The 109,475-nt window shown below is 68.8% G+C and carries 112 protein-coding genes and 1 tRNA gene (2 of these 113 cut by a window edge); 69 read left to right on the top strand and 44 right to left on the bottom strand.

Annotated elements, in window-relative coordinates:
• Window positions 1–220, bottom strand: partial view of an SRPBCC family protein gene (locus A37E_RS0108620; protein WP_024276644.1) — the 5' portion only. The gene continues 317 nt to the left of window position 1, outside the view; only the first 220 of its 537 coding nucleotides appear in the window; its start codon is at window positions 218–220; the stop codon falls past the left edge of the window.
• Between the two features lie 54 nt (window positions 221–274).
• Complete coding sequence (locus A37E_RS0108615; RefSeq protein WP_029556227.1) at window positions 275–826, bottom strand: DUF3280 domain-containing protein; 552 nt, start codon at window positions 824–826, stop codon at window positions 275–277.
• 172 nt (window positions 827–998) lie between these two features.
• On the opposite strand from A37E_RS0108615, the gene A37E_RS0108610 reads away from it, so the two are divergent.
• The 5 genes from A37E_RS0108610 to A37E_RS0108590 all read left to right on the top strand — a co-directional run bounded on the left by A37E_RS0108610 (window position 999) and on the right by A37E_RS0108590 (window position 5,631).
• Window positions 999–2,276, top strand: coding sequence for an ABC transporter substrate-binding protein (locus tag A37E_RS0108610; protein ID WP_051678885.1), 1,278 nt, complete (start codon window positions 999–1,001; stop codon window positions 2,274–2,276).
• Between the two features lie 64 nt (window positions 2,277–2,340).
• Window positions 2,341–3,327, top strand: a complete 987-nt coding sequence (locus A37E_RS0108605; protein WP_024276647.1) for a YVTN family beta-propeller repeat protein — start codon at window positions 2,341–2,343, stop codon at window positions 3,325–3,327.
• Entirely contained in the window at window positions 3,324–4,127 is an 804-nt protein-coding gene (locus A37E_RS0108600; RefSeq protein ID WP_029556225.1) for an ABC transporter ATP-binding protein, read from the top strand. Before A37E_RS0108605 ends, A37E_RS0108600 begins: the two co-directional genes overlap by 4 nt.
• Window positions 4,124–4,990: an ABC transporter permease gene (locus A37E_RS0108595; RefSeq protein ID WP_029556224.1), complete on the top strand. Its 867-nt coding sequence runs from the start codon at window positions 4,124–4,126 to the stop codon at window positions 4,988–4,990. Before A37E_RS0108600 ends, A37E_RS0108595 begins: the two co-directional genes overlap by 4 nt.
• Window positions 4,987–5,631: a hypothetical protein gene (locus tag A37E_RS0108590; protein ID WP_029556223.1), complete on the top strand. Its 645-nt coding sequence runs from the start codon at window positions 4,987–4,989 to the stop codon at window positions 5,629–5,631. The genes A37E_RS0108595 and A37E_RS0108590 overlap by 4 nt, the downstream gene beginning before the upstream one ends.
• Before the next feature lie 161 nt (window positions 5,632–5,792).
• Here A37E_RS0108590 and hpt read toward each other — a convergent pair whose 3' ends face one another.
• Window positions 5,793–6,329 carry a hypoxanthine phosphoribosyltransferase gene (gene hpt / locus A37E_RS0108585; protein WP_024276651.1) on the bottom strand — a complete coding sequence of 179 codons (537 nt, stop codon included), beginning with the start codon at window positions 6,327–6,329 and terminating at the stop codon, window positions 5,793–5,795.
• 213 nt (window positions 6,330–6,542) lie between these two features.
• Here hpt and ftsE point away from each other — a divergent pair, with 213 nt between their 5' ends.
• The 5 genes from ftsE (at window position 6,543) to A37E_RS0108560 (ending at window position 10,334) form a co-directional block, all read left to right on the top strand.
• Entirely contained in the window at window positions 6,543–7,202 is a 660-nt protein-coding gene (ftsE, locus tag A37E_RS0108580) for a cell division ATP-binding protein FtsE (RefSeq protein ID WP_024276652.1), read from the top strand.
• Window positions 7,189–8,166 (top strand): ABC transporter permease, encoded by a 978-nt coding sequence (locus tag A37E_RS0108575; protein WP_051678884.1) that lies wholly within the window; start codon window positions 7,189–7,191, stop codon window positions 8,164–8,166. The genes ftsE and A37E_RS0108575 overlap by 14 nt, the downstream gene beginning before the upstream one ends.
• Before the next feature lie 109 nt (window positions 8,167–8,275).
• Window positions 8,276–9,019, top strand: coding sequence for a YdcF family protein (locus A37E_RS0108570; RefSeq protein ID WP_081837517.1), 744 nt, complete (start codon window positions 8,276–8,278; stop codon window positions 9,017–9,019).
• 43 nt (window positions 9,020–9,062) lie between these two features.
• Window positions 9,063–9,869: a lysophospholipid acyltransferase family protein gene (locus A37E_RS0108565; protein ID WP_029556220.1), complete on the top strand. Its 807-nt coding sequence runs from the start codon at window positions 9,063–9,065 to the stop codon at window positions 9,867–9,869.
• 33 nt (window positions 9,870–9,902) lie between these two features.
• Window positions 9,903–10,334, top strand: a complete 432-nt coding sequence (locus A37E_RS0108560) for a hypothetical protein (RefSeq protein WP_156026268.1) — start codon at window positions 9,903–9,905, stop codon at window positions 10,332–10,334.
• 11 nt (window positions 10,335–10,345) lie between these two features.
• On the opposite strand, the gene A37E_RS25225 is transcribed toward A37E_RS0108560, so the two are convergent.
• Window positions 10,346–11,014, bottom strand: coding sequence for a gamma-glutamylcyclotransferase (locus A37E_RS25225; protein WP_081837516.1), 669 nt, complete (start codon window positions 11,012–11,014; stop codon window positions 10,346–10,348).
• 108 nt (window positions 11,015–11,122) lie between these two features.
• Here A37E_RS25225 and A37E_RS25885 point away from each other — a divergent pair, with 108 nt between their 5' ends.
• Window positions 11,123–12,232, top strand: a complete 1,110-nt coding sequence (locus tag A37E_RS25885; RefSeq protein WP_197022946.1) for a DUF2125 domain-containing protein — start codon at window positions 11,123–11,125, stop codon at window positions 12,230–12,232.
• Between the two features lie 38 nt (window positions 12,233–12,270).
• On the opposite strand, the gene A37E_RS0108545 is transcribed toward A37E_RS25885, so the two are convergent.
• A complete protein-coding gene (locus A37E_RS0108545; protein WP_029556216.1) occupies window positions 12,271–13,404 on the bottom strand; it encodes an alpha-D-ribose 1-methylphosphonate 5-triphosphate diphosphatase in 1,134 nt (377 codons plus the stop codon).
• 120 nt (window positions 13,405–13,524) lie between these two features.
• Window positions 13,525–15,171 (bottom strand): hypothetical protein, encoded by a 1,647-nt coding sequence (locus tag A37E_RS0108540; RefSeq protein WP_029556215.1) that lies wholly within the window; start codon window positions 15,169–15,171, stop codon window positions 13,525–13,527.
• A gap of 277 nt (window positions 15,172–15,448) precedes the next feature.
• On the opposite strand from A37E_RS0108540, the gene argB reads away from it, so the two are divergent.
• Window positions 15,449–16,354 carry an acetylglutamate kinase gene (gene argB, locus A37E_RS0108535; protein ID WP_029556214.1) on the top strand — a complete coding sequence of 302 codons (906 nt, stop codon included), beginning with the start codon at window positions 15,449–15,451 and terminating at the stop codon, window positions 16,352–16,354.
• Between the two features lie 19 nt (window positions 16,355–16,373).
• On the opposite strand, the gene A37E_RS0108530 is transcribed toward argB, so the two are convergent.
• The 5 genes from A37E_RS0108530 to rpsT form a co-directional block, all read right to left on the bottom strand.
• Window positions 16,374–16,913: a GNAT family N-acetyltransferase gene (locus A37E_RS0108530; protein ID WP_024276662.1), complete on the bottom strand. Its 540-nt coding sequence runs from the start codon at window positions 16,911–16,913 to the stop codon at window positions 16,374–16,376.
• Between the two features lie 60 nt (window positions 16,914–16,973).
• Window positions 16,974–18,122 carry a DNA replication/repair protein RecF gene (gene recF, locus A37E_RS0108525; RefSeq protein ID WP_029556213.1) on the bottom strand — a complete coding sequence of 383 codons (1,149 nt, stop codon included), beginning with the start codon at window positions 18,120–18,122 and terminating at the stop codon, window positions 16,974–16,976.
• A 77-nt stretch (window positions 18,123–18,199) separates the two neighbouring features.
• Window positions 18,200–19,318: a DNA polymerase III subunit beta gene (gene dnaN, locus A37E_RS0108520; protein WP_029556212.1), complete on the bottom strand. Its 1,119-nt coding sequence runs from the start codon at window positions 19,316–19,318 to the stop codon at window positions 18,200–18,202.
• 331 nt (window positions 19,319–19,649) lie between these two features.
• Complete coding sequence (gene dnaA / locus A37E_RS0108515; RefSeq protein ID WP_051679397.1) at window positions 19,650–21,101, bottom strand: chromosomal replication initiator protein DnaA; 1,452 nt, start codon at window positions 21,099–21,101, stop codon at window positions 19,650–19,652.
• A gap of 1,110 nt (window positions 21,102–22,211) precedes the next feature.
• The gene (gene rpsT, locus A37E_RS0108510) at window positions 22,212–22,478 is read right to left on the bottom strand and encodes a 30S ribosomal protein S20 (protein WP_024276666.1); all 267 of its coding nucleotides are present in this window, start codon (window positions 22,476–22,478) and stop codon (window positions 22,212–22,214) included.
• A 305-nt stretch (window positions 22,479–22,783) separates the two neighbouring features.
• Here rpsT and A37E_RS0108505 point away from each other — a divergent pair, with 305 nt between their 5' ends.
• The 7 genes from A37E_RS0108505 to A37E_RS0108475 all read left to right on the top strand — a co-directional run bounded on the left by A37E_RS0108505 (window position 22,784) and on the right by A37E_RS0108475 (window position 29,419).
• Entirely contained in the window at window positions 22,784–23,770 is a 987-nt protein-coding gene (locus A37E_RS0108505) for a complex I NDUFA9 subunit family protein (protein ID WP_029556210.1), read from the top strand.
• A gap of 105 nt (window positions 23,771–23,875) precedes the next feature.
• Complete coding sequence (locus tag A37E_RS0108500) at window positions 23,876–24,580, top strand: phosphoribosylanthranilate isomerase (RefSeq protein ID WP_051678882.1); 705 nt, start codon at window positions 23,876–23,878, stop codon at window positions 24,578–24,580.
• Window positions 24,577–25,794, top strand: a complete 1,218-nt coding sequence (gene trpB / locus A37E_RS0108495; RefSeq protein WP_029556208.1) for a tryptophan synthase subunit beta — start codon at window positions 24,577–24,579, stop codon at window positions 25,792–25,794. Before A37E_RS0108500 ends, trpB begins: the two co-directional genes overlap by 4 nt.
• Window positions 25,795–25,820: 26 nt before the next feature.
• Entirely contained in the window at window positions 25,821–26,138 is a 318-nt protein-coding gene (locus tag A37E_RS0108490) for a hypothetical protein (protein ID WP_210165117.1), read from the top strand.
• Window positions 26,139–26,167: 29 nt separating this feature from the next.
• A complete protein-coding gene (trpA, locus tag A37E_RS0108485) occupies window positions 26,168–26,995 on the top strand; it encodes a tryptophan synthase subunit alpha (RefSeq protein WP_029556206.1) in 828 nt (275 codons plus the stop codon).
• 153 nt (window positions 26,996–27,148) lie between these two features.
• A complete protein-coding gene (accD, locus tag A37E_RS0108480) occupies window positions 27,149–28,042 on the top strand; it encodes an acetyl-CoA carboxylase, carboxyltransferase subunit beta (RefSeq protein WP_024276672.1) in 894 nt (297 codons plus the stop codon).
• A gap of 51 nt (window positions 28,043–28,093) precedes the next feature.
• Window positions 28,094–29,419, top strand: coding sequence for a folylpolyglutamate synthase/dihydrofolate synthase family protein (locus A37E_RS0108475; protein ID WP_029556205.1), 1,326 nt, complete (start codon window positions 28,094–28,096; stop codon window positions 29,417–29,419).
• Window positions 29,420–29,434: 15 nt separating this feature from the next.
• Here A37E_RS0108475 and edd read toward each other — a convergent pair whose 3' ends face one another.
• Together edd and A37E_RS0108465 are read right to left on the bottom strand one after the other, a co-directional pair.
• The gene (edd, locus tag A37E_RS0108470; protein WP_029556204.1) at window positions 29,435–31,270 is read right to left on the bottom strand and encodes a phosphogluconate dehydratase; all 1,836 of its coding nucleotides are present in this window, start codon (window positions 31,268–31,270) and stop codon (window positions 29,435–29,437) included.
• Between the two features lie 64 nt (window positions 31,271–31,334).
• On the bottom strand, window positions 31,335–31,769 hold the full coding sequence (locus tag A37E_RS0108465) for a pyridoxamine 5'-phosphate oxidase family protein (RefSeq protein ID WP_029556203.1): 435 nt from the start codon (window positions 31,767–31,769) through the stop codon (window positions 31,335–31,337).
• Between the two features lie 187 nt (window positions 31,770–31,956).
• On the opposite strand from A37E_RS0108465, the gene A37E_RS0108460 reads away from it, so the two are divergent.
• On the top strand, window positions 31,957–32,481 hold the full coding sequence (locus A37E_RS0108460; RefSeq protein WP_029556202.1) for a heme-binding protein: 525 nt from the start codon (window positions 31,957–31,959) through the stop codon (window positions 32,479–32,481).
• An 83-nt stretch (window positions 32,482–32,564) separates the two neighbouring features.
• On the opposite strand, the gene A37E_RS0108455 is transcribed toward A37E_RS0108460, so the two are convergent.
• The 3 genes from A37E_RS0108455 to otsB form a co-directional block, all read right to left on the bottom strand.
• Window positions 32,565–32,651: transfer RNA gene (locus A37E_RS0108455), tRNA-Leu, on the bottom strand.
• Between the two features lie 78 nt (window positions 32,652–32,729).
• A complete protein-coding gene (gene otsA, locus A37E_RS0108450) occupies window positions 32,730–34,205 on the bottom strand; it encodes an alpha,alpha-trehalose-phosphate synthase (UDP-forming) (RefSeq protein WP_029556201.1) in 1,476 nt (491 codons plus the stop codon).
• 5 nt (window positions 34,206–34,210) lie between these two features.
• Window positions 34,211–34,942 (bottom strand): trehalose-phosphatase, encoded by a 732-nt coding sequence (otsB, locus tag A37E_RS27165; protein WP_038194093.1) that lies wholly within the window; start codon window positions 34,940–34,942, stop codon window positions 34,211–34,213.
• A 230-nt stretch (window positions 34,943–35,172) separates the two neighbouring features.
• Between otsB and A37E_RS27160 the strand changes: the two genes are divergently transcribed.
• Complete coding sequence (locus A37E_RS27160) at window positions 35,173–35,565, top strand: hypothetical protein (RefSeq protein WP_029556199.1); 393 nt, start codon at window positions 35,173–35,175, stop codon at window positions 35,563–35,565.
• A gap of 117 nt (window positions 35,566–35,682) precedes the next feature.
• Window positions 35,683–35,952, top strand: a complete 270-nt coding sequence (locus A37E_RS0108435; protein ID WP_024276680.1) for a YMGG-like glycine zipper-containing protein — start codon at window positions 35,683–35,685, stop codon at window positions 35,950–35,952.
• Window positions 35,953–36,149: 197 nt separating this feature from the next.
• Here A37E_RS0108435 and A37E_RS26390 read toward each other — a convergent pair whose 3' ends face one another.
• Window positions 36,150–36,326, bottom strand: coding sequence for a DUF1328 domain-containing protein (locus tag A37E_RS26390; RefSeq protein WP_024276681.1), 177 nt, complete (start codon window positions 36,324–36,326; stop codon window positions 36,150–36,152).
• Between the two features lie 247 nt (window positions 36,327–36,573).
• On the opposite strand from A37E_RS26390, the gene A37E_RS0108425 reads away from it, so the two are divergent.
• From A37E_RS0108425 to A37E_RS0108400, 6 genes are all read left to right on the top strand, one after another.
• Window positions 36,574–36,927 carry a hypothetical protein gene (locus A37E_RS0108425; protein ID WP_024276682.1) on the top strand — a complete coding sequence of 118 codons (354 nt, stop codon included), beginning with the start codon at window positions 36,574–36,576 and terminating at the stop codon, window positions 36,925–36,927.
• Window positions 36,928–37,081: 154 nt separating this feature from the next.
• Window positions 37,082–37,303, top strand: coding sequence for a hypothetical protein (locus tag A37E_RS26845; protein ID WP_156026267.1), 222 nt, complete (start codon window positions 37,082–37,084; stop codon window positions 37,301–37,303).
• A gap of 256 nt (window positions 37,304–37,559) precedes the next feature.
• Complete coding sequence (locus A37E_RS25880) at window positions 37,560–38,804, top strand: extensin family protein (protein WP_051678881.1); 1,245 nt, start codon at window positions 37,560–37,562, stop codon at window positions 38,802–38,804.
• A gap of 4 nt (window positions 38,805–38,808) precedes the next feature.
• A complete protein-coding gene (locus A37E_RS0108410) occupies window positions 38,809–39,561 on the top strand; it encodes a DUF429 domain-containing protein (RefSeq protein ID WP_029556197.1) in 753 nt (250 codons plus the stop codon).
• An 84-nt stretch (window positions 39,562–39,645) separates the two neighbouring features.
• Complete coding sequence (locus tag A37E_RS0108405; protein WP_029556196.1) at window positions 39,646–41,172, top strand: acetyl-CoA hydrolase/transferase family protein; 1,527 nt, start codon at window positions 39,646–39,648, stop codon at window positions 41,170–41,172.
• 129 nt (window positions 41,173–41,301) lie between these two features.
• A complete protein-coding gene (locus A37E_RS0108400; RefSeq protein ID WP_029556195.1) occupies window positions 41,302–42,801 on the top strand; it encodes a phosphomannomutase/phosphoglucomutase in 1,500 nt (499 codons plus the stop codon).
• A gap of 36 nt (window positions 42,802–42,837) precedes the next feature.
• Here the strand turns inward: A37E_RS0108400 and A37E_RS0108395 are convergent, their stop codons facing one another.
• The 4 genes from A37E_RS0108395 to A37E_RS0108380 are packed head-to-tail and all read right to left on the bottom strand — an operon-like array spanning window position 42,838 to window position 46,050.
• Entirely contained in the window at window positions 42,838–43,140 is a 303-nt protein-coding gene (locus tag A37E_RS0108395) for a HigA family addiction module antitoxin (protein ID WP_038194089.1), read from the bottom strand.
• An 18-nt stretch (window positions 43,141–43,158) separates the two neighbouring features.
• Window positions 43,159–44,103 carry a sugar kinase gene (locus tag A37E_RS0108390; protein ID WP_029556193.1) on the bottom strand — a complete coding sequence of 315 codons (945 nt, stop codon included), beginning with the start codon at window positions 44,101–44,103 and terminating at the stop codon, window positions 43,159–43,161.
• Window positions 44,104–44,160: 57 nt separating this feature from the next.
• Window positions 44,161–44,859 carry a lysozyme inhibitor LprI family protein gene (locus tag A37E_RS25875; RefSeq protein WP_051678880.1) on the bottom strand — a complete coding sequence of 233 codons (699 nt, stop codon included), beginning with the start codon at window positions 44,857–44,859 and terminating at the stop codon, window positions 44,161–44,163.
• A 3-nt stretch (window positions 44,860–44,862) separates the two neighbouring features.
• Window positions 44,863–46,050, bottom strand: coding sequence for a pyridoxal phosphate-dependent aminotransferase (locus A37E_RS0108380; RefSeq protein ID WP_029556191.1), 1,188 nt, complete (start codon window positions 46,048–46,050; stop codon window positions 44,863–44,865).
• 172 nt (window positions 46,051–46,222) lie between these two features.
• On the opposite strand from A37E_RS0108380, the gene A37E_RS0108375 reads away from it, so the two are divergent.
• Together A37E_RS0108375 and A37E_RS0108370 are read left to right on the top strand one after the other, a co-directional pair.
• Entirely contained in the window at window positions 46,223–47,335 is a 1,113-nt protein-coding gene (locus tag A37E_RS0108375; RefSeq protein ID WP_029556190.1) for an FAD-binding oxidoreductase, read from the top strand.
• A gap of 37 nt (window positions 47,336–47,372) precedes the next feature.
• Window positions 47,373–48,140, top strand: coding sequence for an aldolase/citrate lyase family protein (locus A37E_RS0108370; RefSeq protein WP_029556189.1), 768 nt, complete (start codon window positions 47,373–47,375; stop codon window positions 48,138–48,140).
• Between the two features lie 6 nt (window positions 48,141–48,146).
• On the opposite strand, the gene A37E_RS0108365 is transcribed toward A37E_RS0108370, so the two are convergent.
• From A37E_RS0108365 to A37E_RS27610, 3 genes are all read right to left on the bottom strand, one after another.
• Window positions 48,147–49,793, bottom strand: coding sequence for an AMP-binding protein (locus A37E_RS0108365; protein ID WP_029556188.1), 1,647 nt, complete (start codon window positions 49,791–49,793; stop codon window positions 48,147–48,149).
• Between the two features lie 136 nt (window positions 49,794–49,929).
• A complete protein-coding gene (locus A37E_RS0108360) occupies window positions 49,930–50,223 on the bottom strand; it encodes a hypothetical protein (protein WP_245272188.1) in 294 nt (97 codons plus the stop codon).
• A 53-nt stretch (window positions 50,224–50,276) separates the two neighbouring features.
• Window positions 50,277–50,969, bottom strand: coding sequence for a cold-shock protein (locus A37E_RS27610; protein WP_029556186.1), 693 nt, complete (start codon window positions 50,967–50,969; stop codon window positions 50,277–50,279).
• Window positions 50,970–51,448: 479 nt separating this feature from the next.
• Between A37E_RS27610 and A37E_RS0108350 the strand changes: the two genes are divergently transcribed.
• Window positions 51,449–52,126, top strand: coding sequence for a nitroreductase family protein (locus tag A37E_RS0108350; RefSeq protein WP_081837512.1), 678 nt, complete (start codon window positions 51,449–51,451; stop codon window positions 52,124–52,126).
• 6 nt (window positions 52,127–52,132) lie between these two features.
• Here A37E_RS0108350 and A37E_RS0108345 read toward each other — a convergent pair whose 3' ends face one another.
• Window positions 52,133–52,369, bottom strand: coding sequence for a hypothetical protein (locus tag A37E_RS0108345; protein WP_029556184.1), 237 nt, complete (start codon window positions 52,367–52,369; stop codon window positions 52,133–52,135).
• Window positions 52,370–52,553: 184 nt separating this feature from the next.
• Between A37E_RS0108345 and A37E_RS0108340 the strand changes: the two genes are divergently transcribed.
• Both A37E_RS0108340 and A37E_RS0108335 read left to right on the top strand, forming a co-directional pair.
• On the top strand, window positions 52,554–54,161 hold the full coding sequence (locus A37E_RS0108340) for a gamma-glutamyltransferase (RefSeq protein ID WP_029556183.1): 1,608 nt from the start codon (window positions 52,554–52,556) through the stop codon (window positions 54,159–54,161).
• Window positions 54,162–54,232: 71 nt separating this feature from the next.
• Window positions 54,233–55,105, top strand: coding sequence for a glutaminyl-peptide cyclotransferase (locus A37E_RS0108335; RefSeq protein ID WP_051678879.1), 873 nt, complete (start codon window positions 54,233–54,235; stop codon window positions 55,103–55,105).
• A gap of 512 nt (window positions 55,106–55,617) precedes the next feature.
• On the opposite strand, the gene A37E_RS0108330 is transcribed toward A37E_RS0108335, so the two are convergent.
• Window positions 55,618–56,205: a CarD family transcriptional regulator gene (locus tag A37E_RS0108330; protein WP_024276699.1), complete on the bottom strand. Its 588-nt coding sequence runs from the start codon at window positions 56,203–56,205 to the stop codon at window positions 55,618–55,620.
• Between the two features lie 566 nt (window positions 56,206–56,771).
• Here A37E_RS0108330 and ahcY point away from each other — a divergent pair.
• The 10 genes from ahcY to A37E_RS0108280 all read left to right on the top strand — a co-directional run bounded on the left by ahcY (window position 56,772) and on the right by A37E_RS0108280 (window position 67,472).
• Window positions 56,772–58,169: an adenosylhomocysteinase gene (ahcY, locus tag A37E_RS0108325; protein WP_029556181.1), complete on the top strand. Its 1,398-nt coding sequence runs from the start codon at window positions 56,772–56,774 to the stop codon at window positions 58,167–58,169.
• Window positions 58,170–58,652: 483 nt separating this feature from the next.
• Window positions 58,653–60,539, top strand: coding sequence for a KUP/HAK/KT family potassium transporter (locus A37E_RS0108320; protein WP_029556180.1), 1,887 nt, complete (start codon window positions 58,653–58,655; stop codon window positions 60,537–60,539).
• A 184-nt stretch (window positions 60,540–60,723) separates the two neighbouring features.
• Complete coding sequence (locus A37E_RS0108315; RefSeq protein WP_029556179.1) at window positions 60,724–61,767, top strand: lysylphosphatidylglycerol synthase domain-containing protein; 1,044 nt, start codon at window positions 60,724–60,726, stop codon at window positions 61,765–61,767.
• 143 nt (window positions 61,768–61,910) lie between these two features.
• Window positions 61,911–62,315, top strand: coding sequence for a DUF1398 family protein (locus tag A37E_RS0108310; protein ID WP_029556178.1), 405 nt, complete (start codon window positions 61,911–61,913; stop codon window positions 62,313–62,315).
• 102 nt (window positions 62,316–62,417) lie between these two features.
• On the top strand, window positions 62,418–62,894 hold the full coding sequence (locus A37E_RS0108305; protein ID WP_029556177.1) for a TerB family tellurite resistance protein: 477 nt from the start codon (window positions 62,418–62,420) through the stop codon (window positions 62,892–62,894).
• An 11-nt stretch (window positions 62,895–62,905) separates the two neighbouring features.
• Window positions 62,906–63,655, top strand: coding sequence for a glutamine amidotransferase (locus A37E_RS0108300; protein WP_029556176.1), 750 nt, complete (start codon window positions 62,906–62,908; stop codon window positions 63,653–63,655).
• A gap of 165 nt (window positions 63,656–63,820) precedes the next feature.
• Window positions 63,821–64,744 (top strand): sugar phosphate isomerase/epimerase family protein, encoded by a 924-nt coding sequence (locus A37E_RS0108295; protein ID WP_029556175.1) that lies wholly within the window; start codon window positions 63,821–63,823, stop codon window positions 64,742–64,744.
• 139 nt (window positions 64,745–64,883) lie between these two features.
• The gene (locus A37E_RS0108290; protein WP_245279293.1) at window positions 64,884–66,593 is read left to right on the top strand and encodes an FMN-binding glutamate synthase family protein; all 1,710 of its coding nucleotides are present in this window, start codon (window positions 64,884–64,886) and stop codon (window positions 66,591–66,593) included.
• A 143-nt stretch (window positions 66,594–66,736) separates the two neighbouring features.
• A complete protein-coding gene (locus tag A37E_RS0108285; protein ID WP_029556173.1) occupies window positions 66,737–67,162 on the top strand; it encodes an Hsp20 family protein in 426 nt (141 codons plus the stop codon).
• A 43-nt stretch (window positions 67,163–67,205) separates the two neighbouring features.
• Window positions 67,206–67,472: a DUF1150 domain-containing protein gene (locus A37E_RS0108280; protein ID WP_024276708.1), complete on the top strand. Its 267-nt coding sequence runs from the start codon at window positions 67,206–67,208 to the stop codon at window positions 67,470–67,472.
• 84 nt (window positions 67,473–67,556) lie between these two features.
• Here the strand turns inward: A37E_RS0108280 and ptsN are convergent, their stop codons facing one another.
• The 4 genes from ptsN to A37E_RS0108260 form a co-directional block, all read right to left on the bottom strand.
• The gene (ptsN, locus tag A37E_RS0108275) at window positions 67,557–68,021 is read right to left on the bottom strand and encodes a PTS IIA-like nitrogen regulatory protein PtsN (RefSeq protein WP_029556172.1); all 465 of its coding nucleotides are present in this window, start codon (window positions 68,019–68,021) and stop codon (window positions 67,557–67,559) included.
• A 395-nt stretch (window positions 68,022–68,416) separates the two neighbouring features.
• Window positions 68,417–69,001, bottom strand: coding sequence for a ribosome-associated translation inhibitor RaiA (gene raiA / locus A37E_RS0108270; RefSeq protein ID WP_029556171.1), 585 nt, complete (start codon window positions 68,999–69,001; stop codon window positions 68,417–68,419).
• Window positions 69,002–69,178: 177 nt separating this feature from the next.
• Window positions 69,179–69,730, bottom strand: a complete 552-nt coding sequence (locus A37E_RS0108265) for a cytochrome b (protein ID WP_029556170.1) — start codon at window positions 69,728–69,730, stop codon at window positions 69,179–69,181.
• Window positions 69,687–70,499, bottom strand: a complete 813-nt coding sequence (locus tag A37E_RS0108260; protein ID WP_051678878.1) for a RibD family protein — start codon at window positions 70,497–70,499, stop codon at window positions 69,687–69,689. Before A37E_RS0108260 ends, A37E_RS0108265 begins: the two co-directional genes overlap by 44 nt.
• A 129-nt stretch (window positions 70,500–70,628) precedes the next feature.
• Here A37E_RS0108260 and ribA point away from each other — a divergent pair, with 129 nt between their 5' ends.
• Complete coding sequence (gene ribA / locus A37E_RS0108255) at window positions 70,629–71,741, top strand: GTP cyclohydrolase II RibA (protein WP_029556168.1); 1,113 nt, start codon at window positions 70,629–70,631, stop codon at window positions 71,739–71,741.
• Window positions 71,742–71,825: 84 nt separating this feature from the next.
• On the top strand, window positions 71,826–72,581 hold the full coding sequence (locus A37E_RS0108250) for an SDR family oxidoreductase (RefSeq protein WP_029556167.1): 756 nt from the start codon (window positions 71,826–71,828) through the stop codon (window positions 72,579–72,581).
• A gap of 88 nt (window positions 72,582–72,669) precedes the next feature.
• Here A37E_RS0108250 and A37E_RS0108245 read toward each other — a convergent pair whose 3' ends face one another.
• Window positions 72,670–73,455 carry a Bax inhibitor-1/YccA family protein gene (locus A37E_RS0108245; RefSeq protein WP_029556166.1) on the bottom strand — a complete coding sequence of 262 codons (786 nt, stop codon included), beginning with the start codon at window positions 73,453–73,455 and terminating at the stop codon, window positions 72,670–72,672.
• Between the two features lie 318 nt (window positions 73,456–73,773).
• On the opposite strand from A37E_RS0108245, the gene A37E_RS0108240 reads away from it, so the two are divergent.
• On the top strand, window positions 73,774–74,556 hold the full coding sequence (locus tag A37E_RS0108240) for a hypothetical protein (protein WP_029556165.1): 783 nt from the start codon (window positions 73,774–73,776) through the stop codon (window positions 74,554–74,556).
• Here the strand turns inward: A37E_RS0108240 and A37E_RS25200 are convergent.
• On the bottom strand, window positions 74,544–75,470 hold the full coding sequence (locus tag A37E_RS25200) for a DMT family transporter (protein ID WP_051678876.1): 927 nt from the start codon (window positions 75,468–75,470) through the stop codon (window positions 74,544–74,546). The two genes, A37E_RS0108240 and A37E_RS25200, sit on opposite strands and share 13 nt — an antisense overlap.
• Before the next feature lie 96 nt (window positions 75,471–75,566).
• Here A37E_RS25200 and A37E_RS0108230 point away from each other — a divergent pair, with 96 nt between their 5' ends.
• Entirely contained in the window at window positions 75,567–76,424 is an 858-nt protein-coding gene (locus tag A37E_RS0108230; protein WP_029556164.1) for a LysR family transcriptional regulator, read from the top strand.
• Between the two features lie 9 nt (window positions 76,425–76,433).
• On the opposite strand, the gene A37E_RS0108225 is transcribed toward A37E_RS0108230, so the two are convergent.
• From A37E_RS0108225 to A37E_RS0108210, 4 genes are all read right to left on the bottom strand, one after another.
• Complete coding sequence (locus A37E_RS0108225) at window positions 76,434–77,375, bottom strand: ROK family protein (protein WP_024276719.1); 942 nt, start codon at window positions 77,373–77,375, stop codon at window positions 76,434–76,436.
• 121 nt (window positions 77,376–77,496) lie between these two features.
• On the bottom strand, window positions 77,497–78,987 hold the full coding sequence (locus A37E_RS0108220) for a tripartite tricarboxylate transporter permease (RefSeq protein ID WP_029556162.1): 1,491 nt from the start codon (window positions 78,985–78,987) through the stop codon (window positions 77,497–77,499).
• Complete coding sequence (locus tag A37E_RS0108215) at window positions 78,984–79,451, bottom strand: tripartite tricarboxylate transporter TctB family protein (protein WP_029556161.1); 468 nt, start codon at window positions 79,449–79,451, stop codon at window positions 78,984–78,986. The genes A37E_RS0108220 and A37E_RS0108215 overlap by 4 nt, the downstream gene beginning before the upstream one ends.
• Window positions 79,452–79,514: 63 nt before the next feature.
• Window positions 79,515–80,489: a tripartite tricarboxylate transporter substrate binding protein gene (locus A37E_RS0108210; protein WP_029556160.1), complete on the bottom strand. Its 975-nt coding sequence runs from the start codon at window positions 80,487–80,489 to the stop codon at window positions 79,515–79,517.
• 315 nt (window positions 80,490–80,804) lie between these two features.
• On the opposite strand from A37E_RS0108210, the gene A37E_RS0108205 reads away from it, so the two are divergent.
• The 3 genes from A37E_RS0108205 to A37E_RS0108195 are packed head-to-tail and all read left to right on the top strand — an operon-like array spanning window position 80,805 to window position 83,407.
• Window positions 80,805–81,518, top strand: a complete 714-nt coding sequence (locus A37E_RS0108205) for a Tim44/TimA family putative adaptor protein (protein ID WP_197023055.1) — start codon at window positions 80,805–80,807, stop codon at window positions 81,516–81,518.
• 3 nt (window positions 81,519–81,521) lie between these two features.
• Complete coding sequence (locus tag A37E_RS0108200; RefSeq protein WP_081837511.1) at window positions 81,522–82,817, top strand: MltA domain-containing protein; 1,296 nt, start codon at window positions 81,522–81,524, stop codon at window positions 82,815–82,817.
• Entirely contained in the window at window positions 82,814–83,407 is a 594-nt protein-coding gene (locus A37E_RS0108195; RefSeq protein ID WP_029556157.1) for a Smr/MutS family protein, read from the top strand. Before A37E_RS0108200 ends, A37E_RS0108195 begins: the two co-directional genes overlap by 4 nt.
• Window positions 83,408–83,418: 11 nt before the next feature.
• Here the strand turns inward: A37E_RS0108195 and pdeM are convergent, their stop codons facing one another.
• From pdeM to A37E_RS0108180, 3 genes are all read right to left on the bottom strand, one after another.
• Window positions 83,419–84,120 (bottom strand): ligase-associated DNA damage response endonuclease PdeM, encoded by a 702-nt coding sequence (gene pdeM, locus A37E_RS0108190; protein WP_029556156.1) that lies wholly within the window; start codon window positions 84,118–84,120, stop codon window positions 83,419–83,421.
• 67 nt (window positions 84,121–84,187) lie between these two features.
• On the bottom strand, window positions 84,188–84,649 hold the full coding sequence (locus A37E_RS0108185; protein WP_029556155.1) for an NUDIX domain-containing protein: 462 nt from the start codon (window positions 84,647–84,649) through the stop codon (window positions 84,188–84,190).
• Complete coding sequence (locus tag A37E_RS0108180; RefSeq protein ID WP_029556154.1) at window positions 84,646–86,826, bottom strand: primosomal protein N'; 2,181 nt, start codon at window positions 86,824–86,826, stop codon at window positions 84,646–84,648. The genes A37E_RS0108185 and A37E_RS0108180 overlap by 4 nt, the downstream gene beginning before the upstream one ends.
• Window positions 86,827–86,977: 151 nt before the next feature.
• Between A37E_RS0108180 and A37E_RS0108175 the strand changes: the two genes are divergently transcribed.
• The 11 genes from A37E_RS0108175 to A37E_RS0108125 all read left to right on the top strand — a co-directional run bounded on the left by A37E_RS0108175 (window position 86,978) and on the right by A37E_RS0108125 (window position 95,231).
• Window positions 86,978–87,430 (top strand): RICIN domain-containing protein, encoded by a 453-nt coding sequence (locus A37E_RS0108175; RefSeq protein WP_081837509.1) that lies wholly within the window; start codon window positions 86,978–86,980, stop codon window positions 87,428–87,430.
• Window positions 87,431–87,553: 123 nt separating this feature from the next.
• On the top strand, window positions 87,554–88,591 hold the full coding sequence (obgE, locus tag A37E_RS0108170) for a GTPase ObgE (protein WP_024276730.1): 1,038 nt from the start codon (window positions 87,554–87,556) through the stop codon (window positions 88,589–88,591).
• Window positions 88,592–88,635: 44 nt separating this feature from the next.
• Window positions 88,636–88,746 (top strand): type II toxin-antitoxin system VapC family toxin, encoded by a 111-nt coding sequence (locus tag A37E_RS27155; protein ID WP_197022945.1) that lies wholly within the window; start codon window positions 88,636–88,638, stop codon window positions 88,744–88,746.
• A gap of 24 nt (window positions 88,747–88,770) precedes the next feature.
• A complete protein-coding gene (proB, locus tag A37E_RS0108160) occupies window positions 88,771–89,943 on the top strand; it encodes a glutamate 5-kinase (RefSeq protein ID WP_029556152.1) in 1,173 nt (390 codons plus the stop codon).
• A 144-nt stretch (window positions 89,944–90,087) separates the two neighbouring features.
• The gene (locus tag A37E_RS0108155; RefSeq protein ID WP_029556151.1) at window positions 90,088–91,035 is read left to right on the top strand and encodes a hypothetical protein; all 948 of its coding nucleotides are present in this window, start codon (window positions 90,088–90,090) and stop codon (window positions 91,033–91,035) included.
• Window positions 91,036–91,217: 182 nt separating this feature from the next.
• Window positions 91,218–92,459, top strand: a complete 1,242-nt coding sequence (locus A37E_RS0108150) for a glutamate-5-semialdehyde dehydrogenase (protein ID WP_051679392.1) — start codon at window positions 91,218–91,220, stop codon at window positions 92,457–92,459.
• Window positions 92,459–93,136, top strand: a complete 678-nt coding sequence (locus A37E_RS0108145; protein WP_051678875.1) for a nicotinate-nucleotide adenylyltransferase — start codon at window positions 92,459–92,461, stop codon at window positions 93,134–93,136. Before A37E_RS0108150 ends, A37E_RS0108145 begins: the two co-directional genes overlap by 1 nt.
• A gap of 109 nt (window positions 93,137–93,245) precedes the next feature.
• Window positions 93,246–93,626, top strand: a complete 381-nt coding sequence (rsfS, locus tag A37E_RS0108140) for a ribosome silencing factor (protein WP_245272190.1) — start codon at window positions 93,246–93,248, stop codon at window positions 93,624–93,626.
• 34 nt (window positions 93,627–93,660) lie between these two features.
• A complete protein-coding gene (gene rlmH / locus A37E_RS0108135; RefSeq protein ID WP_029556148.1) occupies window positions 93,661–94,143 on the top strand; it encodes a 23S rRNA (pseudouridine(1915)-N(3))-methyltransferase RlmH in 483 nt (160 codons plus the stop codon).
• 144 nt (window positions 94,144–94,287) lie between these two features.
• The gene (gene ykgO, locus A37E_RS0108130) at window positions 94,288–94,413 is read left to right on the top strand and encodes a type B 50S ribosomal protein L36 (protein WP_024276737.1); all 126 of its coding nucleotides are present in this window, start codon (window positions 94,288–94,290) and stop codon (window positions 94,411–94,413) included.
• A 128-nt stretch (window positions 94,414–94,541) separates the two neighbouring features.
• Complete coding sequence (locus tag A37E_RS0108125; RefSeq protein ID WP_245279292.1) at window positions 94,542–95,231, top strand: tetratricopeptide repeat protein; 690 nt, start codon at window positions 94,542–94,544, stop codon at window positions 95,229–95,231.
• Between the two features lie 6 nt (window positions 95,232–95,237).
• Here the strand turns inward: A37E_RS0108125 and A37E_RS0108120 are convergent, their stop codons facing one another.
• Both A37E_RS0108120 and A37E_RS0108115 read right to left on the bottom strand, forming a co-directional pair.
• Complete coding sequence (locus tag A37E_RS0108120; RefSeq protein ID WP_029556146.1) at window positions 95,238–95,765, bottom strand: DUF1036 domain-containing protein; 528 nt, start codon at window positions 95,763–95,765, stop codon at window positions 95,238–95,240.
• Between the two features lie 71 nt (window positions 95,766–95,836).
• Complete coding sequence (locus A37E_RS0108115) at window positions 95,837–96,769, bottom strand: DMT family transporter (protein WP_245279291.1); 933 nt, start codon at window positions 96,767–96,769, stop codon at window positions 95,837–95,839.
• Between the two features lie 201 nt (window positions 96,770–96,970).
• Between A37E_RS0108115 and A37E_RS0108110 the strand changes: the two genes are divergently transcribed.
• Window positions 96,971–97,234, top strand: coding sequence for a DUF2312 domain-containing protein (locus A37E_RS0108110; RefSeq protein ID WP_029556144.1), 264 nt, complete (start codon window positions 96,971–96,973; stop codon window positions 97,232–97,234).
• A 33-nt stretch (window positions 97,235–97,267) separates the two neighbouring features.
• On the opposite strand, the gene A37E_RS0108105 is transcribed toward A37E_RS0108110, so the two are convergent.
• The 3 genes from A37E_RS0108105 to A37E_RS0108095 all read right to left on the bottom strand — a co-directional run bounded on the left by A37E_RS0108105 (window position 97,268) and on the right by A37E_RS0108095 (window position 102,002).
• Window positions 97,268–98,803: a DUF882 domain-containing protein gene (locus A37E_RS0108105; protein ID WP_051678873.1), complete on the bottom strand. Its 1,536-nt coding sequence runs from the start codon at window positions 98,801–98,803 to the stop codon at window positions 97,268–97,270.
• Window positions 98,804–99,158: 355 nt separating this feature from the next.
• Window positions 99,159–101,180 (bottom strand): L,D-transpeptidase family protein, encoded by a 2,022-nt coding sequence (locus tag A37E_RS0108100; protein WP_081837506.1) that lies wholly within the window; start codon window positions 101,178–101,180, stop codon window positions 99,159–99,161.
• Window positions 101,181–101,276: 96 nt separating this feature from the next.
• Window positions 101,277–102,002, bottom strand: a complete 726-nt coding sequence (locus A37E_RS0108095; RefSeq protein WP_029556141.1) for a response regulator — start codon at window positions 102,000–102,002, stop codon at window positions 101,277–101,279.
• 277 nt (window positions 102,003–102,279) lie between these two features.
• Here A37E_RS0108095 and A37E_RS0108090 point away from each other — a divergent pair, with 277 nt between their 5' ends.
• From A37E_RS0108090 to A37E_RS0108060, 7 genes are all read left to right on the top strand, one after another.
• Window positions 102,280–104,142 (top strand): M3 family oligoendopeptidase, encoded by a 1,863-nt coding sequence (locus A37E_RS0108090; RefSeq protein ID WP_029556140.1) that lies wholly within the window; start codon window positions 102,280–102,282, stop codon window positions 104,140–104,142.
• Window positions 104,143–104,234: 92 nt separating this feature from the next.
• On the top strand, window positions 104,235–105,653 hold the full coding sequence (locus A37E_RS0108085) for a peptidoglycan DD-metalloendopeptidase family protein (protein ID WP_081837504.1): 1,419 nt from the start codon (window positions 104,235–104,237) through the stop codon (window positions 105,651–105,653).
• Window positions 105,650–106,999 (top strand): S41 family peptidase, encoded by a 1,350-nt coding sequence (locus tag A37E_RS0108080; protein ID WP_029556138.1) that lies wholly within the window; start codon window positions 105,650–105,652, stop codon window positions 106,997–106,999. Before A37E_RS0108085 ends, A37E_RS0108080 begins: the two co-directional genes overlap by 4 nt.
• Window positions 107,000–107,299: 300 nt before the next feature.
• Window positions 107,300–108,046 carry a transporter substrate-binding domain-containing protein gene (locus A37E_RS0108075; RefSeq protein ID WP_051679389.1) on the top strand — a complete coding sequence of 249 codons (747 nt, stop codon included), beginning with the start codon at window positions 107,300–107,302 and terminating at the stop codon, window positions 108,044–108,046.
• Window positions 108,047–108,120: 74 nt separating this feature from the next.
• Complete coding sequence (locus A37E_RS0108070) at window positions 108,121–108,795, top strand: amino acid ABC transporter permease (protein ID WP_029556136.1); 675 nt, start codon at window positions 108,121–108,123, stop codon at window positions 108,793–108,795.
• Window positions 108,792–109,451 carry an amino acid ABC transporter permease gene (locus tag A37E_RS0108065; protein ID WP_029556135.1) on the top strand — a complete coding sequence of 220 codons (660 nt, stop codon included), beginning with the start codon at window positions 108,792–108,794 and terminating at the stop codon, window positions 109,449–109,451. The genes A37E_RS0108070 and A37E_RS0108065 overlap by 4 nt, the downstream gene beginning before the upstream one ends.
• Window positions 109,429–109,475 carry the 5' end (the start) of an amino acid ABC transporter ATP-binding protein gene (locus A37E_RS0108060; protein WP_024276750.1) on the top strand. 679 nt of this gene lie beyond the right edge of the window, so 47 of the gene's 726 nt are visible here — the first part of the coding sequence; the start codon lies at window positions 109,429–109,431; its stop codon lies beyond the right edge, outside the window. The genes A37E_RS0108065 and A37E_RS0108060 overlap by 23 nt, the downstream gene beginning before the upstream one ends.

Here is a 109,475-nt window from a genome sequence, read left to right as displayed (position 1 = left end):
GCGTGGCATCCACGGCGTTGCCGCCCTTGCCTTCCTGCTTGTCGACGGCGGGATGCCAGCTCATGTCCTGGAAATTGGAGATCACGGCCCAGACCTTGTCGGCCGGCGCGTTGATCTCGACGCTCTCCGTCACCTTCTTGCGGGTGGGGCCGTGCGCGTCAGCGGCGAGTGGGATCATCGCGACCGCAAGCGCCGCCGCGGCGGCAATCATCTGCCTCATGGAAACGTTCCTCCAACACTGTTTGGTCGATGGTGAACGGGCCGGACGGCCGCGTCATTGGGAAAGCTCGGGCAGGCCCGGGGCGAAAATGCGGTTCTTCATCAAATAGCGCACGCCGCGCATCCAGGAATCGTCGGTGTTGCCACGGATATCGACCTGCCCCGCGCGCACGACCTTCGCGCTGCCTTCGACGCCCTTCAGGTCGACTTCGCGCACCTGCAGCTCGATGGACAGGATGAGATTGGACACCTTGCGCACCACGCCCACCGCCTCGAACCGCGCTCCGGCATCGGCGGCGATCTCGTTCTCGCAGGCATTGCACTTGAAGAAGGGGGAGGCCTCCTCGATGCGCGCGGCGAAGGGCTTGAGATCGACGGGTGTCACCTGCCCGGTTTCCACGAGCAGGCGCACGAGTTCGGCATTGATGAGCTTGAGCCGCGCATCCTGTTCCGCACGGATGCTGTTGCGCCGGTCTGCCGTATCGTCAAATAACTCGAAGCCGAAGATGGCCATAGGGACGGGCGCGGCAAAGCTGCGGCCTGTCACGCTGAAAAATGTTGCGCCTGCGAAAAGAAGGGCAAAGACGAAACGAGCGCCGGACATCATCGGGAACCTTTGGCAGTCGGGAGCGTGTCACAGCCGGCCAGCCGCTGGCAAGGAGAGATCATCTTATTGTTTTCTTATGTCTATTCGGTTGCCGTTTTTGGCTGATGATGGCTACATCTTCCCCTCCCGACGACCCGGATCGACTGAGCCCCGATTGCCCATGAGCCTTCCCATGAGCCTTTCTTGGCGCCTCGACGGGCCGGGTCCTGGCTGGCCCCGACTGCTTCTCGCCGCGGCCTGCGCCCTGCTGCTGGGCGTCGCGGGCGGTGTCGGGACGTCGCTGGCGCAGCAACCTGCAGGTGGTGCGCCCCAGTCTGCCGAAGCCGTCCAAACGCCCGCTCCCGTGGAGCTGCGGCTCGGCCTTCTCACCCGCGAGGTTCCCCCGCCGCCGCTCTACGATCTTCTCGCCGTGCCGGCAGACGATGCGGTGGCCGGTGCCGAGCTCGCCATCAAGGACAACAACACGACCGGCCAGTTCACCGGCCAGAGCTTTGCGCTGGAGCCGGTCACGCTTGCCGAGGACGAGGATGCGGGCGAGGCGGCGCGCAAACTGGCGGACGGTGGCATCAAGCTTCTGGTCGTCAATTTGCCGGCGGCGGACCTCCTCAAGGTGGACGACGCGGTGAAGGGCAAGGGAGTCACCCTGTTCAACATCGGCGCCACCGACGATGCGCTGCGCGCCGAGCAGTGTCGGGCCGACGTCTTCCACGTCGCGCCCAGCCGGGCGATGCTGGCGGACGCGCTGATGCAGTTCCTCGCCATGAAGCGCTGGACCAAGCTGTTCCTCATCGTCGGGCCGAACCCGGCGGATCAGCTCTATGCCGACGCGCTGCGCAAATCGGCGAAGAAGTTCGGGCTCAAGATCGTCGCCGACAAGCCGTGGACCTTCGGCCCGCTGGGGCGCGACCGCTCGGACAGCATCACCCGCTCCGACGCGCTGGTGTTCAGCCGGGGCGTGGATGCGGACGTGCTGGTGGTGGCGGACGAGGCCAACGATTTCGGCAATTACATCCCCTTCCGCACCTTCGAGCCCCGCCTCGTGGTGGGGACGCAGGGCCTCACCGCGGGCACCTGGCATCCGGCGCAGGATGCGTGGGGCTCGGCCCAATTGCAGAACCGCTTCCTGCGCGCCACGGGCCGCCCCATGCGCGCGACCGACTATCAGGCGTGGCTCGCCGTGCGCATGGTCGGCGAGGCCGCGACCCGCGCCAAGACGGCGGACCCGGTGGCGCTGGCGAAGTTCATGCGCTCGCCCGACTTCAGCCTCGCCGCCTTCAAGGGCGTGCCGGTGAGCGTGCGGCCGTGGGACCAGCAGGTGCGCCAGCCCCTCCTCATCGCCCAGCCCCTCGGCATCGTCTCGGTGGCGCCGGAGGACGGCTTCCTGCACCAGCGCACCCCGCTCGATACCCTCGGCGTGGACGAGCGCGAATCCAAATGCCGGCTGAACTGAAATGCCGGGACAAAGCGCGCGACGCGAATCGCGCCACACACGCCCGAATTCTGGAGGAAACCCGATGACCCCGACCGCCCTGCGCCGGCTCGTTGCCCTTCTCGCCGGAGCCGCCGCGCTGACGGCTGCGGATGCGGCTTCGGCCTATACGGTCTACGTCTCCAACGAGCGCGGCAATTCCATCACCGTCATCGATTCGACCACGCTGGAAGCCAAGCAGACGGTGAAGATCGGCCGCCGGCCGCGTGGCATCACCATGAGCCCGGACGGCAAGGTGCTGTTCCTGTGCGCCAGCGACGACCATGCGGTGCTGGCCATCGATCCCGCCACGCTCAAGGTCATGCGCAAGCTGAAGTCCGGCCCCGACCCGGAACTGTTCGCGCTGCACCCCTCGGGCAATCCGCTCTACATCGCCAATGAGGACGACAACCAGGTCACGGTTCTCGACGTGGAGCAGAACAAGGTGGTGGCGCAGGTGCCGGTGGGCACCGAGCCGGAAGGCATGGCGGTGAGCCCGGACGGGGCGACGCTGGTGGCCACCTCCGAAACCACCAGCATGGCCCACTTCATCGACACCAAGACCAACAAGATCTTCGCCAACGTGCTGGTGGATGCGCGCCCGCGCTTCGCCGAATTCTCCAAGGACGGCAAGCGCCTGTGGGTCTCCGCCGAGGTCGGCGGCACGGTGTCCGTCATCGATCCCGAGACGCGCAAGATCATCCACAAGGTCACGTTCCAGATCCCCGGCGTGTCCAAGGAGGCGATCCAGCCCGTGGGCGTGCGCCTGACGAAGGACGGCAAGACCGCCTTCGTCGCGCTGGGCCCGGCGAACCGGGTGGCGGTGGTGAATGCCGAGACGTTCGAGGTGCAGAAGTATCTCCTCGTCGGCCAGCGCGTCTGGCAGCTCGCCTTCACCCCGGACGAGAAGCTGCTCTTCACCACCAACGGCAATTCCAACGACGTGTCGGTGATCGACGTGCAGGACCTCAAGGTGGTGAAGTCCATCAAGGTCGGCGGCGCGCCGTGGGGCGTGGTGGTCTCGCCGCAATGAGTGATGCTGCGCAAGGTCCGGCGCACGTTCCGGCGCTCGCGATCGAGGCGGTGAGCCACGCCTTCGGCGCGCGCCGCGCGCTGGATTGCGTCTCGCTCACCGTGCCGGCCGGCTGCTTTGTCGCGCTGCTGGGGCCGAACGGCGCGGGCAAGACCACGTTGTTCTCGCTGGCGACGCGGCTCTATGCGACGCGCGAGGGGCGGGTGCGCATCTTCGGTCACGACCTCTCCCGCGCGCCCTCCGCCGCTTTGGCGGAGCTGGGCGTGGTGTTCCAGAGCCGCACGCTCGATCTTGATCTGTCGGTGCGGCAGAACCTCGCCTACCACGGCGCCCTGCACGGCATGGCGGGACGCGAGGTGAAGGCCCGCATCGCCGAATTGCTGGCGCTGGTGGGCCTCGCCGACCGCATCGATGACAAGGTGCGCACCCTCTCGGGCGGCCAGTCGCGGCGGGTGGAGATCGCCCGCGCGCTCATCCACCGCCCCCGCCTGCTGCTGCTGGACGAGGCGACGGTGGGGCTCGATCTGCCGTCGCGCTCCGCCATCGTCGAGATCGTGCGGCGCCTCGTGGCGGAAGAGGGGCTCGCGGTGCTGTGGGCCACCCACATCTTCGACGAGGTGCGGGCCGACGATCTCATCTATGTGCTCGACAAGGGCCGCATCATCGCCCACGGCACCGCGCGCGAGGTGACCGGCGCGCATCTGAGGCCGGCGGAAGAGCGTGCGCCCGATGGCCCCACGGCGGCTTTGGAGGCCGCCTTCCGGGCCATGACGGCGGCGCGGGCGGAGGACGTGGCATGAGCGAGGCGGCCTTTGACAGGGCGCCTTCCGCGCCCGCGCGCCACCTTGGCCCCGCGGGCTATCTGGTGTGCATGTCCGGTATCGTCGGCCGTGAGCTGCTGCGCTTCGTGCAGCAGAAGGAGCGCTTCCTCTCGGCGCTGGTGCGGCCGCTGGTGTGGCTCTTCATCTTCGCCGCCGGCTTCCGCTCGACGCTCGGCGTCTCGATCATCCCGCCCTATGAGACCTACGTGCTCTACGAGGTCTACGTGACGCCGGGCCTCGCGGTGATGATCCAGCTGTTCAACGGCATGCAGTCCTCCCTCTCCATGGTCTACGACCGGGAGGTGGGCTCCATGCGGGTGCTGCTGACGAGCCCGTTTCCGCGCTGGTACCTGCTGTTCTCCAAGCTGGTGGCGGGGGTCAGCGTGTCGCTGGCGCAGGTCTATGTCTTCCTCGCCATCGCCCGGCTGTGGGAGGTGGACATCCCGCCCATGGGCTATCTCACCGCGCTGCCCGCCTTCATCCTCACCGGGCTGATGCTGGGGGCCATCGGGCTCGTCATCTCCTCGCTGATCCGGCAGCTGGAGAATTTCGCCAGCGTGATGAACTTCGTGATCTTCCCGATGTTCTTCGCCTCCTCGGCGCTCTACCCGCTGTGGCGCATCCGCGATGCCAGCGAGACGCTGTACATCGTCTGCCTGCTCAACCCCTTCACCCATGCCGTGGAACTGGTGCGCAACGCGCTCTACGGCGCGTTCGAGCCGCAGGCCTTCGCCGTCGTGCTCGGCACCACCATCGTCTTCTTCGCCCTCGCCGTCGTCGCCTACGATCCGGGCCGCGGCATCATGGGGCGGCGGGGCGGGCCAAAAGGAGAAGCCGCGTGATCCGTTCGCTTGCCGCCGCCTCGGCCCAGGTATCGCTCCTTTGGGTCGCCGCTGTCCTGAGCGCGGGGCCGCTGGCCGCCCAGCCGAAGAGCGATCCCGACTGGCCCTGCCCGCAGCGCAGGACGCCGGAGATCGATCTCGCGCAGGTGTGGAGCGGCCCGGACCCGGCCTCCGCCGGCAAATGGACCGACGACCAGGATGCCGCCTCCCTCGCAGTGAAGCTCGCCTCCCGCCGCACGCCGGCGAAGGAGTTCGGCCCGTTGCTCGATGGCTTCGTGAAGGAGGCCGGCGCCGAGGCGGACAAGGGCCTGCTCCGGGTGATGGCCGGGGTCTACGAGATCATCAACGACCAGCGCAGCAAGATCATCCACGGCATCGTGCGCTACGCCCACGGCCAGCAGCGCCTCGCCGACCGCATCCGCGAGGAGGCTGACGAGCTGAGCAAGGCGCAGACCTCCATCACCGCGCCCGAGACCGCCGAAAGCCGCAAACTCGACGAGCAGCTCAACTGGGACACCCGCATCTTCGACGAGCGCGCCAAGTCCCTCATCTATGTCTGCGAGACGCCGGTGTTGCTGGAGCAGCGAGCCTTCGACATCGGCCAGCAGATCCAGTCCCGGCTGAAGGCCAAGGGCGGCTGAGACTTGGGTGGCTAAGACTTGGGCGGCTGAATACTCCGTCCGTCATCGCCCGCCTTGTGCGGGCGATCCACCCTGCGACCGGGCAGGCTCGTCGTCTTCAAAATCGGGTCCAGCGTCGGGGTGGATCCCCCGGACGAGCCGGGGGATGACGGTGGGTGCGGCTACTCCAGCCCCTCCACATGCCCGATGAAGGGCAGTTGCCGGAAGGCGTGGGCGACGTCCATGCCGTAGCCCACCACGAACACGTCCGGGCAGGTGAAGCCGACGAAATCGGCCTCGATCTGCACCGCCCTCTTGCCCGGCTTCTCCAGAAGCACGCACACCAGCACCCGCCGCGCGCCGCGCGCCATGAGCAGGTCCTTGGCGAAGGCGAGGGTGCGGCCGGACTCCAGGATGTCGTCGATGAGGAGCACGTCGCGGTCGCGCACGTCGCTCTCCACATCCTTCAGGATCTCCACCTGGCCGGAGGAGATGGTCGCCTCGCGATAGGAGGAGAGGTGCATGAACTCCACCTCCGGCGCGAGGCCGGACGTGTGCATGGCGCGCAGGAGGTCGGCGGCGAAGATGAAGGAGCCCTTCAGCACCGCCACGGCGAGCAGCCGCTCGGGCGCATGCGCGGCGATCTCCACCGCCAGGGCGTGGTTGCGCGCGGCGATGCGGTTCTCGTCATAAAGGACGCTGACGTTCGGCAGGTTCATGGTCCCTCTTCGCCAGAGCGCGAGCGTGGCCGTCGGGGCCGCGGGCGCTCTTCCGAGATAGCCGCCGGACCCGGCGGGCGCAATGCGGGACAGCCCTTCCCCACCCCTCGGCACTCGCACGGGGCGGGCCTTCCGCGCCCCCGTGGCGACGCCTTCCGCTTCGTTTATGGTGGGGCGGGGCGCCGTGGCGCGATTCGAGCGAAGGGTTGGGGCGTGGTCCGGTTCGAGAACGTCGGCCTCAGGTACGGCATGGGCCCGGAGGTGCTGAAGGATGTGTCCTTCGGCATCGAGCCCAATTCGTTCCAGTTCCTGACAGGCCCGTCGGGGGCCGGCAAGACGACGCTCATGCGCCTCCTGTTCCTCCAGCTGAAGCCGACGCGCGGGCTCATCACTTTGTTCGGGCGGGATGTCTCGTCCCTCGATCCCGACGAGGTGGCGGTGCTGCGCCGGCGCATCGGTATCGTGTTCCAGGATTTCCGCCTGCTGGACCACCTCACCACCTATGAGAATGTCTCCCTGCCGCTGCGCGTGCTCGGCAAGGAAGAAGCGAGCTATCGCGGCGAGGTGACGGAGCTTCTGAGCTGGGTCGGCCTCGGCGACCGGATGCACGTGCTGCCGCCGGTGCTCTCGGGCGGCGAGAAGCAGCGCGCGGCCATCGCCCGCGCCCTCATCGGGCGGCCGGAATTCCTGCTGGCGGACGAGCCCACGGGCAATGTGGACCCCACCCTCGCCCGCCGCCTGCTCCGCCTGTTCATCGAACTCAACAAGTCCGGCACGTCGGTGCTGCTGGCCACCCATGACATCGCGCTCATGGACCAGTACGACGCCCGCCGCCTCGTGATCGCCGACGGCCGCCTCTATGTCTACGACTGACGCCGCCACCCAGCCCCAGAACCCGCCGCCCAAGAAGCCGCCGGCCGAGGGCGAGGCGCCGCGCGCCAAGGCGCGGGCGCTGGCTTCCATCGTGCCGTCCTCCACCATCGCCGGGCGGGCGCTGGTGGCGGTGGTGGCCATCATGACCTTCCTTGCCGGCCTCACCATCGGCACGGCGGTGGCGGTGCGGGCGACCGCCAGCCAGTGGCGCTCCGACGTGACGCAGGAAGTCACCATCCAGATCCGTGCCGGCGAGAAGCAGGCCACCGACGCCCAGGTGCAGGCCGCCGCCGACATCGCCCGCAAGACGCCCGGCATCGCCGATGTGCATGTCCTGACGCCGGAGGAGACCTCCCGGCTGCTGGAGCCGTGGCTCGGCTCGGGGCTGGATCTCGGCGACCTGCCAGTGCCGCGGGTAATCGTGGTGCGCCTCGACGGGGCGAGCCCGCCCGATCTCGCCAAGCTCAAGCGCACGCTGACCGACCGCATCCCCACCGCCACGCTGGACGATCATCGCGGTTGGTCGCGCCGCCTCGTGGCGGTGACGGACGGGGTGATGCTGGTCGCCGTGGTTCTGCTGGTGCTGGTGGGGCTCGCCACCGTGCTCTCGGTGGTGTTCGCCACCCGCGCGGCGGTGGCCACCAACCGTTCGGTGGTGGAGGTGCTGCACTTCGTCGGCGCGCGGGACGGCTTCATCGCCGCCCAGTTCCAGCGCCACTTCCTCAAGATCGGCGCCGAAGGCGGGCTGATCGGCGGGCTCTCGGCGGCGGCCGTGTTCGGGGCGCTGGCCGCGCTCCCGCGCCTCGGCCTCGGCGGCGATCCGGAATTGCCGACCGTGCTCGGCTGGCTCAATCCCGGCTATCTCGGCTTCTTCGGCATCGCGGTGTCGGTGGCGATCGTGGCGCTGGCGACGGCGCTCACCTCCCGTGTCACCGTTTACCGCACGTTGAGGACGATCACATGATTCGGGCGGCGGCGGTGGGGGTGGCGGTGGCCGGGGGTGCGTCACCTCGCCTCTGCCGCATTCCGGCGCCATCGTCGGCTCCATGACCATGTCGAGCACCGAGCGCAGGATGAGGGCGCAAATCGGTCCCGGGCAGTCCGATACCGGCACGGCCAGAAGCGGGGCGACCACGAACACGCGGCCATCGCCGGCACCGCGCCGCAGCCTGCTGCGCCGCCTCGCCGTCGCCGCTGTGACGCTTGGCACGCTCGGGGCCGTCGTCGCCGGTGTCGGCTTCGTTGCCTTCACCACCCAGATCGCCGGCCGCGAGCCCGCGGGCGTGAAGCCGGCCGATGCCATCGTCGTGCTCACCGGCGGGCCGTCGCGCATCATCGATGCCGTCTCCCTGCTCAATGAGGGGCTCGGCCAGCGACTGCTGATCACCGGCGTCAATCCCGCCACCTCGTCCGACGAGATGCGGCGCGCCTTGCCGGACGGCGAGAGGCTGATGGACTGCTGCATCGATCTCGGCCACAAGGCGCTGAACACGCGCGGCAATGCGCTGGAAGCCGCGGAGTGGACGCGGGAGCGGCGGTTCCGCTCGCTGGTGGTGGTGACCTCCTCCTGGCACATGCCCCGCGCCATGATGGAATTGTCGCGCGCCCTTCCCGATGTGGAGCTGGTGGCCTATCCCGTCGTCACCAGCCGCACCGAGCCGGAGAACTGGTGGACCGATACTGGAACGCTGAAGCTGCTGGTGAAGGAATATCTGAAGTACATCATGGCCACGGTGAAGATTCGTCCCGCCCAGGCGGTGGCGGGCTCCGGGGCCGCTGCCGCGCCGCCGGCCGGGGCGGCCGCCGCGTCGCACTGAACACGCGCTCCCGGCCGCCCGGCCGCGGGGCAGGGAGACCGCCTTGACCTTCCTGCGTTCGCTCGTCTTCCAGATCGCCTTCTATCTGGTGACGACCCTCTATCTGCTGGCCTTTCTTCCCGCGCTGCCGTTCCTGTCGCGCCAGGGGCTGTGGCGCACCGGTGTCCTGTGGTGGGTGGCCACCACCATGTTCCTGCTGAGGGTGATCGTCGGGACGCGCGCGGAGTTCCGCGGCACCGAGAACATCCCGGACGGCCCGCTGCTGATCGCCTCCAAGCATCAGTCGGCCTGGGAGACCCTCGCGCTGCTGCCGCTGTTCTCGGACCCGGCCTTCATCCTGAAGCGCGAACTCATGTCCATTCCGGTGTTCGGCTGGTTCGCGGCGCGGGCGCGGATGATCCCGGTGGATCGCAAGGGCGGCTCGGCGGCGCTCAAGGCCATGACGCGGCGGGCGCAGGCCGACATGGCCGAGGGCCGGCAGATCCTGATCTTCCCGGAAGGCACCCGCCGCCCGGCCGGCGCGCCGCCGGACTACAAGTTCGGCGTGGCGCACCTCTATTCCAGCCTCGGCGTGCCCTGCCTGCCCATCGCGCTCAATTCCGGCCTTTACTGGCCGCGCCGGAGCATCCTGAAGCGGCCCGGAACCATCCTCGTCGAGATCCTGCCGCCCATCCCGCCGGGGCTGCCGCGGCAGAAGATCATGGCCCGGCTCGAGGCCGACATCGAGGCCGCCAGCGACCGCCTGCTTGCCGAGGGACTGGCGGAACTTGGGCCCCGCGCACCGGCCGATCTCAGGGCGCGCGCGAGCGCCGAGTCGTCCCCGTTGTCCACCCCTGTGGAAAACTCTTGATCGATCGCGGGGGATCGTTCTAGTTTCGTTCTCATGAACGCAACTGATTCGCTCCTTGTCCCCCTTGTGGACGCCGGTGGCCTCAACGGCCTCAAGCACGCCGCCCTCGGTGCGCGCTACCGTTTCTGGCGCGACGAAGACGGCCTGCGCCACGTGTTCTCGGTCTATCGGCCCGACGCCGCCCCGGACTATCCGGACGCCCTCGCGGTGGTGTCGCGGCGCACGCCCGCGGGCTCCATCGCCATGTGGGCGGGGCCGGCGAGCCATGCCCGCACGGCTGCGCTCAGGATGCGCGGCGACGAAATCCACATCCATGTGTTCGGCGAGGAGAATGCGCCTGCCCTGCGCCGCCTGATGGATCGCAGCCTCATGGGCCGCAATCCGATGGAACGCGGCGAGGTCCCGGCGCTGCCCCGCCCGGCAGTCCAGGCGCTCTGCCTGCCCGCCCGCCGCCACGCGGCGTAAGGGGCGCGGTCTCAGGGCGACCCGTCGCCCTCCGCATCGTCCGGCAGCACGGGGGGCAGAGCGTGGCTCGCCGTCAGGTGCTGGGTGATGTAGGCGAGGCCTGGGTCGCGGATGCCGAGGCTCTCCAGCGCCCTCACCGTCGCCACCACATAATCCGTGTTCGGCCCCGACTTGCCGTGGGAGCGGCGCACCAGCGCCAGCTGGTCGTCGAGGGTCAGGCCCGGCGCATATTGGGGATGGGCGCGGTTGACCAGATAGGCCACCGCCGGCGCATCGCGCCCCGATCCGTCCAGCAGGCGCACGCGCCGCATGACCTCGCGATAGACCCCGGAAATCTGCTCGCGCTCGGTGAGATAGGCATGGGTCTGCGGCCACTGTGCCGCCGCCACCCGGTAGGCGATGCCCCGGCAGGAGCCGCCGAGATCCAGGCCGAGCACCAGCCCCGGCTTCTCCGGCGTGCCGCGATGGTGGAAGGAATAGACGCACAGGGTGCGGTGGGCGCCCACGAGCCGCGCCTCGCAGCGCTCGACGAAGGCGAAGCCCGGATTCCACATCAGCGAGCCGTAGGCGAACACCCAGACATCGCCGTGCTGACCTGAAGCCGCGGCGGAAGGCGTGACCGATTGCCCCGCCGCCTCCGGCGCGTTGCCGCCTCCGCTCGCCGACCGCTCGTCCGCCATGGGCCCGACACACCTTCCCGGCGTTGACAGAAACGCCGGACCGTCGCCTAACAGCCGGCAAGGACCATCGCAAGCCACGGGCGACCGTGGCCAGCCGCAAGGATGTCCATGACCGCCCCTGTCCCATCCGCCCCTGTTTCGCCCGCTCCCGTATCGCCACCCCCCGAAGCGTCCGGGCGCCGGCCGAAGCCTTGGCTCGTCATCGTTCCCGTGGCCCTGGTGGTGGTCGCCGCCATCGTCTGGAGCGGCCTGTGGTTCTATGCCGCCGGGCGCGCCGAGCGCGAGATCGACGCCTGGATCGGCCGCGAGGCGAAGCTTGGCCGCATCTGGACCTGCACCGACCGCCACCTCGCCGGCTTCCCCTTCCGCTTCGAGCTGCGCTGCCTGATGCCGAAGCTGGAGACCGTGGGCGGCGACGCCATGCGCTTCACCGCGGCTTCGGTCGAGGCGGTGGCGCAGGTTTGGGCACCCAACCACCTCGTCGCGGACTTCGTCGGGCCGGCGCGGGTCGATGACCTCACCACCGGGCAGTCTTATGTGGCGGCGTGGTCGCTGCTGCAGATGAGCGGCGTCGGAGATCTCTCCGGCCGGCCGGAGCGCTTCTCGCTGCAGGCGCACGATCTGAAGCTCGAGCAGCCCGCCGCCACGGGCGCGCAGCCGGTTTCCATCCTCTCCGCCCATCTGTTCGAGTTCCACGCCCGTCGCTCGCCGGGGCAGGACGGCAAGCCCGACGGCGTCGACTATGCGTCCGGCTTCACCGGCGGCCAAAGCGCGCTCCTCAATACCCTTGGCGCGGAGGGGCCGGTGGAGATGGCGCTTCAGGGCACCGTGACGGCTTCGGCCGACCTGCGGCCCATGTCGGTGGCGCAGCGCATGCGCGCCTGGGCCAATGCGGGCGGCATCGCCAAGCTCGACCGCTTCCACATCACCTCGCCCAAGATCGCCGTGACGGCGACCGGGGCGGTGGCGCTCGACAGCCAGGGCCGGCTCAACGGCAAGCTCGACCTCGGCTTCGCCGGCATCAACGATCTGGTGCAGGGCCTCGACAAGGCCGGCGCCATCCCGCGGGAGATCGCGCCCATCGTCGGCGCCCTCGCCATGGTGGGCAAGCCGGGCCAGGTGGAGGGCCGCAAGGGCGCGATCTTCGCGCTTTCGTTCGATGCCGGAACGCTCAAGCTCGCCGGTTTCCCGGTGGGCATCGTGCCGCCGCTGTTCTGAGGCGTTGTCCTACGGCGTTGTTAAAAAAGGCCGGCGCGTCAGAACACGCGCTCGCCTTCCGCCAGCACCTGCCGCACCACCGGCGTGCCTTCCACAATGCGGAAGCGCACCACGTCGGCCCGGAGCCCGGCTTCGAGCCGGCCGCGATCGGCGAGGCCGGCCATATGGGCGGGGTTGCGGGTGACGAGGGCGATGGCCTGCGGCAGCGCCATGCCGTCCACGGTGTGGAGGCGCGTCGCCGCCTGCAGCAGGCTCGCCGGCACGTAGTCGGACGCGAGGGCGTCCACGAGTCCCTCCTGCGCCAGCGCACCCATGGCGACACCGCCGGAGTGAGAGCCGCCGCGCACCACGTTCGGCGCCCCGCCGATGGTGGCGAGATCGGCCGCGCGGGCCGCCAGTGCCGCCTCGCGGGTGGTGGGGAACTCGCTGATGGTGCAGCCGGCGGCCTGCGCCTCGGCCACATGCGCCTCGGTGGTGTCGTCGTGGCTCGCCCGCACGAGGCCGGTTGAGGCCAGCATCTCCACCAGCGGCGGCATGTTGCGCGCCACGTTGGCCCGGCCGCGGGCGGTGCGCTCGCCGATCTCGCGCTCGGCCTCGACGGCATCCTTGCCGATGCCCAGCAGGAAATTGCGCAGCGTTTCCACATTGCGCCACTGCCGGGCACCCGGCGTGTGGTCCATCAGCGAGGCGAAGGCGAGGCTTGGCCGGGCCAGCGTCGGCTCCACCAGATCGAGCACGTTCGGGTCGGTCATCTCGCAGCGCAGGTGCACCTTGTGGTCGGCCCGGAAGAGGGGCGCCCCCTGCTCCACCGCATCCAGCATGGTTCCGAACAACTCGCGCCGCTCCGCCTTCGCCTGGTCGAAGCCGCCGGCGCAGATGGCGTCGAACACGGTGGTGATGCCGCTCGCCACCGTCTGCCCGTCATGGGCGAGGGCGGCGGCGCGCGCATCCGGCCAGAACACCTTGGGACGGGGGACGAAATGGCCCTCCAGCGCGTCCGTGTGCAGGTCGATGAGGCCGGGGGCGATGAAGTCGCCGTCGCAGTCGATGGCGGCCGGCGTGGTGGCGCGGCCCGCGTCGATGGCGAGGATGCGGCCGTCCCGGAGGGTGATGGTTCCCGCGACGACGGCATCGTCGAGGACGAGGCGGGCGTTGGTGAGAACGGTGTCCATCGGGGCTCCGGATCGAGGCAGGGCAAAAGGATACGGGCCCGGCTACCGGCCGGGCCCGCGGGAGGTTCTGCGTTGCACCCTATCGTGACACCGCGGTGACGTCGCCTGCGTCAGCCGGCGTCAGGAGCGCGGGGCGGGTGAGGCCGGCAGGGCGGGCAGGGCCGGCGGGCGGGGCACCACCTCGTAGAGCTGGAAGCGCTCGCCCTCGGCGATGAGCTTGAGGTGGTCGCTGTCCGGGTTGGGCGCGCCGCGCTCGGTGAACAGGAGGTAGACGTAATCGAACTTCGACGGCCACAGGTCCCAGTAGCGCGGGCCGTCGGGCGTCGGGTCTTCCTCGGTGACGAGCAATTGCTCGATCTGGGGCGGGGTGCCGTCCTCGGTGTCCACCTGCTCGTTGAAGGGCTTGCGGGCGCGCAGGATCTGCTTGCCCTCCACCGTGAAGGCGGTGGTGACGAGGGACGACTTCTCGATCATGGCGAGGCAGGCGGCGTGCATCAGGCCGAGGTCGGTCGGATCGTTGCCGCCCTGGATGTCGGCATAGGCGACGAGCACGCGCGAGCCGGGGCGGATGCGGGTGACCGATTCGCGGAACGCCACCGTCCATTGCGACAGCCGGTCCCACACCACCTGCACCTCGCCCACGCGGACCGCCAGCATCAGGATGAGCACCACCGCGAACCCGCGCCGGGCGAAGCGGTGGCGCAGGTCCGCGCGCATGGCGGCGAGCACCATGAAGACGATGGCCGCCGGCAGGCGCTGGTCCGCCATGTAGGTGGCGAACACCACCCGCGGCATGGCGAGATAGACGAGCCCCGCCACCAGCAGCAGCGGCAGCATGAAGGAGTGGACGTTGAGCAGCCGGTGCCGCGCCGCCCAGACGCCGGCCACGATGAAGATCGCCGCCACGGCGACCGCCACATGGTCGATATAGACGTTGAAGATCAGCTCGATGCCGGCGATCTTGCCCTGCGGCTCCCAGTAGTTCTGCCCGCTGAGGCCCCAGGTGGGGCTCGCCAGCAGCAGCGGCAGGATGGGCAGGAAGGGCAGGCCGCCGCTGACGAATATGCCGATGCGCGGCCAGATCGGCCCGCGGCCGAGGCGCAGTCGGTCCAGCTCGTAGGCAAGGATGCCGATGCCGTAGATGCCCGCGGTGAACAGGTGGCAGAAGAACAGCGCCACCACGAACGCCGCCGACACCAGATAGCGCCAGGGCCACCACTTGTCGCGCAGCGCCACCCAGGCGCTGAGCGCGAACAGCGCCAGCCCGATGCCGAAATAATAGTTCATCACGCCGATGAGGAAGACGCCGCTGTAGAGCAGCGGGAACGCCAGCAGCGGCAGCGCCGACCACACGCCGAACAGCGTGCGGTTGAGCGTCATGGTGCCCCCGGCGATCAGCGCGAAGCACATCAGGGTGTAGATCTCGCCGGCGGTGTAGATGCCCACCACCTTGTCGATGAGCGGGACAACGAGGTCCATCATCAGGTTCGGCAGGATCGACCATTTCAGCGTGTAGAAGCGCGCGAGGTCCTGATCCCCGGGGATCGAGGCGATCACGTGCATCCGCGCGAGATGGTTCACGTAATCCGACAGGGGCGGGATCGGATGGGTGAGGATCGGGATCGACACGAGGCCGAGGCAGGCCACGAACAGCAGCAGGATCTGCCAGGGGCGGAGATCGTGCGGCCGGCGCTCCGGCGGGTGGCCATGATGGGCGTGCGCGGAGGCGCTCGTGGAATGCTTGGCAGGCAGAATCGGAGGCGTCATGAAGGCCGGGTCTCTCTGGCGGCGGCTGGAGCTACGGCGGGGCGAGGGCTGTGGCGGGCGAACCGGTGACGGGAGTTGACGCCGCCATTGTGTCGGCCGGGACTGCTTCTCATCACCTTTTCGCGAGGGAAGGAAGCCCGGCCGACGAGATTTCCGCACCGGCCTGTCCCGGCCGCGCCGCGAGCGGACCTTTCACCGCACGAGGGAAACCGCTAGAAGGGCGCCGCCCGGCGGCCCCACCGCCGTGCCCCCGCGAGCATCCATCTGCGAGCCCCCCATGACCGAGCCCCATTCCCAGTCCGTGTCGGAAGCCCAGCACGAGGCCGAAGTGCTGGCGCGGGCGCTGCCGCACATGCAGCGCTATGACGATGCGATCGTCGTGGTGAAATACGGCGGCCACGCCATGGGCAGCGAGGACGTGGCGCGCACCTTCGCCTCCGACATCGTGCTCATGGAGCAGTCGGGCATCAATCCGGTGGTGGTGCACGGCGGCGGGCCGCAGATCGGCGCCATGCTCAGCAAGCTCGGCATCAAGTCCGAATTCGCGGCGGGCCTGCGCATCACCGACAAGGCCACGGTCGAGATCGTCGAGATGGTGCTGGCCGGCTCCATCAACAAGCAGATCGTCGGCTTCATCAACGAGGCGGGCGGCAAGGCCATCGGCCTGTGCGGCAAGGACGGCAACATGGTGCGCGCCCGCAAGGCGAACCGTGTGATGGTGTCTTCCGGCGGCGATGACGCGCAGGAGGTGGACCTCGGCTTCGTCGGCGAGCCCGACACCGTGGACACCACCGTGCTCGACCAGATCCTCGGCCGCGAGCTGATTCCCGTGCTGGCCCCGGTGGCGGCGGCGGTGGACGGTGGCACCTACAACGTGAACGCCGACACCTTCGCCGGCGCCATCGCCGGTGCGCTCGGGGCCAAGCGCTTCCTGCTGCTCACCGACGTGCCGGGCGTGCTCGACAAGAACAAGCAGCTGATCCCGCGGCTCACCATAGCCGAAGCCCACGCGCTGATCGCCGACGGCACCATCTCCGGGGGCATGATCCCCAAGGTGGAGACCTGCATCTACGCGCTGGAGAAGGGGGTGGAGGGCGTCGTGATTCTCGACGGCAAGGTGCCCCACGCGGTGCTGCTGGAACTCCTCACCGACCACGGCGCCGGAACGCTCATCACCCGCTGACGTCAGCCCTTGAGGACGTTCACCCCTTGAGGAGGTCTGCGTCCGCCGGAATGGTGGTCGCACCCTCCCCGAGGGCGCGCTGCATCAGGACCGTATCGATCCACCGGCCGAACTTGAGGCCGGTGGCCGGCAGGGTGCCGATGGAGCCGAAGCCGCAGGCGCGGTGCAGCGCGATGGAGCCGGCATTGCCGCTGTCGCCGATCACTGCCACCATCTGGCGGAAGCCCAGCGCCTCGCACTCGGTGATGAGCGCTTCCAGCAGCCGGCGGCCGACCTTTCGGCCCCGGGCCGCCTCGTCCACATAGATGGAATTCTCCACCGTGTAGCGATAGGCGACGCGCGGACGGAAGGCGCTGGCATAGGCATAGCCCAGCACCTTCCCGTCCTCTTCCAGCACGAGATAGGGATAGCCGCCGTCCATGAGGGCGGCCTGGCGGCGGGCCATCTCCTCCGGTCCCGGCGGTTCCAGCTCGAAGGAGGCGGTGCCGTTGCGGACCGCCTCGTCATAGATGGCGGTGATGGCGGGAATATCGGAAGGGGTCGCGGGACGGATCGGCATACCCTCTTTTAAGCCGCCGCAGCGCATCCGCCAAGCTTGTCGTCCGTTCTTGCTGTCCGTTCAGGCCCGCGTGATCGTGCCCGGTGCGACGGTGAAGCGCGCGGCCGTCTCCAGCGCCGCGAAGGCGGAGGGGTCGGCCCCGGTCATCCACACCTGCGCCCCGAGGCGGGCCAGCTCCTCGAACAGGCCGGCGCGGCGCTCGGCATCGAGATAGGCCACCACGTCGTCCAGCAGCAGCAGCGGGGACAGCCCCTGCATGCTCCCCACCAGACGGGCGTGGGACAACGTGAGGCCGATCAGCAGGGATTTCTGCTCGCCGGTGGAGCAGCGTGCGGCGGGCAGGCGCTTCTCGCCGTGGCTCACCGACAGGTCGGTGAGATGGGGGCCTTCCAGCGTGCGCCCGGCCGCGCGATCCCGCGGGCGATTGTCGCGCAGCAGCGCCCGATAGCGGTCCTCCACCTCCAGCGCCGGATGCTGGGCGATGAGGCGCTCCACGGCGCCGTCGAGGGCGAGTTCGGCGAAGGGGAAGGGGGACGCCTCGTCGCGATGGGCGGCGATCTCGGCGGAGAGCCGCGCCACCGTCTCCAGCCGCGCGGCGGCCACCGCCACCGCCAGCTCGGCCACCTCGTGCTCCACCGCATCGAGGAAGCGGGCGGAGCCGTTCTCCTCCAGCAGCCGGTTGCGCGAGCGCAGGGCGCGTTCGAGGCCGTTGACCCTCGTGCCGTGGGAGGCGTCCACCGCCAGCACCAGCCGGTCGAGATAGCGGCGGCGGTCGCCGGGCGGGCCGAGGAACAGGCCGTCCATCTCCGGCGTCAGCCAGAGCACCTTGAGATGATCGAGGAAGGCATTGGCCGAGGGCACGGCCTCGCCGTCGATGCGGCAGCGCCGCTGCCCGCCTTCCTGCGCCGGATCATAGCCGGTGCCGAGGCGCACCTCGCCCAGCGCGCCCTCGATAAAGGCGGAGACCGCCCAAGGCGCACCGTCCGCGTCCGGCGCGTCGGCTCCGGGCGGGCGGTGGCCCACGTCGGCGAGCTGCGCCCGGCGCAGGCCGCGGCCGGGGGAGAGGAAGGAGAGGGCTTCGAGGATATTGGTCTTGCCGGCGCCGTTCGGCCCGGTGAGCACGATGGCGCGCGCCTCCACCGCCACCTGCGCCGCCGGATAGGAGCGGAAAGCGGCGAGCGACAGCTTCAGGATGGCGGCGTGGAGCATGGTGTCACGATCGCCGCGGCGTCAGGACCGCCGGGCCGGCTGCCGGACAGGCCCTTATGCGCCTCACACCCGCAGTCTCAAACGCGCATGGGCATGAGGACGTAGAGCGCATCCGTCTTGGTGGAATCGCGCACCAGGGTGGGCGAGCCGGGGTCGGCGAGCTTCAGCTCGGCCGTGTCGCCTTCGAGCTGGGAGGTGATGTCCAGCAAATAGCGGGAGTTGAAGCCGATATCGAGGGGCTCGGCGGTGTAGTCCACCTCCAGCTCCTCGGTGGCGCTGCCCGAATCAGGGTTGGTGACGGACAGGGTCAACTTGCCGTCGCCCAGCGACAGCTTCACCGCGCGGCCGCGCTCGCTGGACACGGTGGACACGCGGTCCACGGCGGCGGCGAACTCGTCCTTGTCGACGATGAGGGTCTTGTCGTTGCCCTGGGGAATCACCCGGCCATAGTCCGGGAAGGTGCCGTCGATCAGCTTGGAGGTGAGCACGATGGCGCCCACCTGCACGCGGATCTTGGTGGCGGACAGGGAGATGGTGACTTCCGCCTCCTTGTCCTCCAGCAGCTTCTGGATCTCGGCGACGGTCTTGCGCGGCACGATCACGCCCGGCAGGCCCTGCGAGCCGGCGGGAGCCTCAAGCTCTGCCTGGGCGAGGCGGTGGCCGTCGGTGGCGACGGCGCGCAGCATCGGCTTGCCGCCCGCGTCGGTCACATGCAGGTAGATGCCGTTGAGATAATAGCGCGTCTCCTCGGTGGAGATGGCGAACTGCGTCTTGTCCACGAGGCGGCGGAACTCCGCGCCCTTGACCTTGAAGGTGTGGGAGAATTCGCCCGCCGCGAGATCCGGGAAATCGGCTTCGGGCAGGGTCTGGAGCGAGAAACGGGCGCGGGAGGCGCGCACCGTGAGGGTGCCACGCTCGCCGCCGGCTTCCAGCTGCACCTGCGCGCCATCGGGCAATTTGCGCACGATGTCGTAGAGCACGTGAGCCGGCACGGTGGTGGCGCCCGGCTGCCCGGTCTCGGCCGGCACGCTCTCGACCACTTCCAGGTCGAGGTCGGTGGCCTTCAGCTCCAGCGTGCCCTTGGCCGCCTTGATGAGCACGTTGGCGAGGATCGGGATGGTGTTGCGCCGCTCGACGACACGGTGCACGTGGCTGAGCGATTTCAGAAGCTCGGCGCGCTCGACGGTGACCTTCATCGTCCTGGCCCGTTCACTCTTCGCTTCCGAGCCGGCCTGCCGCGGGATCCGATGTCCCGCCGGTGGGTCCGCCTCGACATTCTAAGGATGACGCCCGCAGATCCCCTCATCCGTCATGCGGGCGAGGGGCGCGTGCGCCGGTGTGGCGTGGCGCGACGGCGCAAGCCGCCGTCTGGCACCCGATGGAACGGGCGCCGGGCCGCCGACATTGCCGCCCCGGGGGGCGCAAGGCAAGGGTTGGCGGGGAGATTTTCTGAAGCGGGGGTTTTTCGCGGGGCAGACCGGCGGCACCGGTGCGGCGCCGCCCCTTCGTCCTGCCCCTGAGGCAGACTCAGCTTTCGAGGGCGAGCCGCTTCAACACCTCGATCTCGTCGGCCAGCGCGCGGTCGGTGGCGACGAGCCCGTCGATCTTGCGCACCGCATGCAGCACGGTGGTGTGGTCGCGCCCGCCGAAGCGGCGGCCGATCTCGGGCAGGGAGCGCAGGGTGAGCGTCTTGGCGAGATACATGGCGATCTGCCGCGGCTTCACCACCGTCGCGGTGCGGCGCTGGGACAGCAGGTCGGCGCGCGAGACGTTGTAGTGCTTGGCGACCACCCGCAGGATGTCGTCCACCCGCACGCGCTTGGGATCGGTCGGGCGGATGAGGTCCTTGACCGCATTTTCCGCCATGTCGAGCGTCACCGGCTCGCCGGTAAGCTGGTTGAAGGCCAGCAGCTTGTTGAGCGCGCCGTCGAGGTCGCGGCCGGACTGGCCGACGCTGCGGGCGAGGAATTCCAGCACCGGCGCCGGCACGGCGAATCCCTGGTGCTGCTCGGCGAGGGTCTGGTAGCGCGACTTCAGGATCTGCAGGCGCAGGTCCTCCTCCAGCGGCGCAAGATCCACCACGAGACCGCCGGCAAGGCGGGAGCGCACGCGCTCGTCGAGGTGCTCAAGCTCGCCGGGAAGGCAGTCGGCCGCCAGCACCACCTGCCGCCCGCCATCCAGCAGGGCATTGAGGGTGTGGCAGAATTCCTGCTGGAGATTGTTGCCCTTCAGGAACTGGAGATCATCGATCACCAGCGTGTCGATGGTCCGCAGCGTATCCTTGAAGGCGATGGCCGAATGGGACTTCAGCGCCGACACGAAGCCGTACATGAAGCGCTCGGCGGTCAGGTACGTGGTGCGCCGGCCATGGGCGGCGCCGGCGCGGGCCACTGCCTGCAACAGGTGGGTCTTGCCGAGGCCGACGGCCGCGTGGAGATAGAGCGGATTGTAGACGGGCGCGGCGCCGGCGGGGGTCTCGGCCACCTTGCGCGCGGCGGCGAACGCCAGCGAATTGGACTTGCCGACCACGAACGATTCAAACGTCAGGCGCGGGTCGAGCGGCGATCCGGACGCGACGTCGCCGCCCGTCTCCCGGACCTCGCCGCGCGCCTCGGAGGCACGGGGGGCCGGCTTCGTCTCGACGGGACGCTCGGTGCGCTCGCTCACCACCTCGCGCGGGGCCGAGGCCTTCAGCGCCACGGGGCGCGCGAAGGCGTTGCGCACGGCGAGATCCACGCGGCGGCGCGCGCCGCTCTCTTCCGCCCAGATGTCGGCGATGCGCGGCAGATAATTCTCCTGAATCCACGACTTCAGGAATCGCGTGGGCACCGACAGGCGCACCACGTCCGACGTCAGCGCGTCGAGATCCATGCGCGCGAACCAGCTGGTGAACTTCTCTTCGCCGATCTCCTCGCGCAGCCGCTGGAGCACCCGATCCCACGGGGCCGAGGGAGCGCTGGGGTTCGACGCGCAATCCATCTCGACGGCCTCCGCAAGGGCTGACTGAAAAGGAACGGTGCGCGCGGCAACCGGCGCATGAGGCTTGAGCATAAGGATCGCGACCGCGCGAAAGGCGGTTCCCTGGTTGGAGACGCAAAAGCCGTCCGCGCCCTGGGGCGGGCAGCGCGGCCTTTGTCTCGTGGGGAGTTTCGGAAACGGGTGCTAAGGCACCCACGGCATCAGCGCAACGGGTTCAACGCACCGTCATGCGCGGTCCTTGCCGTAGCTGGGCGGCGGGGCGCAACTGGAATGGAGCACAGCGCTCCGGCAGGCTCGAACGCAACGCGTAGCCGAAGAGATCGAGGGACCTGTTCCTGTGTCCGCTGCCGCGCATGTGCCCGAAGTCATAGCCGCCCCATCTCCGACGATGCCAACCATCGACGGGTGTTGGAATGAACCAGTTTTTTGTTTGGTCTCGTAGATGCCTTTAGGCGGATCAGATGTCCGCCCTTAGCATAGCTCCAACGAATGAAGGTAACGCAGATTACGAATACGGCCGAAGACGAGGGGTACGTGAACGAATTCAGACACGATACATCCCCTCCTCATCCACGAAGAGCCGTGAAAACTTCATTCTATCGGTGAACCCCAGGGTCGCTCCCGGAGTGAGGTTGAACATACACAGCCGGTTTGGGGGGTGCAACGCCTTTGACCCCGGCGGGGGGATAGCGGGTAAAAGCCGGTGCGCCCGCGCCACACCCCCGACCTTGCGTTCAGCCGGCAAACCTCTGTCGCGACAATGAGATTCGCGAAGCCGGCGCAGGAAGTGCGGCGCCCCGCCACGTAGGGAAATACGGTTATCCAATACTCCTCCAAAGGGGCCGCTTTGGCGTGTTCCAGCCTTTGGCCTCTAAGCCGTTCTCGCGGATCGGGTTTTTCTGATCGGTCCGGATTGCCCCCGCAGCGGCCGGCCGGGCTGGAAAAAACCGCGCCCTTTGCCGCGTTTCCGGCCGCCGCGCCCTTGACGGGGTCAGAGAATCGGGGTCCGCGCGCAACAGTCTGGCTGAAGATCTCTGCGGCCGGTCCAAAGCAAAAAGGCCCGGCAGAGCCGGGCCTTCAAGATAAGTCAGTCTGCTTGATTGATCTAAATCAAGCGCTGAGCTTCTTCACGCGGGCGGCAAGGCGGGACACCTTGCGGGACGCGGTGTTCTTGTGAATGACGCCCTTGGTCACGGCGCGCATGATTTCCGGCTCGGCCGCCTTGAAGGCAGCGGAAGCGGCCGTGGCGTCGCCGGTGGCGAGCGCGTCTTCGAGCTTGCGCAGATAGGTGCGCACGCGAGACCGGCGAGACCGGTTGACCTCGGTGCGACGCTCGATCTTGCGGACCGCCTTTTTGGCGGAAGGCGTATTGGCCATCGGCCGTCCTTGCTGGTTCGCGCCCGGCGGCACGGCCATCTGGCCACTTCGCGTCGCGCATGAATGAGTGAACAAGCCGGCAGCCCATGCCGCCAGCTAGGTGGCGGGCTTATACGGTCGCGCGGCTCCCGCGTCAACACGTTGGACGGAAAAGTCGTACACGACGTGGCACCTTGGCGGCTTTACGGAACCCGCCGGCATCGCGTATGTGCTGCGCGCACTCTATATATGGCATGCCGGCACGAAGGCATGCCGGCGGCGCGCAAGGCCGAGGCCGGCGCGGCGCATCAAGGCGGGGGTTCGGCATGAGCGATGTGACGGTGACCGATCGTCCGGTGAACGACAGCTTGGTGACGGTCTTCGGCGGCTCCGGCTTTCTCGGCCGGCATGTGGTGCGAGCGCTGGCCATGCGCGGCTATCGCGTGCGCGTCGCCGTGCGCCGGCCGGAACTGGCCGGCTTTCTCCAGCCGCTGGGCTTCGTCGGCCAGATCCAGATTTCCCAGGCCAACGTGCGCTATCCCGAGAGCGTCGCCCGCGCCGTCGACGGCGCCGAGGCGGTGGTGAACCTCGTGGGCGTGCTGGCCGAGGGCGGCCGGCAGAGCTTCGATGCCGTGCACGCCTTCGGTGCCCGCGCCGTTGCCGCCGCGACCGCCGCGCAGGGCGTGCCGCTGGTGCATCTCTCGGCCATCGGCGCCGATGCCAATTCCCCCTCCGGCTACGGCCGCAGCAAGGCGGCCGGCGAGGCCGTCGTGCGCGCCACGGTGCCGGACGCGGTGATCTTCCGCCCCTCCGTGGTGTTCGGGCAGGAGGATGAGTTCTTCAACCGCTTCGCCGCCATGGCCCGCCTCTCCCCGGCGCTGCCGCTGATCGGCGGCGGCGTCACCAAGTTCCAGCCGGTGTTCGCCGGCGACGTGGCCGCCGCCGTGCTCGCCGCGGTGGACGGCAAGGCCAAGGCCGGCACCACCTACGAGCTGGGCGGTCCCGAGGTGCGCACCTTCCGCGAGCTGATGGAGCTGATGCTCGCCGAGATCGGCGCCAAGCGGGTTCTGGTGGATCTGCCGTTCGGCCTCGCCTCCTTCATGGCCAAGCTGACCCAGTGGGCCCCCGGCGCGCCGCTCACCGTCGATCAGGTGGACATGCTGCGCTCGGACAATGTGGTGTCTCAGGCTGCGATCGCCGAGGGCCGGACGCTGGCCGGCCTCGATCTCACCCCCACCTCCCTCGCGGTGGTGCTGCCGACCTATCTCTGGCGGTTCCGCAAGGCGGGGCAGTTCACCCGCGTCGAGACCTGACCGGCCCGCCGGTCCCTTCCCGACGCATCGCGAGGGCCGTTGAAATGGCGGCCCTCACCTCTACGGTGTGAAGGTTCACGACCGGCACCCTCCCAGGTTCACCCCATGGCTCGCGACGACAGGCGCTTCGAGGTCAAGATCTGCGGCATCCGCACGGCGGATGCGCTTGAGGCCGCCCTCGAGGCGGGCGCCGATCTCGTCGGCTTCGTCCATTTCCCCAAGAGCCCGCGCCACCTCGCGCTCGCCGATGCGCCGGCCCTGGTCGCCCGCGTCGCCGGCCGCGCCGGCAAGGTGGCGCTGCTGGTGGACCCGGACGACGCGCTCCTTCAGGACGTGATCGCGGCGTTTTCGCCCGACATTCTCCAGTTGCACGGCCACGAGACGCCCGCGCGCGTCGCCGACATCAAGGCGCGCTTCGGCCTGCCGGTGATGAAGGCTCTGCCGGTCGCACGCCGGGAGGATCTCGCGGTCCTGCCGGCCTATGCGGCGGTGGCGGACCGCATCCTGTTCGACGCCAAGCCCGATCCGGGGGCGCTTCTGCCCGGCGGCAACGGCCGGCCGTTCGACTGGGCGCTGGTCGCCGGCCTTGACGTCAACCGGCCTCTCATGCTTTCCGGAGGCCTTACCGCCGACAACGTGCCGCAGGCCCTCGGATTGGTCCGGATGGACGGCGTGGACGTATCGTCTGGCGTGGAGGACGCGCCCGGCGTGAAAAGTCCCGACAAGATCCGTGCCTTCGTCGCTGCGGCGAGGCGCGCCGCGTCCACCTCATCCTTGCAAGACCCCCTATCGAAGGCCCGCGCGTCGTGACCGTTCTCAATTCCTATCGCACCGGCCCCGATCACCGCGGCCATTTCGGCATCCATGGCGGCCGCTTCGTCGCCGAGACGCTGATGCCGCTCATCCTGGAGCTGGAAAAGGCCTATGAGGCGGCCAAGGTCGATCCCGCCTACCATGCGGAGATGGCCGGCTACCTCACCCATTATGTGGGCCGCCCCTCGCCGCTCTATTTCGCCGAGCGCCTCACCAACCATCTCGGCGGCGCCAAGGTCTATCTGAAGCGCGAGGAGCTGAACCACACCGGCTCCCACAAGGTGAACAACGTGCTCGGCCAGATCATGCTCGCCCGCCGCATGGGCAAGGAGCGGGTGATCGCCGAGACCGGCGCCGGCCAGCACGGCGTCGCCACCGCCACCCTGTGCGCCCGCTTCGGCCTGAAGTGCGTGGTCTACATGGGCGCGGTGGACGTGGAGCGTCAGGCCCCCAACGTGTTTCGCATGAAGATGCTGGGCGCCGAGGTGGTGCCCGTGCAGTCCGGCTCGCGCACCCTCAAGGACGCCATGAACGAGGCGCTCCGCGACTGGGTGACCAACGTCCACGACACCTTCTACTGCATCGGCACGGTGGCCGGCCCGCACCCCTATCCGGCCATGGTGCGCGATTTCCAGTCCATCATCGGCCGCGAGACCCGCGAGCAGATGCAGGAGATGGAGGGTCGCCTGCCGGACAGCCTCATCGCCTGCGTCGGCGGCGGCTCCAATGCCATGGGCCTGTTCCACCCCTTCCTCGACGATCCCGAGGTGAAGATCTACGGCGTGGAGGCGGCGGGCCGCGGCATCGACACCCACGAGCATGCGGCGTCCATCGCCGGCGGCCGGCCGGGCGTGCTGCACGGCAACCGCACCTATCTGCTCATGGACGACGACGGCCAGATCATCGAGGCCCATTCCATCTCAGCCGGCCTCGACTATCCCGGCATCGGGCCGGAGCATTCCTGGCTGAACGACGTGGGCCGCGTCACCTATCTCAACTGCACCGACCAGGAGGCGCTGGACGCCTTCCAGCTGCTGACGCGGCTCGAGGGCATCATTCCGGCGCTGGAATCGGCCCATGCCATCGCCAAGGTGATCGAGCTGGCGCCCAAGCTGCCGGCGGACCACCTGATGGTCGTCAACCTTTCCGGCCGCGGGGACAAGGACGTCCCCCAGGTGGCGGAGATACTCGGGACTCGTCTGGGGGCGTGACCATGAAGAGCATCTGCGGGAAAGTCGTGTCGTCCTTGATCGCCACGGCGGCGGTCGTGCTCACCCTTGGCGGTGCACAGGCGGCCGACCTCGAACTGACGCCGGGCAAGATCTACACGGACGCCGCCGGGGCCTATGTCTCGGTGGCGGTGAAGAACACGGGCACCGCCACGGCGGCCGAGGTGAAAGTGACCTGCGAGTTCTTCGCCGGCAAGCGCGCCCTCGGCAAGTCCTCCACCACGCTGTTCTCCATCGTCGGCGGCGTCACCGGCACCGACCAGGTGCGCTTCCTCGGCGGCACCAGCGCCACCAGCGCCACCTGCACGCTGGCCGGACAGAAATAGTCCGCGTCTCCTCTCATCCAGGCAAGCCCATGACCACCCGCATCTCCGACCGCTTCGCCGCCCTCAAGGAAGAGGGGCGGCCGGGCCTCGTCACCTTCGTCACCGCCGGCGACCCGGACGGCGAGACCTCGCTCGCCATCCTCAGGGCGCTGCCGGGCGCGGGGGCCGACGTGATCGAGCTGGGCGTGCCCTTCACCGATCCCATGGCCGACGGCCCGGCCATCCAGGCGGCGGGGCTGCGCGCGCTCAAGGGTGGGCAGACGCTGGCCAAGACGCTGGAAATGGTCGCCGCCTTCCGCGGCGAGGACCAGACCACGCCGGTGGTGCTGATGGGCTATTTCAACCCCATCTACGTCTTCGGCGTGGAGCGCTTCCTCATCGACGCCAAGGTCGCCGGGGTGGACGGTCTGATCGTGGTGGACCTGCCGCCTGAGGAGGACGACGAACTGTGCATCCCGGCGCTGAATGCCGGGCTGGACTTCATCCGCCTCGCCACCCCCACCACCGACGACAAGCGCCTGCCCACCGTGCTCGCGAACACCGCGGGCTTTGTCTACTACGTCTCCATCACCGGCATCACCGGCGCGGCGACGCCGGATGCGAACGCGGTGGCCACCGCCGTGGCGCGCATCAAGAGCCATACCGCGCTGCCCGTGGCGGTCGGTTTCGGCGTGAAGACCCCGGAGCAGGCGGCCGCCATCGCGCAGGGCGCCGATGCGGTGGTCGTCGGCTCGGCGCTGGTGGAAGTGGTGCGCCGCACCCTCGACGAGGAGGGCAAGGCCACGTCCAACACCGTGATCGGCGTGGAAGCCCTCGTCAGCGAGCTGGCCGAGGCGGTGCGCGGCGTGCGGCGCTGAGCCGGCTTCGCCGCAACGGCAGCAAGGTGGTATGATCGACGGCAACAGCGGTGATCGCCGTACTTTCGCCGTGTCAGACTTGCCATTAGGGCGGAGGGGGGACTATGTGCGCCGCAGCGCGGCGCCGCGCCCCTCCGTACCGGAGATGATCCCGTGAACTGGATTTCCAACGTCGTCCGCCCGAAGATCCGCGACTTCCTGGCGCGGCGCGAGGTGCCCGAAAACCTCTGGGTCAAGTGCCCGGAGACCGGGCAGATGGTGTTTCACAAGGATCTGGAGGCGAACCTCTACGTCATCCCGGCGTCCGGCTACCACATGCGCATGGACGCGGTGACGCGGCTGAAGAACACCTTCGACGACGGCGCCTATGAGGAAGTCACCCTTCCCGAGGTGGCCATCGACCCTCTCAAGTTCCGCGACGAGCGCCGCTATGTGGACCGCCTGAAGGACGCCCGCACCAAGACCGGCTACCAGGATGCGGTGAAGGTGGCGACCGGCCTGCTCACCGAGCTGCCCGTCACCATCGCCGTGCAGGATTTCGGCTTCATGGGCGGCTCGCTCGGCATGGCCGCCGGCGAGGCGGTGGTGAAGGGGCTGGAGACGGCCGCCGAGCGCGGCACGCCCTTCATCATGTTCGCGGCCTCCGGCGGCGCGCGCATGCAGGAGGGCATCCTCTCCCTCATGCAGATGCCGCGCACCACGGCGGCCATCCAGGAGCTGCGCGAGGCGAAGAAGCCCTACATCGTCGTGCTCACCAACCCGACCACGGGCGGCGTCACCGCCTCCTACGCCATGCTGGGCGACATCCAGATCGCCGAGCCCGGCGCGCTGATCGGCTTCGCCGGCCCGCGCGTGATCGAGCAGACCATCCGCGAGAAGCTGCCCGACGGCTTCCAGCGCGCCGAATATCTGCGCGAACACGGCATGCTCGACATGGTGGTGCACCGCCACGAGATGCGCGACACGCTGGGCCGCCTGTGCCGGATGCTGACCAAGGCGCCGGCTTTGCCGCCCAAGGGCCGGCTGCCGCGCCCGCAGGCGGCGTGAGGGAGGCCTGATCGCGGGCCCCTCACGTGGGGGCTCCCGGCTCGACGCACCATGGCACTGCCCCTGCCCGCCCGCGCCACGGACGAGATTCTCTCCCGCCTCGCCGCGCTTCACCCGAAGAAGATCGACCTGTCCCTCTCGCGGATGGAGCGTCTGCTGGAGGCGCTCGGCCATCCCGAGCGGCGCCTGCCGAAGGTGATCCACGTCGCCGGCACCAACGGCAAGGGCTCCACCATCGCCTTCATGCGCGGGATGCTGGAGGCGGCCGGCCAGAGCGTGCACGTCTACACCTCGCCGCATCTGGTGCGCTTCAATGAGCGCATCCGCCTGGGCGCGCCGGGCGGCGGGCGGCTCGTCTCCGACGCGGCGCTGGCCGATGCCCTCGACCGGGCGGAGGTGGCCAATGCCGGCGCCCCCATCACCCTGTTCGAGATCACCACGGCGGCGGGCTTCCTGCTGTTCGCCGAGCATCCGGCGGACGTGCTGCTGCTGGAGGTGGGCCTCGGCGGCCGGCTGGACGCCACCAACGTGGTGGAAAAGCCGCTGGCCAGCGTCATCACGCCGGTTTCCATCGACCATGTGGACTTCCTCGGCTCCTCGGTGGAGGCCATCGCGGGGGAGAAGGCCGGCATCATCAAGCCGCGCTGCCCCGTCGTGACCGGCGCCCAGTCACCGGAGGCGCTCGCCGTGATCGAGCGGGCGGCGGCGAAGAAGCTCGCGCCCTTGTTCGTGCGCGGCCAGCAGTGGAACGTGCAGGAGGAGGGGGGCCGGCTCGTCTATGCGGACGAGGACGGCTTGCTCGACCTGCCGCGCCCGCGCCTCGTCGGACCGCACCAGATCGACAATGCGGGCCTTGCCGTCGCTGCCCTGCGCGCGGTGAAGCTGCCCGCCGCCCATGATGCGGGAATCCTGCGGGCCGACTGGCCGGCGCGCCTCCAGCGGCTCGCGCCCGGCCCGCTCTCCGCCCGCGCTCCGGCCGGCGTGGAATTGTGGCTCGATGGCGGGCACAATGCCGCCGGCGGCGCCGCCCTCGCCCATGCCCTGTGCGAGCTGGAGGAGCGCTATTCGCGGCCCCTCGTGCTCATCCTCGGCATGCTCGGCACCAAGGATGTCACCGGCTTCCTCCAGCCCTTCGCCGGCCTCGTGCGCGAGGCGATTGCGGTGCCGGTGCCCGGAGAACATGCGGGCCTGAAGCCGGAGGACGTGGCGGCCGCCGCCGTCAGCCTCGGCATGAAGGCGAGCGTCGCGCGGGACGTGGGCAGCGCCCTCGACGGCATCGCCCGCGAGGCGGTGGTGCCGCCGCCGCGGGTGCTGATTGCCGGATCGCTTTATCTGGCCGGCGCCGTGCTCGCCGCCAACGGCACGGCGCTGGGCTGAGGCCCTGCGCGCCCGTCACACCGCCGCGAAGATCGACGCGCCGTTCTCCGCCTCGCCCACGGCGGCGCGGAAGGGGGCGAACAGCTCGCGCCCGACGCCCACATGGTTGGCGGAGAGATCGGCCGTGGCGCTGGGCCGGGCCGCCCACTCGCCGGGCGGGACCAGCACCTCCAGCCGGCCCGTCACCGCATCGACCCGGATCATGTCGCCGTCGCGGATGCGGGCGATGGCGCCGCCGTCCAGCGCCTCCGGCGTGACATGGATGGCCGCCGGCACCTTGCCCGACGCGCCGGAGAGGCGGCCGTCGGTGACGAGGGCCACCCTCTGCCCGCGATCCTGCAGCACGCCGAGGGGCGGCATGAGCTTGTGCAGCTCCGGCATGCCATTGGCCTTCGGCCCCTGGAAGCGCACGACGGCGACGAGATCGCCGGTCAGTTCGCCCGCCTTGAAGGCCGCCTGAAGCTCCTCCTGCGAATGGAAGACCTTGGCCGGCGCCTCGATCACATGGCGCTCCGGCGCCACCGCCGAGGTCTTGATGACCGCCCGGCCGAGGCTGCCGTCCAGCACCTTGAGTCCGCCGGTGGCCTGGAACGGTGCCGCGACGCCGCGCAGCACCTTGTCGTCGCCGCTGGTCGTCGCCCCGTCCCGCCAGTCGAGGGTGCCGTCGGGCGCCAGCACCGGCTCGCGGGTATAGGCCTCGAGCCCCCGGCCGAGGATGGTCTCGGCATCGGCATGCAGCAGGCCGGCGGACAGCAGTTCGCGCACCACAAAGGGCATGCCGCCCGCCGCATGGAAATGGTTCACGTCCGCCGAGCCGTTGGGATAGACGCGGGCGAGCAGCGGCGTCACCTCGGCGAGCGCGGAGAAATCGTCCCAGCTCAAGGCGATGCCCGCCGCCGCCGCCATGGCGACGAGGTGGAGCGTGTGGTTGGTGGAGCCGCCGGTGGCGTGGAGGCCGACGATGCCGTTCACGAACGCCTTCTCGTCCAGCATCCGGCCGGCGGGGATGTGATCGTTGCCCAGCGCCGTGATGGCCAGCGCGCGCTGCGCCGCCGCCTTGGTGAGGGCATCGCGCAGCGGCGTGTCCGGCGTAACGAAGGAGGCGCCGGGCAAATGCAGGCCCATGATCTCCATGAGCATCTGGTTGGTGTTGGCGGTGCCGTAGAAGGTGCAGGTGCCGGGTCCGTGGTAGGACTGGCTCTCCGCCTCCAGAAGCGCGTCCCGGCCCACCTTGCCCTCGGCATAGAGCTGGCGGATGCGGGACTTCTCGTTGTTCGGCAGCCCGCTGGTCATGGGGCCGGAGGGGATGAACACCGCCGGCAGATGGCCGAACGAGAGCGCGCCGATGACGAGGCCGGGCACGATCTTGTCGCAGATGCCGAGGAAGACCGCGGCATCGAACGTCTGATGGGAGAGGGCCACGGCGGTGGAAAGGGCGATCACCTCGCGGGAGAAGAGCGACAGCTCCATCCCCGCCTCGCCTTGGGTGATGCCGTCGCACATGGCCGGCACGCCGCCCGCCACCAGCGCCGCGCCGCCGGCCGCGCGGGCCGCCTCGCGCAGCAGCTCGGGATAGCGCTCGTAGGGCCGGTGGGCCGAGAGCATGTCGTTATAGGCGGTGACGATGCCCAGCGAAGGGCCTTCCCCCGCCCGCAGCATGGCCTTGTCGGAGGGGCCGCAGGCGGCGAAGCCGTGGGCCTGGTTGGCGCAGCCCAGGGCCTGGCGCTGGGGCCGGCGCTGGGCTGCCGCCTCGATGCGGTCGAGATAGCGGCGCCGCGCGTCGTGGCTGCGCCTGACGATGCGCTCCGTGATCTCGCCGACGCGGGCGTCGAGCATGTGCTGTGCGGCCATGGGGGCTCCTCCTTGCCGCGAGTCTTCACCCTGAGCGACGCCCGGCGCAAGGGTTGGACGTCCTCTAAAGGACGAGTTCCCCGTCGTCCTCGCCGTTCCACCAGTGGAGGCGCTGCGCCTCGACCTTGATGAGCACGAGGCCGGGCGTGTCGATGCCGGCCGGGAACCAGCGGTCGAGATCGGCGGTCCAGCGCGCCTCGAAGGCGGTCTTGTCGCGGATGATCTGCGCCTTGCCTTCCACGGTGGCGAAGAAGGGGCGCTGGCCGAGGATGCCGCTGGTGCCCTGAAGGGCGAGGCCCACATTGGGATCGCGGGCGATCTCGCTCACCGCGCGGGCATCCTCTTTGGCGAAGAAGAAGCTGCTGCCGTCATAGTCCACGTCGCCGTTGTTGCTCATGGGCCGCCCGGCCAGCGCGCCGCCCTCGCTCTTGGTGAAGAGGGTGGTGAAATCGATGTCGCGCATCTTCTCCACCACTTCGTCCAGCGTCATCTCGGCCATGGCGTAGTCGCTCCCGCTTGTGTCCTGCATTCAATGCCGGCGGGGCGGTTTGGTTCAGGCGGGCGTGCGCCGGAGGAGTGAAACCGCATTCGGCGAAGTTGACAAGTTACGGTCATCATGTAACCGTAAAAATATAAACATAAAGGTTACAGAGCGTCGCCGCGCGCACGCCACGAAAGGACACATCATGAAAGCAAGGACGATGGTCGCCGCCCTTCTGCTCGCGGCGACCGGCTGGGCCGTGCCCGCCGCGGCGCAGGTGGGCTACAGCGGATATGCGCTGCCCCTCGGTCTCGCGGTCGAGGCGGCGACGGCGGCGGTGAAGGCGTGCGAGGCCAAGGGCTGGCCGGTGACGGCGACAGTGGTCGATGCGTCGGGTCTCGTGAAGGCCACGCTGAAGGCGGATCACGCTACGGTCCACACGCCGGACACCGCCTTCCGCAAGGCCTACACGGTGGCGACCCTCGGCCCGATCTTCAAGTTCGACCGGTCGAGCGCGTTCGCGGAGATCGTCGCGAAATATCCCGGCGGCGCGGGCTCCTCGCTCACCACCATCCCCAACGTGATCGCGCTGGCGGGCGGTGTGGCGGTCATGCACGGCAACGAGATCGTCGCCGCCATCGGCGTCGGCGGCGCACCGGGCGGCGACAAGGACGAGGCCTGCGCCAGCGCCGGCCTCGCGGCCATCGCGGATCGTGCCAACACGCACTGACGGGATGAAGGGATTGGTGCGCCAGAGCGGAGCGGAGGCGAACCCGCGCGATGGGTTGGCGGGCGGCATCGCGCGAGGAAAGATGGTGCGGGCGGTCGGACTCGAACCGACATATCCGTGAGGACGGCGGATTTTGAGTCCGCTGCGTCTACCAGTTCCGCCACGCCCGCAGCCGAAGCCTCTTTATAGGCTTGCCGGCCGGGCGCCAACAGGAAAGCGGCGGGGTATCCCCGCCGTTCGCTTACACCTCATGCGCCGCGCGGCAGCGCGCTCGATCCCCAGCCCACCGGCAGGCGCACCACGCTGCGCATCGCCGCGCGGGGCAGGGCGATGTCGCGGCGCTCCGGCTGCGGGTCCGGTTCCAGCGCCGCCAGATAGTCCTCGGCCCAGCGGTTGATGTCGTGCTCTTCGAGCACCCGCATCATCCGGCGGTGGCGCTCGCGCCGCTCCGCCAGCGGCATCTCCAGCGCCCGGCGCAGGGTGACGGCGACGCCCTCGGTGTCGTGCGGATTGACGATCAGTGCCCCGTTCCCGAGTTCGCTCGCGGCTCCGGCGAACTGGGACAGGAGCAGAACACCGGGATCGGCCGGGTCCTGCGCGGCGACGAATTCCTTGGCGACGAGGTTCATGCCGTCACGCAGTGGCGTCACCAGCGCCACGTCGGCGCGGCGGTAGAAGCCGGCGAGGGCGGAGCGCGAATAGGTGCGGTTCACATAGCGCAGCGGCGTCCAGGAGACATCCGAGTAGGCGCCGTTGATCTGCCCCGCCCGGTGGGAGACGCTTCGGTCCATGTCCTGATATTCGGGCACGTCGGTGCGGCTCTTGGGCGTGATCTGCACGAAGGTCACGCGGTCGTGCCAGTCCGGCTGGGTGCGCAGGAACTGGTCGTAGGCGTCCAGCCGGTTGGGGATGCCCTTGGAATAGTCCAGCCGGTCCACGCCGATGATGAGCTTGCGGCCGGAGAGGCTCTCGTCGAACGCCTTCACGAAGCGGGTGCGGCTCGCGTGCCGCGCCCGCCGCGCAAAGGCGCCGGTCTCGATGCCCACGGGAAAGGTGCCGAGGCGCACGCGCCGGCCGCCGATATCGCAGCCGTTGCCGTCGGGCGTCGTCTGGCCGCCGCGGGTCTCGAGATAGCGGGCGAAATTCTCCCGGTCGCCCTCGGTCTGGAAGCCGACCAGATCGTAATGGGCCAGCGCCCCCACGGTGTCGGCGTGCTGCGGCAGGGCCTGGATGATGTCCGCCGGCGGCATGGGGATGTGCAGGAAGAAGCCGATGCGGTTGTTGTGGCCGCGCTCCCGGAGATACTTGGCCAGCGGCATCATGTGGTAGTCGTGGATCCACAGGATGTCGTCCGGGCGGATGATCTTCTCCAGGTGGTCCGCGAACATCCGGTTGACGCGGATGTAGCCGGAGAGGTCCGAGCGGTAGAATTCAGACAGATCCACCCGGTAATGCAGCACCGGCCACAGCACCCGGTTGGCGAAGCCGTTGTAATATTCCTGGTAGTCCTCGTTGGTGAGGTCGACCACGGCATAGGTGACGCCCGCGTGTTTCGTCGCCTGGGGCGTATCGGAGGGGTCCGGTGCGATGCGCCCGCTCCAGCCGAACCAGATGCCGCCACGATCCTTGAGGGCGGCGTTGACGGCGACGGCGAGTCCCCCGGCCGGCGCACCGGACTTCTGGGGGAGGGCCACTCGGTTCGATACGACCACGATGCGGGACACTGAGGTCACCTCCTTCGTTGTCGCGGCTCGGCCGCGAGGTGGGTGATGAGGGCACGGACCGCGCGCGGGTCCGGTAAAATGGTGTGAGCACCGTCGCGCGGCGCGCCGACCGCGACGGCAATGCCGCCCGCCCGATTCACGGCCCGGAAGCCGGCTTCGTCGGTGACGTCGTCGCCGATGAAGACCGGGCGGCGGCCGGCGAAGGCGGGAGCGGCCATGAAGCGCTCGACGGCGGCGCCCTTGTCGATGCCTTTCCGGCGCACTTCGAACACGCAATGGCCGGGCATGATCTCGATGCCGCTGATCTGGCCGACCACCTCGGTCAGCGCGCGCTTCAGCACCGGCGCGACTTCCGGGTGTGCCCGGTAGTGGATGGCGACCGCGTATTCTTTGTCCTCGGCGAACACGCCCTCGAACTCGGCCGCCGTCTCGCGCAGCGCGTGCCTGAGGTCCTCGTCGAGGGCGGGCGCGCGATCGGAGGGCCCCCCGGCGGAGAGGCGAATTTCAGCGCCATGGACGCCCGCAGCGGCGAACCTGTCGGCGCCGAACAGCGCGTCGAGCGAGGCGAGCGAGCGTCCGCTGACGAGCGCCAGCGCGCCATTGGCCCCCTCCGCGAGGGCCATCAGGGTCTCGGGAAGGCCGGGGGGGACCACCACGGCCTCAGGTCGCTCGGCGATGTCGATCAGCGTTCCGTCCACATCGAGGAAGAAGGCGTGAGTCGCAGGATCGAGGACCACGAAGGCCCCCGGAAGTTCTGAATCCACCGCGAAAAACGGTCCCTTGAGCATTCCAAACACGGACGTGGCCTTTTCAAATTCCGGTAACGTAACGCCGCCGGGGCGCCACGGTTCCACCTCCGCTTCGACCCAATACCGCCACAGGAAGCGGCGAACAGCTTGGCTCCGGCTTCGCCTGCGGAACCGGAGCGGTTCGGCAGCGTTCGTCTCGGCGTCACGGGAGACAGCATATGCTCGGCTTGCACAGGACTTCGACCGACGGGTTTTCCCGCCGCCTTTCGGCTTTGCGGGATGAACTCGACCATCTCCAGTCGTCGTTCCACAAGCGGGAGCGCGAGTGGGGCCGGATGGCCTCAGACGTCGCATCCGATGCGCAGGACTGGGTGGCCGAGCGGGCGGAATCCCTGCCGAGCCTGTCTCTGGACAGCCTTCGCCGGCACCTGCCCGCACTGCCGCATCGCCCCTTCCGTTCCGAAACATCGGCGGTGCCGGTGATCGTCGCGGCGGTGGCGGTGGGCGTCGGGGTGGGGTGCGTGCTATATGCCGTTACGTCGCGGGGACGTCGGTCCGCCCGCGGTCCGGCCCGCGAGGACGAGCGCAAGGCTCAGCCCGTGGTCGATTAGTGCGGCGGGCCTGACGCCACGGGCGGTCAGGCGTGCTGTTTCGCCCTCGTGCCCCGATGCGGGGCGGGGCGCAGGATGGATGTCCGGCATGCTGCCGGCAGGGCAAGGGAGAACGAGATGAAAGCGGCTCTCATGATTGGCGTGATGGCACTCGCCCTCGGCGGTTGCAGCGAATATTCGCGGCAGGATCGCGCGGTGGGTGGTGCTGCGATCGGCGCCGGTACCGGTGCGCTGATCGGTGCCGCCGCCACGGGCACCGGCACGGGCGCCCTCGTCGGCGGCCTCATCGGTGCGGGTACGGGCGCCATCATCGGCGCCGAGACCACCCCCCGCGCCTGCTGGGCGCGCGACGCCTACGGCAACCGCTATCGCGTGCAGTGCCCCTGAGCGGCACGAAACGGTACTGCTGAACAACCGAAAGGCGCCCAACCGGGCGCCTTTTTGTTTGGGGGGCCCGACGGTCCGGGCGGGGGCGTTAGCGGTGCCTTTACCTTAGCAAAGTATCACTGGAGCCATCTCCAAGTGACTTCAGGGCGGCCCGGGACCCCTCCGGACCGCCCTGTTCTTTTTGCGCCTCGGTTGGATCAGACCGGGCCTCGACCCCGGCGCATCAGGCCCATCACCGCGGAGATGAGGAACAGGACGATTGCGACGAAGAAGATGATCTTCGCGATTTCGATGGCCGTACCCGCGATGCCGCCGAAGCCCAGGACCGCGGCGATCAGCGCGACGATGAGAAAGGTAATCGCCCAGCTCAGCATGGCCGTGTCTCCTTGCCTTTGATTGATCGAATGACGTGCGCCGCCCGCTGAAGACACTTTTGATATCGCTCAGCTTTTGGCGTTGAAGTGTGACGCGCATCGTCAACTGCCCAATGGCCCCGCTTGTTCCCGCACGGCGCTGATTCCCGCACACGTCGAGGGCCGGGACGTTTCCAGTCGCGGGCGTGGAACAAATCCCCACCCCTCGCGTTTTCTCGGCGATCTGGAGACGCAGGAGGAGGCGCGGATGAGCGGATTGCGAAACGAACCCCTGCCGGGCGGCTCCGCCATGCGGAACGCGGGCGCCCAGGGTAACGTACCGGAAGACGACGCGCGGGACGGCGGGGTTTTGCCCCCGGGCCTCGATGCCGCGCCGCACGGCTATGACCCGGTGGAATTCGGCCCCGGCGAGAGCCGACGCGATTTTCCCCCGCGCCGCGCGCGGGTGGTGGACGAGGAGCGGCGCCTGCTCAAGGAAATCCAGGCGGCGTTCGATGGCTCCGACAAGCGGCACGACGTGGATGACGGACCGGACGTGGACGCGGCCGGCCCGCATACCGACCCTGATACCGGACACCTGTCGCGACTCTATCGTGATTGAGGCCCGCGTTCAGAACCTTATTGCAACGCACGTGGACGTGTCCCATCTTGAGGCCGCCCGCGTCTGTCAGAAGACCCTCGCCATGCGATCGGCACGCTTCCAAGGCCCCCTCGACACCCCCATGACGACGCAGCATCAGAAAGAGGCAGGCGGCATGCGAACGCCTCACCGCCGCGACATCTCCGCCCGTCAGGATCTGCTGGGCCGCGAGCTGCGCCAACTGTTCGACGATTACACCCAGGAAGACATGCCGGACGAGCTGCAGAGCCTCGCCGCCCGTCTTCAGGCGGCCTTCGAGGGACGCGAGCCGGACGGCGCCGCCGATGGCGCCGCACCCCCGGACGCCGACGCCAAGGCCGAGCCCAAGAAGGACTGAAGGCAAGGACTGAGGCGGGGGAGGTCTCTCCCCTTCAGGCCGCGCCAGATTCAGCCGCGCCAGGTTCAAGGGTCCCGACCGGCCGCTCGGCCGGTCCGCGTCCATTTTCGCCCGCTTGCGAACCCCATCCCTCCGCCGCGATATCGCGTAGCGGAAGGGCGTGGGGTTCTGTCTTTTCAAGGGGCTGCGGCTCCTTTTGCGGTATTTGGCGGCGTGCTTTAACCCCTTTGCAAGGCGGGCTCCGCAAGGTGGGGCCATGTCGCGCGACACGCCCCGCATCTTCCTCGCCCTCCTCCTTCTGGCCGGCGCCCTCTCGGGCTGTCGCTTCGGCCTGGAGGAGCGCGATTCGTGGCGCTCCCAGGCCGAGGAGCAATGCCTTGCGGCCAAGGGAGTGGTCCCGTCCGTCTTCATGGAGCCGCTTCCCGCCGTCCAGGGCCCCGGCGCCTGCGGCATGGACCACCCGTTCCGCGTGAGCGCGCTGGCGCAGGGGAATGTGGTGCTGGAGCCGGCCGGCAAGCTGGCCTGCCCAGTGATCTACCAGGTGGACATGTGGGTGCAGGACGTGGTGCAGCCGGCGGCGCTGGCGTGGCTCGGCCAGCCCATCGTCGCCATCAGCCAGATGTCGGCCTATTCCTGCCGTGGCATGAACGGCGACCCCAACGCCAAGATTTCCGAGCATGCGTTTGGCAACGCCCTCGATATCGGCGGCTTCCGCACGGCGGACGGCCGCTGGATCAGCGTGAAGAACGGCTGGAAGGGCACGCCGGAGGAGCGCGGCTTCCTGCTCCAGGTGCAGGCGGGGGCGTGCGAGCGCTTCACCACGGTGCTCGCGCCGGGCTCCAACATCTTCCATTACGACCACATCCATGTGGACCTGATGCGCCACGCCAAGGGGCGGACCATCTGCAAGCCGGCGCCGCGCCCGATGCCGGCCCCGCCCATGCCGACCAAGGCGCCGCCGATGGTGTCGGCCGCGCCCACCGCGCCGGCGGCGGAAGCTGCCCCCGTCTATGCCCCGGCCCCGCAGCAGGTTTCGGCCCCAGCGGAGCAGCCCTCCTTCTTCTCCACCTTGTTCGGCGGGCCGCGGGCCGCGCCGCAGCCGGCGCCGGTCGAGGCCGAGCCGCCGCCGCCCCTGCCGCCCGCCCTGCCGCCGGTCGAGGCCGCGCGGGCGCCGATCATCGCCTCGCCGGCACCGCCCCCGCCAGCCGGATATCCGCCGTCCAGCTACCCACCCTCGAACTATCCGCCCTCCAATTATCCCCCCGGCGCCGTGGGCGGTGCCCCCGCGCGCGCCTCAGCGCCGCCGCCGGCGCCTCCGCCGTCCGCGCCGCAGAAGGGCGGCCTGCCGCCGGGCTGGCAGGTGGGGCCGCAGGGCATCCCGGTGTCGTCCGCCGCGTCCAGCAATCCCGAGACCGGCTCCATCAAGCGCAAATACTACGCGGCGCCGATCCCGCAGCCTTCCACCATCCCCCTGCCCAAGGCCAAGGCGGGCGAGGACTGAGGGCATGACCCTGCGTCTCGCCGGCATCGACGGCTGCCGCGGCGGCTGGGTGGTCGCCCGGTGGGACGGCGCCGGCCGGCTCGACCTGATCCGGGTGGCACGGGTGGAAGCGCTGTTCGACACGCCGGACGCTCCCGCCATCGCCTGCGTGGACATGCCCATCGGCCTGCCGGAAACCGGCGAGATCGGCGGGCGCAGCGCGGAGCGGGCGGTGCGGCCACTGCTCGGCGCGCGGCAATCCTCTGTTTTCGCCGTGCCGGCCCGGGCGGCTGTCATGGCCGGCCTGGGGCCGGGAGACGAGCGGGAACGCTTCGCTGCCGCCTGCGCCGCGGCGCTCGCGCATTCGAGCCCGCCGCGCAAGGTCTCCATCCAGTGCTTCAACCTCTTCCCCAAGATCACCGAGCTGGACGAACTGTTGCTGCGCCGGGCGGAGCTGCGGGACCGCCTCGTCGAGTGCCACCCGGAGGTGTCGTTCCGCATCATGAACGGCGCGCCGCTCGATGTGGCGAAGAAGGTGAAGAGCCGGCCGTACCCGCCCGGTCTCGACCTGCGCATCGGCCTCCTCGCCCGCGCCGGCGTGCCAATCGATCTGCTAAATGGGAAGACCGCGGCTGCGCTGGGCGCAGGGCTCGACGATCTGGTGGATGCCTGCGCCTGCGCCGTGACCGCCAAAAGAGTGTTCGAGGGCAACGCCTTGCGCTTCCCCGATCCGCCGGAGCGCGATGGCTTCGGCCTGCCAGTGGCCATCACTGCCTGAGCCGCCTTCCCTTTAAGTCGAATTCCGGTGGCCCTGCGCGCCTCGCTATGCGCAAGGGATTGTCTCCACGACGGAATTGCCGACATGCCCGAGAACCGCATCCGCCTCTCGTCCTTGCGTGACAGGATCGTCCCGGCCGAGGAGGCCGCGGCGCTCATCGGCGACGGCATGATCGTGGGCATGAGCGGCTTCACCCGCGCCGGCGAGGCGAAGGCCGTGCCCATGGCGCTGGCCGCCCGCGCCAATGCCGCCCATGCGCGCGGCGAGCCGCTGCGCATCACCCTCATCACCGGCGCCTCGCTGGGCAACGACCTGGACAAGCAGATGGCGGAGGCGCACCTGCTCTCCCGCCGCATCCCGTTCCAGTCCGACCCGGCCCTGCGCAAGGCGATCAACGCCGGCGAGGTGATGTTCGTGGACCAGCATTTGTCCGAGACGGTGGAGCATTTGCGCACCAACCAGCTCGGCCCCATCGACGTGGCGGTGATCGAGGCGGTGGGCATCACCGCGTCGGGCGGCATCATTCCCACCACCTCGGTGGGCAATTCGGCGACCTTCGCCATCCTGGCGAAGAAGGTCATCGTCGAGATCAACCTCACACAGCCGGCGGAGCTGGAGGGGCTGCACGACATCTACATCCCCACCCGCCGCCCGTTCCGCGAGCCGATCCCGGTGGTGACGCCGGAAAGCCGGGTGGGCCTGCCCTTCATTCCCGTCGACCCGGAGAAGATCGCCGCCATCGTGGTGACGCGGAAGCTGGATTCCGCCTCCAACGTGCTGCCGCCGGACCCCGAGACCGCCGCCATCGCCGGCCATCTCATGGAATTCCTGAAGCACGAGGTGAAGCTCGGCCGCATGACGAACCGCCTACAGCCGCTGCAGGCCGGCATCGGCACCATCGCCAACGCGGTGATGCACGGCTTCATCGAGAGCCCGTTCTCAGACCTCACCATGTATTCCGAGGTGCTCCAGGATTCGACCTTCGACCTGTTCGACGCCGGCAAGCTGAACTTCGCCTCGGGCTCGTCCATCACCCTGTCGAAGCCGAAGTATGACCAGGTGATGCCGTGCATCACCGACTACAAGTCGCGCCTCATCCTGCGGCCGCAGGAGATTTCCAACCATCCCGAGATCATCCGCCGCCTCGGCCTCATCGGCATCAACACGGCGCTGGAATTCGACATCTACGGCAACGTCAATTCCACCCATGTGGGCGGCACCCACATGATGAACGGCATCGGCGGCTCCGGCGATTTCGCCCGCAACGCCTATCTCTCGGTGTTCGTCACCAAGTCCATCGCCAAGGGTGGCGCGCTCTCCTCGGTGGTGCCCATGGTGAGCCATGTGGACCACACCGAGCATGACGTGGACATCCTCGTCACCGAGGTTGGCCTCGCGGACCTGCGCGAGCTGGCCCCCCGCGAGCGGGCGCGCGTCGTCATCGCCAATTGCGTGCATCCGCTCTATCGCGATGCGCTGTCAGACTATTTCGAGCGGGCCATGGCGCGCGGCGGGCACACCCCGCACATCATCGAGGAGGCCCTCGCCTGGCACGTGCGGGCGCGGGAAGAGGGCACCATGCTCCCGGAAATGACACGGAAGATCGCGTGACCGCCACGGCGGCGTCACCGTGCTGCCGCCGCGAGGGGAACTAATCCCAAGCGCAGCCGTTCGTTCGGTCACGAATCCGTGCTATCTCGCGACCGCGAAATTTTGCGTGCCTGCGGAGGAATGGTCCCCATGTTCCCGACGCCGAAGCCGGTCCTGACGCCCAATACCTACGCCTACGAGTCCGAGCCCATGGTGAAGCCGACCGGCTTCCGGGAGTATGACGCCCGCTGGTTGTTCCAGAAGGAAATCAACCTGATGGGCGTGCAGGCCCTCGGCATGGGCCTGGGCACCCTGATGCACGAGATGGGCGTGAAGCCCGAGATCGTCACCGGCCACGACTTCCGCTCCTATTCCTCCTCCATCAAGCTGGCACTGGTCTCCGGCCTCATGGCGGCGGGCATCAAGGTGCACGACATCGGCCTCGCCATGTCGCCCATGGCCTATTTCGCCCAGTTCGCGCTGGACGTTCCCGCCGTCGCGATGGTCACCGCCTCCCACAACGACAATGGCTGGACCGGCGTGAAGATGGGCGTGAACCGCCCGCTCACCTTCGGCCCGGACGAAATGAGCCGGCTGAAGGACATCGTTCTGTCGGCTAAGTTCGACCTCAAGGGCGGCGGCGCCTATGTGTTCGTCGAGAACTTCCCCGAGGTCTACATCAAGGACCTCACCAACCGGCCGAAGCTGAAGCACCCCATTAAGGCGGTGGTGGCCTGCGGCAACGGCACGGCCGGCGCCTTCGCCCCGAAGATCCTCGAGGCGCTGGGCGTCGAGGTGGTGCCGCTCGATACCGAGCTGGACCACACCTTCCCCAAGTACAATCCGAACCCCGAGGACATGGAGATGCTCCATGCCATGCGGGACGCGGTGCTGGAGCACAAGGCGGACGTGGCCCTCGGCTTCGACGGCGACGGCGACCGCTGCGGCGTGGTGGACAACACCGGCGAGGAGATCTTCGCCGACAAGGTGGGCGTGCTGCTCGCCCGCGACCTCGCCAAGCTTTATCCCAACTCCACCTTCGTGGTGGACGTGAAGTCCACCGGCCTGTTCGCCACCGACCCCGAGCTGATCAAGCTCGGCGTGAAGGCGGACTACTGGAAGACCGGCCATTCCTACATGAAGCGCCGGGTGAACGAGACCGGTGCGCTGGTGGGCTTCGAGAAGTCCGGCCACTACTTCTTCAACAAGCCTGTGGGCCGCGGCTATGACGACGGCCTCGTCTCCGCCATCGCCGTGCTCGACATGCTGGACCGCAACCCCGGCAAGAAGCTCTCCGAGCTGCGTGAGGCGCTGCCCAAGACCTGGTCCTCGCCCACCATGTCCCCCCACTGCGCGGACGAAGCCAAGTACGGCGTCGTCGCCAAGGTGGTGGAGCATTACGAGAAGCTGGCGGCTGAAGGCGCGACCGTTACCGGCCAGAAGATCCGCGACCTCGTGACGGTGAACGGCGTGCGCGTCACCTGCGAGGACGGCTCCTGGGGCCTGCTGCGCGCCTCCTCCAACAAGCCCGAGCTTGTGGTGGTGGTGGAAAGCCCGGTTTCCGAGGCCCGCATGCGCGAGATGTTCACGGAGATCGACGGCGTGCTGCGTCAGCACCCCGGCATCGGCGAATACAACCAGACCATCTGAGGCGGCGCGCCGCCTCGGATATTGGGTGGCCAGGGATCAGGCGGCCGGAGCCAACGGCTTCGCCCGCTCGATCCGCGCCCGCTCCTCCGGCGAGTTCAGCGTCTGCCAGAGATCGGTGCGGCGCTGGACGTTCAGCCAGAAATCGGCGCTGTTGCCGAACACCCGCGCCAGAATGAGCGCCGTCGCGGCCGTGACCGAGCGGCGCTCGTTGCACAGTTCGTTGACGTGCTTCCTCGGAACGCCCATCGCCTCGGCCAGCGCCGCCTGGGTGAGGCCGAGCGGCTCCATGAATTCCTCGGTGAGGATTTCGCCGACCCCTGCCGGCTTGCGCTTGGTCATCTTTCGCATTTGTGCCCCTCAATGCGCCGTCGCGCCCTCCTGCGCGGCGCGGGGGATGATGGCGCCGCGGTGCATGATGACTTCGGCGGCGAGGCGGTGGCCGGCCTGGGCGGCGGCTTCGGGCGTCGCGCCGGCGATGCGGGCGGCGAGATAGCCGGCATTGAAGCTGTCGCCGGCGCCCGTGGTGTCGAGGGGGGAGACGGTGCGCTCCACCGGCACCTCCACGGTGCGGCCCTCGGCATGGACCAGCGCGCCGCCGGCCCCGTTCTTCACCACCACCTCGCTCACCCCGTAGGTGGTGATGCGCTCGATGGTGGCGGCGGGGGAGGCATCGCCCCACAGGGCCGCCTCGTCCTCGAAGGTGGGCAGCGCCATGGAGGAGCGCTTCAGCGCCTCGGCGAACACGGTGCGGGCGCGGGAGAGATCGCCGCCCCAGCCGCGCGGGCGGAAATTGCCGTCGAACACCCGCCAGGCCGGCGGACCTGAGCGGCTGTCGCCGGCCCCGCCCGCCATCTCCAGCGCGGCGAGGAAGCGGCCGAGCCCCTGGTTGGAATAGAGCGACAGGGTGATGCCGGAGAAATAGACCGCGCCCGCGCCCACCAGCGCCGCCGCCACCTCCTGCCAGCCGTCCGCCTCGAACAGGGCGCGGGCGGGGGAAGTGTCGCGCCAGTAATGGAAGCTGCGCTCGCCGGCATTGTCGGTGGTGATGAGATAGAGGCCGGGCACCTTGCCGTTGACGCGCGGGATCAGGCTCATGTCCACGCCCTCCGCCGCGCCGAGGGCGAGGATGTCGCCGGAGAAGGCGTCGTCGCCGAGGGCGGTGGCATAGGCCACGTCCACGCCGGCCCGGGCGAGATAGACGGCGGTGTTGAAGGTGTCGCCGCCGAAGGCGAGGCCGAAGCGCCCGTCGGAACCGCGGGCGAGTTCCACCATCACCTCGCCCACACAGACCACTTTCGCCACGGGTGCCTCCGTTATCGTGCCCTGCGCCGGGCGCCGGACCCTATCATAGGGAAAGGCTCAATCCACCGGCGGCGGCACCGGGTGGGTCCAGGTGCCGTCGCGCGGCGCCGGGCCACTGGGGCCGGGCTTGGCGGCGTCGGTGGCGCCCTCGGGCTGGGGCGTGCCGTAGCGGGCGCGCAGATCGGCGGCGCGGCCGCGATTGGCGGCGATGAGGCAGAGCGAGCGCTGCTCGAAATTGCCGATGCCGCGCGGCCCCTCGAACGGCGCGACGCCCTGGCAGTCGAGATTGCGGAACAGCAGGAAGCGCGACTGCGCCTCGTCGAGCTGGGTCTTCCAGCGGGCGCGCTGGGTGCCTTGCAGGTCGGTGCGCGCCTCGATGACGGTGAAGGCGTTGGCCAGCTCCGCCTCCAGCGCCTGCTCGGAGGTGCGGGTCACGTCATAGAGGCAGCGATTGTATTGCCCGCCGGACACCTTCTCGCGCGGGCAGGAGACGACCACCTTCCAGCGCTCCGGCGTCGCCGCATCGCCGTCGGCGCGGGCAGTGGCCTGGCGCGCCTGGGACGGGCCCGGCGGCAGGTCCGCATCGGCCGGAACGGCCGGCTCCGGCTCGGGCTCCGGCAGAGCGGGGGCGACCATGGGGGCGGGACCCTCCCGCGGCGGGCGCGTCAGCACCAGCAGCACGGGCGAGAAGGCCAGCAGCACGAGGGCGAGGGCGAGAAGCGCCCGCCGGCCCGTCCACCGCCGCGCCGCCCCCACGCCTCAGGCCACCTTGCGGTTGGCGGCGAGGAAATCGCCCATGCGGCCGAGCGCGGCGGTGATGTTCTCCCGCGAGGTGGCGTAGGAGAGGCGCAAATAGCCCTCGCCATGAACGCCGAAATCCGGCCCGCCGATCACCGCCACGCCCGCCTCCTCCAACAGGGCCGAGGCGAGCTTCTTGGCGGCGGTCCAGCCGGTGCCGGTGATGTTGGGGAAGGCGTAGAAGGCGCCCTTGGGCGTCGCGCAGGTGACGCCGGGCAGCGCGTTCAGCCCCTCCACCACCATGCGGCGGCGGGCGTCGAACTCGGCGGTCATGGCGAACACCGCATCCTGTGGACCTTCGAGGGCGGCGATACCGGCATACTGTGTCGCGGCATTGACGCAGGACCAGCAGTTCACCGCGAGCTTGCGCACCTGGTCGTAGAGGCTCTTCGGCCAGATGGAATAGCCGAGGCGCCAGCCGGTCATGGCGTAGGTCTTGGACCAGCCGTTGAGCAGGATCAGCCGGTCGCGGATCTCGGGATAGGCGAGGAGTGTGCGGTGTTCCTCTCCGTCGAAGAGGAAGCGGTCGTAGATCTCGTCCGACATGAGCGCGACGTGGGGATGGGCGGCGAGGCCCTTAACCAATTTGTCGATCTCGGACGCGGGCGTGACGCCGCCGGTGGGGTTGGCGGGCGAATTGATGATGAGCAGCCGCGTCTTGGGCGTGATGAGGGCCAGCGTCTCCTCCGCCGAGAAGGCGAAGCCGTTCTCCTCGCGGATCGGCACCGGGATGGGCGTCGCGCCGGTATGCTCGATCATGGAGCGGTAGATGGGAAAGCCGGGATCGGGATAGAGGATCTCCGCGCCGGGCTCGCCGAACAGGCGGATGGCCACATACATGGTCACCTTGCCGCCGGGCACGATCGTCACGAGGTTCGGGTCCACCTCGACGCCATAGCGGCGGTTCAGGTCGCCGGCCACCGCCTCGCGCAGCGGCAGGATGCCCACCGAGGGCGTGTAGCCGTGCTGGCCGTCGCGCAGCGCCTTCACCGCCGCCTCGACGATGTGGGCCGGCGTCTGGAAGTCGGGCTGGCCGATGCCGAGGTTGAGGATAGAGCGCCCCTCCGCCTGAAGCGCCGTGGCGCGGGCGAGGACGGCGAAGGCGTTCTCCTCGCCGATGCGGTCGAAGGCGGGATTGGTGGTGAGCATGGCCGGCAGATCCTCGGGCGCGCGGCGTCTCGCGCGCCGCGTTCAAAAAGGACGCCTTGGATAGCACCGAAGGTGCGGGGTGGGGAGTGGGGGAAAACCTGCTGCAGCGCGCAAAGCGTGGCCGTGGCCAGCATGTTACGAGGGATCGAGTGCCGAATCGCGAGGAGCCCCCATGCCCGCATCGACCGCCCGCCTGCCGTTCGAGGACACCGAGATCGCCATCGTCGGCGCCGGCATCGTCGGCCTGTCGGTCGCCCACACCCTGACGCGCCTCGGCATCTCCGTGCGCTGCTTCGATGCGGGTGCGGCGGGGGGTGCCCAGTCGGCCGGGGGCTCGCGCATCATGCGCGCGGCCTATAACGATCCGCGCATGCTCTGGCTCGCCCGCAAGGCCAGCACCGGCTGGGCGCGCTGGGAGGAAGAGGCCGGCCATTCCCTGATCGAGCGCACCGGCTCCTTCCTCATCGTCGAGCAGGCGGAGGCGGAGCTGAAGCGCCTCGCCGGGCTCGATCTGAAGGTCCGCTTCGTCTCCCCGGCCGAGCAGGAAGAGCTGCTGCCGGTGCATCGGCCCTGGGCGAAGTCGGTGATCCTGGAGGAGGAGGCCGGCACCATCCGCGCCCGCGACAGCATCGAATGGCTCGCCGGCACGCTGGGCGATGCGCTGCACGAGCACACGCCGGTGCTGGGCCTCACCCAGCGGTCGGGCCATGTGCTGGTCTCCACCCGCAGCGCCATCTACCGCGCGCGGCGCGTGCTGGTGGCGGCGGGGATGCAGACGCCGGTGCTCTCCGGCGCCATGGGCGTGAAGGTGCCGCAGGTCTACAGCGTCCACCAGCGCCTGCTCTTCCCCATCACCGGCGATCTCGCCGCGCGGCCCATGGTCTCCTTCCGCGACAAGAGCGACCACCGCCACGGCGTGCTTTACACCTACGGCCTGCCGGCCCTGCATGACGGCCTGTTCGCCGTGGGGCTGGAGCCGAGCGACACCGACCGCAGCGGCGGCGGCCATCCCGACCAGGTGATCGAGCACACGCTGGCGCTGGCGGCGCAGACGCTGCCCGGCCTCGACACGTCGCGCTTCACCATCGAGAGCTGCGTTTCCACCTCGCTGGAGCATCCCGACGACGGCGCGCCGTGGGAATCCGAGCGGCTGGAAGTGGTGCGGCGGGGCGCGGTGGACTTCTTCGCCGGCGGCCACCTCTTCAAGTTCGCCCCGGCTTTGGGCGAAATGCTCGCCGGCATGGTGCTGGGCGAGGAGGTGCCGGCTATGCTGCGGCCGGAGTGAGGCTTCGCCCCAATAAAAATCCCCCGAAGGAAACGCCATGCAACTGCCCGAGAACCCGTTCAAGCGCGCGCTCCATGCCGGCACCCAGCAGATCGGGCTGTGGTGCGCCGTGCCCTCCAACTATGTCTCGGAGATCCTCGCCGGCGCGGGCTTCGACTGGCTGGTGCTGGACACCGAGCACGCGCCCAACGAGCTGCCCAACGTCTTCAACCAGCTCCAGTCCATGGTGGGCTACGCCACCCAGCCGGTGGTGCGGGTGCCGTGGAACGATGCGGTGACGCTGAAGCGCTTCCTCGACATCGGCACCCAGAGCTTCCTCATCCCCATGGTGCAGAACGCCGAGGAGGCCCGCGCGGCGGTGGCGGCGACGCGCTATCCGCCGGATGGCATCCGCGGCTATGCGGTGGCCTCCCGCGCCACCCGCTTCGGCCGCATCGGTGATTACTTCACCCGCTATGCCGACGAGATGTGCGTGCTGGTGCAGGTGGAGACCATGGAGGCGCTGGAGAAGGTGGAGGAGATCGCCGCCGTGCCGGGCGTGGACGGCGTCTTCATCGGCCCCGGCGACCTTTCCGCCTCCATGGGCCTGCTGCACCAGCCCACCCACCCGAAGGTGGTGGACGCCATCGAGGACGGGCTGAGGTGCATCCGGGCCGCCGGCAATCGCGGCGGCGTGCTGGTGGTGGGCGACGAGGCTTTGGCCCGTCGCTACATGGCGGCCGGCTCGGTGTTCACCGCCGTGGGGGTGGATGCCGCTTTGTTCGCCCGCAGCGCCGAGGCGCTGGCGAAGCAGTACAAGGCATAGGCGTTATTAGTCGCGCAGCATCCGGCGGATGACCTTGCCAGTGGTGGTCAGCGGCAGCTCGTCCACGAACTGGATCTCGCGGGGATATTCGTAGGCCGCGAGCCGGGTGCGCACGAAGTCGCGGATCTCCGCCTCCAGCTCCGGCGTGGGCTCCACGCCGGGCATGGGCACGATGACCGCCTTGACGATCTCCGTGCGCAGCGGGTCCTTCTTGCCCACGGCCGCGGCCATGGCGACGGCGGGGTGCTTCAGGAGCACGTCCTCGATCTCCGCCGGGCCGATGCGGTAGCCGGCCGAGGTGATGACGTCGTCGTCGCGGCCGAGGAAGTGGAAATAGCCCTCCTCGTCCCGCGTCGCGAGATCGCCGGTGAGGAGCCAGCCGTCCTTCACCTTGTCGGCGGTGGCCTCGGGGCGGTTCCAGTAGGTGAGGAACATCACCGGGTCGGGCGTGCGCACGGCGATCTGGCCCATCTGGCCGGGCGGCAGGATGCGCCCGTCCTCGCCCAGCACCGCCACCTCGTGGCCGGGCACCGCCTTGCCGGTGGCGCCGGCCTTGGCCACGCCCAGCGCGGCCGAGGAGCCGATGACGTAGTTGCATTCGGTCTGGCCGTAGAATTCGTTCACCGGCACGCCGAGGGCCTCGCGACCCCAGTCGAACGTCTCGGCGCCCAGAGCCTCGCCGGCCGAGCCCACCGTGCGCAGCGCGAAGCCGAACTTTTCGCGCGGGTTCTGCACCTGCCGCATCATGCGCAGCGCGGTGGGCGGGATGAAGACGTTGCGCACCTCGGCGCGCTTCATCAGAGCGAAGGCGGCTTCGGGATCGAACTTGCCCCGCGGCTGCGCCACCACAGGCACGCCCAGCGCCAGCGCCGGCAGCACGGTGTTCAGGAGCCCGCCGGCCCAGGCCCAGTCGGAGGGCGTCCACATGCGGTCGCCCGCCTGCCCGATGCCCTCATGGGTGAAGGTGACGCCGCTCACATGGGCGAACAGCACCCGGTGGCCGTGCAGCGCGCCCTTGGGCTGGCCGGTGGTGCCGGAGGTGTAGATCATCAGCGCCGGATCGTCCGGGCCGGAGGATATGGGAAGCGGGCGGTCGGAGGCCGCCTCCACCAGAGCGGAGAAGCCGACGGCGCCGTCGCGCGGGCCGTCCACATTGACCACGAGATCCAGCGCCTCGGGCCGCGCGAGCAGCTTGGCGAGGCCGGCATCGTCGGTGACGAGGGCGCGGGCGCCGGAATCCAGAAGGCGGTAGGCGATGGCATCCACGCCGAACGCGCCGGCCAGAGGCACCGCGATGGCGCCCATCTTGTAGACGGCGAGATGGGTGACGAGCACTTCCAGCGACTGGGGGAGCAGAATGGCCACCCGGTCGCCGGGCCGGATGCCGGAGGCGACGAGCGCATGGGCCAGCCGGTTGGAGAGCCGCGCCAGCGCGCCGTAGGAGACCGGGGAGAAGCCGTCGCCCGAGGGCAGGAAGAGCGCGGGACGGTCCGGATGCTGCGCCGCGATCGCATCGCAGGCGTGCACCGCCATATTGTAGCGCTCCGGCACCATCCAGAGGAAAGCGCGGCGCCGGCGCTCATAGGCGCTGGAACGCTCGTATTCGCTGGAAACTGCGCCTGATCCCGATGCGCCCGTGCTGTGCGCCAGCATCCCGACCCGTGCCTTTCCGCCCCGCCCTTTTGTTGCGGTGCACGCTACAGGCTCGCGCGGCCAAGGTCCACCCGGCCGTTAGCCGGGGCAACTCGCAGCGGATTCGGGGAGGATCAGGGACCGGCGGCCGGACGGCTCAGCGCCGCACGCCTTCTTCCTGCATGAGGGCTTCGGTGGCCGCGATGGCCCCTTCCAGCTCGGAAATCTTGCGCAGCATGCCATCGGAGGGAAGGGTGGAGCCCTTGGCTGCGGTGAGGACCAGCTCGCGCTGGGCCGCCTTGAGGCGATCGAGAAGGCTTGCGAGGTCAGCCTCGGCCTGTTGCGCCATGGTGGTATTGAACTCCGGCATCGCTCCCAGGCTGCGCCTGCGGAACGGAAACTGCAAAAACGGAAACGGCGCCGCGCTTGCGCCCGGCACCGCTGGTTGCATTGCTCTTCACCGCCGCCCGGACGAACCGGCCGGCGGCAAAGGGATCTGCGAGATCAGTCGGCGAGCTCGATGCCGCGGGCTTCGGGACCCTTGGGGCCCTGACCCACCTGCACCACAACGCGCTGGCCTTCGGCGAGGTCGCTGAGGCCGGAACGGGAGATGACGGTGACGTGCACGAACACGTCCTTGCCGCCGCCCTCAACCGCGATGAAGCCGAAGCCCTTCTCGGGGTTGTACCACTTCACGGTGCCCACGCGCTCTTCGGTGGGGCCGGTCGCGGCACGGGGGCCACCACCCGCGCGGGGGGCGCCGCCGAAGCCGCCGCCACCGCCGAAACCACCGCCGCCGGCACGGTCGCCGAAGCTGCGGCGGGCCGGAGCGGCTTCCGCGGTCGAGGTGTCGACTTCGAGCACTTCAGTGACCTGACGGCCCTTCTGGCCCTGGCCGACGCGCACCGACAGCTTGGAGCCGGGGGGCACGCTTTCCTGGCCGGCGGCCTCGAGGGCGCGGGCGTGCAGGAACACGTCACCCGAACCGTCGGACAGCTCGACGAAGCCGAAACCCTTCTCAGGGTTGAACCACTTCACCGTGGCGTCGATGGTCGGGCCGGAGGGGGCGGGGGCGCTGAAGCTGCTGCTGGGCGAGGAAAAAGGACGATCCCCTCCGAAGCCGCGGTCACGCGGCGGCGCAAAGTCGTCATCAAAGCCACGGCGGCGCGGCTCTCGGAAGTCTCGGTTACGGCTCATGTGTATTTCCGTTGAGGTCAGTCGCCAATTTTGGCTTAGGGCCATCCACCACTGCCGGACAATGATGCGTTTCTTCGTGCCACACTTTAACTTGCACGCTTCGGGCGTATTAAATTCCGCCTTCGCACAACGCCTGTTCCAGCCACCCGCGTCTCGCCTCGCAGCCTATATGACAGGTCGGAAAACATGCCCACGCACTCGGGCGCACGGCTCCGACCAACATCCAGACTAACACATCTCTCCCGCTTTGGTACATGAATGTTGGGCGATGGCGCGGCGAGATTGTTGCGCAGCATCTCGCGCGGGGGTCCCGTCCGTCCGGACCCGCCCGTTCGGCAGGTGATGGGCGCCCCCGGCGGCGACGCGAAGACTTCTAGTTTGATTGTACCTCGTTCTATTTTGCGGCGGTGCATCTATTCATGGGGACTCAAGTGGGCGCCCCATTGGCCGTTCCCGCGCCTGCCCTTCAGGAGGCCGCCATGGCCGAAGCCGTCGAATCCCGATCCCCCGGCCGTGAGGCCGCATCGCCCCCGCACGGCCATGGCGCGGCGGCGGCCTACCAGACGCCGCTGGCGGATGTGCCGGTCTTTCCCGGGACGCTGGATCTGCTGGAGACACGCCGTTCCCTGCCGTTGCGGGCGCTGCTGGACCCCGGCCCGACGCCGCAGGAGCTGGACCGCATGCTCGCCATCGCCGCGCGGGTGCCGGACCATGGCCGGCTGGTGCCGTGGCGCTTCATCGTCATCGAGGGGGCGGCGAGCGAAGCGGCCGGGGCGCGGCTCGATGCGCTCTATGCCGCGCAGAATCCGGGCCTCGCGCCTGACAAGGCGCGCATGTGGCGGGACTATCTGATGCGGGCGCCCGTCACCGTGGTGGTGGTGAGCCGGGCGGACCCGGCCGCCAAGATCCCCGAGCTGAACCAGATTCTCTCCGCCGGGGCGGCCGCGATGAATCTGGTGGTGGCGGCGACGGCGCTGGGCTTTTCCGCGCTGTGGCTGCTGAAGTGGCCGGGGCGTGACCCTGCGGCGGCGGCGCTGCTGGGGGTCGGGGCGGGGGAGAAGGTGGCCGGCTTCATCCATATCGGCCGACCGGCGACGCGTCCGGACGACCGCCCGCGCCCGGCGCTCGCCGACGTGGTGACGCGCTGGCAGCCGTGAGACGGCTCAGTTCAGCGACATCTCCACCTGATAGGCGCGGCGGAAGTACTTCACCGAGATATAGAGCGCGACGAGGCCGAACAGCGCCATCAGGGCGTATTCGCCGATATCGCCGAGGTGCATCAGGCCGGCCAGGGCCCAGCCGGCGGCGATGGCGGTGGCAATGGCCTGGGTGGCGACCAGCGTCGTGGCGCTCACCACGGTGAACAGGCTGCCGCCCCCCGTCTTGCCCAAACCCGCCATTCCAGTCTCCCGATACCGTCCGGCGCAATCACGCCAAACCGCGCGGCGGGCGTCGGACACTGGAGTCTTTCGCCGGCCGCTGCTCTATAAGGGGCGGAAACTGCGCTGGGCGCGGCGCCGGGTCAAGTCCGCCGATCCCGTCCGCACGCCTGTCCTCCCTCCCGTCCTGCCCCCGAGGAGCCTCATGCTGGCCGCTGAAGAGTATGAAAGCACCCACGCCGCCCGCGGTATCGTTGCCGCGCCCCATCACCTGGCCGCCGCGGCGGGGCAGGAGGTGCTGGCCGAAGGCGGCAACGCCGTCGAGGCCATGATCGCGGCGGCGGCGGCCATCGCCGTGGTCTATCCGCACATGAACCATGTGGGCGGCGACGGCTTCTGGCTCATCCGCGAGCCGTCCGGGCGGGTGCGCTATATCGAGGCGTGCGGCTTCGCCGGTAGCCTCGCCACCATCGCCCGCTACCACGACCTCGGCTTCGAGACGATCCCCACCCGCGGCCCGAACGCCGCCGTCACCGTGCCCGGCGCGGTGGGCGGCTGGGCGCTGGCGCTGGATGCGGCGCGCGGCCATGGCGGGCGGATGACCCTGCGCCGGCTGCTGGAGCCGGCCATCCGCTTCGCCCGCGAGGGCGTGCCGGTGACGCGCTCCCAGACGCGGCTCACCCGCGAGAAGCGGGCGGAACTGGAGAATGCTCCGGGCTTCGCCGAGGTGTTCCTGCCCGGCGGCGAAGTGCCGGAGGAGGGATCGCTGCAGCGCCAGCCGCGCCTCGCCGACACGCTGGACCACCTCGCCGCCGCCGGCCTCGCCGATTTCTATCGGGGCGATGTGGGTCGCGAGATGGCGTCGGACCTGGAGCGCATCGGCAGCCCCGTCACCCGCGCCGATCTCGAGCGCTATAGCGCCCGCGAGCGCCCGCCGCTGGAGATGAAGATCGGCGGCGCCCGCCTGTTCAACGCCCCGCCGCCGACGCAGGGCCTCGCCTCCCTCCTCATCCTCGGCCTGTTCGACCAGCTCAAGGTGGCGCGGGCGGAGACGTTCGAGCACATCCATGGGCTGGTGGAGGCCACCAAGCGCGCGTTTCTGGTGCGCCAGCAGGTGGTGTGCGATCCCGAGCACCTGCCGCACGATCCCGCCGCCTTCCTCGATCCCAAGGCGCTGGCGCAGCGGGCGGCGAAGATCGACATGGGGCGGGCGCTGGCCTGGCCGCACGAGGCGAAGCCCGGCGATACCATCTGGATGGGCACGGCCGATTCCTCGGGGCTGGCGGTGTCCTACATCCAGTCCATCTATTTCGAGTTCGGCTCGGGCTGCGTGCTGCCGTCCACCGGCGTGCTGATGCAGAACCGCGGCTGCAGCTTCGTGCTCGACCCGAAGGCGCTCAACCCCTTGCTGCCCGGCCGGCGGCCCTTCCACACCCTCAACCCCGCCCTCGCCGAACTCGCCGACGGGCGCATCCTCGCCTACGGCACCATGGGCGGGGAGGGGCAGCCGCAGACGCAGGCGGCGGTGTTCACCCGCCACGCGCTGTTCGGCGTGCCGCTGGGCGAGGCCATCGCTCGGCCGCGCTGGCTGCTGGGCCGGACCTGGGGCGACCAGGAGACCAATCTGAAGCTCGAATCCCGCTTCGACGGCAATCTCGTGGATCGCCTTCTGTCGGTGGGGCACGAGCTGGTGGTGCTGCCGGAAGCCTACTCCGACACCATGGGCCATGCCGGTGGCGTGGTGATCCACCCCAGCGGACAGCTCGAAGGCGCCCACGATCCGCGCGCGGATGGCGGGGCGGCGGGCGTCTGACGGCTTGAGCTTGACGCCCGGCGCGGCGCGCGCCGACCATGCCGCCAACACCAACACGGGGGGCGGCGCCAATGACCGGGCAGGGCGTGATCGGACGGCGGTCCGTCGTGAAGGGCATGGCCGGGCTCGGCCTGGCGGCGCTGGCCGCCGGCCGTGCCCGCGCGGCGGGCGAGCAGTCATCCACCGGCGAGCCGCCCACCCACGGCCCCATCCAGCTCACCTCCGAGCGGGTGCTGGGGCAGAGCGCCATCCCCGTCTACCGCTACCGGGTGGTGAAGGTGCATCCGCACGACACCTCCTCCTATACGGAGGGTTTCGTGCTGGAGGGCGGCACCATCTATGAGGGCACCGGCCTCTACGGCCGCTCGCGGCTGATCGCGTGGGACCTCAAGAGCGGGCAGGTGCTGCGCGAGCGGGCGCTGGACCCCAACGTCTTCGGCGAAGGCGTGACGGTGATGGGCGAGCGCATCTACCAGCTCACCTATCTCGACAATCACGCCTACGTCTACGACCGCAAGACGTTCGAGCGGATCGGCGCCTTCCGCTACACCGAGCAGGGGTGGGGGATGACCCATGACGGCACCCACCTCATCACCAGCAACGGCTCGTCCTCCATCGTCTTCCGCGATCCCGCCACCTTCGAGCGGGTGCGCACCATCTTCGTCTCCGACGCGGTGGCGCCGCTGGGCTTCCTCAACGAGCTGGAATATGCGGACGGCAAGCTCTACGCCAATGTCTGGCAGAGCCATTTCATCGCCATCATCGATCCGGCGGACGGCAGGATGCTGGGCTGGATTGACCTGTCGGGCCTCAATCCCGATCCGGCGAAGCTGGTCTATCCCTATGTGCTGAACGGCATCGCCTTCGATCCCGCCACCGGCCACCTGCTGGTCACGGGCAAGTGCTGGCCCCATGTGTGGGAGATCGCGCTGGAACCGCGCTGAGCCGGCCCTGACATGAATCCGGCTGCCGTCCGGGGAAGACGACAGCCGGGGAGCTTCGGCCGCGCCGGCGGGAGACCCCGCCGCGCCGCACGGGTCACAGCCCGACGCAGATCGCGCCGCTGCTGGGTCTTGGCGTCACGTTGACCTCCTTGCTCGGTGCCGCGCGCGCAGCCCGGCCTCCGCGCCCGCAGGTGCAGACGCGCCGGACCCCGGCGGGGCTTTCTTGATCTTGTTTGGGATGTTGCCGATCGCGGACGTGAGGGAGCATGAAACGTCTCCATGCCGGCGCCCCCGCCTGCTCAGCGCTGCCATCATAGCGTGCCGGAAGGCCGCGTACACCCCGGCGGGGCGGCCGCGCGAAAACTTGATCCGGCTGCCGCGGCGCTGCCGCCCGGGCAAAAAAGAACCCGGCTCGAGGCCGGGTGCGTCATTCCAAAAAAGAACCCGGCTTGAGGCCGGGTTCCTGTCGCTCGCCGTGTAAAACTGGGACCCAAACGCCAGATGCTGGACGCTCAGGCGGCCTCTTCGGCTTCCATGTCCTGGTCGATGTCGGCTTCCTCGGCCACCTTGGCGGCGCCGCGGCGCGGACCCTTGAGGAGGTTCTGCTCGATGAGCTTCACCGCCTCGGTCTCGGTGATGTTCTGCACGGCCGACAGCTCGCGGGCCATGCGGTCAAGGGCGGCCTCGTAGAGCTGGCGCTCGGAATAGGACTGCTCGGGCTGGGCCTCGGAGCGGTAGAGGTCGCGCACCACCTCGGAGATGGCGACGAGGTCGCCGGAATTGATCTTCGCTTCGTATTCCTGCGCGCGGCGGCTCCACATGGTGCGCTTGACGCGGGCGCGGCCCTGCAGGGTCTCGAGCGACTTCTCGACGATGTTGGTCTCGGAAAGCTTGCGCATGCCGACGCTGGCGATCTTGGCGAGGGGCACCCGCAGCGTCATCTTGTCCTTTTCAAACGAGATCACGAAGAGTTCGAGCTTGAAACCGGCGACTTCCTGTTCCTCGATGGCCATGATACGGCCAACACCATGGGACGGGTAAACAATGTGCTCGCCCGTCTTGAAGCCGAGACGGGCCTGCGCGTTCTTCTTTGCCGACATGCTCTTGACACTCCTGATCCGGCCCTGGAAAACCGGGGCCGAACCTGTTGGTGCGCCGGCCGGCCGGTCCGGTCCCGGCAACGGCGCGCACCTTCAGCTGCGGATATGGGTCGCGGCCGGAACGCCCGCCACCCCGCTCTGCCAGACGATATACAGACAGCCTTTGCGCCGCGCCGCAGGAAGACGGCCGGCACCTATTCTCGCCCCTTTGTTCCCGAGAATGCGCCCTGGAATATGCGCGAACACATTGCGGACGCGATGTGGCTGGATGTGGAAGCAATCGACTGTAAAGTCACGTATATCACATTTTTTGTCGGAATCAAAGCGCGTGTGTCGCCAACCTTACCTTGGCCGGTGGCAGGCGGCGACTTGGGGCACGACTGGAGGTCTGCTGGGCGCCGACTTGCGAGGCGTTGCGCGGCGCCGCTTTGCGCAGCGTCGTGACAAGGTCATATAAGCATTTCTTTATATCCTTATTGCCCGTCCGGACCCGCCATGCTAAAGGGCGCGCCATGACCGGCGGCCCGGACCGTGCCGCCCCGAGCCGATCTCAAGCGGAGCGATCCATGAGCAACGATTACGTGGTGAAGGACATCAACCTCGCGGACTGGGGCCGCAAGGAACTGGACATCGCCGAGATCGAGATGCCCGGCCTCATGGCCACCCGCGCCGAATACGGTCCCTCGCAGCCGCTCAAGGGCGCCCGCATCGCCGGCTCGCTGCACATGACCATCCAGACCGGCGTGCTCATCGAGACGCTGAAGGCGCTCGGCGCCGACGTGCGCTGGGCCTCGTGCAACATCTACTCCACCCAGGACCACGCCGCGGCCGCCATCGCCGCCGCCGGCACCCCCGTCTTCGCCATCAAGGGCGAGTCGCTGGAGGAGTATTGGGAGTACACCCACCGCATCTTCGAGTGGGCGGACGGCGGCACCCCCAACATGATCCTCGACGACGGCGGCGACGCGACGCTGCTCGTCCACCTCGGCAAGCGCGCGGAAGAGGGTGACACCGCCTTCCTCGACGGCGCCACCAACGAGGAGGAGGAAGTCCTCTTCGCCGCCATCAAGCGCCGCCTGAAGCACAAGCACGGCTGGTACTCGCAGCTCGCCAAGAACATCCAGGGCGTGACGGAAGAGACCACCACGGGCGTGCATCGCCTCTACGAGATGCAGAAGAAGGGCACGCTGCTGTGGCCCGCCATCAACGTGAACGACAGCGTCACCAAGTCGAAGTTCGACAACCTGTACGGCTGCCGTGAATCGCTGGTGGACGGCATCCGCCGCGGCACCGACGTGATGATGGCCGGCAAGGTGGCCATGGTCGCGGGCTTCGGCGACGTGGGCAAGGGCTCGGCCGCCTCGCTGCGCAATGCCGGCTGCCGCGTGATGGTCTCCGAGGTCGATCCCATCTGCGCCCTGCAGGCGGCGATGGAAGGCTATGAGGTCACCACCATGGAGGATGCCGCCACGCGCGCCGACATCTTCGTGACCGCCACCGGCAATCTGGACGTGATCACCGTGGACCACATGCGGGCCATGAAGGACCGCGCCATCGTCTGCAACATCGGCCACTTCGACAGCGAGATCCAGGTGGCCGGCCTCAAGAACCTGAAGTGGCACAACGTGAAGCCGCAGGTGGACGAGGTCGAGTTCGCCGACGGCAAGCGCATCATCCTCTTGTCCGAGGGGCGCCTCGTGAACCTCGGCAACGCCACCGGCCATCCGAGCTTCGTGATGTCGGCGTCGTTCACCAACCAGACGCTGGCGCAGATCGAGCTGTTCACCAAGCCCGGCCAGTACGACAAGAAGGTTTACACCCTGCCGAAGTCGCTGGACGAGAAGGTGGCGGCGCTGCACCTCGACAAGATCGGCGTGAAGCTCACCAAGCTCACCGACCAGCAGTCGGCCTATATCGGCGTGGCGCAGAAGGGCCCGTTCAAGCCCGAGCACTACCGCTACTGATTGCGCGACGGAACGCGGCGCGCCGCGTCTGTCCTGATGTTCGTGAACGCCGGCCCTCGGGCCGGCGTTCTGCGTTTGGGGGCCGCGCGCGGGGTCCGTGTGGCACCGCATTGTGTTCACCTGCGAACGGGGATAGGTGTTGGGAACCCGCAACGCGCGGGAAGCCGGTTCCGCGATCGCCGTGCGGCGGGGTGTCGGAACGGATCGGTCCGGGGCATACCGCGCTCCGGGGCGAAGGCTTCCGGCGCCGAGCGGGGGCGGGTTCGGGCCTCGGGACGACCGGGGCGGAGACCTGCAGCGGGGCATGTGCGGGGGCTGGTTGCGGGGGCTTGGCCTTGGACGGTTACGTGCGACGCTCGCGAGGCGCCTTCCTGCGCGATGCATCCGGTTGCGATGCGCATTCTCCCGCCGGCCGGAGCGCCGGTCGCGGTTCGTCACGCTCACCCCTGACGTTCGCGCCCGGCTGAGAGGCAGCCGCCCTTCATGTCCACGAGCTTTTCCCGCGACCGTTCGCGCACCCTGCCGTTCGCTGCGGAGATCGGCGCCCTCGGCGTCGTCTTCGGCGACATCGGCACCAGCCCCCTCTACGCCCTCAAGCAGGGCGTGCTGGCGGTGGGCGGAACCAATTTCATCGGCGCCGACGTGCTCGGCCTGCTCTCCCTCATCACCTGGAGCATCATCCTCTCCGTCACGGTGAAGTACGTCTTCCTCGTGCTCAGGGCGGACAATGACGGCGAAGGCGGCATCCTCGCCCTCGTGACGCTGCTCGATCTGCATCGCAGCGCCATTGGCCTCAGATGGTATTTGCTTGCAGCCGGCCTCCTCGGCGCCGCCATGCTCATCGGCGACGGCGTGCTCACGCCGGCCATGTCGGTGCTCTCCGCCATCGAGGGCCTGCAGGTCATCGCGCCGGAACTGGAGCACTGGGTGGTGGCGCTCACCTGCCTCGTGCTCGCGGCCATCTTCTTCTCCCAGCGCCTCGGCACCGAGCGCATCGCCTCTTTCTTCGGCCCGGTGATGCTGCTGTGGTTCGGCTCGCTGGCGGCGCTCGGCATCTACGGCATCCTCCAGGCGCCGCAGGTGATCGCGGGCCTCGATCCGCGCCACGGCATCATGCTGATGGTCCAGCACCCCGGCCTTGCCGGCGTCATCCTCGGCGCCTGCTTCCTGGCGGTGACCGGCGGCGAGGCGCTTTATGCGGACCTCGGGCATTTCGGCCGGCCGGTGATCGCGCGGGCCTGGCTGTTCGTGGCCATGCCGGCGCTGCTGCTCAACTATTTCGGGCAGGGCGCGATCCTGCTGGTGGACCCGAGCGCGGTCCGCAATCCCTTCTACGACCTCTGCCCCGACATGTTCGACATTCCGCTGCTGTTCCTCGCGACGGCGGCGACCGTGATCGCCTCGCAATCCATCATCACCGGCGTGTTCTCGCTGGCGAAGCAGGCCATCGAGCTGGGCTATCTGCCGCCCATGCGCATCCGCTACACCTCCGAGCACAACGAGCAGCACATCTATGTGGGCCGGCTGAACTGGCTGCTGATGATCGCCTGTATCGCCGTGGTGCTGGGCTTCGAGGCGTCCGACCGGCTGGCGTCGGCCTACGGCATCGCGGTGGCGTTCGCCATGGTGACGACCTCCATCCTGTTCATCGCCCAGGTGAAGCGGGCGTGGGGCTGGCCCTCCTTCGCGGTGTGGGCCATGGCCGCCGGCCTGCTGACGGTGGATTTCGCCTTCGCCTCCGCCAACATGACCAAGATCCACGACGGCGGCTGGCTGCCGCTCTCCATCGCGGCGGTCATCATCTTCGTGATGGTCAGCTGGCGCCGCGGCCTCGAGGCGGTGGTGGCCCAGCAGGTGCGCTTTACCGAGCCGCTGGACAATTTCGTCGCCCGCAAGGACCGGGTGAACGATGTGGAGGCGCCGCGCACTGCCATCTTTCTGTCTCGTGCAGGTGCGATGACGCCCGTGGCGCTTTCCCGGATGGCAGACCTGCTGAAGGTCCGGTTCGAGAAGGCGGTTATCGTCTCGGTCTGGATCGCCGCCCGCCCCAGGGTGTCGGTGGAAGACCGGGTCAAGGTGACCACCCTCAATGAGGGGTTCGTGCGGGTTGATCTGCGCTTCGGCTACATGCAGCAGATCGACGTGCCGTCTGTGCTGGGTCCGGCGCTGAGCGCGCGGGGCATCGATCCGGACGCGGCGATCTACGTGATCGGCCACGAGCGGATCATCCCGCCTGACGAGGTCATCAAGCTGAGGGACGTGGTCGCCCACGTCTTCGCGTTCCTCGCGCGCAATGCCGAGCGTTCGGTGGACCGGTTCGGCCTGCCGCGTGCCCGGACGGTGGAGATCGGCTATCCGGTGAAGCTCTGAGCATCCGCTCCGGCACCGGCGGCCAGTCCGATCCCAGCCTTAGGCAGGGCTTACAGTGTATCACGAACCCCAAGACGGCCTGGCTTCGAACGATGCTCCGCAAAAAAAGGCTCCCCATAGGGCAGGGGAGCAAACTACAACAGGGGCGTCCGAGGTCGTCGCGGGCGGGGGGAACGGTGACGATATGGGTACGCGCACTCTGGCGGTGAGAGTATCGACGTTCTTCAAGGAGCGGGTGGGTCTGCACGGCCTCGGCTTCATCCTGAGCCTGATCGTGATCGCCTTCGCGGCGACCGTGCTCTACCGGATGCTGCACAACCTCAAGTGGTCGGATGTGCTCGACGCCCTGCGCGAGAAGAACCCGCGCGACGTCGCCATCGCCTTCTTCCTGGTTGCCGGTGCCTATCTGACGCTCACCTTCTATGACTGGTTCGCCCTGCGCACCATCGGCAAGGACCACGTGCCCTATCGCGTCGCGGCGCTGTCCGGCTTCTGCTCCTATTCGGTGGGGCACAATGTGGGCTTCACCGTCTTCACCGGCGGCTCGGTGCGCTACCGCATCTATTCGGCCTGGGGGCTCGGCGCCATCGATGTGGCGAAGATCTGCTTCGTGGCCGGCCTCACCTTCTGGCTCGGCAACATCGCCGTGCTCGGCCTCGGCATCACGCTGCACCCCGAGGCGGCCACCGCCGTGGACCAGCTGCCGCCCTTCATCAACCGGCTCATCGGCGTCGCGGCCCTGAGCGCGCTGGTGGCCTACATCACCTGGGTGTCGCTGGCGCCGCGCACCATCGGCCGCTCCACCTGGTTCGTCACGCTGCCGCGCGGCCGCACCACGCTGCTGCAGGTGGGCATCGGCATCCTCGACCTCAGCCTGTGCGCCGCCGCCATGTACATGCTGATGCCGGCGTCGCCCTATATCGACCCCATCAGCCTGTCGGTCATCTTCGTCACCGCCACCCTGCTGGGCTTCGCCAGCCACGCGCCGGGCGGGCTCGGGGTGTTCGATGCGGCGCTCCTCGTCGCCCTGCCGCAGTTCGACAAGGCGGAGCTTCTGGGCGCGCTGCTGGTGTTCCGGCTGTTCTACTACATCGTGCCCTTCGCCTTCGCCTTGACCCTGCTCGGCGCCCGCGAACTCAGCCTGCGCATCGCCGGCAAGGAGCAGGCGGCGGCCGAGAAGGCCGAGGCCAAGGCCCGCGCGGCGGCGTCCAAAACGCCGGCGGAATAAGACCCCGCGGAATAAGGTTTCCTCGGAACACGGCTCCGGCGCGACGGCGGCGGAGCGGGAAACGCCGGAGCGTCTGTTGCGGCAGGTCGCCGGGCACGGCAGCATGACGGCCGTTCCCGCCGAGTGAGCCCTGGGGCGAAGCCATGACCGACGAGCAGAAGGCCGTTGCCCGCGCCTGTCTTGCCGCCGCAGAGGGCGACACCCTGATCTTCCCGGAGATCGTGGGCGCGCTCATCGCCGCCGGCTTCGAGAGCTATGCGGTGGATCTGCGCCGCGCCACCGCCACCTATTATCTGCCCGACGGCGACAGCCTGGAGCTGCCGGCCCACCGTGTCGCGACGGCCATCGCGCCCGCCTTCGACACCGCTCGCCTTAAGGCCGCGATCCGCGAGGCGCAGCAACAGGTGCCGGGCTACACCTATCGCGGCTTCTGCGAGACGGCGGCGGCGGCCGGCTGCGCCGGCTACATCGTCTCCTTCCCCGGCCGCCGCGCCCTCTATTTCGGCCGGACCGCGGAGACACATGTGGAGCTGTTTCCGGGCTCTTGAGGGGCGTCCTCCGGATCGGGTCCGTCTTCCTCCCTTGCACCGCCGCAGCCGTCATGGCACAGGCGAAAGGAGCCCGAGCCCCGAGCCCCAGGACCCAGAGGCATGTTCCGCACCCTCTCCGACTTCATCTCCGACATCACCGGAGGCCACCGCGAGGCCGCCGCCTTCGACGAGACCGACTATCGCCTCGCCGCCGCGGCGCTGCTGGTGCATGTCATGTCCATCGACGGGGCGGTGACGCCGGAAGAGCGGGCGGTGCTCAAGACCATCCTCGCCGGCCGCTTCGCCCTCGACGAGGTCGAGACCGAGCAGCTGGTGGAACTGGCCATCGCCAAGGACGCCGAGGCGGTGGACCTCTACGCCTTCACCAGCGTGCTCAACCGGGCGCTGGACGAGGAAGGGCGCCTGCGCATCGTCGAGATGATGTTCGAGGTGGCCTATGCGGACGGCGGCCTCTCCGAGTTCGAGGACAATCTCGTCTGGCGCGCCGCCGAGCTTCTGAACGTCGGCTCCCGCGACCGCATCCGCATCCGCCGCGAGGTGCGCGAGGAGACCGAAGGCGGCGACACGCCGGCCTGAGGGCGCGCGCCGTGGCCGCACCGGAAGACGACCCGCGCACCCTTTTGGTGGTGCTCCATCAGGAGCGCTCCACGCCCGGCCGCGTGGGCGAGCGCCTGAAGGCGCGCGGGTTCGCGCTGGACGTGCGCCGTCCGGCGCTGGGCGATCCCCTGCCGGACACCTTCGCGCACCACGCCGGCCTCCTCGTCTTCGGCGGCCCCATGAGCGCCAATGACGACAGCGACTTCATCCGCGCCGAGACCCGGCTGATGGAGCGGGCGCTGGCCGCGGACCTCCCCACCCTCGGCATCTGCCTCGGCGCGCAGATCCTCGCCCGGGCGCTGGGCGGACATGTGGCGCCCCATGCCGAGGGCATCTGCGAGATGGGCTATTACCCGCTCCGCGCCACGGAGGCTGGCGCCGCGCTGATGCCGTGGCCGGGCCATGTCTACCACTGGCACACCGAGGGCTTCGACGTGCCCGCCGGTGCCGAGCTGCTCGCCACCGGCACCGTATTCCCCAATCAGGCCTTCCGGGCGGGGGCCGCCTGGGGTGTCCAGTTCCATCCCGAGGTGACGCGGGAGATGATGGTGACCTGGATCGAGCGCGGCGCCCACCGCTTCACCCGGAAAGGCGCCCAGCCGGGGGAGGCCCATCTCGCCGGATGGGCCCTGCACGACGGCGCGGTGGTGAGCTGGCTCGATGCCTTCCTCGCCACCATCTTCGCCACCGGGGAAGAGGACGGACGCGCGATCGCGCTCGACGAGAATGGTGGTATCTGAGGGGGTGTTCGGGACTGACAGTGCCTGATGGCACCGATACCCCACCTGAATCGATGCTGAACCCCGCCGATTCTTCTGTACAGTTCGATCAGCCGGCCGGCTGTCACAGGCGTCTCATTTCTCTTCGCTAGCCTGAGGCGAAAAATCCCCGAGGGAGCATCGCCCATGGACGCGCGCACGCCTTTTCCCGCCATCCGGGGCATCGGATATTCCATCCGAACCACGTCGCCGGACTTCGACGACCTGCCCGCCGCCCTCGATGAGGCCGAGCGCTTGGGCGTTGATTTCGTTGAGCTTCCCGTCTTCGCCTGGACGCTGGTGGTGGACGGCCGGGTGCTGCAGGACCGCCTCGATCGTCTCGTCGCCGCCACCCGCGACCGCCCCTTTGGCTACACCGTGCATGGGCCGCTCGCCATCAACCTCATGTCCCCGAAGGAGCGCCTCCCCCGTCACGAGGCCTTCCTGGACGCCATGATCGCCATAGCCGGCTCACTTTCCGCCCCCCACCTCGTCCTCCACTCCGGCTGCGTCCGGGGGGACGATGATGTGGCGATGGCCTATGAGCGGCAGCGCAACGCCTTGCTCAAGGCCGGCGACAAGGCCGGCGTGGCGGGCGTAACCCTTTGCGTGGAAAACATCTTCCGCTACGAGACCATGCGCGAGACGGCGCTGCCCTCGCGGCTCGCCGGAGAGCTGGACGCCATCGATCATCCCCACGTCCGCGCCACTCTGGACGTGAGCCACGCCCTCCTGCGGTCCACCGACGCCCGGGTGGACTTCGCCGCCGAAATCGCCGCTCTGGCCCCCTATGCCCGCCATGTCCATGTCCACGAAAGCTTTGGCAGGCCTCAGGAAAGCTGGGCCATCGACGATGCCGAGCGGGCCGGCCTCGGCGAGGGCGACCTGCACCTGCCGCTGGGCTGGGGCGGCATCGACTGGGACCTCGTCGCCCGCCGCTGCGCCTTCCCGGCCGGCACCATCGTCAATCTGGAGCTGAACCGCCGCTACTGGCGCGAGTTGCCTGACCAGATCGTGCGCCTGCGCGCCCTCGCCGACAGCTTCGCCAGCCACGCCGACGCCCCGGCCTGAGACGCGTGCAGTGCGGCGGGCGGTGGATCGCCAATGCCGCAGCGCACATTCATGCCTTTGATTCGATGTGCCTTTTTTATCGCGCCGGTGCTCCCCTCCGGCGCCAAATCGACTAGCTTGGCGGCGAAGGAGACTGCCCATGCCCGTCGCCACCAAGCCCGAATACAAGTCCGCCCCCCAGCCCGAAGGCGGTGCGGATGGCCTGTTCATGTCCTCCAGCGCCCGCGGGTTGCTGCGGCGATGGAGCGTGTTCATCACCGTGACGGTGATCGCGCTCGTCAGCCTCCTGCTCTCCTTCACTTCCCACCAGGCGTGGCTGATCGTCTTCTGCGTGCTCTTTCCCCTTGTTCTGGTTGGAATTTTCGACGTCACACAGTCCGAGCACTCGCTCCTGCGCAACTACCCGGTGATCGGCTCGGTGCGCTGGATCTTCGAGGCGATGCGCCCCTATCTCCGGCAGTATCTGATGGAGGACGACCAGTCCGAGCGGCCCTACAACCGCGAGGACCGGTCCATCATCTACGCCCGCGCCAAGAACGAGGAAGACCGCCAGCCCTTCGGCACCGAGCTCGACACCTATGCGGCCGAGTATGAGTGGATGACCCACTCCCTCGCCCCCGCGCCGGTGGCGCACGAGCCGTTCCGGGTGACGGTGGGCGGCAGCGCCTGCGCAAAGCCTTATTCCGCCTCGGTTCTCAATGTCTCCGCCATGAGCTTCGGCTCGCTGGGACGCAACGCCATCGAGGCGCTGAACCTCGGGGCGAAGACCGCCGGCTGCTATCACGATACCGGCGAGGGCGGACTGTCGCCCTATCACCGCATCCATGGCGGCGACATCGTGTGGGAGCTGGGTTCCGGCTATTTCGGCGCCCGCAACCGCGACGGTACCTTTTCGCCCGAGCGCTTCGCCGAGCGCGCGACCGACCCCCAGGTCAAGATGGTGGAGATCAAGCTCTCCCAAGGCGCCAAGCCGGGTCATGGCGGTGTGCTGCCGGCCGCCAAGGTGACGCCGGAGATCGCCGAGATCCGGGGAATCCCGCTGGGCGAGGACTGCATCTCGCCGTCGCGTCATTCCGCCTTTTCGACGCCGGCGCAGATGATGGAATTCGTCGCGCAATTGCGGGAGCTGTCCGGCGGCAAGCCGGTGGGCATCAAGCTCTGCGTCGGCCATCCCAGCGAGGTGTTCGCCCTCGCCAAGGCCATGGTGAAGACGGGCATCCAGCCCGATTTCGTCGTGGTGGACGGGGCGGAGGGCGGCACCGGCGCCGCGCCGCACGAGCTCGCGGACCATCTGGGCATGCCGCTGCGCGAAGGGCTCATTCTGATGCGCAACGCACTGGTGGGCACCGGGCTCCGGCAGAATGTGCGCCTCGCCGCCTCAGGCAAGGTCACATCCGGCTTCTCCATGGCGGCGAACATGGCCATCGGTGCCGACTGGTGCAACGCGGCCCGCGCCTTCATGTTCTCGCTCGGCTGCGTCATGTCCATGCGCTGCCATACCGGCACCTGCCCGACGGGCGTCACCACCAACGATCCTCACCTGCAACGCGGCCTCGTCGTGGACGAGAAGGCGGAGCGGGTGGCGAGCTTCCACCGGCATACGGTGCACGCGCTGGCGGAACTGATCGCGGCGGCGGGGCTGGAGCATCCCGGCGACCTCTTGCCCCATCACGTCTGGCACCGGGTCAGCCCCATCGAGGTCAAGGCGCTCGACCGCATCTACACCTTCCTTGAGGCGGGTTCCCTTCTGGATGCGCCGGACGAGACACCCTATGCCGCCGAGTGGCATGCGGCCGACGCCGACAGCTTCGCCCCGCGCCAGACCGTGGGTCCGCGCCGCGCCGCCTGAGTCCGCCCGCGGCATCGAGCCTTGCGGGGGGATGGAGTGCCCCCCATATGCACCCTTGTCGGGATGCCGAGAGGGTCCCGGCGGGCATGGCCGGATAGGTGCATGCCCGGCAATGCAAAGTCGCTTGACGAGGACTTTGGCTGATGTCGCGGATGTCTTCCCTGTCGTCCCCCTTTCTTCTGGGGTTCGACGAGGTCGAGCGGGCGCTCGACCGGGTGGCCAAGAGCGCGGACGGGTATCCTCCCTACAATGTGGAGAGGATCGAAGCCGCCGGTGAGCCGCTGCGCCTCAGGATCACCCTGGCGGTGGCGGGCTTCACGGCGGAGCAGCTCGAGGTCGTGCTGGAGGAGAAGGAACTGACCATTCGGGGCCGTCAGGTCGAGGATGGACAGGGCCGGATTTTCCTGCATCGGGGGATCGCCGCCCGGCAGTTCCAGCGCACCTTCGTGCTTGCAGAAGGCATGAATGTGCTGGGTGCCGAATTGAAGCACGGCCTCCTGTCCGTGGATCTGGTTCGCCCCGAGCCGGCCCGCCACGCCAAGCGAATCGACATCGTCTCCCGCTCCTGAAGGGGAGAGGTGCCGGATTTGCCAGGAGTAGAGGAGTAGATTGATGACCCACGATACCGAACACGAAGTCCTGGCGGACATCACCCCGGAGGCTCTGGCTGTCCTGGGCGGCGGCGAAATCGCCTACGTGCGCAGCATCAAGTCGGAGGACGTGCCGTCCCTGTTCCCGCAGGCGCCGGAGATCGCGCCCGGCATGACGCTGTTTACGCTGCACGCAGCCGATGGCACGCCCATCATGCTGACCGACAGCCGCGAGGCCGCGCTGGCCAATGCCATGCAGCACGAGCTGGTGACCGTCAGCGTGCACTGACGGCCGGAAGGCCGGTCAACGGGCAAAGGTTCTGAATTTTCCCGCCGGGTCGGCAACGGCCCGGCTTTTTGTTGCCGCTCGCGCTCAGGCGGCGTTTGAGGCCGAGGTGGCGGTCAGCAGAGCGTGCATCGCGCCGGCATCGCGCGTGGCCCGGAGCTTTTCCACAACATCGGGGTCTCGCAGCATTCGGGCAACCCGTGCCAACGCCTTGAGGTGATCCGCGCCGGCGGCTTCAGGGGCCAGAAGCAGGAACACGAGGTCCACCGGCGCGCCGTCCAGCGATTCGAAATCGATGGGCTTCTCCAGCCGCGCGAACAGGCCGAACAGCTTGGTGAGACCGGGGAGCTTGCCGTGCGGAATGGCGATGCCGTTGCCGACGCCGGTCGAGCCCAGGCGCTCGCGCTGCAGCAGCGTATCGAAGATGTCCCGCTGATCGCGGCCCATCAGCAGGGCCGCATGGTGGGAGAGTTCCTGCAGGGCCTGTTTCTTGCTGCTCGCCCGCAGCATCGGAAACACTGCGTCCGGGGCAAGGAGGTCGGCGAGCGGCATCGATCAGGTCCCTGGGGCGAGCGGCCGAGGCTCGGTAAAGCGGCGGACGCAAGGAACGGTTCAAAGGCGGCGGCGCCCCCAAAGCGCCGATGCATTGCTCCGTCCCCATTCAAAACGCGGGAGGGTTGTCCCTCCCGGAGGTCTTCATGCGGCCTCCATCTAGCGTTAACCAGCCTCCGGCTCAAGCCGGGGCGGTATGCGCAGAGATTCGTTGGTGCGGGTCGGCGCTGTTCCGAAGCGTCCCGGCCCGCCCGCTTGGCAAGGCTCCGGCACGGCTTTCAGCATCTGCCCCCCGGCATCGCCATGACCCGCGAGGGCACCGTTCCCGCCCGGGTCGACTTCCAAGATCTTCGGCGCGCATCGGGGAGCCTGCAAGCAGGCCCCCCGCGCGTGGTCTAGTGCAATTCCTCGGCGCCTGGGTCGATCCATCCCACATGGCCGTCGGGCCGGCGGTAGACGACGCTGACCCGGCCATGGCCGGCGTGGCGGAAGACGACGACGGGAGCACCGGTGATGTCGAGCTCCACGACGGCATCCGCCACCGAGAGCGTGCGCAGGCGCGTCACCTGCTCCGCCACCACGGTCGGGCTCCAGCCGACGAGTTCTTCCTCGGTCTCGGTTTCGGGCGCGGCGCTCAGGATGTAGCTCTGGGCGGCATGATCGACACCATTGCCGTTGCCATGCCCGTGACGATCCTTGAGGCGCTGCTTGTAGCGGCGGAGGCGCTTCTCGATCTTCTCGACCGCCACGTCGGCGCAGGCATTCGGATCCTGCGCATTGCCGTGCGCCTGAAGGTTCACGCCCGAATCAAGATGAAGCATGCATTCGGAGCGGTAGCCGGAGCCGTCCCTCGTGACGGTCACGTGCCCTGACCATCCACCGTCGAAGTATTTTTCGAGGACTTCCGAGACCCGCTCGGTCAAACGCTGGCGAAGAGCTTCGCCGACGTCGAGATTCTTTCCGGACACGCGTAGGGCCATGCGATTTGATCCCCTATGAACGGTCCCGCGAGGGACCGTCTCATGCATTGCAAACCGGCCGGCTACCTAAAGAGGTAGGAGTGCTTCGCCGGCATGTCAACGGAAACAGCGGCCGGAAACCGAACGGTTTTTTGGGATCGCCAATCGTTAACGGAACGCGGCGCTTCAGCTCCTCGGTCAGCGAGACAGGCCCGGCCACATGCGCGAGAGCACGCCGTCGCGCAGGATGACGCCATGCCAAAGGCCCGCCCCCGCGTGCATGATCACCAGCGCGGTCATGACGAAGCCGAGCCGCGCGTGCCAGTCGCCGAAGAGATCGGCGAGGGCGTCGTTCTTGGCAATGATATTGGGCAGCGTGAACAGCCCGAAGATGCTCACTGCGCTGCCGAAGGCGTTGGAGGCCAGCCACCCGAGCACTGGCATGACGAAGATCAGCACATAGAGCGCGTAATGCACCGTATTGGCGACGATCCAGAGTGCCTTCGGCATGCCCTCGGGCGGGGCTGGAGGCGGATTGAGGATGCGAATCAGCACGCGGATCACCGCGAGGCAGAGGATGGTGAAGCCGATGGAGCGGTGGAGATCGAACAGCCGGTCCTGCGTGGGGCCGGAATCCATGTTCATCATGGCAAATCCCAGCGGGATCACGAGGATCACCAGGACCGCCATGATCCAGTGGATACGCCTAGCCGGCGGCGCGTAGGGCTCGGGATGAGACGTGCTGTTCATCGGGGGGATTGGCCTCCACTGGCGAAGGCGCGTCCCGCGAACCGGCGCCGCGGGCGCTCTCCCGCAGATCGCACCGGAACAGGACGTCGCCATCGGCGAATACATGCACCTGCGCCTTCGGGCGCAGCGCGTGAGCCAGAGTGTCGCATGCCTTGCGGGACAAGCCGATGCGGCCGGCTCCCAGGATGACCGGGGACACGAAAACGTGAAGCTGGTCCACGAGGTCGGCTTCTAGGAAGGCTGAGAGGGTGGTGGGGCCTCCCTCCACGAGGATCCGCCTGAATCCCTGCTGCACCAGTGACTCGAGGATCGCGCACGGATCGAACGCGGGACCGTCGTCCATCTCCACCAGGTCCACCCCCGCGGGAAGCGGAGCGCAGACACTCCGCCGCCGAACCACGAGCCGGCGCACGCCATCCTCGGCGAAACAGCGCGCATTTGGATCGACCCGGCCCGACGGATCGATCACCACCCGCGCCGGACTCACACCAGCTATGCGGCGCACCGTCAGCAGCGGATCGTCCGCGCAGACCGTTCCCACCCCCACCACCACAGCGTCAACGGACGCCCGCAACGCGTGCAGGTGGTCGAGGGCATGGGGGCCGTTGATGTATTTCGACTCGCCCGAGGTGGTGGCGATGCGCCCGTCCAGGGATTGGCCGAGCTGGGCGATGACGTGCGGGCGCGGATTTGCCGCCGCTTCCTGGTCCTGCACCGGATATCCACTCACTCGCTTGTGCGACCGGAGCCGCAGGGTCGTGTCATCCATCGGTCCTCGCCCGGCGTAAGCAGACAGTTCGATCAGGAACGCGTCATCATGCCGTTTGTTACGCTCCTGCCGATACGACAGATCGTTCGCGCCGTCGGCTGGTCGCGTTTCCCGCTGTGAGAGGTCAAAATGGCGTCCATCGTTGAAGGTCTTGGGTTTGCGCCGGACGCGGGGCGGCTTTCCGTGGAGCGCGCCATTGCCGAGGTCCGGTCCGCTCGCGCCGTTGTGATCGCGGCGGGTGACGTCCGTTTGGTGGTCGTGGCGGCGGAGGCGTTTGACGCGACGATGGCCGGAGTGCTCGAGGGCGCTGGCGCCGCTGATGCCAGCCTCGTGCTGGCAGCTCCACGGCTGAATCGGTTGGGATCGCCTCGTGCCCAGGCGGGCGCGGTTGCCCTTCCGCATCTCGATATCGACCGAGTGACAAGTCTGGCGCTCAAGCCCGAGACGCGGCTCGACGCGCCGGTCGCCCCAGCGACGCCTGCCCAAGTCGCCGCGCTGGAACTGCTCGCGCTCGCTTTGGTGCTGCCGGCGGCGGTGGTCTGCTCGGTACCGGAGGGTATGGCTGCCGGTCTGGTGACGGTGGAGGCGCACGACATCATGGCCTTCCGGGCCGCAGAGGTTGCGCGGCTAACAATTGTCGGGCGCGCGCCAGTGCCGCTCGAAGGCGCTCCGGAAACCGAGTTCGTCGTCTTTCGCGGTGGCGATGGACTGCGCGACCAGGTGGCGATCATCGTCGGCCGTCCGGACCTGTCGCGGGCGGTGGCGGTGCGGCTGCATTCCGCGTGCCTGACCGGCGACCTGTTCGGCTCGCTGAAGTGCGATTGCGGAGATCAGCTGCGCGACACGGTGCGACGGATGGCCCAAGGCGACGGCGGCATCCTGCTCTATCTGGACCAGGAGGGCCGCGGCAACGGCATCTCCAACAAAATGCGCGCCTATGCCCTGCAAGCCCAGGGCTTTGACACCTACGATGCGGACGCTGCGCTCGGCTTCGACCTCGATCAGCGCCGGTTCGATTTCGCCGCCGCCATGCTCCGCCAGCTCGGCGTGTCCGCGGTTCGGGTGTTCACCAACAACCCGCAGAAGATCGAGGCGCTGAACGCGGCCGGGCTGGAGGTGGTTGCCGACCAGCGGGTGCTCGGCCGCCCGACGGCGGAAAATGTCCGCTATCTCGCCTCCAAGCGCGACCGCGCGGGCCACTACATCGATTTCGAGGCCCTCGCCGCCCGCGCGCCGGACTGAGATTGGCGCCTACCATCCGATCTGCCTTGTCGACGAGCTTCGAAACGATTTAGAACCGCCCGGCAAAAAGGCGGGAGGAAGCAAATGAGCAAGGCAGGACGAAAGGTCGCCATCGTGACCGGAGCCGGCTCGGGTGTCGGTCGGGCGGTGGCCGTGGGGTTGGCCGAAGCGGGCTATGCGGTGGCCCTCGCCGGACGCAGGCTGGATGCTCTGGAAGAGACCGTGGCGGCTCTCGGCGATGCGCCGAGCCTCGCCGTCCCGACCGATGTGACCGATCCGGATGCCGTGCGCGCCCTGTTCGCGGCGACTGTCGAGACGTTCGGGCGCCTCGACCTTCTGTTCAACAACGCTGGCACCGGCGCCCCGGCGATCCCGCTGGAGGATCTCACCTTTGCCCAGTGGCAGCAGGTGGTTTCCACGAACCTCACCGGCCCCTTCCTGTGTACCCAGGAGGCGTTCCGGGTGATGAAGGCGCAGGAGCCGCGCGGCGGGCGGATCATCAACAACGGTTCCATCTCGGCGACGGCACCCCGGCCGTTCTCGGCGCCCTACACCTCCACGAAGCACGCCATCACCGGGCTCACCAAGTCCACGTCGCTGGACGGGCGCGCCTACGACATCGCCTGTGGCCAGATCGACATCGGCAATGCCGACACGCCCATGGCGCAGAAGATGAAGGCGGGCGTGCCCCAGGCGGACCTCTCCATCAAGGTGGAGCCGGTGATGGATGTCGCCCATGTGGCAAGCGCGGTGGTCTACATGGCGAGCCTGCCGCTGGACGCCAACGTGCAGTTCATGACGGTGATGGCCACCAAGATGCCCTTCATCGGCCGCGGCTGACCCGTCGTCCGATCTCCGCGCTCAAGAAAAAGGCCCCGGCAATGCCGGGGCCTTCCTGTTTCGGGCGAGCCCCCGAGGGGGCGTCGCGTCAGTTGTTGCGGTTGCCGAAAAGCTGCAACAGCATCATGAACATGTTGATGAAGTCCAGGTAGAGCGCGAGCGCGCCCATGATGGCCTTCTTCCCCGCGACGGCGACATCGTCGCCAGCGAAGTACATTTCCTTGATGCGCTGCGTGTCGTAGGCGGTGAGGCCCGCGAAAACCAGCACGCCGACCACGGACACGATGAACTGAAGCATCGTGGAGCCGAGGAAGATGTTCACCAGCGAGGCGATGATGATGCCGAACAGGCCCATCATCAGGAAGGAACCCATGCCGGACAGGTCACGCTTCGTGGTGTAGCCGTAGAGGCTCAGCGCACCGAACGAGGCGGCGGTGATGAAGAACACCCGCACGACGCTCTCGTGGGTGTACACGAGGAAGATCGTCGAGAGCGAGATGCCCACCAGCGCCGCATAGACCCAGAAGGTCAGCTGGGCGGCCGATACGCTCATGCGCTCGATGCGGAAGCTCAGGAAGAAGACCGCCGCGAGGGGGGCCAGCATCACCACCCACTTCAGCGGGCTCACGAACAGCGCGTAGCCGAACTGCGTCAGCATGATGCCGCCCGCGATCCGGCCCGCGGCGGACGCGGGATCGGTGGTCACCGACAGCATGTAGATGCCGAGCGCAGCAGCACCCGTGATGGCGAGGCCGAGCGCCATATAGTTGTACACGCTGAGCATGTACGTGCGCAGCCCCTGGTCGATCGCGGCCTGCGAGCGTGCCACCGACGGGTTGAAACGCCCGGCGACGTTGCGATCATAATCGGACATCGTCGTTCCCCTTGAAGAAATCTCAAACGTCCAAGACCGGCCGAGGCCGCGCCTGTACGTTCGCCGTCAATATGGTGGGTTCGCGTTGGGGCGGCAAGACAAGGCTGGATGAAATTTACGCAAGGTCACTTTACGTCAGGCGTGCCCTTACGCGGCGTTAAGGTATAGTTTCAACCCGCATGGGGTCAGGGCATGCGGATGGGGGATTATCTCAAGCACCGGATCACGGCCGGGCGGGCATGTCTTGCCGCCGGCGGACTGGCGTGCGGAAAAATCCACTTCGGCAAATCGGTTTGCGATTGGTCCGGGTTCGGCCCCGTGCTCATCGCCTCGATCCTCCTCGCCGTTCCCGCGCCGGCGCTTGCTGGCGCCTGGACGCAGGAGGAGGGGCACGGGCAGGTGATCCTGCAAAGCTCGGCGGCCTATTCCGCGACCGAGTTCGGCCCGTCCTACGATCTCTATGCCAGCCGTCCCTACGACAAGGTGGAGGTCACCCTCGTCTTCGAGTATGGCGCGACCGACTGGCTGACGCTGATCGCGGCGCCGCAATTCCTCTATGTCTCGTTCGGCGAGCCGTCGCCCTCGTCCTATACCGGGCCGGGCTATCAGGACGTGGGCGCGCGCATGCGCTTGTGGCGGGACGAGGCGAGCGTGGTCTCGGCGCAGGTCGTCGGACGCTTTCCGGGCACGGGCAATTCTGAGAGCGCCGCAGCGGTGGGCTATGAGGACCCAGAGCTCGATCTCCGTCTGCTCTACGGCTTGTCTTTCACCATGTTCGGAAAGGCTGCCTTCCTCGATGTCCAGCTGGCCCAGCGCATGCGCTTCGGTCCGCCGCCGGACGAACTGCATCTCGATGTCACGCTGGGCTGGCGCGTCGCGGAGCGCTGGCAGCTGCTTGCCCAGTCGTTCAACGTGATCTCGGAGGGGGCGGGCACGGGGCCGTACTTCGGCGACTCCTATGAGTATTACAAGTTGCAGTTCGGGGCGGCCTACGATCTCTCGGCGGCCGTCACCGTGCAGTTGTCCGTGGTCAGCACCGTTTTCGCCCGCAACGCGCCGCAGGAGAACGGCCTGGTACTCGCCGTCTATTACCGTTTCTGAGCCGATGGCGTTGTCGTCACGAGGCGGATGCCGAGGGCGATCGGCACGATGCCGACGAGGTCGAGCGGCGGCACCGGTTCGCCCAGCAGCAGCCATCCGAACATCAGCCCGAGCGGCGGCATCAGGAAGTGCAGGGCGCTCGCGCGGGTGGCGCTGGTGCGGCCGAGGATGAAGAACCACAGGCTGAACGCTCCGACCGAGCCCGCCAGCGTGAGCCAGGCGAAGGAGAGGCCGAGCGAGAGCGTGGGATGGATGGACGCCACGTCCTCCCGCCACAGCGCCACCGGCAGCAGCGCGATCCCGCCCGCCAAAGACTGGATGCCGCTGCCGACGAACAGGGAGGCAGAGGTGCGCACCTTCTTGAACATGAGCGTCGCGGCGGTGAGTGCCATCAGGGCCCCGACCACATAGGCGGTGCCGAGCGGATCCTCATGCCCCGAGACGATGCGCGAGCGCACCACGATGGCCACGCCGATCATGCCCAGAACGAGCCCGAGCAGTTTGCGGCCCGTCAGCCGCTCCCCCAACAGCACCGCCGCGCCGAGCGCCGTCAGCAGCGGGTTGGCGGAGACGAGGACGGCCGTGAAGCCCGCCGACACATGGGTCATGCCCACGTAGCTCAGGCCCAGATAGACCGCGTTGTTGAGGATGCCCATCGCCGCGAGCGCCGCGATATCGCGCATGTTCAGGCGGCGGAAATGGGAGGCGGGCAGGAACAGCACGCAGCCGACGAGCACAAGCAGCCCGGCCGCAAGGAAGCGCCCGGAGAGGAGCAGCAAGGGCGGACAATCCGCCAGCGCCACCTTGGCGACCGCAAAGGCCGAGCTCCAGATGATGCAGAACGCTGCGATGAAGACGGGCAGCAGCGCGTCTGTCCGGCGCGAGGCGACGAGGGGAAGGGGCGTGGCGGTCATGACATCTCCTGAACCGCAGAGAAGCACGCCGAGGCAACATTGAAAAATTGAATGATTTGATGTTGGCTAGTGGAAATTCAAATGTCAGGTGCTGCCATGTTGGACATGGATCTTCTCAAGGCGTTCGTCAGCGTGGTGGATGCAGGCGGCTTCACCCGTGCGGGAGAGCGCGTCCATCGCACCCAATCCACCGTGAGCCAGCAGGTGCGGCGGCTGGAGGATCAGCTCGGCCACCAGCTTTTGAACCGCGACGCCCGTGGCGTCAGCCTGACGGCCGAAGGCGAGCGCCTGCTCGGCTATGCCCGGCGGATCCTCGCGCTTGGTGCGGAGGCGCGCGCGGCCCTGTCGGGTGTGGCGCCGGCGCGGGTGGTGCGGCTCGGCATTCCGGACGATTTCGCCCTGGCCGCCCTGACCTCCGTGGTGGCCGAGTTCGCACGCAGCCGGCCCGCGGTGCGTCTCGCGGTGGAGTGCGGGCTGAGCTGCGATCTCGATGCCGGCTTCGCCCGCGGCGAGCTAGACGTGGTGCTGCTGAAGCGCGAGCCGGGGGCCGGCCCCGCGGTGGAGGCCTGGCCGGAGCGGCTGGTATGGGTCTGCGGGGCGGGCTTCGAGCCGGACGAGGCGGTGGTGAGCCTCGCGGCCTTCCGGCAGGGCTGCCTCTACCGCAACCGGGCCGTCCACGCCCTGGAAAAGGCCGGTCGTTCCTGGCGCGTGGCCTATGAATGCCCGAGCCTGATCGGCATCGAGGCGGCGCTTGCGGGCGGGCTGGGGGTGACGGTCCTGAGCGATCTCGCGCTCAACCCGAAGCTCCGGGAATTGCGCACATCGGACCTTTGGCCGGCGATCCCGCCGACGGAACTCGCGCTACGGGCTGCGAGCGACGCGTGTTCCGCCTCGCGGGAGCTTGCCGGCCTGATCGCCGCCTTCTGCGGCCGGGAGGCCCGCGCCGCAGCCTGAGCGGTTGGGTCAGCACTCCACCAGCAGGCGGCGGCCGATCTCGCCGATGCCCACGAGGCCGGGGGTCGCGTGCATCACCACATGGATGGGGATCTGCGCGAGGCGGTCGTGATAGGGCGGGTGCTCCTCGAACGCGGTGCGGAACGGGCTCTCGGCGAAAAGATGCGCCATGGCCCGACCCACGCCGCCGCCCACATAGACGCCGCCCTTGGCATCCACGGCGAGCGCGAGGTCGCCCAGCACCCGGCCGAGCAGGCGCAGGAAGATGTGGCAGCTTTCCTTTTCCTGCCGCTGGCCGTCCAGCGCCGCCTTGATGATGGCGTGGGAGGACAGGCTCTCGCCGGAGAGGATGCGGTGCAGGCGCACAAGTCCGGGACCGGAGAGCACGTGCTCCACCGACACCGGGCCGAGGTCGCGCACCAGATGGGCGACGATGCGGGCTTCGTCGGTCGTCACCGCGCCGAGACGCATGTGCCCGGCCTCGCTGGCCAGCACCTCGTAGCCGGCCTCGCGCGGCAGGATGAGGGCGGTGCCGAGCCCGGTTCCGGGGCCGGACAGCAGCATGGGCGCGCCGGCGACCGCACGGCCGGTGCCCACCTCCAGCAAATCGTCGCGGGTGAGCAGCGGCAGCCCGTGGGCGAACGCCTCGAAATCGTTGAGCACCGAGAGCCGGCGAAAGGAGAGATCGGCCGCGAGCTTCTCGGTCGAGAAGCGCCAGTTGCGGTTGGTCAGCCGCACGTCATCGCCGTCGATGGGGCCGGCGACCGCCAGTGCCCCGCAGCTCGGGGCCTCCCCGCTCACGGACGCGAGGTAGGTGCCCAGCAGATCCTCGAGCGAGGCATAGGAATCGTTGGCTTCGAGCCGGACATCGAACGGGATGCCGTCGGCACCGGCCCGGGCGACCCGGGTGGTTGTACCGCCGATATCCGCAAGCAGGACTGTGGGAGCCATTGGAGAGTCCGATGATGGAGAGCTTCTACTGCGCCAAGCGTGGCCGCGACGCAAGCGTGCCGGCTTCGCCTTTGCCGGCAGGACCTCAAGCCCGGCGGAGCCGATGCGGTTCCCCGATGCCTCAGGCCACGGACGCGCGCCGTCGCTTTAGCGCCCCCCAGATGGGCAGGCAGAAGATCAGCAGCGTCAGCACGCCGAGCCCGCCCGCGATGGGTCGCTCGAAGAAGGCGAGGAGGTTTCCGTCCGCCTTGATCATGGAGGTGACGAAGCTCTCCTCCAGCATCTTGCCGAGCACGATGCCCAGCACGCACGGGGCAATGGGGATGTCGTGCTCCTCCATGAGGAAGCCGAGCACGCCGAACACCAGCATCAGCACCACGCCATAGGCCGAGTTGTTCACCGCATAGGCACCGACGATGCAGAACAGCAGGATGAGCGGGATGAGAATGCGCCGGGGGAAACGCAGCAGGGCGGTTCCCGCCTTCAGCGCGGCGAGGCCGAGCGGGATCATCGCGAGGTTGGCGATGATGAAGATGATGAAGACCGCGTAGATGGATTCCGGGTTGTTCAGGAACAGCGTCGGACCCGGATTGAGGCCCTTGAGATAGAGCACTCCGATGACGATGGCGGTGATGCTGTCTCCCGGAATGCCGAACACCAGCGCCGGCACCCAGGCGCCGGCCAGGGCCGCATTGTTGGCGGATGTGCTCTCGATGATGCCTTCCACATGGCCGGTGCCGAACTTTTCCGGTGTCTTCGAGAACTTCCGGCTCATGGCGTAGGACACCCAGGCGGCGATGTCCGCGCCGGCTCCCGGCAGGATGCCGATGGCGGTGCCCGTGATGTTGCCGCGGATCTGCTGCGGCCAGTATTTCACTATGAGGTGGCCCCAGCCTTTCAGCGGATTGCCGAGGGAGGTCTGACGCACCGACCAGTCGGGCGCGCCGGCCGCCATGGTGCGGATCACTTCCGACATGGCGAACAGGCCGATCATGGCCGGGATGAAGTCCACCCCGCCGAGCAGGTTGGAATTGCCGAAGGTGAAGCGCGGTACCCCGGCCGGATTGTCGATGCCGATCTGCGACACGAACAGCCCGAGGAACAGCGACACCAGCCCCTTCACCGGCGAGCCCGAGCCGATGAAGATGGCGCAGGCCAGCCCCATCAGCGCCAGCCAGAAATATTCGAACGACGAGAAGCCCAGCGCGATCTCCGCGAGCAGCGGCGCGGAGACGATGAGGATGGCCGTGCCGAACAGGCCGCCCAGCGCCGAGAACAGCACGTTGGCACCGAGCGCCACTTCCGCCTCACCCTTGCGGGTCATGGCGTAGCACTCGTCGGAATAGGCGGCCGAGGCCGGCGTGCCGGGCATGCGCATCAGCGTTGCCGGGATGTCGCCGGCGAAGATCGCCATGGCCGAGCAGGAGATCATGGCGCCCACGGCGGGGATGGGGTCCATGAAGAAGGTGATCGGGACGAGGAGGGCGATGGCCATCGTCGCCGTCAGGCCCGGTATGGCGCCGACCACGAGGCCGAAGGCCGACGCGACGAGGATGGTGAGCATCACGTCCCAGCGCAGGACGAGGTCGAGGCCGGCGAGCACGGCGTTCATGGCAGGAAGCCTTCCACGAGGCCGCGCGGTAGCGGGACGCGCAGGAACATGTTGAAGGAGAGGTAGGTGAAGAGGGCCGTCGCCAGTGCAATTCCGATCGCCTGCGCCACCGGCACCCGCACCACCAGGAAAAGGCCGGTCAGGACCACGGTCGCCGTGGCGACGAAGCCGATGAGCGGCGTCAGCACGATATAGGCGAGGACAAGCGCGATCGTCGCCGCCGCCCTGAAGCTGGCGCCGGGCGTGCGCACCCATGTGGTCTGCGCGAGCGGGAAGGGGCCGGCGCGAACCGAGCCCACCGTCAGGATGAAGCCGCAGGCGGCAAGGCCTGCGGCCGTCAGAACGGGGAAGACATCCGCGCCGTAGGCCTGCCCCGGAATGGGTGGCAGCCCGGATGCGGCCGAGAACAAGACGGCGGCCCCCGCGAGCAGCAGCAGGCCGAGGATCAGGTCACTGAAGCGCATGATGCGGCTCCGGCGTCGCAGGGAGGAAGCGGCGGTCCGGGCCGCCGCGTTCAGGAGCCGTCGCTATTTGGCGAGGCCGACTTCCTTCATGACGGCGCCGAGGGAGGCATCCGCCTTGGCCATGAACTCGGCGAAGCCGGGGCCGTCCGCATAGCGCCCGCCGAACCCGCGATTGGTGAGGAACTCCTGATATTCCTTGCTGTCGTAGACCTTCTTGAGGGCCGCCTGGAGCTTGTCCGAGGCCGCCTTGTCGAGGCCCTTGGGGGCGGCGAAGCCGCGCCATGCGCCGATGGTCCAGCTGCTGCCGGTGGCTTCCTTCAGGGTGGGAATATCGGGCATCAGCTTGGAGCGTTCGCTCGCCATGATGGCGAGGCTCTTCACGCGCTTGGCGTCGATGAGCGAGCGCGCCTCGGGGATGGAGCAGGTGACGACCTGCACGCCGCCCGCCACGAGGTCCTGCAGTCCGGGCGCCGCGCCGTTGGAGGGCACCCACGGCACGCTCTTCGGATCGAGCTTCAGGGACGAGAGCATGCCGGCAAGGGCGAGGTGCCAGATGCCGCCCTGACCGGTGCCGGAGGCCTTGAACTTGCCGGGGTTGGCCTTGATGTCGGCGATCAGGTCGTCGAGCGTCTTGTAGGAGGCGTCCGTACGCACCTGCACGCCGGCGGGGTCCTCGTTCATGAGGGCGAGGGGGGTGTAGGAGGCGCCGGTAAGTTGGGTCAGGCCCTGCCAGTGCATCATCCCGATCTCGACGGTGATGATGCCGATGGTGTAGCCGTCCGGGGCCGCATCGGCGATGGCCTGATGACCCACCACGCCCTGCCCGCCGGTGCGATTCACCACCGCGATGGGCTGCCCCAGATCCTTCTCAAGAAGAGAGGCGACGATGCGCGCGACCGCATCGGTTCCGCCGCCGGCGTTCCACGGCACGATGAGCGTGATGGGGCGGTCGGGGTAGGCCGCCGTCGCGGCGTTCGGTGCAAGGGCGGCAATAGACGATACGGCGAGGGCGAGCCCCGCCATCAGAAACCGGCGCATGGTGTCTCTCTCCCTGACATTCGGCTTCTTTGGCCGAAATCTAATCGTTTTGAATGACCGTAGGTCAGTGCCTCCCTGAGGTCAAGGTGATGACAGCCTCCGCGATCTGCCGGCGGGAGGTGGCGCATGCGGCCCCGGTGGCTTAAGCTTCCTTGGAAAATGTGAGCTTCTGAGGCGCAGGGGCTGGCGATACGTCAGCTTCGACGTACATAAGCTGATGGGCAGGAAGCGCACGCGGCGGGGCGCGCGCAACCGGTCGAGGCAACCCGGCGGGCCGAAGATCGGCGCGCCCGAGAGGCATGGCGAAGCGCAGTGCTGGACATCTACACGATCATCTTCCTGGCCCTTGCGGTCTTCATCTTCGTCCGGCTGCGCAGCGTTCTGGGGCAGAGGACGGGGCGTGAGCGCCCGCCTTATGATCCCTATTCCCGCGATACCGCACGTCCGCCGCAGCCGGCCCCCGAGGGCAAGGTGGTGACGCTGCCCGAGCGCAACGGACCGCCGCCCGGCGCCGCAGGCCCGGCCGAGGTCGAGGCGCCGGCCTTCCGCTGGGAGGGGGTTGCGGCGGAAGGATCCGCCACCGCCTCCGCGCTCGACGAGATCGCCCGTATCGAGCCGGACTTCGACGCCAAGCACTTCCTGACCGGCGCCCGCGCGGCCTACGAGATGATCGTCACCGCCTTCGCCACGGGCGACCGTCGCCAGCTCAAGGATCTGCTCGCCAAGGACGTCTATGACGGCTTCGTCTCCGCCATCGCCGACCGCGAGAGCCGCAAGGAGACGATGGAATCGCGCTTCGTCTCCATCGAATCGGCGGACCTGCAGGACGTCACCGTGCGCGGGACCAATGCGCAGCTGACCGTTCGGTTCGTGTCGAAGCTCATTTCCGTCACCCGCGGCCCGGACGGCTCGGTTGTGGATGGCAGCCCGGACACGGTGGCCGATGTGACCGACGTGTGGACCTTCGCCCGCGATCTCGGCACGCGGGACCCCAACTGGAAGCTGGTGGCGACGGAAGCCGCCCAGTAGCCCATGGCACAGGCGCGCGCCGTCACAGCCGGCGTGCGGCGCTTCGCTCCTGGCGTTGCCGCACGATGCGCGAGCCTCACCGGGATCGTGGTGGCGCTCTTTGCGGCGACGTCCTCCTGCGTCGCCGCCCCGGCCTCCCGCCCCATTCCGGCACCGGCCATGACGCTCCAGCCCATCGTTCCCGCCGTGGCCGGCGCGCGGCTCGAGCCCGTCGCCTTCACGGACCTCGACGGCTGGGCCGCCGACGACCACGCCGCGGCCTTCGCCACCTTCCGCGTCAGCTGCGCGGCTTTGAAGTCACCGCCGAAAGATGTGGGGCCGGCTTCCGCACCGACGCTCCGGCTCGGACTGCGCCACGCCTGCGCTGCGGCCGCGCGGCTTGGTCCGGACGCACCCACTCCCCTTCTCGCCCGCCTGTTCTTCGAGGCCAATTTCCGCGCGTGGCGGGTGATTCCGGACGGCGGCACGGGCGGCTACTACACCGGCTATTACGAGCCGGAGGTAGAGGGTGCGCTCCAGCCCGGCAGCGGCTTCGATGTTCCGGTCTATGGACGTCCCGGCGATCTCGTCATGACGGGTCCCGGGGCCACGCCCAATTCCGGCTCTGCCTTCCGGCGGGAGGGGGACGCCCTCGTGCCGTATCACGATCGCGCCGCCATCGAGGATGGCGCCTTGGCGGGGCGCGGGCTGGAGATTGTCTGGCTCAAGGATCCCGTCGATCTGTTCTTCATGCAGATCCAGGGCTCCGCCCGCGTGCGTCTCCCGGATGGCCGGATCCTTCGGCTGGGTTATGACGGCTTCAACGGCCAGCCCTATGTGGCGGTGGGGCGTCTCCTGATCCAGCGGGGGCTGGTGCCGCGGGAAGAGATGTCCATGGCGCGCATCCGCGCCTTCATGGAGGCTGATCCCGCGGCGGGCCGCGCCTTGCGGCGGGAGAACCCGACCTTCACCTTCTTCAAGGCCCTGACGCTTGGCGTCGATGCGGGTGCCATGGGCGCGCAGGGCGTTTCGCTCACGGCGGGGCGCTCGCTGGCGGTGGACCGCAAGCTCCACACCTACGGCACGCCCATCTTCGTGGAGGCCGACCTGCCGCTCTCCGCTCCCGGCACGGCCGAGCCGTTCCGTCGACTGATGATCGCGCAGGACACCGGCTCGGCCATCGTCGGACCGGCGCGGGCGGATCTCTTTTTCGGTGCGGGCGATGCAGCGGGCGCGGTAGCGGGCCGCATCCGGCATTCGGGCAAGTTCACCATGCTGGTGCCACGCTTCGCCAAGGTGGACTCCGGAGGCACGCCATGAGCCGCCGGGGCCGCCGCCGGATACTCGACGCAGAAGAGCGCGCGCTGTGGGACCATGTGGTGCGCTCGGTGAAGCGCCTGCGGCCTGAAAAGCCCGTTGTCGCGCCGCCTCTGGTCCCCGCCCCCGAGCCGCCCCCCGTCGTCGCGCCGCCGCCCGAGCCGAAGGCGAAAACGAAAGCCAAGGCCGGAACGCCGGCCAAGGTCGTCGCCCCAACGTCCCCGCCGCCCCCGCCTCTGGCCGCGCTGGAGCCGAAGACCCGCCGCCGCCTCACCCGTGGGGCGGAAGTGGATGCGCGCCTCGACCTGCACGGCCTCACCCAGGCGGCCGCCCATCGCCGCCTGCGCCTGTTCCTCATGGAGGCGCAGGCGAGCGGCCATGCGCTGGTGCTGGTCATCACCGGCAAGGGCGATCCCGAGCGCCTGATGAGTTCGGGGCCGGCCTTCGGCGAGGGCCGGGGCGTGCTCAAGCGGGCGGTGCCGCTGTGGCTTGCCGAGCCGGACCTGCGGGCGGTGGTGGTGGGGTTTGAGTCCGCCGGACGCCGCCATGGCGGGGAGGGCGCGCTCTACGTCCGCATCCGCCGTCGCCGCTGAGAGTTCTTATTTCAGAGGCAGGCGGACGAGGGCATCCCATAGGTGCGCCCCGCCCCCAGCAGGTGGGCGGTAAAGCGCCGCGCCGGGAACAGCCGTGCGATCGCGGGATCGGCGACGCTCAGGCCGCCGGCATAGGCGCCGAACGCCGGCAGGATCATGCGGCTGCCATCGGTGACGAAACACCGACGCCGCACGCCCCGTCCGCGCATCACCACCCGCGCAGCGGGATGGAGATGGCCGCACACCTCGCCCGGCGCCGGCCCCTCTTCCGGCTCGTGGCGGAAGAGCAGGGGGCCAAGGGCGAGCATGGCCGTGCCCTCGCCGCCGAGGTCGTGGGGCAGGGGATCGTGGTTGCCGGCGATCCAGATGAAGGTGCGGCCGGTCTGGATGCGGCGGATCTCGTCGCGGAGCGGGTCGGCCATGCGCTCTCCGGCCCAGCGGTCGTGCAGGCTGTCGCCCAGCGCGATCACCATGCGCGGCTGGTGCAGGGCGACCACGGCCGACAGGCGCTTTAACGTGTCCAGGGTGTCGTAGGGCGGCAGCATCTGGCCGCGGCGGGCGAAGGCGGAACCCTTCTCCAGGTGCAGGTCCGCCACCACCATCAGCCGCTCGTCCGGCCAGAGCAGGGCACCGGATGGGTCAAGCTCAAGCTCCGCACCGCGGAGGTCGATCCGCGCGAGGGAGAGGTCCGCTGATTCGGCGAGAGCGAGCATGGCGGCGGATTGTGCCCAACGGCGCGCGGCGAGCAAGCGGGACAGTGGCGCCGGCATTGACGCACCATCAGCGCCAGACGCCCGCCTCTGCGAGCATCACGAAAATATCCTCCGGCCACACCTGCTCCGCGAGAGAGGCCAGCGCATCCCGCGTCCACCAGGCGTGATGCACGAGCGCCTTGCGCTCGTCGGCCGACCAGCCGGCGGACGAGACCACGAGGCCCGGTGCGCGCACGAGGAAATAGAACTCCCGCGAGCGCACCCGCTGCCCGTCCGGCATCGTGAACGAGACCTCGCGCTGGGCGACGGCCGGGCCGGGATGCGCAATGCGGAGGCCGGTTTCCTCCAAAAGCTCGCGGCAGGCGGCGGCCTCATAGGTCTCGCCCGGCTCCAGCCCGCCGCCGGGCGGTGCCCAGAAGACGTTTCCGGCGAGGGCGCCCTCGGCATAGGCGAAGCGGAACAGCAGCAGCCGGTCCTCCCCATCGAGCACGAGGAGCCGGGCGGCGGGGCGGTCGATGGCGCTGCTCACAGGAAGCTCTGCGGGTCCACGTCGATGGCCACCTTGATATTGCCCGTGATCTTCGGTGCCACGGCCCGCCATTCCCTGAGATAGGCCGGCAGGTCGAAGTTGCGCGGTGATCGCACCAGCAGGCGCCAGCGGTGGCGGCCGCGCAGCAGGGCAAGGGGCGCCTCCGCCGGGCCGAGGATGCGCACGTCCGGCAGGATGGGCGCGGAAGCGGCGAGGCGCCGGGCATGGCCCTCCGCCACATGGGCCTCGCTGGCGGAGACGATGAGCGCCGCCATGCGGCCGAAGGGGGGCAGGTGCGCCTCCTCGCGGGCGGCGATCTCCACGTCGTAGAAGGCGTCGCGATCCCCCGTCACCAGCGCGCGCATCACCGGATGCTCGGGCATGTGGGTCTGGATGAAGCCGCGCCCCTCCGCCTTGCCGCGCCCGGCGCGGCCGGCCACCTGGTGCACCAGCTGGAAGGTGCGCTCGGCGGCGCGCGGGTCGCCATGGCCGAGGCCGACATCCGCATCCACCACGCCGACCAGAGCGAGGCCGGGGAAATTGTGGCCCTTGGCGACGAGCTGGGTGCCCACCACCACATCCACGTCGCCCTTCGCCACTGCGTCGAGTTCGGCGCGCATCCGCTCCACCCCGCCGAGCAGGTCCGAGGAGAGGACGAGGGCGCGGGCATTGGGGAAAAGGGTCTGCACTTCCTCCTGAAGCCGCTCCACGCCGGGCCCGACCGGGACGAGGCTGTCCGGCGCGTCGCAGGCGGGGCATTTCTCCGGCACCGGCGCCTGATAGCCGCAATGGTGGCAAGTGAGGCGGCGGCGGAAGCGGTGCTCCACCAGCCAGGCGGTGCAGGAGGGGCAGCGCATCCGGTGGCCGCAGGAGCGGCACAACGTGAGCGGCGCGTAGCCCCGGCGGTTGAGGAAGAGCAGCGCCTGCTCGCCCGCCTCCAGCGTGGTGTTGATCTCGGCTTCCAGCCGCGGCGCGATCCAGCGGCCGCGCGGCGGGCCTTCCTTGCGCAGATCGATGGGGGAGAGGCCGGGCACCTTTGCGCCGCCGAAGCGCACGGGGAGGGCGAGCCGCCGATAGCGCCCGCGCCGGGCATTCACCTCGGTCTCGATGGAGGGCGTCGCCGAGGCCAGCACGATGGGCGCGGAGGAGAGGCGCGCCCGCACCACCGCCATGTCGCGCGCGTGGTAGCAGACACCGTCCTCCTGCTTGTAGGCGGGGTCGTGCTCTTCATCGACGATGATGAGGCCGAGGTCGCGGAACGGCAGGAACAAGGCGGAGCGCGCCCCCGCCACCACCTTCACCTGTCCCGAGGCGACCTCGTTCAGCACCTTCGCGCGGCGCCGGGTGGAGACCCCCGAGTGCCATTCCGCCGGCTTCACGCCGAAGCGCTCGGTGAAGCGGTCGAGGAAGGCCTGGGTGAGGGCGATTTCCGGCAGCAGGATCAGCGCCTGCCTGCCGGCACGGATCGCTTCCGCCACCGCCTCGAAATAGGTCTCGGTCTTGCCGGAGCCGGTCACGCCGTCGAGCAGGTGCACGGCGAACGCCTTCGCCTTCACCGCCGCGACCATGGCCGCCGCCGCCTCAGCCTGCGGTTGCGACAGTTCGGGCACCGCGTGGTCGGGATCGGGCGGGTAGGCGGCGGGCTCAGGCGGCAGCACCACGGCTTCCAGCGTGCCGTCATCTACCAGCCCGTCCACCACGGAGGGCGAGACGCCGGCCTCCCGCGCCGCTTCGGTCTTCCCGCGCACGAAGCCATCCGCGAGCGTATCCAGAAGCCGCGCACGGGCGGCTGTCATGCGCGCCGGCGCCGTGCCGGTGAGCCGTACGCCGACCCGTTCGCGCGCCGCACCGGGGCTTTCGCCGTGCCGCAGGGCCATGCGCAGCACCATGCCGCGCGGCGCCAGCGTGTAGTCGGCCATCCAGTCGATGAGCCCGATGAGGTCAGGCGGCAGCGGAACATAGTCCAGCTTCGCCTTGACCGCCTTGAGCTTGCTGGCCTCCACCGCCTTCCCACCCACGGCCTGCGCGCGCGGCCAGACCACGCCGATGACGCTCTTGGTGCCCAGCGGGACATGAACGAGGTCGCCGGGCGCTACCTCCATCCCCTCGGGCAGGAGGTAGGAATAGGCGGCGTCGAGGCCGAGGGGGAGCAGGACGTCGACGGTGCGCGGGCTCATGTTCGTCTTTTGGTCCGGCGCGCGGGAAAGGTCAAAGGGCGGGGTGGCTCTGACAGGGGATCGGAGGAGCCCAACCCATTTTCTTTGAAAGCTCGGAGGGGTTGCGAAGCTTGGCTGTAATGGTAGGGTGGAACCTCATTCCGGGGGGAAAATGATGCGAATTCTGATGACGGCGGCCGCCTTCTGCTGTGTGCTGGTGGGCGGGGCAAGTGCGGGCGAACTGCGGCCGGGCCATGCGAGCAACCTCTGCCTCGACGTCAAGGGCGGCCTTGACCAGTCCAATGGCACGTCGATTATCGTCTTTCCGTGCAACGGCGGCGACAATCAGTCCTTCACCTTCATGGGTGACGGGACGATCCGGGCCGGCAGGCGTTGTGTCGACATTTCGGGCGGTGCGGCGCGCGCCGGGGATCGGGTCATCATCTATTCGTGCAACGGCGGCGCCAATCAGCAGTGGCGGGTCGGCGCGAACGGCGAAATCATCGGCCAGAACAATATGTGCCTTGATGTGCCGCGTTTCGGCGGGGCCGGAACGGGCGTGGTTGCCTGGCCGTGCAAGAGCGGCGGTGAAGACCGTTCCAACCAGCAGTGGGGCACGCGCTGAGGCAGGGAAGGGCGGATGGCCCGGCCGCATCGGGGCTGCATCTGCGGCCCTGATGGCGGGTTTCGTGCCTCCTCGTGCGTCGGCGGCCTTGCTTTGTGGGCCGTCGGCCTCTACCTCGAACCCATGAAATTCCTCGATCAGGCCAAGGTCTATGTGCGCTCCGGAGACGGCGGGGCAGGGTGCGTCTCGTTCCGGCGCGAGAAGTTCATCGAGTTCGGCGGTCCCGATGGCGGCGACGGCGGACGCGGCGGTGACGTGTGGATCGAGTGCGTCGACGGTCTCAACACGCTGATCGATTACCGCTACCAGCAGCATTTCAAGGCCAAGAAGGGCGACCACGGCAGGGGCGCCAGATGCACCGGCGCCAAGGGTGCCGACGTGGTGCTGAAGGTGCCGGCCGGTACCCAGATCCTCGACGAGGACGAGGAGACCATCCTCGCCGACATGACCGAGGTGGGGCAGCGCATCAAGCTCCTCGAAGGCGGCAATGGCGGCTTCGGCAACGCCCAGTTCAAGACCTCCACCAACCAGGCTCCCCGCCGCGCCAATCCCGGCCTCGAAGGTCAGGAGCGGTGGATCTGGCTGCGGCTGAAGCTGATTGCCGACGCCGGTCTCGTCGGCCTGCCCAATGCCGGCAAGTCCACTTTCCTCGCGGCGACCACGGCAGCGAAGCCCAAGATCGCCGATTATCCCTTCACCACACTGCATCCCGGCCTCGGCGTCGTGCGGGTGGACGGGCGCGAGTTCGTGCTGGCCGACATTCCCGGCCTGATCGAGGGCGCCCACGAGGGCATCGGCATCGGCGACCGCTTCCTCGGCCATGTGGAGCGCTGCCGCGCCCTGCTGCATCTGGTGGACGGAACCTCCGAGCATGCCGGCAAGGCCTACAAGACCGTCCGCGCCGAGCTTGCCGCCTATGGCCACGGTCTCGACGAGAAGCCGGAGATCGTCGCTCTCTCCAAGGTGGATGCCCTCTCGCCCGAACTGCTCAAGCAGCAGAAGGAGCGCCTCCAGCGCGCGGCGAAGAAGAAGCCTCTGCTCCTCTCCGCCACCTCGGGCCAGGGCGTGCCGGAGGCGCTGAGGGCGCTTCTCGAGGTTGTGGAGGAGGCGCGCGGCGTCGAAAAGGAAGAGGCGGCGCCGCGGGATGGGTGGCGGCCCTAGGCCGGGTTCCCGTCTCCATTCCGTTTCGCCATGTGCCGGCGGGCTTGAACTTCAGCAGCCCGATGGCCTATGCCGTGGCCAAGGCGCATGACGTGCCGCTCCTCTTCAAGGGGGATGACTTCTCCCGCACCGACGTGCGCCGCCCGCACGCCTGAAGTGCCCTGCCGGTTCGCATGTCCATGGCTTCTCCCGAGTCTGCATCCTTCGAAGCGTCCTCCGATGCGCAGGCGAAGACGCCCGCCTTCGCCGATTTCCGCCGCATCGTCATCAAGGTGGGCTCAGCCCTGCTGGTGGACCGGGCGCAGGGCCGGGTGCGCCTCGCCTGGCTGACCTCGCTGGTGGAGGACATCGCGGCCCTGCACGCCAAGGGCTGCGAAGTGATGGTGGTATCGTCCGGCGCCATTGCACTGGGGCGCACCGTGCTCGGCCTGCCGTCGGGGCCGCTGAAGCTGGAGGACAGCCAGGCGGCCGCCGCAGTGGGGCAGATCGCGCTCTCCAAGACCTGGGCGGACATCCTCGGCCATTACAACATCACCGCCGGGCAGGTGCTGCTGACGCTGGGCGACACCGAGGAACGCCGCCGCTATCTCAACGCGCGCTCCACCCTCGGCCGGCTGATGGAGCTGCGCTCCGTGCCGATCATCAACGAGAACGACACGGTCGCCACCACCGAGATCCGCTACGGCGACAACGACCGCCTCGCCGCCCGCGTCGCCACCATGGCGAGCGCCGACCTGCTGGTGCTGCTCTCCGACATCGACGGCCTCTACACCGCCCCGCCGGCGCAGGACTCCAATGCGACGCTGATCCCTGTGGTGCCGCGCATCGGCGCGGAGATCGAGGCCATCGCGGGGGATGCCGGTTCCGAGCTGTCGCGCGGCGGCATGCGTACCAAGATCGAGGCGGGCAAGATCGCCACCTCCGCCGGCACCCACATGGTGATTGCCTCCGGCCACGTGAAGAATCCGCTCAAGCGCATCATGGAGGGCGGACGCTGCACCTGGTTCCTCACATCCGCCAATCCCGTGCGCGCCCGCAAGAGCTGGATCGCCGGGGCGCTGGAGCCGCGCGGCACGCTGCATCTCGATGACGGCGCGGTGGCCGCGCTGCGCCGTGGCGCGAGCCTGCTGCCGGCCGGCGTGAAGCGCATCGACGGCCAGTTCGACCGCGGCGACGCCGTGGTGCTGCGCGGTCCCGACGGCGCCGAAGTCGGGCGCGGCCTCGTCGCCTACGATTCCACCCACGCCGACCGCATCATGGGGCACTCCACCTCGGAGATCGAGGCGCTGCTGGGCGTGAAGGGCCGCTCCGAGATGGTGCACCGGGACGATCTGGCGCTCGGGGTGGAGTGAAGGTCATCAGCGCAACGCGATACCGCTAGGTAAGGCGCTGAAACCGCTCGACAGGTTGTGTGCGGCGGGATAGCGGTTGTGATCGCGGGGGCGAGGGGCGCGCCGTCGTCCGTCGTCCGCGTCGCCTCCCACAGGCGCCTCGTGATGGCCCAGCGCGTGAAGTTTCCCGTCTTCCAGGCGCTCAAATTCACCTATCGGTGGACACTGACGGTTCTGCGCAAGCACTGGATCGTGGCGCTGATCTATGCGGTTGGAACGCTGGCCTGGAACTATGTGGGCCTGATCCTGCTGGGGGATGTTGTCGAGGCCGAACGACTGCCCACTGCGATGGCGTTCGTGAAGATCTACGGGCTGAACGCGATAGAGGGCTTCGCCTTCATCTATCTGGCGTTGCTGACCCATAACGAAATCCTGCGTGGATCAGGCGGCTTCAATGCCGCAACCATGGGCCCGCTCGGCATTCGCGGCCTCACCTACCTGTTCGATTCCCTTGTCTTGCTTCTGGCAACTCTCATTCTGGCGATGCTCTCCGTTGCCGGGATCACTGCCGTCGTCGCCCTGGCGCGAATCGGAAGCTGGTCGACATTCGCTGTCTTCGTCGGCGCGCTTGCCGTTTGGCTTGCCGCGATCGGTGTGGTCACCCGGCTGAGCCTCAGGCTGCCGTCCCGGTCGATCGGCCAGCCGATGCCATGGAACGACGTCTGGCGTCTGGGGCGCGGAAATACCCTGCGGCTGGTCGGCGGCACGTTGCTCCTTTCGCTCGCCATGCTGGCGGTCGTCATTGTCGTGGTGCTCCCCGTGCAGTTCCTCTTCGGCTCGTTCTCGGCGACGGACATGCACGTCGTATCGGAGACGAAATCCACGCCCCTCGGGCCGCTTCACCTGGAGATGCGGTCGTTCGAGACCCCCGGCATGCCGTTCATCCCGGCCCTCATCAGCGGCCTCCTCTCCAGCATCCTGTCGGTCATTGGCGCGATCGCTCTCGCCGCCTACGTTTCGCTCGCCTTCGCCTATCTCCGTCAGGTGACTGAGGACGCCCCGTCCGCTCCGCTCATGGATCGGGACCCCAACGAGCCGCCCGAGGACTTCTGACCCTCCGCGCCCACCTGTCGCACCCGGCGGGCAATGTGCTAGGGAGGAAACGCGCCCCCATATGAGGGCCAACGTCCTGTCCTGCTTTCGAGAGTCATCCCATGTCCACCGCCTCCGCCCTTCGCACCGATGCCGCCGCCACTGCGGGCCGGCCCGTGCCGCCGGCGGAGCTGGAGGGGGTGATGCTGGCCATGGGCAAGCGCGCCCGCGCCGCTGCTCGGAGCCTCGCCCTCGCTGCGCCCGAGGTGAAGACGCAGGCGCTCAAGGCCGCCGCCGCAGCGATCCGCGCGGCAGCCGGTGAAATCCTCGCGGCCAATGCCATCGACGTCGCCAAGGCCAAGGCGGAGGGCATGACCGGTTCCTTCCTCGACCGGCTCACCCTCACCGCCGCGCGGGTGGAGGCCATGGCCGAGGGCGTGGAGCAGGTGGCCGAGCTGGCCGATCCCATCGGCCTCGTCACCGAGCGCTGGACCCGCCCCAACGGCCTCATCATCGAGCGCGTGCGCACGCCGCTGGGCGTCATCGGCGTCATCTACGAGAGCCGGCCGAACGTGACGGCGGATGCCGCGGCCCTGTGCCTGCGCGCCGGCAACGCCGTGATCCTGCGCGGCGGGTCGGACAGCCTGAATTCCTCCGGTGCCATCCATCGCGCCTTCGTCGCCGGGCTCACCGCCGCCGGCCTGCCCGAGGATGCGGTGCAGTTCGTCAACGTGCCCGACCGTGCTGCCGTGGGCCACATGCTGGCCGGCCTCGGCAACACCGTGGACGTGATCGTGCCCCGCGGCGGCAAGAGCCTCGTCGCGCGGGTGCAGAGCGATGCGCGGGTGCCGGTGTTCGCCCATCTCGACGGCATCAACCACGTCTATGTGGACAAGGCCGCCGACCTCGACATGGCCAAGACCGTGGTGCTGAACGCCAAGATGCGCCGCACCGGCGTCTGCGGCGCCGCCGAGACGCTGCTGATCGACCGGTCGGTGGCCGGAACGCACCTCAAGCCGCTGGTGGAGATGCTGATCGACGCCGGCTGCGAGATCCGCGGCGACGCCGATGTGCAGGCGGTGGATGCGCGCGTGAAGCCGGCCCTTCCCGAGGATTGGGACACGGAATATCTCGACGCCATCATCGCCGCGAAGGTGGTGGATGGGGTGGGCGACGCCATCGCCCATATCGAGGCGCACGGCTCCCATCACACCGATTCCATCGTCACCGAGGATGCGGCGGCGGCCGACCGTTTCCTCGCCGAGGTGGACAGCGCCATCGTGCTGCACAACGCCTCCACCCAGTTCGCCGATGGCGGCGAGTTCGGTTTCGGCGCGGAGATCGGCATCGCCACCGGGCGGATGCATGCGCGCGGGCCGGTGGGGGCTGAGCAGCTGACCTCCTTCAAATACCGCATCCACGGGTCGGGACAGACCCGTCCGTGATGTCGTCCGGCCCCGTCGTGGAGCTTGTGACGCCGCGTGCCGCGCGGCGCCTGCCCTTCGTTACGGAGGGGCTGCGCGTCGGGCTGTTCGGGGGCAGCTTCAACCCCGCCCATGCCGCCCACCGCGCGGCGAGCCTCCTCGCCCTGCGGCGGCTTGGCCTCGACCGGGTGTGGTGGCTGGTGACGCCCGGCAATCCCCTGAAGGACAACCGCGCCCTGCCGCCGCTGGAGGAGCGCATCGCCATCGCCCGCGCGGTGGCGCGCCATCCGCGCATCGACGTCACCGGCTTCGAGGCCGGCATCGGCACCCGCTACACCTACGAGACGCTGGCCTATCTCGTGCGGCGGCTGCCGGGCGTGCGCTTCGTCTGGATCATGGGGGCGGACAATCTCGCCCATTTCGACCGCTGGCAGCACTGGCGCGGCATCGCCGACCTCGTGCCCATCGCGGTGGTGGACCGCATGGGGCAAAGCCTTGCCGCGACCGCCTCGCCTGCCGCCCAGGCGCTGGCACGCTATCGTCTCGGCGAGCATGAGGCCCGCCTCCTGGCGGACTGCGCGCCACCCGCCTGGGTGTTCCTCCACGGACTGAAATCTCCCCTCTCCTCAACGGGAATCCGGGCCGCACGCGGGGGGCAGGGAGGGCACGAGATCGAGGCCGCCCGCCATACGTCTTGAAAATTCATTGATTTGCAGGCATTCTGAGGTGGTGCGACGGTTTGGACCGTCGCCTTGAGCGAGAGGATTTGGACCCCTGTCCACGATGGCACTTCAGGCGGCCGCTGAGATGACACCGCCCGCCACGGTTTCAGACGCCAAGGTTTCCGAGGCGCTTCCCGACGCTGCGGAAATTCTCGCCCTCATCCAAGCCCGGCTGGATGACGACAAGTCCGAGGACATCGTCTCCATCGACCTGCGCGGCAAGACCTCCATCGCCGACTACATGGTGATTGCCTCCGGCCGCTCGCAGCGGCACGTGGGCGCCATCGCCGAGCACCTCATCGAGGCGCTCAAGGCGGCGGGGATCAAGCACGTGCGCGTGGAAGGCCAGCCGGCCTGCGACTGGGTGCTCATTGATGCGAACGACGTGATCGTCCACGTCTTCCAGCCCGAGGTCCGCACCTTCTACAATATCGAGAAGATGTGGTCCGGGACGCCCCGCTCCTGATGGCGTTTCCGGTTCCGGCGGGCCTGTAGACGACGTGCGCCTCGTCCTCGCCTGTGTCGGCCGGCTCAAAGCCGGCGCCGAGCGGGAACTCGTGACCCGCTACGTGGATCGCATCCGCCCCGCCGGCCGGCCTCTGGGCCTCGGCCCGTGCGACATGATCGAGATCGCCGAATCCGCCGCCCGCCGCGCCGAGGACCGCATGGCCGAGGAAGCGGCGGCGCTTCTCGCGGCGCTGCCTGCGGGGGCTGGACTCGTGGTTCTCGATCCGCGCGGGCGCAATTTCTCCAGCGAGGACTTCGCCCGCCGCATCGCGTCCGACCGGGATGGCGGTCTCTCCGCCCTCGCTTTCGTCATCGGCGGTGCGGACGGGCTCGGGGAAGAGGTGCGGGCGCGGGCGTCCCTGATGATCGCCTATGGCACGGCCACGTTTCCCCACCAGCTGGTGCGGGTCATGCTGGCGGAGCAGATCTATCGGGCGGTCACCATCCTCGCCGGGCATCCCTACCATCGCGCGTGAGCGCGGCGCGGGAATTGGCTGCTTGCATTGACATCCGGGTCCCGGCCCCTTATCACGCCGGCTCCGATCCAATTCCCGGTGTCGATAGGCCGCGCGGCAAGCGCGCCGCGGTCGGCTCCGAACTTCGACACGAGCGAGTTTGTCATGAAGATCCGCAATTCCCTGAAGTCGCTGCTCGGCCGCCACCGCGAGAACCGTCTCGTGCGCCGCAAGGGCCGCGTCTACATCATCAACAAGACCCAGAAGCGCTACAAGGCCCGCCAGGGCTGAGCGCTCAGGCTGGACTTCTGGTCCGGTCCTTCGATCTTGAGCAAACGTGATCTGCTGCGCCGGCCCGGGGCTCCCCTGTGGCCGGCGCAGTTGTTGACGGCGGGTGCATCGCGGCGGACACTTCGCCGATGATCTTCCGCGCGATGCCTCCCCGCCTTGCCGACCGCACTCTGCGTGCGCCGCGTCTCTTGCTTGCCGCCGTGATCACGGTGGTGATCTCCGGCGGTCTCGCGCAGGCGCAGCAATTGCGCGGCGACAAGGCCATGCCGCAGCCCGGTCCCCCGTCCGCCAGCCCATCCGAGTCCGCCCCGGCGCGTCCGCGCCTGCCGAGGGACAAGCGGACCCAGGTGGAAGGCCTGTTCGCCGCCCTGAAGGTCGCGCCCGACGATCGCAGCGCCAAGATGATCGCCGATCGGCTCGACCAGATCTTCGGCGATTCCGGCAGTCCCAGCGCCGATCTCCTCATGGCCCGCGCGGCGGCGGCAGCCGAGGCGAAGGAGACGGACCTTGCCGTGCAGCTGCTGGACGAGGTGATCGAGATCGAGCCCGATTATATCGGCGCGCTCAGCCGCCGGGCGACGATCTTCTACATGCGCGACGACTATGGCGCGGCCCTTGCGGACATCCGGGAGGTGCTGGCGCGCGAGCCGCGCCATTTCGCCATGCTCTACGGCCTGGCCTTGATCATGCGGGACCTCGGCGACGACAAGCGCGCGCTGCAGGCCGTACGGCAGGCGCTCGCCGTCAATCCGCATCTCGATGGGGCGGGCGAGCTGGAGAGCCAGCTCACCATCAAGGTCGAAGGCCGGGGAATCTGATCAGCTTCAGGGCTTCGCGCGGGGCGGCGGCAGCGGAGCGGCGGCCGGACTTGGCTTGCTCTGGCTCGATTCCGTGAGCTGCACCGTCCAGGACTTCTGCTCCTGGGTGTCCACCTCGAAGAAGCCGGTGCGGTCGAAGCCGCGGGCGAGGCAGTCCTCGGCGCCCTTGATGGTGAATTCCTTTTCCCGGGTGCACATGTAGGCCTTGCCGGCCCACTCCCCGCCCTGGTCGTAATCCACGGCATAGAGGTAATAGAAGCGCGCCGCGAGGTCGCCGCGCAGCAGCGTCTCGCAGCTGTTGGCCGCGACGTTCCACCAGCCTTCGGTGGCCCAGGCGTCGCCGTCCTTGTAGCCGAGCGCGATGCCGACCCGGCTCTGGGTGCGGTTGCACAGCCGGAATTCGGCGGCAGCGGGCGTGGGGATGAGGCTGATGCCGAGCCCAAGCGCGAAGGCGGCGCTGAGCGCGAGCGCAAGGCTCCGTGGCGCGGAGTTCACCCGCCGGGCCGGCGCAAGCGCCGCGCAGGGTTCGGGCATGCCGTCGAAGCGGAGGGGCGTGGCGGCGAAGGGCATGATGGTGTGTTGTGTGCCCCGTGGGGACCGGGGCGTCAATGCCTGCCCTCCCGGTAGCCGGTGGCGGAATTGTCCTTCCCGGCCTCTCCCGTGCGTGGCGGACGTGCGCGCGGACGGGCCACCACGATGCCGGCGAGGACCAGCGCGCCGCCCGCCGCCTGAAGCCCGGTGATGGGCTCATCCAGGAGCATGGCGCCCAGCGCGGCGGCGGACGCCACCTCCAGGAAGAAGACCAGTGCGCCGAACGCCGGTGGCACGGAGGCAAGGCCCACCGCCATCAGCCCCTGCCCGCCCACCTGCGAGACGAGGGCCAGCGCCACCAGCGCCGCAAGGCCGCCGGCGCTGGCGGGCCACAGGGTCGGCTCTGCAATGAGGGCGACCGCCAGCAGGATCAGCGCGGTGGTGGCAGTGGAGACGAGGGTGATCGCCGCCGCCCCGCGCGAGGCACGGGCCCGGCTGACGGCGAGGAAATAGCCGGCGAAGAATATGGCCGTCGCCAGCCCTGCGGCGTCCCCCGGCAGATGCTGCGGATCGAACTGCCATGAGCGCCCCACCAGTGCCAGCGCCCCGGCGATGCACAGGCCAAGCCCGAGGAGGCCGGCACGGGACACCTTCTGCCGCAGCACCAGCACGGCGAAGGCGGTGATCCACAGGGGCGACGTGGTGGCGAGCACCGTGGCGTTGGCGACGGTCGTGCCGAGGATGGCGAGGTGCCAGAAGAACAGGTCCCCGGCGAAGAAGGCGCCGGCGAGCAGCGACAGCCGGTCGGGCCGGAAGGCGCGTGTCCCCTCGGCGAGGGCGGCCCAGAGCGCCAGCGGTGGCAAGGCCAGCGCCACGCGCCAGAAGGCGCTGGCGAACGGCCCCACATCTGCGAGGCGGACGAACAGCACCGAGGCGCCCATGGCCAGCGCCCCGAGCGTCAGCATCAAGGTACCGAACGCCAAGGTAAAGGAGGGGTTCTTGCTCACGAAAACCTGTCCCGCCGCGGGTCCCAGGCCGGTTGTGGATCACCGGCGGGGTGGAAAGCGGGGACGCATCCTTGACGCGCGGCTTTCCGCCCGCCTCTATCAGCTTTCCCTCCGGAGCCATCAAGGCTCCACCCTTTGACCCGCGCGCCGGCCCGGCATGGCCTCGACGGACGCGCGGCGGAACCCAAGGAGACCGTCCAGGTGGCGGAAGACGCTTCAGATTCCCCCGCGGGCTTTGCCAAGGAACAGCTCAAGTCCTTCATCGAGCGCATCGAGCGCCTCGAGGAGGAGAAGAAGGCCATTGCCGACGACATCAAGGACGTGTTCGCCGAAGCCAAGGCCAACGGCTTCGACGTCAAGGCGCTGCGCACCATCCTGAAAATCCGCAAGGAAGACGTCGACGAGCGCAAGGAGCACGAGGCCATCGTCGATCTCTATATGCAGGCGCTGGGCATCTTCGTCTGAGACGGCAGCGGGCGGAGGGACCGCCCGCGCGGATCACATGCGCTGGCTGTTGTAGGCCACCTGGGGCGCACGGAACACGTAAGTCGGCAGGTCCGCCACGGCGGTGCCGGCGAAGCTGGCCTTCAGGCCGAACGAGCCGTCCCGCGAGAAGGCCGTCGCCACCACTTCACGCGGCGGCGCCATGAAAGTCGCCAGCTGCCGCATCTCCGGCACGCGCAGATACAGCTCGTTGGAGAGGCTCGGCGACAGGAACAGCCGCCCGAAGGCGATTTCGGAAAGCTTGGTGCGCGGGCGTGCGCTCGCCGGAGCGCTTGTCGCGGTCACTGGCGCCGTTGCGACGGCAGCCGGATGTCCGTGCGCGCCGGCCATGAAGCCGCCCGTCAGCGGCATGCGCTGATCCATCATGGAGCCGGCGGCGGCGTAGCCGAGAACCGGCCCGGTCTCCCCTTCGGTGCCGCGGGTGATGACCGAGGGCAGCGGCACGGGCGCCGAGGTGAGGCTGGCGGTGCGGGTGTTGCGGTCGGCCTCCGCCGGGCGGGGCAGGGGCAGCGGCGCGAGGAAGCCGTTGCGCGTCGCCTGCGCGCTGACCATGGCGCCGGCGACGATTTCGGCTGGCCGGGTCGGGGGAATGGGCATGGTGGCGGACGCGGTCCGCACCGCGCGGGCGGGCGCGGAAGCCGGCGTCTCGCGGCTGGCCGTCTCTTCGGCGGACGCGACCGTGGAGGAGGCGGCGGTCGGGGCCTCGCCGCCCTCGTCGTCGTCCGCATCCTTCTTGCCGAACAGGCTGGCGAAGAAGTTCTTGCCCTTGCCGGCGCTTGCGACGCCCACGCCGGGCTTGGAACCGCGCGCCTGGATCTCGGCCAGCGCCACGTCATATTTCGCCAGCGGACGCCCGTCGGTGGGCACATGCACCGTCTTGCCGTCCGGGAAGACGCGGGCGAGCTGGTCGTGGGTCATGCGCGGCCAGTGGCGCACGTTGCCGGTGTCCATGTGGACGAAGGGCGAACCGGAGGTGGGGTAGAAGCCGACGCCGCCGCGCTGGAGCCGCAGGCCGGCGACGCGCAGGTCGGTGAGGTTCACGCCCGGAATGTAGAAGTCCATCGCCTTGCCCAGCATGTGCTGGGAGAATTTCGCCACGCCGCTGGAGCGGGCGCGCAGCATGGAGTTGGTCTCCGGCGAACGGTAGGACGAGACGATCTGGATGGGGGCGCTGGCGTCCACCTCCCGGTAGACCTCCCAGACGATGTCGAACAGCTGGGGGTCCATCTGGGTCGACTTCTGGTTGCGCCAGTCGCGCAGGAAGTGATTCAGCTGGGCGAGCACCGCCTGGTCGTAGCGGCCGTCCTTCTTGAAGGTGAAGCTGCCGCTCTCCCCGGAATGGGTGTGGTGCAGGGTGATGGTGCGGGTATCGCCGTTGGCCACCGCATTCTGCAGCGAGGTGGTGCCGGCGAGAATGAGACTTCCCGCCATGGCGAGGGCTGGCAGGATCGCCTGAAAGGCGGACCGGCCGCGCTGGCCGCTGGGGCGGCGCGTGTGGCGGACGGTTTCAGGCGTGGTGCGGATGGCCAATGTCTCGAACCCGAGGCTCAGATTTCAAGGACTTCGCGATGTGTTGCCGCGAAGCGATGGAGACGGAGTCTTGTCGGGTTCGGTTAAGGGTGCGTTGACACCCGGCTCCCCCAGCTCACCGAGGGCGGCAGATGGCCTTGCCTCGGGTCACGGTCCCGTGAGTAGCGGCGGAGTATGGCGAAAACGTGCCAGACGTTGCGTGGGGCTGTGGCCCCTATGCATCAGGCAAGGGGCAGTAGTGCTGACTTTCCTGCCAGAATCGCGGCAGGTTGTCGCGGTGAAAATGGCGGTAGGCAGCTAAGCTATTGATAAAAAAGAAGGCCCGCCGGAGCGGGCCTTCGCGATCGATCAGGGATCAACGGGCGCGGGGCGCCGTCTTGGGCGTCGCGCTGTCGGCGATTCGCTGCTTGCCGTCGAGGCCCAGATAGGTCTTGGTCGCGGCATTGATGCCGTAAAGATCCTCGCGCATCACGAGGCGGCCGGCCCCATCCACGAAAGCGTTGAAATAGACGATGTGGACCGGGAAACGCTGCTTCAGGTTGATGTAGCGTTCCGAGCCCCCGAACATCTTCGAGATGCGCTGCTCGGTCCAGTTGTCGCCCGGCAGGCCGGCGTTGAAGATGACTTCGCCGAACTTCAGCGGCTCGTAGACGCGCACGCAGCCGTGGCTGTAGGCGCGGCGATCGTTCTGGAACAGCGCCTTGGACGGCGTGTCGTGCAGATAGACCGAGTGGTCGTTGGGGAACATGAACTTGATGCGGCCGAGGGCATTGCGCTCGCCCGGATCCTGCCGGAACGAGTAGCCGCCCGAGCCGTTGCGCACCACCTGGATGCCGCGGCGGGCGAGGGCGCTCGGGTCGCTGCGCAGCAGCGGCATCATCTCGTTGCGGGCGATGCTCGGCGGGATGTTCCAGGCCGGATTCACCACGATGTACTGCATTTCGCGGGTCAGCAGTGGCGTCGGCGTCTCCGGCTTGCCCACCACCACGCGGGTCTCGTGGATTACCCGGCCGTCCTGGTAGATTCGCACCATGAACTCGGGGATGTTGACCATCACGAACTTTTCGCCGAGGTCGCGCGGCAGCCAGCGCCAGCGCTCCATATTGGCGATGACGTCGTTGCGCAGGCTGCCGCTGGAGCTGGTGGCGCCCACATTGAGCGCGGCGAGGGTCGCCGGGCCGATGATGCCGGTCGGCTTGATCTTCGAAGCTTCCTGGAAGGCCTTCACCGCCTCCACCAGCGCCGGATCGTAGACGAGATCATCGCCCGGCTTGCCGACGATGCCGAGGCGGGCGCGCAGGGTGGGCATGCGCGGGTCGCTGGCGCCGGGCTTCACCTGCGGGCCGGGCGGAATGGCGGGGATGGTGGGCGCGCTTCCGTTCGCCTTGGCGAGCTGCGCCTTCAGCGCCTTGTAGCCCGGGTGGGGCGGGTTGAAGGCGGCGAGCGCGGCGTTGGCGTCGGGGGCATAGGCGATCTTGGTCAGGGTGGCGGTCGCGTCCGGGATGTCGCGCACCGGGGTGACCAGCGAAGAGATGCGGCCGGGATCGAAGCGGCCGGACTGCGCATGGCGCGCGTAGGTCATGGCGGCGACGGCGATCTTCAGCTCGGTGCGCGCGAGATCGGCCGCCGTGGCGCCCTTCTTCGGCAGGGGCACCTGATAGTCGGCCGGGTCAAGCCCGTCCTCGCCGGCGGCGTCGAGGCGTGCAATGACGGCCTTGCCGCGCGCGTCGAGCCCGGTGTCGGTCACGAAGACAGGCATGGTCTGGCGCGCGCCATAGAAGGTCGCGAGCGCCTCCTGCTCCTTCTTGGACGGGGTGATGCTCTCAGGCGTGGCGAGGAGCGCGGCGATGGCCTCGCTCACCGGCGCGAGCGGACTGGCGGCAACGACGGGCTGCGGCACGGGAGCAGGCGTTGCCGCCTGGGCTGGAGCCGGCTGGGCGGGGGCGACCGGAGCAGGATTGGCCTGGGCGGGGGTGGCCGCAGCGGGGTTGAATTGGGCTGCGGCGGGCGTTTGAACCGGGGCGGGGGCCGGGCTGTCGCCAGCCGAATCGACGCCGCCGCGAACCGGGCTCGCAACGGAGGCGGGAGCGGCGGCACGGGGCACGGGCGCTGGGGCAGTGGCTGCCGGGGGCAGGGGCGTGGTGAGCGGAACCGCGGCATTGCCGGCGCCGTCGATACCACCGGTCGCGCGGGCGCCGGAGGGGGCGGCATCGCTTGGGCCCATATCCCCCGTGCCCATGCCGGCATTGGCGGTGACGGGAATGTCGCCTGTTGCTGCGGCGGCCGGGGCGACGCCGAGGGAGAGACCCACCAGGCCAGCGCTCATCAGCCGGCACAACGTGCCCGCGACGCTAACCTCACGCTGCGCGATACCCATTGTGCTCTCCTCGCCTCCACCCGCTGTGTTGGTGCCGTGCCGGGAGGCTTCAATCAACTCACAAGCTTGGGCGAATGCCGGGTTTGTGGTGTCTTGTCACTCGGCAGCAACAAATTGTGCCGCCGACGGTTCCATCTGATGGTTGGTCTCTACCTCTGTCTCGCCCAGCTCGGCGAGCTTGCGGTAGAGCGTCGAGCGGCCGATGCCGAGACGGCGCGCCACCTCGGCCATCCGCCCGCCATAGAGATGGCAAGCGAAACGGATGGCTTCGGCCTCGATCTGGTCCAGTCTGCGGGTGTGGCCGGAGGCATCGAGCCGGGCAAACGCGGTGCCGATCATCTCTTCCGTCCCACGCTCTGGGCGAGCCTGAGTCGCGGCCGAGGGGAAGGCGATCACATTGTCCTGAGCGACGGGCGTGGGAGCCCGTAGCGGGGCGGGGCGGCTGCCCGAAGCAGCCCGCGCGAGGGCTACTGCATTGCCGAGTGCCACCTCCAGGCGCAGCGCGCCGGCGGGCTTCACCACGAAATCGCGCGCGCCGGCCCGGATGGCGCCGCCGGCCGCATCGAGGCCGGCCGGGGTCACCTGAACCACGACCGGGGTCTCGTTGCCGGCTGCCGCGAGGGCGGACAGCACGCCCATGCCGTCGAGGCCGGGCAGCACGAGGTCGAGCAGCACCGCGTCGAATCGCTCGGCCGCAAGACGGGCGAGAGCCGCGTCGCCGTCATGGGCGATGGTGCAGCGGTAGCCCATTCGGGTGAGCGCCTGTTCGAGGCGGCGCGCCTCGTCGGAATCGTCTTCGACGATCAGAAGGGAAGAAGACATGGAAGGGCGGGCGACTCGGTCGGGTGAGATTCGTCCCCGACATTGGGCGGCGATGGTTAAGAACCCCTCACCCTGATGCCGTACGCTCTTCCGCGGTCCGACCGCGCCCTTGTCGCCCGCGCCTTTGCCGACCCGGCTTGCGGCGCGGGGCCATTGCGGCGATTTTGTCCGCCACGATCGAGTGCAAGAGCGGGTGCGGCCCAAACGGACCGCGCCGCCCGTTTCCGGAGGTTCCATGCCGCACACTCTTCCGCACGCCATTGCCCGCGTTTCGGCGATGCCCGTTCGTTCGCACGATTTCGAAAGCGCCTTTTCCGCCGCCCGTCACGCCGCCCAGACCGCCGTCGCCTCCGCCGCAGCCACCGAGACGCTGCCGGAATGGAACCTCACCGACCTCTATGCCGCCATGGACGCGCCGGAGCTGGCGGCGGACATCGCCAAGGCCGATGCCGAGTGCACCGCGTTCGAGGAGGCCTACAAGGGCAAGCTCGCCGCCATGCTCGCCGCGCCCGGCGCCGGTGCGGCTCTGGCCGAGGCGGTGAAGCGCTACGAGGCGGTGGACGACCTCCTCGGCCGCATCGCCTCCTATGGCAGCCTCATCTATGCCGGCGACACCTCGGACCCGGCCCGCGCCAAGTTCTACGGCGACATCCAGGAGAAGCTGACCGATTCGTCCACCCATCTCCTGTTCTTCACGCTGGAGCTGAACCGCCTCGACGATGCGGCGCTGGAAGCCGCCATGGCCGATCCGGCGCTCGGTCACTACCGGCCGTGGATCGAGGATCTGCGGAAGGACAAGCCCTATCAGCTCGACGACAAGATCGAGCAGCTGTTCCACGAGAAGTCGAGCCCCTCGCGCAGCGCCTGGAGCCGGCTGTTCGACGAGACGATCTCCTCGCTGCGGTTCAACGTGGATGGGCAGGAGCTCGCCATTGAGCCGACGCTGAACCTGATGCAGGACCCCAAGGAGGAGGTGCGCCGCACCGCCGGCCTCGCCCTCGCCGATACCTTCTCGAAGAATTTGCGCCTGTTCACCCTCGTCACCAACACGCTGGCGAAGGACAAGGAGATTTCCGACCGCTGGCGCGGCTTCCCCGATGTCGCCTCCTCCCGCCACCTCGCCAACCGGGTGGAAAAGGAGGTGGTGGATGCCATGGTCTCGTCCATCCGCGAGGCCTATCCGCGCCTCTCGCACCGCTATTACGCGCTGAAGGCCCGCTGGTTCGGCAAGGACAAGCTGGAGTTCTGGGACCGCAACGCGCCTCTGCCCAAGGTGGAGAGCCGCGACATCGGCTGGGGCGAGGCGAAGGACACGGTGCTCACCGCCTACGGCAACTTCTCGCCGAAGATGGCCGACATCGCCCGCACCTTCTTCGACAAGTCCTGGATCGACGCGCCGGTCCGCCCCGGCAAGTCGCCCGGCGCCTTCGCCCATCCCACCGTGCCGTCCGCCCACCCCTATGTGCTGCTCAACTACCAGGGTAAGCCGCGGGACGTGATGACGCTCGCCCATGAGCTGGGCCACGGCGTCCACCAGGTGCTCGCTGCCCGCCAGGGTGCGCTGATGGCGCCCACCCCGCTGACCCTCGCCGAAACCGCCTCGGTGTTCGGGGAGATGCTGACCTTCCGCAAGCTGCTGGATTCGGCGGAGAATCCGCGGATGCGCAAGATCATGCTCGCCCAGAAGGTGGAGGACATGATCAACACGGTGGTCCGCCAGACCGCCTTCTACACCTTCGAGCGCAACGTCCATTCCGAGCGCCGCCAGGGCGAGCTGACCTCGGAGAAGATCGGCGAGATCTGGATGCAGGTGCAGAGCGAGAGCCTCGGCCCGGCCATCCATCTGGGCGCGGGCTACGAGACCTTCTGGACCTACATCCCGCACTTCATCCACTCGCCCTTCTATGTCTACGCCTATGCCTTCGGCGACTGCCTCGTGAACTCGCTCTATGCGGTCTACGAGAAGGCCTCCGACGGCTTCGCGGAGCGGTATCTGGAAATGCTGGCCGCCGGCGGCACCAAGCACCATGCGGAGCTGCTGGCCCCGTTCGGCCTTGATGCGCGCGATCCGGCGTTCTGGCAGACCGGCCTCAACCTCATCGACCGTATGATCTCCGAGCTGGAGAGCATGGAGGGCTGAGCGGACGCGGGCCTTGCGCGCCGCCTGAGAAAGCCGCTTGCGGACGTCTTGGGCTTTACCGATCCTCAACCCTGTTCATTGAGGATCGGTTCATGAAGCCGCGGTTGGTCCTGATCCTCCTGACGCTGGCCGCGACCCTCCTGGCCGCGGCCCCGTGGCTGCGTGTTCCACTGGCCCTCATTCCCAAGGCCTTGGCCCAGCCGGGCGCGCCCCCGCCGGCGGTGCCGCTGCCGCCGCCCGTTCCCAACCGCACCGGCATCGACACCGATGCGCTGAAGGCCGACGTGAAGGGTTCCGAGGAGGCCCAGCGCAAACTCCGCGCCGACCTCGAGGCGGCGAAGGGCGATCGCGGCCGTCTCAACCAGATGCTGCTCGACACCGCCGCCCGCACCCGCGCGGTGGAGCAGCAGCTCATCGATGTGGAAGGCCGCATCGCCCAACTGGACCGTTCCGCCGCAGACCTCAACACCTCCCTCGGCAAGCGCCGGGGCGTCCTCGCCCAGGTGCTGGCGGCCCTGATGCGCATGGGGCGCGAGCCGCCACCCGCCATCCTCATGCGCCCGGACGATGCGCTGGATGCGGTGCGCTCGGCCATCCTGCTTGGCGCCCTCCTGCCGGAACTCAGGGTGGAGGCGGAGACATTGGCCTCCGACCTGTCCGAGCTGTCCCGCGTGCGCACCGAACTGGCGTCCGCCCGCGACAGCCTGACCAGCCTGCGCGCCGACCTCGAAGAGGACAGCCGCCGCCTTGCCGTGCTGGTGGGCGAGCGCCAGAAGCGGCAGGCGGAGGAGCATCCGGTCGCTTCCGCCGACAAGGCGCAGGCGGAAAGCGTCGCCAAGGCCACCGGGGACGTGCACGATCTCGTGACGAGGCTGGAGAACGAGGTTGGACCTTCCGCAAGGGCAGCTGACGCCGCGCAGGCGGTGACGCGCCCGCAGGAACCCGGGCGGCCCGACCTGACCGCGCTCAAGGACCCGGCGCGCCTGACGCCGGCCATCGCTTTCCCGCAGGCCAAAGGCTTGCTGCCGCTTCCGGTGGCTGGCGTGACGCTACGGAATTTCGGGGCGACGGACGGGGTGGGAGGTACCGAGAAGGGCATCACCATCGCCACCCGCGCCGGTGCCCCGGTGAGCGCGCCGGCCGACGGCTGGGTGGTCTACGCCGGACCCTTCCGCAGCTATGGCCAACTCTTGATTATCAACGCGGGCGGTGGCTACCATATTCTGATGGCAGGCATGGAACGGATCACCGTGGACCTCGGCCAGTTCGTCCTCGCGGGCGAGCCGGTGGGGGTCATGGGGGGACTGTCCCGTACCGTGGCCAATACGGTGCAGCGCGGTCCGGGGGGCATCGGTCCCGGGGGGAGTGGCGCATCCGCCCAAAACGGCTCACCGTCGCCCGCAACGGCCACGGGACAGCCCCAATTGTATGTCGAGTTCCGAAAAGACGGGCTCTCGATCGACCCCACGCCATGGTGGGCGGCAACGGACAGTCAGAAGGTACGTGGATAATGCGTCGGACGTCTCTCTTTCTATTTGGCGTGGCGGCTGGCGCCCTCGTGGCGGTTGCAGCGGTCCAGCCACGGCTGATCCTCGGGACCGCGGCAGAGGCCGCGTCGTCCGATACCTACAAGCAGCTCAATCTGTTCGGCGACGTCTTCGAGCGCGTGCGCTCCGACTATGTCGAGAAGCCCGATGACGCCAAGCTGATCGAGGCGGCCATCAATGGCATGCTGCAGTCGCTCGATCCGCACTCCTCCTACATGGACGCGAAGAATCACCGCGACATGCAGGTGCAGACCCGCGGCGAGTTCGGCGGTCTCGGCATCGAGGTCATCATGGAAGATGGCCTGGTGAAGGTCGTCACCCCCATGGAGGGCACCCCCGCGGCCAAGGCCGGTGTGCTCTCCGGCGACCTCATCGCCAAGCTCGACGGCGACCAGGTTCAGGGCATGACCCTGAACGAGGCGGTGGACAAGATGCGTGGGCCGGTCAACACCCCCATCACGCTCACCATCCTGCGCAAGGGCGCCGAGAAGCCCATCGAAGTGAAGCTGGTGCGCGACACCATCAAGCTTCAGACGGTGCGCTCGCGCGTCGAGGCGGATGACATCGCCTATATCCGCATCAATTCCTTCACCAACGAGCAGACCTTCGAGACCTTGAAGAAGGCCATCGACGACCTGACCGCGAAGATCGGCCCGGACAAGATCAAGGGCTACATCATCGACCTGCGCAACAACCCCGGCGGCCTGCTCGATCAGGCGGTGGCGGTGTCCGATGCGTTCCTGGAGCGTGGCGAGATCGTCTCCACCCGCGGCCGTAACCCGGAAGAGACGCAGCGCTTCAACGCCCGCGGCGGCGACCTCACCAAGGGCAAGCCGGTGATCGTGATGGTGAACGGCGGCTCCGCCTCGGCCTCCGAGATCGTCGCCGGCGCGCTGCAGGATCACAAGCGGGCGACGATCCTTGGCTCGCGCACCTTCGGCAAGGCCTCGGTGCAGACCATCATCCCGCTCGGCCAGCAGGGCGCCCTGCGGCTCACCACGGCGCGCTACTACACGCCGTCGGGCCGCTCCATCCAGGCCAAGGGCATCGAGCCCGACATCGTCCTGGTGCAGGACCTGCCCGACGAGATGAAGCAGAAGCTCGGCGTTTCCACGGACTCGACCCGCGGCGAAGCCTCGCTGAAGGGCCACCTGAAGAACGGCGACGACGAGCAGACCGGCTCGCCCTCCTACGTGCCGCCGGACCCGAAGGACGACACCCAGCTGAAGCTCGCCGTTGAGCTGATGAAGGGCACCGTGAAGAACGCCGCCTTCCCGGCGACGCCGAACAAGTCCTCGCAGGCCAATTGATGCCCTGACGGAAGCTGACCGGCGCGCCGTTCAGCATCTGCTTAGACTTTAGGCAAATGCCCCGTCCGGATGCTCGGGCGGGGCATTTTGCGTTTTAGGGCACTGGCGGCGACCCACCGCCATCAAGGGTTGGTCCGATCGCGCCGCTCGCGGTGGTATTGTATGCACGCTGGCATACCGCTTGCTCCTCAGGGGTCGATGGCGCGATCGCGCCGCCCACGGAGTTTCGGTCCCGCCATGCAGGCAACCCGCAGATCTTTCCTTTCCCGGACCCTGGCCGGCGCCGCCCTCGGCAGCGCGATGGTCCTCGGCCTTGCCGCGGCCCCCGCGCATGCGGAAGCCCTCGATGACATCCTCAAGGCCGGCGTCATCAAGATCGCCGTGCCGCAGGACTTCCCCCCGTTCGGCTCGGTGGGCACTGACCTCAAGCCCGTGGGCTACGACATCGACGTCGCCAACCTTATCGCCAAGGGCCTCGGCGTGAAGGCGGAGCTGGTGCCCGTGTCGAGCGCGAACCGCATCCCCTACCTCCAGACCAAGAAGGTCGACCTCGTCATCTCCAGCCTGGGCAAGAACCCCGACCGCGAGAAGGTGATCGATTTCTCGGTGGCCTACGCCCCCTTCTTCAACGGCATCTTCGGCCCCGCCGACGTGAAGGTGGAGAAGGTGGAGGACATCGCCGGCATGACGGTCGGCGTCACCCGCGGCTCGGTGGAGGATCTGGAGCTGACCAAGGTCGCCCCGCCCACCGCCGACATCAAGCGCTACGAGGACAACAATTCCACCATCTCGGCCTTCCTCTCCGGCCAGGTGAAGGTGGTGGCGACCGGCAATGTGGTGGCCGCCGCCATCCTCGCCCGCAACCCGCCGAAGAAGCCCACCGTGAAGGTGCTGATCAAGAACTCGCCCTGCTACGTCGGCCTGAACAAGGACGAGCCGAAGCTGCTGGAGAAGGTCAACGCCATTCTCGCCGCGGCCAAGGCCGACGGCGCGCTGGAGAAGATTTCCGAGAAGTGGCTCGGCGCCCCGCTGCCGAAGAACCTCTGAGGACGCCGCTCCCTGTCCGGTGACGGGGCAGGGAGCGATCCACGGGCACTGCGCCATCGGGGGACCAGCCGGACATGGCCTACAGTTTCGATTTCTCATCCCTGGCCGATTACGGGCCGGTGCTGGCGAAGGGTGTTGCCATCACCGTGGAGCTGATCGTGGTCGGCGGTGCCTTTGGGGTCGGGCTCGGCATCGCCTGCGCCTGGGCGAAGGCGCTGGGGCCGCGCTGGCTCCGGCCCATCGTCTCGGCCTATGTGGAGCTGATCCGCAACACGCCGTTCCTGATCCAGCTGTTCTTCATCTTCTTCGGCCTGCCAGCGGTCGGCGTGGGGCTCACCGAGATGCAGGCGGCCATCCTCGCCATGGTCATCAATCTCGGTGCCTATGCCTGCGAGATCATCCGCGCCGGTATCGAGGCGACGCCGCGCGGCCAGTTCGAGGCCGGTTCCAGCCTCGCCATGAGCCCGATCCAGACCTTCCGCCACGTGGTGCTGGTGCCGGCACTGCAGAAGATCTGGCCGGCGCTGACCTCGCAGATCGTCATCGTCATGTTCGGCTCGGCGGTGTGCTCGCAGATCTCGGTGGAGGAGTTGACCTTCGCCGCCAACTTCATCCAGTCGCGGACGTTCCGCGCCTTCGAGTCCTACATCGTCGCGACGGTGCTCTATCTGCTGCTGGCGGTGCTGCTGCGCCAGGTCATGCGGGGGCTCGGGCTGTTTCTCTTTCCGCGCCGGAGGAAGACGACATGACCCAATTCTCCACCTGGGACATCGTCTCCAACCTGCTTCTGGCGGCACGCTGGACCGTGCTGCTCTCCATCCTCGCCTTCATCGGCGGCGGCGCGGTGGGGCTCGTGGTGCTCTACTGCCGCATCGCCCGCAAACCGTGGTTGCAGCGGGCCGCCAATCTCTACATCGAGCTGTTTCAGGGCACTCCGCTGCTGATGCAGCTGTTCCTCATCTTCTTCGGCCTGCCGCTGATGGGCCTCGACGTCTCGCCCTGGGCGGCGGCCTTCGTCTCGCTGACCCTGTGGACCTCCGCCTTCCTCGCCGAGATCTGGCGCGGCTGCGTCGAATCGATCCCGAAGGGGCAGTGGGAGGCCTCCTCGTCGCTGGCCATGAGCTTCTTCGAGCAGTTGCGCTACGTGGTGCTGCCCCAGGCCCTGCGCATCGCCGTGCCACCCACGGTGGGCTTCTCGGTGCAGGTGGTGAAGGGGACGGCGCTGACCTCCATCATCGGCTTCGTGGAACTCTCCAAGGCCGCCACCATCATCACCAACGCCACGTTCGAGCCGTTCACCGTCTACGGCTTCGCCGCCCTCATCTATTTCGTGCTGTGCTGGCCTCTGTCGAAGAGCAGCCAGCTTCTCGAAAGGAAGCTGAATGTCGCTCATCACCATCACTGAGGTCCGCAAGAGCTTCGGCCAGAA

Origin of the sequence: Xanthobacter sp. 91, from assembly GCF_000702385.1 — a bacterium.
GTDB lineage: Bacteria > Pseudomonadota > Alphaproteobacteria > Rhizobiales > Xanthobacteraceae > Xanthobacter > Xanthobacter aminoxidans.
This window is presented reverse-complemented; position numbering and strand designations above follow the sequence as displayed.

Excerpts from the sequence above, each read along its gene's own strand:
- A37E_RS0108615 (WP_029556227.1), bottom strand. The coding sequence starts at position 826 with ATGATGTCCGGCGCTCGTTTCGTCTTTGCCCTTCTTTTCGCAGGCGCA.
- A37E_RS0108610 (WP_051678885.1), top strand. The coding sequence starts at position 999 with ATGAGCCTTTCTTGGCGCCTCGACGGGCCGGGTCCTGGCTGGCCCCGA.
- A37E_RS0108605 (WP_024276647.1), top strand. The coding sequence starts at position 2,341 with ATGACCCCGACCGCCCTGCGCCGGCTCGTTGCCCTTCTCGCCGGAGCC.
- A37E_RS0108600 (WP_029556225.1), top strand. The coding sequence starts at position 3,324 with ATGAGTGATGCTGCGCAAGGTCCGGCGCACGTTCCGGCGCTCGCGATC.
- A37E_RS0108595 (WP_029556224.1), top strand. The coding sequence starts at position 4,124 with ATGAGCGAGGCGGCCTTTGACAGGGCGCCTTCCGCGCCCGCGCGCCAC.
- hpt (WP_024276651.1), bottom strand. The coding sequence starts at position 6,329 with ATGAACCTGCCGAACGTCAGCGTCCTTTATGACGAGAACCGCATCGCC.
- A37E_RS0108575 (WP_051678884.1), top strand. The coding sequence starts at position 7,189 with ATGTCTACGACTGACGCCGCCACCCAGCCCCAGAACCCGCCGCCCAAG.
- A37E_RS0108570 (WP_081837517.1), top strand. The coding sequence starts at position 8,276 with ATGAGGGCGCAAATCGGTCCCGGGCAGTCCGATACCGGCACGGCCAGA.
- A37E_RS0108560 (WP_156026268.1), top strand. The coding sequence starts at position 9,903 with ATGAACGCAACTGATTCGCTCCTTGTCCCCCTTGTGGACGCCGGTGGC.
- A37E_RS25225 (WP_081837516.1), bottom strand. The coding sequence starts at position 11,014 with ATGGCGGACGAGCGGTCGGCGAGCGGAGGCGGCAACGCGCCGGAGGCG.
- A37E_RS25885 (WP_197022946.1), top strand. The coding sequence starts at position 11,123 with ATGACCGCCCCTGTCCCATCCGCCCCTGTTTCGCCCGCTCCCGTATCG.
- A37E_RS0108545 (WP_029556216.1), bottom strand. The coding sequence starts at position 13,404 with ATGGACACCGTTCTCACCAACGCCCGCCTCGTCCTCGACGATGCCGTC.
- A37E_RS0108540 (WP_029556215.1), bottom strand. The coding sequence starts at position 15,171 with ATGACGCCTCCGATTCTGCCTGCCAAGCATTCCACGAGCGCCTCCGCG.
- argB (WP_029556214.1), top strand. The coding sequence starts at position 15,449 with ATGACCGAGCCCCATTCCCAGTCCGTGTCGGAAGCCCAGCACGAGGCC.
- A37E_RS0108530 (WP_024276662.1), bottom strand. The coding sequence starts at position 16,913 with ATGCCGATCCGTCCCGCGACCCCTTCCGATATTCCCGCCATCACCGCC.
- recF (WP_029556213.1), bottom strand. The coding sequence starts at position 18,122 with ATGCTCCACGCCGCCATCCTGAAGCTGTCGCTCGCCGCTTTCCGCTCC.
- dnaN (WP_029556212.1), bottom strand. The coding sequence starts at position 19,318 with ATGAAGGTCACCGTCGAGCGCGCCGAGCTTCTGAAATCGCTCAGCCAC.
- dnaA (WP_051679397.1), bottom strand. The coding sequence starts at position 21,101 with ATGGATTGCGCGTCGAACCCCAGCGCTCCCTCGGCCCCGTGGGATCGG.
- rpsT (WP_024276666.1), bottom strand. The coding sequence starts at position 22,478 with ATGGCCAATACGCCTTCCGCCAAAAAGGCGGTCCGCAAGATCGAGCGT.
- A37E_RS0108505 (WP_029556210.1), top strand. The coding sequence starts at position 22,784 with ATGAGCGATGTGACGGTGACCGATCGTCCGGTGAACGACAGCTTGGTG.
- A37E_RS0108500 (WP_051678882.1), top strand. The coding sequence starts at position 23,876 with ATGGCTCGCGACGACAGGCGCTTCGAGGTCAAGATCTGCGGCATCCGC.
- trpA (WP_029556206.1), top strand. The coding sequence starts at position 26,168 with ATGACCACCCGCATCTCCGACCGCTTCGCCGCCCTCAAGGAAGAGGGG.
- A37E_RS0108475 (WP_029556205.1), top strand. The coding sequence starts at position 28,094 with ATGGCACTGCCCCTGCCCGCCCGCGCCACGGACGAGATTCTCTCCCGC.
- edd (WP_029556204.1), bottom strand. The coding sequence starts at position 31,270 with ATGGCCGCACAGCACATGCTCGACGCCCGCGTCGGCGAGATCACGGAG.
- A37E_RS0108465 (WP_029556203.1), bottom strand. The coding sequence starts at position 31,769 with ATGGCCGAGATGACGCTGGACGAAGTGGTGGAGAAGATGCGCGACATC.
- A37E_RS0108460 (WP_029556202.1), top strand. The coding sequence starts at position 31,957 with ATGAAAGCAAGGACGATGGTCGCCGCCCTTCTGCTCGCGGCGACCGGC.
- A37E_RS27160 (WP_029556199.1), top strand. The coding sequence starts at position 35,173 with ATGCTCGGCTTGCACAGGACTTCGACCGACGGGTTTTCCCGCCGCCTT.
- A37E_RS0108435 (WP_024276680.1), top strand. The coding sequence starts at position 35,683 with ATGAAAGCGGCTCTCATGATTGGCGTGATGGCACTCGCCCTCGGCGGT.
- A37E_RS26390 (WP_024276681.1), bottom strand. The coding sequence starts at position 36,326 with ATGCTGAGCTGGGCGATTACCTTTCTCATCGTCGCGCTGATCGCCGCG.
- A37E_RS0108425 (WP_024276682.1), top strand. The coding sequence starts at position 36,574 with ATGAGCGGATTGCGAAACGAACCCCTGCCGGGCGGCTCCGCCATGCGG.
- A37E_RS26845 (WP_156026267.1), top strand. The coding sequence starts at position 37,082 with ATGCGAACGCCTCACCGCCGCGACATCTCCGCCCGTCAGGATCTGCTG.
- A37E_RS25880 (WP_051678881.1), top strand. The coding sequence starts at position 37,560 with ATGTCGCGCGACACGCCCCGCATCTTCCTCGCCCTCCTCCTTCTGGCC.
- A37E_RS0108410 (WP_029556197.1), top strand. The coding sequence starts at position 38,809 with ATGACCCTGCGTCTCGCCGGCATCGACGGCTGCCGCGGCGGCTGGGTG.
- A37E_RS0108405 (WP_029556196.1), top strand. The coding sequence starts at position 39,646 with ATGCCCGAGAACCGCATCCGCCTCTCGTCCTTGCGTGACAGGATCGTC.
- A37E_RS0108400 (WP_029556195.1), top strand. The coding sequence starts at position 41,302 with ATGTTCCCGACGCCGAAGCCGGTCCTGACGCCCAATACCTACGCCTAC.
- A37E_RS0108395 (WP_038194089.1), bottom strand. The coding sequence starts at position 43,140 with ATGACCAAGCGCAAGCCGGCAGGGGTCGGCGAAATCCTCACCGAGGAA.
- A37E_RS0108380 (WP_029556191.1), bottom strand. The coding sequence starts at position 46,050 with ATGCTCACCACCAATCCCGCCTTCGACCGCATCGGCGAGGAGAACGCC.
- A37E_RS0108375 (WP_029556190.1), top strand. The coding sequence starts at position 46,223 with ATGCCCGCATCGACCGCCCGCCTGCCGTTCGAGGACACCGAGATCGCC.
- A37E_RS0108370 (WP_029556189.1), top strand. The coding sequence starts at position 47,373 with ATGCAACTGCCCGAGAACCCGTTCAAGCGCGCGCTCCATGCCGGCACC.
- A37E_RS0108365 (WP_029556188.1), bottom strand. The coding sequence starts at position 49,793 with ATGCTGGCGCACAGCACGGGCGCATCGGGATCAGGCGCAGTTTCCAGC.
- A37E_RS0108360 (WP_245272188.1), bottom strand. The coding sequence starts at position 50,223 with ATGCAACCAGCGGTGCCGGGCGCAAGCGCGGCGCCGTTTCCGTTTTTG.
- A37E_RS27610 (WP_029556186.1), bottom strand. The coding sequence starts at position 50,969 with ATGAGCCGTAACCGAGACTTCCGAGAGCCGCGCCGCCGTGGCTTTGAT.
- A37E_RS0108350 (WP_081837512.1), top strand. The coding sequence starts at position 51,449 with ATGGCCGAAGCCGTCGAATCCCGATCCCCCGGCCGTGAGGCCGCATCG.
- A37E_RS0108345 (WP_029556184.1), bottom strand. The coding sequence starts at position 52,369 with ATGGCGGGTTTGGGCAAGACGGGGGGCGGCAGCCTGTTCACCGTGGTG.
- A37E_RS0108340 (WP_029556183.1), top strand. The coding sequence starts at position 52,554 with ATGCTGGCCGCTGAAGAGTATGAAAGCACCCACGCCGCCCGCGGTATC.
- A37E_RS0108335 (WP_051678879.1), top strand. The coding sequence starts at position 54,233 with ATGACCGGGCAGGGCGTGATCGGACGGCGGTCCGTCGTGAAGGGCATG.
- A37E_RS0108330 (WP_024276699.1), bottom strand. The coding sequence starts at position 56,205 with ATGTCGGCAAAGAAGAACGCGCAGGCCCGTCTCGGCTTCAAGACGGGC.
- ahcY (WP_029556181.1), top strand. The coding sequence starts at position 56,772 with ATGAGCAACGATTACGTGGTGAAGGACATCAACCTCGCGGACTGGGGC.
- A37E_RS0108320 (WP_029556180.1), top strand. The coding sequence starts at position 58,653 with ATGTCCACGAGCTTTTCCCGCGACCGTTCGCGCACCCTGCCGTTCGCT.
- A37E_RS0108315 (WP_029556179.1), top strand. The coding sequence starts at position 60,724 with ATGGGTACGCGCACTCTGGCGGTGAGAGTATCGACGTTCTTCAAGGAG.
- A37E_RS0108310 (WP_029556178.1), top strand. The coding sequence starts at position 61,911 with ATGACCGACGAGCAGAAGGCCGTTGCCCGCGCCTGTCTTGCCGCCGCA.
- A37E_RS0108305 (WP_029556177.1), top strand. The coding sequence starts at position 62,418 with ATGTTCCGCACCCTCTCCGACTTCATCTCCGACATCACCGGAGGCCAC.
- A37E_RS0108295 (WP_029556175.1), top strand. The coding sequence starts at position 63,821 with ATGGACGCGCGCACGCCTTTTCCCGCCATCCGGGGCATCGGATATTCC.
- A37E_RS0108290 (WP_245279293.1), top strand. The coding sequence starts at position 64,884 with ATGCCCGTCGCCACCAAGCCCGAATACAAGTCCGCCCCCCAGCCCGAA.
- A37E_RS0108285 (WP_029556173.1), top strand. The coding sequence starts at position 66,737 with ATGTCGCGGATGTCTTCCCTGTCGTCCCCCTTTCTTCTGGGGTTCGAC.
- A37E_RS0108280 (WP_024276708.1), top strand. The coding sequence starts at position 67,206 with ATGACCCACGATACCGAACACGAAGTCCTGGCGGACATCACCCCGGAG.
- ptsN (WP_029556172.1), bottom strand. The coding sequence starts at position 68,021 with ATGCCGCTCGCCGACCTCCTTGCCCCGGACGCAGTGTTTCCGATGCTG.
- raiA (WP_029556171.1), bottom strand. The coding sequence starts at position 69,001 with ATGGCCCTACGCGTGTCCGGAAAGAATCTCGACGTCGGCGAAGCTCTT.
- A37E_RS0108265 (WP_029556170.1), bottom strand. The coding sequence starts at position 69,730 with ATGAACAGCACGTCTCATCCCGAGCCCTACGCGCCGCCGGCTAGGCGT.
- A37E_RS0108260 (WP_051678878.1), bottom strand. The coding sequence starts at position 70,499 with ATGGATGACACGACCCTGCGGCTCCGGTCGCACAAGCGAGTGAGTGGA.
- ribA (WP_029556168.1), top strand. The coding sequence starts at position 70,629 with ATGGCGTCCATCGTTGAAGGTCTTGGGTTTGCGCCGGACGCGGGGCGG.
- A37E_RS0108250 (WP_029556167.1), top strand. The coding sequence starts at position 71,826 with ATGAGCAAGGCAGGACGAAAGGTCGCCATCGTGACCGGAGCCGGCTCG.
- A37E_RS0108245 (WP_029556166.1), bottom strand. The coding sequence starts at position 73,455 with ATGTCCGATTATGATCGCAACGTCGCCGGGCGTTTCAACCCGTCGGTG.
- A37E_RS25200 (WP_051678876.1), bottom strand. The coding sequence starts at position 75,470 with ATGACCGCCACGCCCCTTCCCCTCGTCGCCTCGCGCCGGACAGACGCG.
- A37E_RS0108230 (WP_029556164.1), top strand. The coding sequence starts at position 75,567 with ATGTTGGACATGGATCTTCTCAAGGCGTTCGTCAGCGTGGTGGATGCA.
- A37E_RS0108225 (WP_024276719.1), bottom strand. The coding sequence starts at position 77,375 with ATGGCTCCCACAGTCCTGCTTGCGGATATCGGCGGTACAACCACCCGG.
- A37E_RS0108220 (WP_029556162.1), bottom strand. The coding sequence starts at position 78,987 with ATGAACGCCGTGCTCGCCGGCCTCGACCTCGTCCTGCGCTGGGACGTG.
- A37E_RS0108215 (WP_029556161.1), bottom strand. The coding sequence starts at position 79,451 with ATGCGCTTCAGTGACCTGATCCTCGGCCTGCTGCTGCTCGCGGGGGCC.
- A37E_RS0108210 (WP_029556160.1), bottom strand. The coding sequence starts at position 80,489 with ATGCGCCGGTTTCTGATGGCGGGGCTCGCCCTCGCCGTATCGTCTATT.
- A37E_RS0108200 (WP_081837511.1), top strand. The coding sequence starts at position 81,522 with ATGGCACAGGCGCGCGCCGTCACAGCCGGCGTGCGGCGCTTCGCTCCT.
- A37E_RS0108195 (WP_029556157.1), top strand. The coding sequence starts at position 82,814 with ATGAGCCGCCGGGGCCGCCGCCGGATACTCGACGCAGAAGAGCGCGCG.
- pdeM (WP_029556156.1), bottom strand. The coding sequence starts at position 84,120 with ATGCTCGCTCTCGCCGAATCAGCGGACCTCTCCCTCGCGCGGATCGAC.
- A37E_RS0108180 (WP_029556154.1), bottom strand. The coding sequence starts at position 86,826 with ATGAGCCCGCGCACCGTCGACGTCCTGCTCCCCCTCGGCCTCGACGCC.
- A37E_RS0108175 (WP_081837509.1), top strand. The coding sequence starts at position 86,978 with ATGATGCGAATTCTGATGACGGCGGCCGCCTTCTGCTGTGTGCTGGTG.
- obgE (WP_024276730.1), top strand. The coding sequence starts at position 87,554 with ATGAAATTCCTCGATCAGGCCAAGGTCTATGTGCGCTCCGGAGACGGC.
- proB (WP_029556152.1), top strand. The coding sequence starts at position 88,771 with ATGGCTTCTCCCGAGTCTGCATCCTTCGAAGCGTCCTCCGATGCGCAG.
- A37E_RS0108155 (WP_029556151.1), top strand. The coding sequence starts at position 90,088 with ATGGCCCAGCGCGTGAAGTTTCCCGTCTTCCAGGCGCTCAAATTCACC.
- A37E_RS0108150 (WP_051679392.1), top strand. The coding sequence starts at position 91,218 with ATGCTGGCCATGGGCAAGCGCGCCCGCGCCGCTGCTCGGAGCCTCGCC.
- A37E_RS0108145 (WP_051678875.1), top strand. The coding sequence starts at position 92,459 with ATGTCGTCCGGCCCCGTCGTGGAGCTTGTGACGCCGCGTGCCGCGCGG.
- rsfS (WP_245272190.1), top strand. The coding sequence starts at position 93,246 with ATGACACCGCCCGCCACGGTTTCAGACGCCAAGGTTTCCGAGGCGCTT.
- ykgO (WP_024276737.1), top strand. The coding sequence starts at position 94,288 with ATGAAGATCCGCAATTCCCTGAAGTCGCTGCTCGGCCGCCACCGCGAG.
- A37E_RS0108125 (WP_245279292.1), top strand. The coding sequence starts at position 94,542 with ATGATCTTCCGCGCGATGCCTCCCCGCCTTGCCGACCGCACTCTGCGT.
- A37E_RS0108120 (WP_029556146.1), bottom strand. The coding sequence starts at position 95,765 with ATGCCCGAACCCTGCGCGGCGCTTGCGCCGGCCCGGCGGGTGAACTCC.
- A37E_RS0108100 (WP_081837506.1), bottom strand. The coding sequence starts at position 101,180 with ATGGGTATCGCGCAGCGTGAGGTTAGCGTCGCGGGCACGTTGTGCCGG.
- A37E_RS0108095 (WP_029556141.1), bottom strand. The coding sequence starts at position 102,002 with ATGTCTTCTTCCCTTCTGATCGTCGAAGACGATTCCGACGAGGCGCGC.
- A37E_RS0108090 (WP_029556140.1), top strand. The coding sequence starts at position 102,280 with ATGCCCGTTCGTTCGCACGATTTCGAAAGCGCCTTTTCCGCCGCCCGT.
- A37E_RS0108085 (WP_081837504.1), top strand. The coding sequence starts at position 104,235 with ATGAAGCCGCGGTTGGTCCTGATCCTCCTGACGCTGGCCGCGACCCTC.
- A37E_RS0108075 (WP_051679389.1), top strand. The coding sequence starts at position 107,300 with ATGGTCCTCGGCCTTGCCGCGGCCCCCGCGCATGCGGAAGCCCTCGAT.
- A37E_RS0108070 (WP_029556136.1), top strand. The coding sequence starts at position 108,121 with ATGGCCTACAGTTTCGATTTCTCATCCCTGGCCGATTACGGGCCGGTG.
- A37E_RS0108065 (WP_029556135.1), top strand. The coding sequence starts at position 108,792 with ATGACCCAATTCTCCACCTGGGACATCGTCTCCAACCTGCTTCTGGCG.